Source organism: Sphingomonas sp. (genome assembly GCF_050725575.1).
Classification (GTDB): domain Bacteria; phylum Pseudomonadota; class Alphaproteobacteria; order Sphingomonadales; family Sphingomonadaceae; genus Sphingomonas.
In genome coordinates, this window is sequence record NZ_JBOHHW010000013.1 from 1 (window position 1) to 108,107 (window position 108,107).

The 108,107-nt window shown below is 65.1% G+C and carries 120 protein-coding genes and 1 tRNA gene (1 of these 121 running past the window's edge); 52 read left to right on the forward strand and 69 right to left on the reverse strand.

The window, feature by feature from the left end; translation table 11 throughout:
• Positions 1–182, forward strand: a 182-nt coding sequence (locus ACRECS_RS10910) for a hypothetical protein (RefSeq protein ID WP_431582995.1), incomplete at its 5' end; no start/stop codon positions are given.
• Positions 183–282: 100 nt separating this feature from the next.
• Here the strand turns inward: ACRECS_RS10910 and ACRECS_RS10915 are convergent.
• On the reverse strand, positions 283–1,332 hold the full coding sequence (locus ACRECS_RS10915; protein WP_431582996.1) for a GGDEF domain-containing protein: 1,050 nt from the start codon (positions 1,330–1,332) through the stop codon (positions 283–285).
• 132 nt (positions 1,333–1,464) lie between these two features.
• A complete protein-coding gene (locus ACRECS_RS10920; RefSeq protein WP_431582997.1) occupies positions 1,465–2,529 on the reverse strand; it encodes a phospholipase A in 1,065 nt (354 codons plus the stop codon).
• A gap of 85 nt (positions 2,530–2,614) precedes the next feature.
• Between ACRECS_RS10920 and hisN the strand changes: the two genes are divergently transcribed.
• A complete protein-coding gene (gene hisN / locus ACRECS_RS10925) occupies positions 2,615–3,400 on the forward strand; it encodes a histidinol-phosphatase (protein WP_431582998.1) in 786 nt (261 codons plus the stop codon).
• Between the two features lie 18 nt (positions 3,401–3,418).
• On the opposite strand, the gene ACRECS_RS10930 is transcribed toward hisN, so the two are convergent.
• Positions 3,419–5,515, reverse strand: a complete 2,097-nt coding sequence (locus tag ACRECS_RS10930) for an AsmA family protein (RefSeq protein WP_431583111.1) — start codon at positions 5,513–5,515, stop codon at positions 3,419–3,421.
• Positions 5,516–5,780: 265 nt separating this feature from the next.
• Between ACRECS_RS10930 and rpmI the strand changes: the two genes are divergently transcribed.
• The 8 genes from rpmI to ACRECS_RS10970 all read left to right on the forward strand — a co-directional run bounded on the left by rpmI (position 5,781) and on the right by ACRECS_RS10970 (position 13,342).
• Positions 5,781–5,984: a 50S ribosomal protein L35 gene (gene rpmI, locus ACRECS_RS10935; RefSeq protein WP_034157820.1), complete on the forward strand. Its 204-nt coding sequence runs from the start codon at positions 5,781–5,783 to the stop codon at positions 5,982–5,984.
• A 17-nt stretch (positions 5,985–6,001) separates the two neighbouring features.
• Positions 6,002–6,367 (forward strand): 50S ribosomal protein L20, encoded by a 366-nt coding sequence (gene rplT, locus ACRECS_RS10940; RefSeq protein ID WP_034157821.1) that lies wholly within the window; start codon positions 6,002–6,004, stop codon positions 6,365–6,367.
• A 75-nt stretch (positions 6,368–6,442) separates the two neighbouring features.
• Positions 6,443–6,940: a GNAT family N-acetyltransferase gene (locus tag ACRECS_RS10945; RefSeq protein ID WP_431582999.1), complete on the forward strand. Its 498-nt coding sequence runs from the start codon at positions 6,443–6,445 to the stop codon at positions 6,938–6,940.
• A complete protein-coding gene (gene pheS, locus ACRECS_RS10950; protein WP_431583000.1) occupies positions 6,937–8,022 on the forward strand; it encodes a phenylalanine--tRNA ligase subunit alpha in 1,086 nt (361 codons plus the stop codon). Before ACRECS_RS10945 ends, pheS begins: the two co-directional genes overlap by 4 nt.
• Positions 8,019–10,394 carry a phenylalanine--tRNA ligase subunit beta gene (gene pheT, locus ACRECS_RS10955; protein ID WP_431583001.1) on the forward strand — a complete coding sequence of 792 codons (2,376 nt, stop codon included), beginning with the start codon at positions 8,019–8,021 and terminating at the stop codon, positions 10,392–10,394. Before pheS ends, pheT begins: the two co-directional genes overlap by 4 nt.
• Positions 10,387–10,827: a hypothetical protein gene (locus ACRECS_RS10960; RefSeq protein WP_431583002.1), complete on the forward strand. Its 441-nt coding sequence runs from the start codon at positions 10,387–10,389 to the stop codon at positions 10,825–10,827. The genes pheT and ACRECS_RS10960 overlap by 8 nt, the downstream gene beginning before the upstream one ends.
• Complete coding sequence (locus ACRECS_RS10965) at positions 10,820–11,701, forward strand: aldose 1-epimerase family protein (RefSeq protein ID WP_431583003.1); 882 nt, start codon at positions 10,820–10,822, stop codon at positions 11,699–11,701. Before ACRECS_RS10960 ends, ACRECS_RS10965 begins: the two co-directional genes overlap by 8 nt.
• Positions 11,702–11,758: 57 nt before the next feature.
• The gene (locus ACRECS_RS10970) at positions 11,759–13,342 is read left to right on the forward strand and encodes a peptide chain release factor 3 (protein ID WP_431583004.1); all 1,584 of its coding nucleotides are present in this window, start codon (positions 11,759–11,761) and stop codon (positions 13,340–13,342) included.
• Between the two features lie 442 nt (positions 13,343–13,784).
• Here the strand turns inward: ACRECS_RS10970 and ACRECS_RS10975 are convergent, their stop codons facing one another.
• Together ACRECS_RS10975 and ACRECS_RS10980 are read right to left on the reverse strand one after the other, a co-directional pair.
• Complete coding sequence (locus ACRECS_RS10975; RefSeq protein WP_431583005.1) at positions 13,785–15,053, reverse strand: spinster family MFS transporter; 1,269 nt, start codon at positions 15,051–15,053, stop codon at positions 13,785–13,787.
• A gap of 82 nt (positions 15,054–15,135) precedes the next feature.
• Complete coding sequence (locus ACRECS_RS10980; protein WP_431583006.1) at positions 15,136–17,487, reverse strand: TonB-dependent receptor; 2,352 nt, start codon at positions 17,485–17,487, stop codon at positions 15,136–15,138.
• 125 nt (positions 17,488–17,612) lie between these two features.
• On the opposite strand from ACRECS_RS10980, the gene ACRECS_RS10985 reads away from it, so the two are divergent.
• The gene (locus ACRECS_RS10985; protein WP_431583007.1) at positions 17,613–18,311 is read left to right on the forward strand and encodes a TetR/AcrR family transcriptional regulator; all 699 of its coding nucleotides are present in this window, start codon (positions 17,613–17,615) and stop codon (positions 18,309–18,311) included.
• 32 nt (positions 18,312–18,343) lie between these two features.
• On the opposite strand, the gene ACRECS_RS10990 is transcribed toward ACRECS_RS10985, so the two are convergent.
• The 5 genes from ACRECS_RS10990 to rpmF all read right to left on the reverse strand — a co-directional run bounded on the left by ACRECS_RS10990 (position 18,344) and on the right by rpmF (position 21,326).
• Entirely contained in the window at positions 18,344–18,703 is a 360-nt protein-coding gene (locus tag ACRECS_RS10990) for a MerR family transcriptional regulator (protein WP_431583008.1), read from the reverse strand.
• 7 nt (positions 18,704–18,710) lie between these two features.
• The gene (locus ACRECS_RS10995; RefSeq protein WP_187761511.1) at positions 18,711–19,010 is read right to left on the reverse strand and encodes an integration host factor subunit alpha; all 300 of its coding nucleotides are present in this window, start codon (positions 19,008–19,010) and stop codon (positions 18,711–18,713) included.
• Positions 19,011–19,114: 104 nt separating this feature from the next.
• Positions 19,115–20,089 (reverse strand): beta-ketoacyl-ACP synthase III, encoded by a 975-nt coding sequence (locus ACRECS_RS11000; protein WP_431583009.1) that lies wholly within the window; start codon positions 20,087–20,089, stop codon positions 19,115–19,117.
• Positions 20,086–21,117 carry a phosphate acyltransferase PlsX gene (gene plsX, locus ACRECS_RS11005; RefSeq protein ID WP_431583010.1) on the reverse strand — a complete coding sequence of 344 codons (1,032 nt, stop codon included), beginning with the start codon at positions 21,115–21,117 and terminating at the stop codon, positions 20,086–20,088. Before plsX ends, ACRECS_RS11000 begins: the two co-directional genes overlap by 4 nt.
• A 29-nt stretch (positions 21,118–21,146) precedes the next feature.
• Positions 21,147–21,326 (reverse strand): 50S ribosomal protein L32, encoded by a 180-nt coding sequence (gene rpmF, locus ACRECS_RS11010; protein ID WP_034157833.1) that lies wholly within the window; start codon positions 21,324–21,326, stop codon positions 21,147–21,149.
• A 201-nt stretch (positions 21,327–21,527) separates the two neighbouring features.
• Here rpmF and ACRECS_RS11015 point away from each other — a divergent pair, with 201 nt between their 5' ends.
• Entirely contained in the window at positions 21,528–21,974 is a 447-nt protein-coding gene (locus ACRECS_RS11015; protein WP_431583011.1) for an MAPEG family protein, read from the forward strand.
• Positions 21,975–22,268: 294 nt separating this feature from the next.
• Here ACRECS_RS11015 and ACRECS_RS11020 read toward each other — a convergent pair whose 3' ends face one another.
• Positions 22,269–22,931, reverse strand: coding sequence for an MBL fold metallo-hydrolase (locus ACRECS_RS11020; protein WP_431583012.1), 663 nt, complete (start codon positions 22,929–22,931; stop codon positions 22,269–22,271).
• Between the two features lie 124 nt (positions 22,932–23,055).
• Here ACRECS_RS11020 and pabB point away from each other — a divergent pair, with 124 nt between their 5' ends.
• From pabB to msrA, 4 genes are all read left to right on the forward strand, one after another.
• Positions 23,056–24,855: an aminodeoxychorismate synthase component I gene (gene pabB / locus ACRECS_RS11025; RefSeq protein WP_431583112.1), complete on the forward strand. Its 1,800-nt coding sequence runs from the start codon at positions 23,056–23,058 to the stop codon at positions 24,853–24,855.
• Between the two features lie 48 nt (positions 24,856–24,903).
• Positions 24,904–26,103 carry a pyridoxal phosphate-dependent aminotransferase gene (locus ACRECS_RS11030; RefSeq protein WP_431583013.1) on the forward strand — a complete coding sequence of 400 codons (1,200 nt, stop codon included), beginning with the start codon at positions 24,904–24,906 and terminating at the stop codon, positions 26,101–26,103.
• Between the two features lie 226 nt (positions 26,104–26,329).
• Positions 26,330–26,473, forward strand: coding sequence for a hypothetical protein (locus ACRECS_RS11035; protein ID WP_431583014.1), 144 nt, complete (start codon positions 26,330–26,332; stop codon positions 26,471–26,473).
• Between the two features lie 118 nt (positions 26,474–26,591).
• On the forward strand, positions 26,592–27,239 hold the full coding sequence (gene msrA, locus ACRECS_RS11040) for a peptide-methionine (S)-S-oxide reductase MsrA (RefSeq protein ID WP_431583015.1): 648 nt from the start codon (positions 26,592–26,594) through the stop codon (positions 27,237–27,239).
• A gap of 147 nt (positions 27,240–27,386) precedes the next feature.
• Here msrA and pdeM read toward each other — a convergent pair whose 3' ends face one another.
• Positions 27,387–28,049 (reverse strand): ligase-associated DNA damage response endonuclease PdeM, encoded by a 663-nt coding sequence (gene pdeM, locus ACRECS_RS11045; RefSeq protein ID WP_431583016.1) that lies wholly within the window; start codon positions 28,047–28,049, stop codon positions 27,387–27,389.
• A 119-nt stretch (positions 28,050–28,168) separates the two neighbouring features.
• Here pdeM and ACRECS_RS11050 point away from each other — a divergent pair, with 119 nt between their 5' ends.
• The 4 genes from ACRECS_RS11050 to ACRECS_RS11065 all read left to right on the forward strand — a co-directional run bounded on the left by ACRECS_RS11050 (position 28,169) and on the right by ACRECS_RS11065 (position 31,991).
• Positions 28,169–30,118 (forward strand): potassium transporter Kup, encoded by a 1,950-nt coding sequence (locus ACRECS_RS11050; RefSeq protein WP_431583017.1) that lies wholly within the window; start codon positions 28,169–28,171, stop codon positions 30,116–30,118.
• A gap of 534 nt (positions 30,119–30,652) precedes the next feature.
• The gene (locus ACRECS_RS11055; RefSeq protein ID WP_431583018.1) at positions 30,653–30,967 is read left to right on the forward strand and encodes an ArsR/SmtB family transcription factor; all 315 of its coding nucleotides are present in this window, start codon (positions 30,653–30,655) and stop codon (positions 30,965–30,967) included.
• Positions 30,964–31,323 carry an SRPBCC family protein gene (locus ACRECS_RS11060; protein ID WP_431583019.1) on the forward strand — a complete coding sequence of 120 codons (360 nt, stop codon included), beginning with the start codon at positions 30,964–30,966 and terminating at the stop codon, positions 31,321–31,323. Before ACRECS_RS11055 ends, ACRECS_RS11060 begins: the two co-directional genes overlap by 4 nt.
• Positions 31,324–31,367: 44 nt before the next feature.
• The gene (locus ACRECS_RS11065; protein ID WP_431583020.1) at positions 31,368–31,991 is read left to right on the forward strand and encodes an ATP-dependent Clp protease proteolytic subunit; all 624 of its coding nucleotides are present in this window, start codon (positions 31,368–31,370) and stop codon (positions 31,989–31,991) included.
• A gap of 386 nt (positions 31,992–32,377) precedes the next feature.
• Here ACRECS_RS11065 and ACRECS_RS11070 read toward each other — a convergent pair whose 3' ends face one another.
• The 6 genes from ACRECS_RS11070 to ACRECS_RS11095 all read right to left on the reverse strand — a co-directional run bounded on the left by ACRECS_RS11070 (position 32,378) and on the right by ACRECS_RS11095 (position 38,885).
• Positions 32,378–33,796 carry a M20/M25/M40 family metallo-hydrolase gene (locus tag ACRECS_RS11070; RefSeq protein ID WP_431583021.1) on the reverse strand — a complete coding sequence of 473 codons (1,419 nt, stop codon included), beginning with the start codon at positions 33,794–33,796 and terminating at the stop codon, positions 32,378–32,380.
• 39 nt (positions 33,797–33,835) lie between these two features.
• Complete coding sequence (locus tag ACRECS_RS11075; RefSeq protein WP_431583022.1) at positions 33,836–34,810, reverse strand: aspartyl protease family protein; 975 nt, start codon at positions 34,808–34,810, stop codon at positions 33,836–33,838.
• Positions 34,810–35,070, reverse strand: a complete 261-nt coding sequence (locus tag ACRECS_RS11080; RefSeq protein WP_431583122.1) for a hypothetical protein — start codon at positions 35,068–35,070, stop codon at positions 34,810–34,812. The genes ACRECS_RS11075 and ACRECS_RS11080 overlap by 1 nt, the downstream gene beginning before the upstream one ends.
• Positions 34,965–35,654, reverse strand: coding sequence for a retropepsin-like aspartic protease (locus tag ACRECS_RS11085; protein ID WP_431583023.1), 690 nt, complete (start codon positions 35,652–35,654; stop codon positions 34,965–34,967). Before ACRECS_RS11085 ends, ACRECS_RS11080 begins: the two co-directional genes overlap by 106 nt.
• A 151-nt stretch (positions 35,655–35,805) precedes the next feature.
• On the reverse strand, positions 35,806–38,214 hold the full coding sequence (locus ACRECS_RS11090) for a ligase-associated DNA damage response DEXH box helicase (protein ID WP_431583024.1): 2,409 nt from the start codon (positions 38,212–38,214) through the stop codon (positions 35,806–35,808).
• Positions 38,211–38,885 (reverse strand): hypothetical protein, encoded by a 675-nt coding sequence (locus ACRECS_RS11095; protein WP_431583025.1) that lies wholly within the window; start codon positions 38,883–38,885, stop codon positions 38,211–38,213. Before ACRECS_RS11095 ends, ACRECS_RS11090 begins: the two co-directional genes overlap by 4 nt.
• A 57-nt stretch (positions 38,886–38,942) precedes the next feature.
• Here ACRECS_RS11095 and ACRECS_RS11100 point away from each other — a divergent pair, with 57 nt between their 5' ends.
• Positions 38,943–39,941: a ligase-associated DNA damage response exonuclease gene (locus ACRECS_RS11100; RefSeq protein ID WP_431583113.1), complete on the forward strand. Its 999-nt coding sequence runs from the start codon at positions 38,943–38,945 to the stop codon at positions 39,939–39,941.
• On the opposite strand, the gene ACRECS_RS11105 is transcribed toward ACRECS_RS11100, so the two are convergent.
• Positions 39,938–40,765 carry an SDR family NAD(P)-dependent oxidoreductase gene (locus ACRECS_RS11105; RefSeq protein ID WP_431583026.1) on the reverse strand — a complete coding sequence of 276 codons (828 nt, stop codon included), beginning with the start codon at positions 40,763–40,765 and terminating at the stop codon, positions 39,938–39,940. The two genes, ACRECS_RS11100 and ACRECS_RS11105, sit on opposite strands and share 4 nt — an antisense overlap.
• Positions 40,766–40,856: 91 nt before the next feature.
• Here ACRECS_RS11105 and ACRECS_RS11110 point away from each other — a divergent pair, with 91 nt between their 5' ends.
• Entirely contained in the window at positions 40,857–41,432 is a 576-nt protein-coding gene (locus tag ACRECS_RS11110) for a TetR/AcrR family transcriptional regulator (RefSeq protein ID WP_431583027.1), read from the forward strand.
• A gap of 12 nt (positions 41,433–41,444) precedes the next feature.
• Here ACRECS_RS11110 and ACRECS_RS11115 read toward each other — a convergent pair whose 3' ends face one another.
• The 9 genes from ACRECS_RS11115 to ACRECS_RS11155 all read right to left on the reverse strand — a co-directional run bounded on the left by ACRECS_RS11115 (position 41,445) and on the right by ACRECS_RS11155 (position 48,310).
• Entirely contained in the window at positions 41,445–41,738 is a 294-nt protein-coding gene (locus ACRECS_RS11115; RefSeq protein WP_431583028.1) for a putative quinol monooxygenase, read from the reverse strand.
• Positions 41,735–42,205 (reverse strand): hypothetical protein, encoded by a 471-nt coding sequence (locus ACRECS_RS11120; protein WP_431583029.1) that lies wholly within the window; start codon positions 42,203–42,205, stop codon positions 41,735–41,737. The genes ACRECS_RS11115 and ACRECS_RS11120 overlap by 4 nt, the downstream gene beginning before the upstream one ends.
• A 32-nt stretch (positions 42,206–42,237) precedes the next feature.
• Positions 42,238–42,903 (reverse strand): hypothetical protein, encoded by a 666-nt coding sequence (locus tag ACRECS_RS11125; RefSeq protein WP_431583030.1) that lies wholly within the window; start codon positions 42,901–42,903, stop codon positions 42,238–42,240.
• Positions 42,900–44,417 (reverse strand): RNA polymerase factor sigma-54, encoded by a 1,518-nt coding sequence (rpoN, locus tag ACRECS_RS11130; protein WP_431583031.1) that lies wholly within the window; start codon positions 44,415–44,417, stop codon positions 42,900–42,902. Before rpoN ends, ACRECS_RS11125 begins: the two co-directional genes overlap by 4 nt.
• Positions 44,418–44,546: 129 nt before the next feature.
• Entirely contained in the window at positions 44,547–45,323 is a 777-nt protein-coding gene (gene lptB, locus ACRECS_RS11135) for an LPS export ABC transporter ATP-binding protein (protein ID WP_431583032.1), read from the reverse strand.
• 281 nt (positions 45,324–45,604) lie between these two features.
• Positions 45,605–46,123 (reverse strand): LptA/OstA family protein, encoded by a 519-nt coding sequence (locus tag ACRECS_RS11140; RefSeq protein ID WP_431583114.1) that lies wholly within the window; start codon positions 46,121–46,123, stop codon positions 45,605–45,607.
• 36 nt (positions 46,124–46,159) lie between these two features.
• The gene (gene lptC / locus ACRECS_RS11145; protein ID WP_431583033.1) at positions 46,160–46,798 is read right to left on the reverse strand and encodes an LPS export ABC transporter periplasmic protein LptC; all 639 of its coding nucleotides are present in this window, start codon (positions 46,796–46,798) and stop codon (positions 46,160–46,162) included.
• A gap of 41 nt (positions 46,799–46,839) precedes the next feature.
• Positions 46,840–47,460 carry a ribonuclease D gene (locus ACRECS_RS11150; protein ID WP_431583034.1) on the reverse strand — a complete coding sequence of 207 codons (621 nt, stop codon included), beginning with the start codon at positions 47,458–47,460 and terminating at the stop codon, positions 46,840–46,842.
• A 43-nt stretch (positions 47,461–47,503) separates the two neighbouring features.
• A complete protein-coding gene (locus tag ACRECS_RS11155; protein WP_431583035.1) occupies positions 47,504–48,310 on the reverse strand; it encodes a TerC family protein in 807 nt (268 codons plus the stop codon).
• Between the two features lie 206 nt (positions 48,311–48,516).
• Here ACRECS_RS11155 and ACRECS_RS11160 point away from each other — a divergent pair, with 206 nt between their 5' ends.
• Both ACRECS_RS11160 and ACRECS_RS11165 read left to right on the forward strand, forming a co-directional pair.
• Positions 48,517–49,311, forward strand: coding sequence for a cold-shock protein (locus tag ACRECS_RS11160; RefSeq protein ID WP_431583036.1), 795 nt, complete (start codon positions 48,517–48,519; stop codon positions 49,309–49,311).
• A 133-nt stretch (positions 49,312–49,444) separates the two neighbouring features.
• Complete coding sequence (locus tag ACRECS_RS11165) at positions 49,445–49,957, forward strand: thioredoxin family protein (RefSeq protein WP_431583037.1); 513 nt, start codon at positions 49,445–49,447, stop codon at positions 49,955–49,957.
• Between the two features lie 276 nt (positions 49,958–50,233).
• Here ACRECS_RS11165 and ACRECS_RS11170 read toward each other — a convergent pair whose 3' ends face one another.
• A complete protein-coding gene (locus ACRECS_RS11170) occupies positions 50,234–51,067 on the reverse strand; it encodes an EamA family transporter (RefSeq protein ID WP_431583038.1) in 834 nt (277 codons plus the stop codon).
• Between the two features lie 49 nt (positions 51,068–51,116).
• Entirely contained in the window at positions 51,117–52,712 is a 1,596-nt protein-coding gene (locus ACRECS_RS11175; RefSeq protein ID WP_431583039.1) for a cisplatin damage response ATP-dependent DNA ligase, read from the reverse strand.
• 49 nt (positions 52,713–52,761) lie between these two features.
• On the opposite strand from ACRECS_RS11175, the gene ACRECS_RS11180 reads away from it, so the two are divergent.
• On the forward strand, positions 52,762–53,661 hold the full coding sequence (locus ACRECS_RS11180; protein WP_431583040.1) for a metallophosphoesterase: 900 nt from the start codon (positions 52,762–52,764) through the stop codon (positions 53,659–53,661).
• A gap of 65 nt (positions 53,662–53,726) precedes the next feature.
• Here ACRECS_RS11180 and ACRECS_RS11185 read toward each other — a convergent pair whose 3' ends face one another.
• From ACRECS_RS11185 to ACRECS_RS11200, 4 genes are all read right to left on the reverse strand, one after another.
• Positions 53,727–53,912 (reverse strand): DUF1328 domain-containing protein, encoded by a 186-nt coding sequence (locus ACRECS_RS11185; protein ID WP_034157851.1) that lies wholly within the window; start codon positions 53,910–53,912, stop codon positions 53,727–53,729.
• Positions 53,913–54,073: 161 nt separating this feature from the next.
• Positions 54,074–54,571 carry a Dps family protein gene (locus ACRECS_RS11190; RefSeq protein ID WP_431583041.1) on the reverse strand — a complete coding sequence of 166 codons (498 nt, stop codon included), beginning with the start codon at positions 54,569–54,571 and terminating at the stop codon, positions 54,074–54,076.
• 102 nt (positions 54,572–54,673) lie between these two features.
• On the reverse strand, positions 54,674–55,228 hold the full coding sequence (locus ACRECS_RS11195; RefSeq protein ID WP_431583042.1) for a TMEM165/GDT1 family protein: 555 nt from the start codon (positions 55,226–55,228) through the stop codon (positions 54,674–54,676).
• A 29-nt stretch (positions 55,229–55,257) separates the two neighbouring features.
• On the reverse strand, positions 55,258–55,572 hold the full coding sequence (locus ACRECS_RS11200; protein WP_431583043.1) for a hypothetical protein: 315 nt from the start codon (positions 55,570–55,572) through the stop codon (positions 55,258–55,260).
• 163 nt (positions 55,573–55,735) lie between these two features.
• Between ACRECS_RS11200 and rpmG the strand changes: the two genes are divergently transcribed.
• Positions 55,736–55,903: a 50S ribosomal protein L33 gene (gene rpmG / locus ACRECS_RS11205; RefSeq protein WP_034157855.1), complete on the forward strand. Its 168-nt coding sequence runs from the start codon at positions 55,736–55,738 to the stop codon at positions 55,901–55,903.
• A 280-nt stretch (positions 55,904–56,183) separates the two neighbouring features.
• Here rpmG and ACRECS_RS11210 read toward each other — a convergent pair whose 3' ends face one another.
• Positions 56,184–56,546: a response regulator gene (locus tag ACRECS_RS11210; protein ID WP_431583044.1), complete on the reverse strand. Its 363-nt coding sequence runs from the start codon at positions 56,544–56,546 to the stop codon at positions 56,184–56,186.
• Positions 56,547–56,585: 39 nt separating this feature from the next.
• Here ACRECS_RS11210 and ACRECS_RS11215 point away from each other — a divergent pair, with 39 nt between their 5' ends.
• The 3 genes from ACRECS_RS11215 to ACRECS_RS11225 are packed head-to-tail and all read left to right on the forward strand — an operon-like array spanning position 56,586 to position 57,891.
• Positions 56,586–56,855, forward strand: coding sequence for a DUF3572 domain-containing protein (locus ACRECS_RS11215; protein WP_431583045.1), 270 nt, complete (start codon positions 56,586–56,588; stop codon positions 56,853–56,855).
• Positions 56,852–57,475 (forward strand): HAD family hydrolase, encoded by a 624-nt coding sequence (locus tag ACRECS_RS11220; protein WP_431583046.1) that lies wholly within the window; start codon positions 56,852–56,854, stop codon positions 57,473–57,475. The genes ACRECS_RS11215 and ACRECS_RS11220 overlap by 4 nt, the downstream gene beginning before the upstream one ends.
• Complete coding sequence (locus ACRECS_RS11225; RefSeq protein ID WP_431583047.1) at positions 57,472–57,891, forward strand: acyl-CoA thioesterase; 420 nt, start codon at positions 57,472–57,474, stop codon at positions 57,889–57,891. The genes ACRECS_RS11220 and ACRECS_RS11225 overlap by 4 nt, the downstream gene beginning before the upstream one ends.
• 33 nt (positions 57,892–57,924) lie before the next feature.
• Here ACRECS_RS11225 and ACRECS_RS11230 read toward each other — a convergent pair whose 3' ends face one another.
• Complete coding sequence (locus tag ACRECS_RS11230) at positions 57,925–58,416, reverse strand: winged helix-turn-helix transcriptional regulator (RefSeq protein ID WP_431583048.1); 492 nt, start codon at positions 58,414–58,416, stop codon at positions 57,925–57,927.
• Between the two features lie 143 nt (positions 58,417–58,559).
• Here ACRECS_RS11230 and ACRECS_RS11235 point away from each other — a divergent pair, with 143 nt between their 5' ends.
• Together ACRECS_RS11235 and ACRECS_RS11240 are read left to right on the forward strand one after the other, a co-directional pair.
• Positions 58,560–58,874 carry a CC_3452 family protein gene (locus ACRECS_RS11235; protein WP_431583049.1) on the forward strand — a complete coding sequence of 105 codons (315 nt, stop codon included), beginning with the start codon at positions 58,560–58,562 and terminating at the stop codon, positions 58,872–58,874.
• Positions 58,875–58,932: 58 nt separating this feature from the next.
• A complete protein-coding gene (locus ACRECS_RS11240) occupies positions 58,933–61,023 on the forward strand; it encodes a RelA/SpoT family protein (protein WP_431583115.1) in 2,091 nt (696 codons plus the stop codon).
• Between the two features lie 316 nt (positions 61,024–61,339).
• Here the strand turns inward: ACRECS_RS11240 and ACRECS_RS11245 are convergent, their stop codons facing one another.
• Together ACRECS_RS11245 and ACRECS_RS11250 are read right to left on the reverse strand one after the other, a co-directional pair.
• Entirely contained in the window at positions 61,340–62,023 is a 684-nt protein-coding gene (locus ACRECS_RS11245) for an RlmE family RNA methyltransferase (RefSeq protein WP_431583050.1), read from the reverse strand.
• Between the two features lie 13 nt (positions 62,024–62,036).
• A complete protein-coding gene (locus tag ACRECS_RS11250; protein ID WP_431583116.1) occupies positions 62,037–63,071 on the reverse strand; it encodes a Ppx/GppA phosphatase family protein in 1,035 nt (344 codons plus the stop codon).
• A gap of 204 nt (positions 63,072–63,275) precedes the next feature.
• On the opposite strand from ACRECS_RS11250, the gene ACRECS_RS11255 reads away from it, so the two are divergent.
• Positions 63,276–63,349: transfer RNA gene (locus ACRECS_RS11255), tRNA-Gln, on the forward strand.
• Positions 63,350–63,380: 31 nt separating this feature from the next.
• Here the strand turns inward: ACRECS_RS11255 and ACRECS_RS11260 are convergent.
• Positions 63,381–64,079 (reverse strand): sterol desaturase family protein, encoded by a 699-nt coding sequence (locus tag ACRECS_RS11260; protein WP_431583051.1) that lies wholly within the window; start codon positions 64,077–64,079, stop codon positions 63,381–63,383.
• 244 nt (positions 64,080–64,323) lie between these two features.
• Positions 64,324–65,130: a hypothetical protein gene (locus ACRECS_RS11265; protein WP_431583052.1), complete on the reverse strand. Its 807-nt coding sequence runs from the start codon at positions 65,128–65,130 to the stop codon at positions 64,324–64,326.
• A gap of 168 nt (positions 65,131–65,298) precedes the next feature.
• Here ACRECS_RS11265 and ACRECS_RS11270 point away from each other — a divergent pair, with 168 nt between their 5' ends.
• From ACRECS_RS11270 to ACRECS_RS11295, 6 genes are read left to right on the forward strand one after another with little or no spacing between them, the layout of a single operon-like run.
• Positions 65,299–66,006 carry a DUF4129 domain-containing protein gene (locus ACRECS_RS11270; RefSeq protein WP_431583053.1) on the forward strand — a complete coding sequence of 236 codons (708 nt, stop codon included), beginning with the start codon at positions 65,299–65,301 and terminating at the stop codon, positions 66,004–66,006.
• Positions 66,003–67,241, forward strand: a complete 1,239-nt coding sequence (locus ACRECS_RS11275) for a hypothetical protein (RefSeq protein ID WP_431583054.1) — start codon at positions 66,003–66,005, stop codon at positions 67,239–67,241. Before ACRECS_RS11270 ends, ACRECS_RS11275 begins: the two co-directional genes overlap by 4 nt.
• Before the next feature lie 2 nt (positions 67,242–67,243).
• Entirely contained in the window at positions 67,244–68,194 is a 951-nt protein-coding gene (locus ACRECS_RS11280) for an AAA family ATPase (RefSeq protein WP_431583117.1), read from the forward strand.
• Positions 68,191–69,504, forward strand: coding sequence for a DUF58 domain-containing protein (locus ACRECS_RS11285; protein ID WP_431583055.1), 1,314 nt, complete (start codon positions 68,191–68,193; stop codon positions 69,502–69,504). Before ACRECS_RS11280 ends, ACRECS_RS11285 begins: the two co-directional genes overlap by 4 nt.
• Positions 69,501–70,514: a stage II sporulation protein M gene (locus ACRECS_RS11290; protein ID WP_431583056.1), complete on the forward strand. Its 1,014-nt coding sequence runs from the start codon at positions 69,501–69,503 to the stop codon at positions 70,512–70,514. Before ACRECS_RS11285 ends, ACRECS_RS11290 begins: the two co-directional genes overlap by 4 nt.
• Entirely contained in the window at positions 70,507–71,601 is a 1,095-nt protein-coding gene (locus ACRECS_RS11295) for an RDD family protein (RefSeq protein ID WP_431583057.1), read from the forward strand. Before ACRECS_RS11290 ends, ACRECS_RS11295 begins: the two co-directional genes overlap by 8 nt.
• A 42-nt stretch (positions 71,602–71,643) precedes the next feature.
• Here ACRECS_RS11295 and ACRECS_RS11300 read toward each other — a convergent pair whose 3' ends face one another.
• Entirely contained in the window at positions 71,644–72,270 is a 627-nt protein-coding gene (locus ACRECS_RS11300) for a TlpA family protein disulfide reductase (protein ID WP_431583058.1), read from the reverse strand.
• Between the two features lie 16 nt (positions 72,271–72,286).
• On the opposite strand from ACRECS_RS11300, the gene argH reads away from it, so the two are divergent.
• From argH to ACRECS_RS11320, 4 genes are read left to right on the forward strand one after another with little or no spacing between them, the layout of a single operon-like run.
• Positions 72,287–73,657, forward strand: coding sequence for an argininosuccinate lyase (argH, locus tag ACRECS_RS11305; RefSeq protein WP_431583118.1), 1,371 nt, complete (start codon positions 72,287–72,289; stop codon positions 73,655–73,657).
• A complete protein-coding gene (locus tag ACRECS_RS11310; protein WP_431583059.1) occupies positions 73,654–73,890 on the forward strand; it encodes a hypothetical protein in 237 nt (78 codons plus the stop codon). Before argH ends, ACRECS_RS11310 begins: the two co-directional genes overlap by 4 nt.
• A gap of 13 nt (positions 73,891–73,903) precedes the next feature.
• Entirely contained in the window at positions 73,904–75,172 is a 1,269-nt protein-coding gene (gene lysA, locus ACRECS_RS11315) for a diaminopimelate decarboxylase (protein ID WP_431583060.1), read from the forward strand.
• The gene (locus ACRECS_RS11320) at positions 75,169–75,939 is read left to right on the forward strand and encodes a precorrin-2 dehydrogenase/sirohydrochlorin ferrochelatase family protein (protein ID WP_431583061.1); all 771 of its coding nucleotides are present in this window, start codon (positions 75,169–75,171) and stop codon (positions 75,937–75,939) included. Before lysA ends, ACRECS_RS11320 begins: the two co-directional genes overlap by 4 nt.
• A 399-nt stretch (positions 75,940–76,338) precedes the next feature.
• Here the strand turns inward: ACRECS_RS11320 and ACRECS_RS11325 are convergent, their stop codons facing one another.
• The 19 genes from ACRECS_RS11325 to ACRECS_RS11415 form a co-directional block, all read right to left on the reverse strand.
• A complete protein-coding gene (locus tag ACRECS_RS11325) occupies positions 76,339–76,929 on the reverse strand; it encodes a response regulator (protein WP_431583062.1) in 591 nt (196 codons plus the stop codon).
• A gap of 89 nt (positions 76,930–77,018) precedes the next feature.
• Positions 77,019–77,414 (reverse strand): flagellar export chaperone FliS, encoded by a 396-nt coding sequence (fliS, locus tag ACRECS_RS11330; RefSeq protein WP_431583063.1) that lies wholly within the window; start codon positions 77,412–77,414, stop codon positions 77,019–77,021.
• Entirely contained in the window at positions 77,414–78,847 is a 1,434-nt protein-coding gene (gene fliD, locus ACRECS_RS11335) for a flagellar filament capping protein FliD (RefSeq protein WP_431583064.1), read from the reverse strand. The genes fliS and fliD overlap by 1 nt, the downstream gene beginning before the upstream one ends.
• A 47-nt stretch (positions 78,848–78,894) precedes the next feature.
• Entirely contained in the window at positions 78,895–80,034 is a 1,140-nt protein-coding gene (gene flhB, locus ACRECS_RS11340; protein ID WP_431583065.1) for a flagellar type III secretion system protein FlhB, read from the reverse strand.
• Positions 80,034–80,813: a flagellar biosynthetic protein FliR gene (fliR, locus tag ACRECS_RS11345; protein ID WP_431583066.1), complete on the reverse strand. Its 780-nt coding sequence runs from the start codon at positions 80,811–80,813 to the stop codon at positions 80,034–80,036. The genes flhB and fliR overlap by 1 nt, the downstream gene beginning before the upstream one ends.
• The gene (gene fliQ / locus ACRECS_RS11350; RefSeq protein WP_034157874.1) at positions 80,810–81,079 is read right to left on the reverse strand and encodes a flagellar biosynthesis protein FliQ; all 270 of its coding nucleotides are present in this window, start codon (positions 81,077–81,079) and stop codon (positions 80,810–80,812) included. The genes fliR and fliQ overlap by 4 nt, the downstream gene beginning before the upstream one ends.
• Before the next feature lie 7 nt (positions 81,080–81,086).
• Positions 81,087–81,956, reverse strand: a complete 870-nt coding sequence (gene fliP, locus ACRECS_RS11355; protein WP_431583067.1) for a flagellar type III secretion system pore protein FliP — start codon at positions 81,954–81,956, stop codon at positions 81,087–81,089.
• Positions 81,953–82,210 (reverse strand): flagellar biosynthetic protein FliO, encoded by a 258-nt coding sequence (locus tag ACRECS_RS11360; RefSeq protein WP_431583068.1) that lies wholly within the window; start codon positions 82,208–82,210, stop codon positions 81,953–81,955. Before ACRECS_RS11360 ends, fliP begins: the two co-directional genes overlap by 4 nt.
• 6 nt (positions 82,211–82,216) lie before the next feature.
• The gene (fliN, locus tag ACRECS_RS11365) at positions 82,217–82,507 is read right to left on the reverse strand and encodes a flagellar motor switch protein FliN (RefSeq protein WP_431583069.1); all 291 of its coding nucleotides are present in this window, start codon (positions 82,505–82,507) and stop codon (positions 82,217–82,219) included.
• Complete coding sequence (locus ACRECS_RS11370; RefSeq protein WP_431583070.1) at positions 82,504–83,454, reverse strand: flagellar motor switch protein FliM; 951 nt, start codon at positions 83,452–83,454, stop codon at positions 82,504–82,506. The genes fliN and ACRECS_RS11370 overlap by 4 nt, the downstream gene beginning before the upstream one ends.
• A 6-nt stretch (positions 83,455–83,460) precedes the next feature.
• Positions 83,461–84,072, reverse strand: coding sequence for a flagellar basal body-associated FliL family protein (locus tag ACRECS_RS11375; protein ID WP_431583071.1), 612 nt, complete (start codon positions 84,070–84,072; stop codon positions 83,461–83,463).
• Between the two features lie 17 nt (positions 84,073–84,089).
• On the reverse strand, positions 84,090–85,226 hold the full coding sequence (locus ACRECS_RS11380) for a flagellar hook-length control protein FliK (protein ID WP_431583072.1): 1,137 nt from the start codon (positions 85,224–85,226) through the stop codon (positions 84,090–84,092).
• A gap of 37 nt (positions 85,227–85,263) precedes the next feature.
• On the reverse strand, positions 85,264–85,683 hold the full coding sequence (locus tag ACRECS_RS11385) for a hypothetical protein (protein ID WP_431583073.1): 420 nt from the start codon (positions 85,681–85,683) through the stop codon (positions 85,264–85,266).
• Position 85,684: 1 nt separating this feature from the next.
• On the reverse strand, positions 85,685–87,013 hold the full coding sequence (locus ACRECS_RS11390; RefSeq protein ID WP_431583074.1) for a FliI/YscN family ATPase: 1,329 nt from the start codon (positions 87,011–87,013) through the stop codon (positions 85,685–85,687).
• Between the two features lie 10 nt (positions 87,014–87,023).
• Entirely contained in the window at positions 87,024–87,749 is a 726-nt protein-coding gene (locus ACRECS_RS11395) for a FliH/SctL family protein (protein ID WP_431583075.1), read from the reverse strand.
• Positions 87,742–88,749, reverse strand: a complete 1,008-nt coding sequence (gene fliG / locus ACRECS_RS11400) for a flagellar motor switch protein FliG (RefSeq protein ID WP_431583076.1) — start codon at positions 88,747–88,749, stop codon at positions 87,742–87,744. Before fliG ends, ACRECS_RS11395 begins: the two co-directional genes overlap by 8 nt.
• Complete coding sequence (gene fliF, locus ACRECS_RS11405; RefSeq protein WP_431583077.1) at positions 88,746–90,425, reverse strand: flagellar basal-body MS-ring/collar protein FliF; 1,680 nt, start codon at positions 90,423–90,425, stop codon at positions 88,746–88,748. Before fliF ends, fliG begins: the two co-directional genes overlap by 4 nt.
• A 3-nt stretch (positions 90,426–90,428) precedes the next feature.
• A complete protein-coding gene (gene fliE / locus ACRECS_RS11410; RefSeq protein ID WP_431583078.1) occupies positions 90,429–90,791 on the reverse strand; it encodes a flagellar hook-basal body complex protein FliE in 363 nt (120 codons plus the stop codon).
• On the reverse strand, positions 90,788–92,065 hold the full coding sequence (locus ACRECS_RS11415) for a sigma-54 interaction domain-containing protein (RefSeq protein ID WP_431583079.1): 1,278 nt from the start codon (positions 92,063–92,065) through the stop codon (positions 90,788–90,790). Before ACRECS_RS11415 ends, fliE begins: the two co-directional genes overlap by 4 nt.
• 306 nt (positions 92,066–92,371) lie before the next feature.
• Here ACRECS_RS11415 and ACRECS_RS11420 point away from each other — a divergent pair, with 306 nt between their 5' ends.
• Positions 92,372–93,190 carry a flagellin gene (locus ACRECS_RS11420; protein ID WP_431583080.1) on the forward strand — a complete coding sequence of 273 codons (819 nt, stop codon included), beginning with the start codon at positions 92,372–92,374 and terminating at the stop codon, positions 93,188–93,190.
• Between the two features lie 121 nt (positions 93,191–93,311).
• On the opposite strand, the gene ACRECS_RS11425 is transcribed toward ACRECS_RS11420, so the two are convergent.
• A complete protein-coding gene (locus tag ACRECS_RS11425; RefSeq protein ID WP_431583081.1) occupies positions 93,312–94,487 on the reverse strand; it encodes an MFS transporter in 1,176 nt (391 codons plus the stop codon).
• Between the two features lie 96 nt (positions 94,488–94,583).
• Here ACRECS_RS11425 and ACRECS_RS11430 point away from each other — a divergent pair, with 96 nt between their 5' ends.
• Positions 94,584–95,549 carry a LysR family transcriptional regulator gene (locus ACRECS_RS11430; RefSeq protein ID WP_431583082.1) on the forward strand — a complete coding sequence of 322 codons (966 nt, stop codon included), beginning with the start codon at positions 94,584–94,586 and terminating at the stop codon, positions 95,547–95,549.
• Positions 95,550–96,034: 485 nt separating this feature from the next.
• Here the strand turns inward: ACRECS_RS11430 and ACRECS_RS11435 are convergent, their stop codons facing one another.
• From ACRECS_RS11435 to ACRECS_RS11470, 8 genes are all read right to left on the reverse strand, one after another.
• On the reverse strand, positions 96,035–96,784 hold the full coding sequence (locus ACRECS_RS11435) for a sigma-70 family RNA polymerase sigma factor (protein ID WP_431583083.1): 750 nt from the start codon (positions 96,782–96,784) through the stop codon (positions 96,035–96,037).
• The gene (gene flhA / locus ACRECS_RS11440; RefSeq protein ID WP_431583084.1) at positions 96,781–98,862 is read right to left on the reverse strand and encodes a flagellar biosynthesis protein FlhA; all 2,082 of its coding nucleotides are present in this window, start codon (positions 98,860–98,862) and stop codon (positions 96,781–96,783) included. Before flhA ends, ACRECS_RS11435 begins: the two co-directional genes overlap by 4 nt.
• Positions 98,863–98,865: 3 nt before the next feature.
• A complete protein-coding gene (locus tag ACRECS_RS11445; protein WP_431583085.1) occupies positions 98,866–99,774 on the reverse strand; it encodes a lytic transglycosylase domain-containing protein in 909 nt (302 codons plus the stop codon).
• A 97-nt stretch (positions 99,775–99,871) separates the two neighbouring features.
• Complete coding sequence (locus ACRECS_RS11450; protein ID WP_431583086.1) at positions 99,872–100,189, reverse strand: flagellar protein FlgN; 318 nt, start codon at positions 100,187–100,189, stop codon at positions 99,872–99,874.
• A complete protein-coding gene (gene flgM / locus ACRECS_RS11455) occupies positions 100,176–100,475 on the reverse strand; it encodes a flagellar biosynthesis anti-sigma factor FlgM (protein WP_431583087.1) in 300 nt (99 codons plus the stop codon). The genes ACRECS_RS11450 and flgM overlap by 14 nt, the downstream gene beginning before the upstream one ends.
• Before the next feature lie 65 nt (positions 100,476–100,540).
• The gene (locus tag ACRECS_RS11460) at positions 100,541–101,083 is read right to left on the reverse strand and encodes a flagella basal body P-ring formation protein FlgA (protein WP_431583088.1); all 543 of its coding nucleotides are present in this window, start codon (positions 101,081–101,083) and stop codon (positions 100,541–100,543) included.
• Positions 101,084–101,127: 44 nt separating this feature from the next.
• Positions 101,128–101,661: a flagellar motor protein MotB gene (locus tag ACRECS_RS11465; protein ID WP_431583089.1), complete on the reverse strand. Its 534-nt coding sequence runs from the start codon at positions 101,659–101,661 to the stop codon at positions 101,128–101,130.
• Positions 101,658–102,350, reverse strand: coding sequence for a motility protein A (locus tag ACRECS_RS11470; protein WP_431583090.1), 693 nt, complete (start codon positions 102,348–102,350; stop codon positions 101,658–101,660). Before ACRECS_RS11470 ends, ACRECS_RS11465 begins: the two co-directional genes overlap by 4 nt.
• 216 nt (positions 102,351–102,566) lie before the next feature.
• Here ACRECS_RS11470 and flgB point away from each other — a divergent pair, with 216 nt between their 5' ends.
• The 8 genes in view from flgB to ACRECS_RS11510 are tightly spaced (at most 26 nt apart) and all read left to right on the forward strand, a layout consistent with a single transcriptional unit that may run on beyond the window.
• On the forward strand, positions 102,567–102,920 hold the full coding sequence (flgB, locus tag ACRECS_RS11475; RefSeq protein ID WP_431583119.1) for a flagellar basal body rod protein FlgB: 354 nt from the start codon (positions 102,567–102,569) through the stop codon (positions 102,918–102,920).
• Positions 102,921–102,923: 3 nt separating this feature from the next.
• A complete protein-coding gene (gene flgC / locus ACRECS_RS11480; RefSeq protein WP_431583091.1) occupies positions 102,924–103,334 on the forward strand; it encodes a flagellar basal body rod protein FlgC in 411 nt (136 codons plus the stop codon).
• Positions 103,334–104,017: a flagellar hook assembly protein FlgD gene (locus ACRECS_RS11485; RefSeq protein WP_431583120.1), complete on the forward strand. Its 684-nt coding sequence runs from the start codon at positions 103,334–103,336 to the stop codon at positions 104,015–104,017. Before flgC ends, ACRECS_RS11485 begins: the two co-directional genes overlap by 1 nt.
• A gap of 24 nt (positions 104,018–104,041) precedes the next feature.
• Positions 104,042–105,289, forward strand: coding sequence for a flagellar hook protein FlgE (locus ACRECS_RS11490; RefSeq protein ID WP_431583092.1), 1,248 nt, complete (start codon positions 104,042–104,044; stop codon positions 105,287–105,289).
• Positions 105,290–105,315: 26 nt separating this feature from the next.
• Positions 105,316–106,059: a flagellar basal body rod protein FlgF gene (locus ACRECS_RS11495; protein WP_431583093.1), complete on the forward strand. Its 744-nt coding sequence runs from the start codon at positions 105,316–105,318 to the stop codon at positions 106,057–106,059.
• Positions 106,060–106,071: 12 nt separating this feature from the next.
• Positions 106,072–106,860 (forward strand): flagellar basal-body rod protein FlgG, encoded by a 789-nt coding sequence (gene flgG / locus ACRECS_RS11500; RefSeq protein WP_431583094.1) that lies wholly within the window; start codon positions 106,072–106,074, stop codon positions 106,858–106,860.
• A gap of 11 nt (positions 106,861–106,871) precedes the next feature.
• Positions 106,872–107,558, forward strand: coding sequence for a flagellar basal body L-ring protein FlgH (locus tag ACRECS_RS11505; RefSeq protein WP_431583095.1), 687 nt, complete (start codon positions 106,872–106,874; stop codon positions 107,556–107,558).
• 17 nt (positions 107,559–107,575) lie between these two features.
• Positions 107,576–108,107 carry the start of a flagellar basal body P-ring protein FlgI gene (locus tag ACRECS_RS11510; protein WP_431583096.1) on the forward strand. It continues 563 nt past the right edge of the window, so 532 of the gene's 1,095 nt are visible here — the first part of the coding sequence; it begins with the start codon at positions 107,576–107,578; its stop codon lies off the right edge, out of view.

A 108,107-nucleotide genomic window follows, 5' to 3' on the forward strand; every position in this document is an offset into this window, starting at 1 on the left:
ACGACGGGGACTGCTGCGCTGATCATCACGGCGGCGACGAAGAGCGATGCGACGAGCGAGAAAGCAACGCGCTGAGCGGCTTCGAAACGGATGGACATGGTATCTATTCCCTGATTTTCGGCGATCCGGACCATCCGGTCACCGATGCTCAGGGAATTGCATGGAGCGTGCCAGTTTTGTAAGTGACTGTATTCGCACGATATGTAATTTTCTTACGCGCCAACGGCGCGGCGATTGCCAAATTCCGCAGTATTTTTTGCCAATAGTTGGCATTCGGAATCCCTAGCCGGCCCGGCTAAGATTCCGGCCGGCATGTTTGGCAGCATAAAGCAGCGCATCAGCCCGGGCGAAGACCGCGCCGAACGGCTCGTCCGGGGCCGCCGCGGTCAGCCCTGCCGAAAACGTGACGGCCCCCAGCAGTTCATCCGATTCACGCAGGCGGTAGCGTTTCGCGGCAACGGTTTCGCGCGCTGTCTCCAGCGTCGCCATTGCCGTGTCGCGCGGTGTGTCGGCAAACAGGATCGCGAACTCCTCGCCGCCATAACGCGCGACGAAATGCCCTTCGCAACCCAGACGCAGGGCTTCACCAATCGCCTTCAACACGCGGTCACCGACCATATGGCCGAACTGGTCGTTGACGCGCTTGAAATGGTCGATGTCGCAGACCGCGACACACACCGGCGCGCCGGTCGCCATCTGCGCGGCGTAAGCTTCCTCGAAAGCGCGGCGGTTGGGCAAGTCTGTCAGCGGGTCGCGCCGCGCATTGTCGCGCGCTTCTTCCAATCGCGCACGCAGCTCGGTCGCTTCACGCGTTGCCGCCTCGAGCCGGGTTTCGGCCGAGCGCACCCGGTCGAGCATCCGGGTGGTGATGCGGACCACCTCATCGACCCCCAGTGTTTCCGGCCCCAAAGCATCATGACGATGCCGGATCGCATCCGCGCTGGCAGCGAGGTCGCGACCGAAACCCTCGGTCTCGGCGCGCATTGCCTGTACGATGTCGGTGAAATCCTCGACTTGCATCTGAGTCTGCGCGACCAGGCCATCGCTCCTGCCGCGAAGCACCTCCTCGGTCGGCGGCGGTGGCGCGAGCGCACCGATTTCGCCGCCGAGATTCTCGATGTCGCGCCGTGACAGACGGACGCCGCCATCGGTCAGATGCGCCACCGCCCGCGCCAGCGGGCCGTGCATGTCGGTCAGCACACGATAGGCAAAGGCGTAGTGAAGCGGGTCGGGGCTGAGATGGTTGTCACGCAGGAACTCGCCGATACGCCAGAACAGCTCAGCCGACGCGTCACCGGTGTTCGCCACCCGTTTTGCACTCGCGCCCGCCATTGCCGTTCTTCACCTCTTGTCGCTTCGCGTCGCGCTCCCGGAGCACGGCACGACTTCCCCTTCCGGTCAGGGTGATAGGGTCGAACTGCTAATAACCGATGACCGAGCGTAACGACTTGATGCCGCGCCACATCACCGCGTGAAGGCGATTCCGATCCGCGCATGGCTGTCGCTGCGATCGAAATTGCTGAGCGCTTCGCCATAGCCGCTAAAGGCCTGACCGAAGAGGTAGATGCCGGCCGGGCCGAAACGGGTCAGCGGATAGGAGATGAACAGCTCGCCGGCACCCTTGCCGGTATCGACGTTGCCGCGCAGCGTGCCCGCGATCTTCAGCCCATCGGTCTGCGCGATCGAGGCGGTCAGCGACGTATAGCCCCAGTACCGGTCGATATTGGTCCCGCGACCGAGGCGGCTGGTGTAGAACCAGGCCTGCGGCGTCAGTTCGAAACGCCAGTCGTCGCCCAGGTCGAACGTCCTGCTCGCGCGCACGAAGATGCGATTGACGTCGATCGACCTGGTTCCCGCTTCGCCGTTCGAATCGTGGCGATAGCCAAGGCCGAGGGTGGTCGATCGGCCGAGCGGCAGTTCGGCGAACAGCTCGGGGCTATAGGTGGTCGGGCGGATCGGCCCCGACGGCTCGTTGAGCGCCCAGAACATCGTCTGAGTATAGGCGCCCTTGATCCGGAAGCCGTCTTCGCGGCCGATCAGCCGGACCGCAGCGCTGAACTGCATCTTGATGCCGGCGTCGCCGGGCCCCCAGACGGCATAGGTCGGTTCATAGGGCCGAATGCGATCGATCAGCGCGGTCGAGGTGCCGCTTGAACTGCGCGCCAGCGTCTCAAGCTGCGGAGTCGATTCGGCGACCATGACAGGCGCCGGTGTGGCGACCGGGGCGGCCGCGACCGCTCCGGCGGCGGCGAGGCGATAATGCAGGCGGGCAAAGCCGCCGGGCTGCACCGTCAGTGGCTCGTCGGGCGCGGCGATCAGGCGCAGCCTGGTGCCATCCTTCGCCACCGTTTCGATCGAGTCGGGTCCGGTCGCCGGTACCGCGATCTTGCCCTCGTTGAGCAAGAAGACCTCGACACCGTCCTGCGCCGCCGCCGCCGATGCCGGCGGCTCGACAAGCGGGCGGAGCTGGGCGGTGGCCGGCGTGGCAACGATCACGGCCGAGGCCGCGGCGAGGAGGAGCGTGCGCATCGCGGCGTGATGCCAGTCGTTTGTTACGGATGCGAGTCGTGATTCGCGGCTGGCGGTTGGCGTGCAGGGAAGCTAGGCGGAGGCCATGCGCGTCTCCCCATCCGATATCGCCTTTGCCGACCGTCTTGCCGATGCGGCGGGCACGGCGATCCGTCCCTATTTCCGCGAGCCCCACGGCCTGGAGGCGAAGGAAGATGCCTCGCCGGTGACCTTGGCCGATCGCGCCGCCGAACGCGCGATGCGCGAGATGATCGAACAGGCCTATCCCGACGATGCGATCATCGGCGAGGAATATGGCGTGCGCGAAGGCACCAGCGGCCGTGCCTGGGTGCTCGACCCGATCGACGGGACGCGCGCCTTCATTTCCGGCCGGCCGATCTTCGGGACGCTGATCGCGTTGGTCGCCGACGGCTGGCCGGTGCTGGGGGTGCTTGACCAGCCGATCCTCAAGGAACGCTGGCTTGGGGTGGTCGGGCGGCCGACTCTGTTCAACGGCACGCCGGCAAAGACGCGGCGCTGCCCCGATCTGGCCAAGGCGTTGCTGGCGACCACCTCGCCTGCGCTGTTCGACGATGGCCAGCTTCACGCCTTCGAGCATCTGGAGGCAGGCGTGATGAGCACGGTGCTGGGCGGGGATTGCTATAATTATGGCGGCGTCGCGAGTGGCTGGCTCGATGTGGTGGTCGAGGCGGGGCTGAAGCTGCATGATTTCGCTGCGCTGGTGCCGATCGTCGAGGGCGCCGGCGGGCGGATGTGCGACTGGTCCGGCGACCCGCTGACTGCCGACAGCATCGGCGAGGTGATCGCTGCGGGCGATCCGGCGCGGGTCGAGGAAATCCTCGAGGCGCTTGGCTGCCGCGGGCACGGCTAATTTGAGCCCGAGGGGGATTCAGAAAATCCCCAGAAACTTCTTCTTCTGGCCCTTTTTCTCCGCGTCAGATCTCTTGCCGTCCTCGGCCTTGGCGGTGGTGCCCTTGCCGACATCGTCGCGCGGCTTGCCCTTGGTGGTGGTCTGCGCCTTGGCCGTCGCCCCTGACAGGACCGGGCCGCACGCGGCCGATTTCGCATCCCCGACATCGACAAACGCGAGCACGCCGACCAGCGGCGTCGCGACCAGGCTCAATCCGAGCCCCACCCCAGCGCGCTCGACCAGCTGCGGGCTGATCGGGTTGATCGCAGGAGCGGCGAAATAGCCGCCCACGCCAACCGGCGACTGAGCGGAGATCAGGCTGAACTTCTTGCCGTCGGCGCGAAAGGCGATGTCGAGCGCCTCGTTCCGGAAGCTGAATCCGCCGCGCCCGATCATCACATTCTTCTGCGTGTCGATCAGAATCGGATCGGCGGCGGCGATGCCGTTGCGCACGGTGAAGCCGATCAGCCCGCAATTGATCTGCACCGGCTCCTTCAATTTACCCAGGAACAATTTGTACACGAAGGTGCCGAGATCGAGCTCTGAAAGCTGGATGTTGCGCGTCCAGAAACTCCCTTTGGGCAGGATGATCGCGATCCGCCCGTTCGCGTTGCTGAGCGAGTCATGCACCGTGTCGCCGATGCCGGTCAGCTTGATCCGCGCCTTGACCGTGCCGGTCGTGCCCGATTCCTCGACACCCCAGCCCGCAAGCAGCACGCCGAGCGGGGTCGGCGACAAGCGAATGTCGTAATCGGTCACCACCGCCGGCCGCCGTGCATTGATCCTGATGTCCGACGCGACATGACCACGTGCCATGTCGAAGGTCAGTGGCGACAAGGTGAGCAGGCTATTGTCGAGCCCGAGGGTCAGCGCGATGTTGGAGACCGGCAGGCTGCGCGCGCGCAAGGTGCGGACCGTATAGCGGACATCGGCATCGAAATTGCGCAGCGCATCGACCCGGAGCTTTGCGTCGGGCAGCAAGCGCGGCGTTCCGCCGACCCGGGTGATCGCCCCCGCCGCACCCTTGGCAGCGACAAGATCGGGGTTGTAGCCGATGAACGGCGCGACATCGATGATATCGAGCGTGCGCGTTGCGAGCGTCGCGGTGAGCAGCAGGCGTGGTTCCTTCAGCGCCACGGTCAGCGTGCCGGCGATATCGCTGTCGCCGAAAAAGCCGTTCAGCCTGGTGAAGCGCCATTCATTGCCCGCCTTGGTCAGCGCCGCGTTGAGCTTGTAGGTCCGCGTTTCGGGGATCGCGACACCGATCACCGCGAGCAGATCGGCCAGATTGCTGCCGCGCGCGGTGACGCGCAGTTTCGATCCTTCCAGCGCGGTCGCACCGGGCAGCGTCCCCAGAACGTCGAGCTTGGTCCGTGCGGCGTCGAAATGCAGCATCAGCTGATTCTCGCCGCCGGCGATGGTCGCGTTGGGCGACAGCAAGGCGCCCACCACCGTGAAAGGCGTGGTGCGCGCCGTGCCGGTGCCGTTCAGCCGGATCGCGCTGGCGAAGCGGCTCTCGGTCGCCTTTGCGGTCTCGATGAGGATGTCGGCCGCCAGTTGCTGGCGCGGGTCGCGATAGCGGACCTGTGTGCCGGTCACCGTCGCGGCACGGATCAGCGGCAGCTCGAGCGGCTTGCCCTTGCCCGTACCGAAGGTCCAGCTGTTGTGCTGGCGCGTTTTGTCCCACTCCATGTCGACGCGCGCGCCATCGAGTTCGAGCCGGTTGATTCGCCGCGTGCCGGAAAAGAGAAACGGCACCACCGCGCCGCGCAGATCGATCCGCTTCGCCTCGAAGAAATTGCGCGGACCGGCCCAGTCGGGATTGGAGACGCTCAGTTCCTCGGCAACGAATTTCAGGTTGATCGGGTTGAAATAGAATTGAAAATCGCCCGCGACCCTGACTGTCCGGTGCGTCGACTGGCTCGCGATGCGTTCGAAGCTGTGCTTGAGAAAGCGGCCTTTGGTGATGAACAGGATTGCCCAGGCCAATATGATCGCGATGAGCAGGCCGAGCAGGATGCGCCCGATCCAGCCGAGCGGCGTATGCTTGCGGTATCGCCGCCGGTACCATGGCATGACGGGATCCTTCGCCGCGGGCGTTGCAGCGATTTCCGGCGCGGGCGCCGTAACGGGCTCCGCCTCACTGGCGGACGGGCTCGTGACGGGTTTGTCGGGGTCGGCCATCCCCAATGCAATCATTGGCGGACATGAATCGTTCCCGATGGTTGCATTTGCGGCGACTCCCGGTTATGCGCCCGCCTTTCGCGAGTAAGAGGAACTGCCCGGCCGGTATGGGCTGCCGTGGCTGTTCATAAATCGTCGCGTTCATAAGGAGACGAAAATGCCCAAACTCAAGACGAAGAGCGGCGTCAAAAAGCGCTTCAAGCTCACTGCTACTGGTTTGTTGAAGCACGGCGTTGCCGGCAAGCGTCACCGCCTGCTGCATCACAACGGCAAATATATCCGCCAGAATCGCGGCACCAAGGTGCTGTCCAAGGCCGATACGGCAACGGTTAAGGCCTGGGCGCCTTACGGTCTCGGTTGAGCGGAAGGAATTAGACAATGGCACGCGTCAAACGGGGTGTAACCACCCACGCCAAGCACAAGCGGGTACTTGAACAGGCGAAGGGCTTTTACGGCCGTCGCAAGAACACGATCCGCATCGCCCGCCAGGCCGTCGAAAAGGCCGGACAATACGCCTATCGCGACCGCAAGGTTAAGAAGCGTTCGTTCCGCGCGCTGTGGATTCAGCGCATCAACGCGGCCGTCCGCGTCGAAGGCCTGACCTATGGCACGTTCATGCACGGCCTGAAGCTCGCTGGCGTCGATCTCGACCGCAAGGTCCTGGCCGACATCGCGATGCACGAAGGTGCGGCGTTTAGCGCCATCATCGCGCAGGCGAAGGCGGCTCTGCCCCAGGCCGCCTGAGGCGACCTGTAGCGACCGGATATGGGGCGCGGGAGGCTATGCTTCCCGCGCCCTTTTCGTTGGGATTCGAGGTTCATGATCACACTTCACGCCATGACCGACAGTGATTTCGCCTGGCTGCTCGGCGAATCGTCGGCGCGTGCCGATGGGCTGACCCAGTGCGGCGGCGGTATCGGGCCGGTCGAGGTGACCGCGATGATGCGCGATGTGACCAAAGGCGTCGCTGCGACCACTGACCGCGCCGTGGCGTGGATGATCGCCGATGGCGACACGGTGGTCGGCATGACCAGCTTCACCAAACAGGGCGGCGATGGCCGGTACGAGATCGGCTACGGCGTCGCGCCGGCGCATGAAGGGCGCGGTGTGATGACGCGCGCGATCGCGGCATTGTTGCCGATCCTGCGCGCCGATGGCCATTCCGGCTTGACCGCCGAGACCAGCGTGGACAATCCGGGCTCGCAACGCGTGCTCGACAAGAACGGCTTCGTTCGAACCGGTACGCGCGACGATCCCGAAGACGGCGCGCTCATCACCTGGGCGATTGACCTGACCAGCAATGGAAGACCCGCATGACTGACCTCGACCAGTTGCAACACGACCTGCTGGCGGCGATCCAGGCCGCCGGCGGGCTGGACGGGCTCGAATCGGTGCGGGTCAACGCGCTCGGCAAGCAGGGCGCCGTGACGGCGTTGCTCAAGACCCTGGGCGGTATGTCGCCCGACGAGCGGCTGGTGCAGGGACCGCGGATTCAGGGGCTGCGCGAGGCGGTGACCACTGCGCTGGCGGAGCGCAAGGCTTTGCTCGAACGCGCCGAGCTCGACGCGCGGCTGGCGCGCGAGACGGTCGACATGACCTTGCCGGCCGATGCGCTGCCGGCGGGCACGATCCATCCGGTCAGCCAGGTGATGGACGAGCTGGCGGAAATCTTCGCTGATCTCGGCTTCGCGGTCGCGACCGGCCCGGAGATCGAGGACGACTGGTATAATTTCAGCGCGCTCAACATTCCCGAGACGCATCCGGCGCGGGCGATGCACGATACCTTCTACTTCCCCGAGGGCGGTGAGGGTGAGAAGAAGATGTTGCTGCGCACGCATACCTCGCCGGTACAGATCCGCGCGATGCAGGCAGCGGGCGGCGACAAGCCGATCCGCATCATTGCGCCTGGCCGCACCTATCGCTCCGACAGCGACGCCACGCACACGCCGATGTTCCATCAGGTCGAAGGGCTGGTGATCGACAAGGGCATCACGCTCGGCCATCTCAAATGGACGCTGGAAACCTTCCTTCGGGCGTTCTTCGAGCGCGACGATGTCGTGCTTCGCCTGCGCCCGAGCTATTTTCCCTTCACCGAACCTTCGGCGGAGGTCGATGTCGGTTACAGCCTGGTCAATGGCAAACGCGTGATCGGCGGTTCGGACGGCTGGATGGAAGTGCTGGGCAGCGGCATGGTCCACCGCAAGGTGATCGCGGCCGGCGGCTATGATCCCGATCAGTGGCAGGGCTTCGCGTTCGGCTGCGGCATCGATCGGCTGGCGATGCTCAAATACGGCATGGACGATCTGCGCGCCTTTTTCGACGGCGATGCACGCTGGTTGAAACATTATGGGTTCTCGGCGCTGGACGTGCCCACGCTGAGCGGGGGAGTCGGCGCATGAAGTTCACCCTGAGCTGGTTGCACGAGCATCTCGACACCAATGCCTCGCTTGACGCGATCGTCGAGGCGCTGACCCGCGTCGGCCTTGAAGTCGAAGGCGTGGAGAATCCCGGCGAGAAGCTCGCCGCGTTCAAGGTCGCGAAAGTGCTGAGCGCGGAGCGTCATCCGCAGGCCGACAAGCTCCAGGTCCTGTCGGTCGATGCCGGTGACGGCCCGATGCAGGTGGTGTGCGGCGCCCCCAATGCCCGTGCCGGGCTGGTCGGCGTGTTCGGTGCGCCCGGCGCCTATGTGCCGGGCAGCGACATCACGCTGAAGGTCGCGGAGATTCGCGGCGTGGTGTCGAACGGCATGATGTGCTCGACCCGCGAGCTTGAACTTGGCGACGATCATGACGGGATCATCGAGCTGCCCGCCGATGCGCCGGTTGGCACGCCCTATCCCGATTATGCCGGGCTCAACGACCCGGTGATCGATGTCAGCGTCACGCCCAACAAGCAGGATTGCATGGGCGTGCGCGGCATTGCGCGCGATCTCGCGGCGGCGGGCCTGGGCACACTCAAGCCGTTGAAGGTCGATGCAGTGACCGGCGCGGGCGAAGGGCCGCAGGCCGGCACCGACGATCCCGACGGCTGCCCCGCCTTTTTCGGTCAGTCGGTGTCAGGCGTCACCAATGGCGCGGCGCCGGCCTGGATGCAGGCGCGTCTGAAGGCGATCGGGCAGAAGCCGATCTCGGCTTTGGTCGACATCACCAATTATGTGATGATCGATCTCGGTCGGCCGCTGCACGTCTATGACCGCGCCACGCTGACCGGCAAGCTGGTCGCGCGCAAGGCGCGTGATGGTGAGCAGGTGCTGGCGCTCAACGGCAAGACCTATACGCTCGACGCGACCATGACGGTGATCGCCGATGACGCGCAGGTGCACGACATTGGCGGCATCATGGGCGGTGAGCATAGCGGCGCGTCGGACACGACGACCGAGGTGCTGATCGAATGCGCCTATTTCGACCCCGACCATATCGCGCGCACCGGGCAGAAACTCGGCTTGACCAGCGATGCGCGGCAGCGTTTCGAGCGCGGCGTCGATCCGGCGTTCCTCGATGACGGTATCGCCATCGCCGCGCGGCTCATCACCGAGATTTGCGGCGGGACCGCCAGCCAGGTGACGCGCGCCGGGACGCCGCCGGTTGAGGCGCGGAGCATCGCCTATGATCCGGCGCGCGCGGAAACGCTCGGTGGCCTTGCGGTCGCGCCTGAGCGGCAAAAGGCGATCCTCGAAAGCCTTGGCTTCACCGTCTCGCCCGACTGGCAGGTCGGCGTGCCGAGCTGGCGCCGTGATGTCGAGGGCTATCCCGACCTGGTCGAGGAAGTGATCCGCATCGAGGGTATCGACACTGTCCCCTCGACCCCGCTGGCGCGCCTGCCCGGCGTGGCCAAGCCGACCGCCACGCCCGAGCAGAAGCTCGAGCGCCGCGTCCGCCGCGCCGCCGCCGCGCGTGGCCTTGATGAGGCGGTGACGTGGAGCTTCCTGTCCGAGGCCGAAGCCGCGCCATTCGGTGGCGGCACATGGAGCTTGGCCAATCCGATCAGCGAAGACCTGAAGGTGATGCGGCCGACCCTGCTTGCCGGGCTGTTGTCGGCAGCGGCGCGCAACCTCAAGCGTGGGCAGCAGAGCGTGCGCCTGTTCGAGGTCGGGCGGCGCTATCTTGCCGATGCCGAGCGACCGACTTTGGGCGTGATCCTCGCCGGCAATGCCCGTCCGCGCGGCTGGCGCGGCGGCCCAATTACGAAAGGGGCGGCCGGTTTCGACGCGTTCGATGCCAAGGCCGAGGCGCTGGCGCTGCTGACGACTGCGGGCGCGCCGGTCGACAATCTCCAGGTCTTCGGGGAAGCCGGCGATGCCTGGCATCCCGGGCAGTCCGGCACGCTCCGGCTCGGGCCGAAAACGGTGCTGGCTGCGTTCGGCATGGTTCATCCGATCGTGCTCAAGGCCTTCGACCTCGACGGTGCGGTGGCGGGTGTCGAGCTGTATCTCGACGCGATCCCGCCGAAGCGCGCGACTGGCTTCATGCGCCCGGCCTATGCGCCACCCGCGCTGCAGGCAGTGACGCGTGACTTCGCTTTCTTCGTCCCCGCCGACCTTGCCGCCGACGCACTGGTCCGCGCGGTGAAGGGTGCCGACAAGGCGGCGATCACGACGGCGCGGCTGTTCGATGTCTTCACCGGCGCTGGCGTCGAGGACGGCAAGAAGAGCCTGGCGGTCGAAATCACGCTGCAGCCGAACGCGAAGAGCTTCACCGATGAGGAGCTGAAGGCGGTCGCCGACAAGGTGGTCGCGGCAGCGGCGAAGCTTGGTGCGAGCTTGCGTGGCTGAATCCGGCGATCTCGACCATGAGCGCATGAAGCGCTTCATGGACTTTTTCGCCACCGAAGTGATGGCCATCCCCCGGGATAGCGACATCCATCCGTTGCGTGTGTTGCAGGCGATTGAAGAGCGAAGCCCGTCAAATGCCCGTAAGGGCTTGCGTATGGCGGTGAACGATATGGTCGAGATGAGTGAGGACTTCTCTCTCGACGAGGTCACTCGACTGGATGCTCGCCTGTCCGCGCAAGATGCACTGACTTTGTCCCAGGCTCGGCTGCAATTCTCCAGACGGCTAAAGGCAATACTCAAGCGCGGGTGGATTCGGGGCGAGATGGAGTATCATCTGGTGCGAAATGCGGCGGAATGCACTGATCAGGATATGGCATCGAAAATGTGGCCGCTGCTTGCGACGTTCGAGCTGGAGGTGAAATCCAATGCCTGATCTGCCGCTGATCCAGATCGCCGGCGACGGCCTCTCCGCCGCGATCGAGCCCTATGGCGCGGAGCTGACCTGGCTGCGTGATGCCGCGGGGCGCGATCTGATGACTGATGCGGATCCGGCCTTCTGGACCGGGCGGGCGCCGATCCTGTTTCCGATCGTCGGGCGAGTGAACAACGATGTCATCCGGGTCGATGGCGCTGAGTATCCGATGCCCAAGCACGGCTTTGCACGGCGCACCGAATTTGCCGTGGTGCGGCAGGAAGCGTCGCGCGCGACCTTCCGGCTGGTCGACAGCAGCGACACGCAGGATAATTATCCGTTCCATTTCCTGCTCGAGATCGATTTCGCGATCGTCGAACGCACGCTGACCATGACCGCGCGGATCGGCAATACCGGCGATGTCGCGATGCCGGCCAGTTTCGGCTGGCACCCGGCCTTTGCCTGGCCGCTGCCCTATGGCGTTGACCGTGCCGATCATCGTATCCGGTTCGAACAGGATGAGCCGGGGCCATTGAAGCAGATCACCGAGGGCGGTTTCCTAGCCGCGGAGGAGCGCCCGTCGCCGGTCGAAGGCGACACGCTTGTCCTGTGCGATGCGCTGTTCGAGCATGATGCGCTGGTGTGGAGCCCGATTCGCTCGCAGCGGCTGAGCTATGGCGGATCAACCGGGCCGCGGCTCGATATCGCGTTTCCCGATACGCCGATGCTCGGCATCTGGACCAAGCCCGGCGCGCATTATGTCTGTGTCGAGCCGTGGCACGGCATCGCCGACCCTGAAAGCTATGACGGCGAATTCCGCGCCAAGCCCGGCATATTCGAGCTGGCGCCGCGCGAAGAACGCCAGATCGTGATGCGCGTGACGCTGGTGCCCTGAACCAGCCGCTCGGCATATCTCTCGACTTCACGCCGGTGGAGCGGGTAGGGCGTCGCGATGACGACCCCTTCCGACCATATCTCCGACCGGCGCACCTTCGCGATCATCTCGCATCCCGACGCCGGCAAGACCACGCTGACCGAGAAACTGCTTTATTTCGGCGGCGCGATCCATCTTGCCGGCGAGGTCAAGGCGCGCGGCCAGAATCGGCGCGCGCGTTCCGACTGGATGAAGATTGAACAGCAGCGCGGCATTTCGGTCACCTCGTCGGTGATGACCTTCGAGAAGGACGGGCTGACCTTCAACCTGCTCGATACGCCGGGGCATGAGGATTTCAGCGAGGATACCTATCGCACGCTGACCGCGGTCGATTCCGCGGTGATGGTGATCGATGCGGCGCGCGGCATCGAGGCGCAGACGCGCAAACTGTTCGAAGTGTGCCGGCTGCGGTCGGTGCCGATCATCACCTTCGTCAACAAGGTCGATCGCGAGGGCCGTCCGCCGTTCGAACTGCTCGACGAGATCGCCGATATGCTCGCGCTCGACGTCACGCCGATGAGCTGGCCGGTGGGCATGGGTAGCGATTTCGAGGGCGTGTATGATCTCCATGCCAATACGCTGAGCCAGCCTGAAGGGCCGTCGCGCGAGTTCATGGGCAAGGCGTCATCCTTCACCGGCATGGACGATCCGGCGCTGGAGAAGGTCATTTCCGCTGCCGGCCTCGCAACACTGCGCGACGAGGCTGAGCTGGCAATGGGCGGTTACGGCGCGTTCGATGTCGAGGCGTACCGCGCCGGCGACCTGACCCCGGTCTATTTCGGCTCTGCGCTGAAGGATTTCGGCGTCGCCGAGCTGATCGCCGCGCTTGGCACGCATGCGCCGGGGCCGCGCCCGCAGCCGGCCGAGCCGCAGCCGGTTCTGCCGAGCCGCGCCGACGTCACTGGCTTCATCTTCAAGGTCCAGGCCAATATGGACCCCAATCACCGCGACCGCATCGCGTTCATGCGGCTGTGCTCGGGCACGTTCAAGCGTGGCATGAAGTTGACCCCGACCGGGCATGGCAAGCCGATCGCGGTGCATTCGCCGATCCTGTTCTTCGCGCAGAATCGCGAGCTGGCGGACGAGGCGTTTCCGGGCGACATCATCGGCATTCCCAACCATGGCACGCTCAGGGTCGGCGACACGATGAGCGAGCGGGCGGATGTGCGCTTCACCGGCCTGCCCAATTTCGCACCGGAAATCCTGCGCCGCGTCGCGCTGAAGGACCCAACCAAGACCAAGCAGCTGCGCAAGGCACTCGATGATATGGCCGAGGAGGGCGTGACGCAGGTCTTCTATCCCGAGATCGGCTCCAACTGGATCATCGGCGTGGTCGGCCAGCTCCAGTTCGAAGTGCTGCTCAGCCGGCTCGAGGCCGAATATAAGGTCGATGCCGGGCTGGAAATGGCGCCGTTCGACACGGCGCGCTGGGTCTCGGCGGAAAACCCGGCCGACCTCAAGGCATTCATGGACGTCAACCGCAACGCAATGGCCAAGGACCGTGACGGCAACCCGGTCTATCTCGCCAAGACGGCCTGGGACGTCGGTTATGTTTCCGACCGCTATCCCAAGGTGAAATTCGCCGCGACACGCGAACGGTAAGAAGGCTTGTTCGCGCAGAGGCGCGAAGGACGCAGAGAGGCGTGTTGGCCGAGCGGCGGAAACCATATCTCCGCGCTCTCTGCGTCTCTGCGCGAACAACCTTCCATCCGGCCACGGGCTCGGCGTGACGAGGCTGTTCTTCGCGCTGGTGGCGCTGCAGCAATGCTGCTTTTTCAACACTAAGAAAGAGCGCACCGGGCCTTAATCCGGCAGGGGATGTCATGCCCGGTCCAGTGTGATGGTTGAATCGTCGCCGGTAAGAGGATTGCGGAGACAGGGCTGAGGGGGTGGGGCTGAAGGGACGGGCGGCGGGAGATATGGGACACCGGTTGTGTCATATGTTTGTTCCGCCGCCGCCTCAGTGAGATTGAAATAATAGCGATATATATCAAGTATTTACGTTAAGTAGGCTTTAAGTGGCCCAACCAAGATCTGTCCCGCTTCAGGCCGCCGGCTCGTCCACCCAGTCCTTGCGCAGCGGCTTGACCGCCACAAAGGCGAGGACCGTTGCGATCAGATAGAAGCACGCGACGATGACCGCCGAATAGCGCAGCGCCTCTGCGCCGAAGCGCGCGGTCAGGCCGTCGGACAGTGCGCCGATCGCGACCGAGCCGACACCGAGGCCGATCAGATTGTTGATCAGCAGGAAGCTGGCCGACGCGGTCGCGCGCATATGCGGCGGCACGAGATGCTGGACCGCAGTCGTGATCGGCCCGAGCCACAGGATATTGAGCGCATTGGGGATGAGGAAGAAGCACCAGGCGATCACTGGCGAGGGCGAGAGGAAGCCGGCGACGAACAAAGGAGCGGTGATCAGCCAGGCGATCGCCGGCAGCTTGGCATAGGCGCCACGATCGGCGCGGCCGAGCCGGTCGGCGAGCAGCCCGCCGAGGTACACGCCCGATGCGCCGCCGATCAGCAGCAGCGAGGCGAAATAGAGCGCAGTGGTCTGCAGGTCGAAATGATAGCTGCGGATCAGCAGCGACGGCACCCAGAAGGCGAGGCCATAGCCGGCCAGGCTGCTCATCGCGGCGGCGAACGCCATCAGCCAGAAGCTCGGCTTGCGCGCGAGGATCGCAAAGACCGCGCTGACCGGCGCGCGGCCCGCGACCGGTGCGGCACGCTTCGGCTCCTTCACCACCCAGCGGAAGATCGGGGCGATGACCACGCCGGCAATGCCGACCGTGATAAAGGCGGCACGCCAGTCGACATAGGCGGCGATGAAGGCGCCGATCAACGTCCCGCCGGCAAGGCCGATCGGGATACCCATCGAATAGATGCCGAGAGCACGTGCGCGGCGTTCGGGCGGGAAATAATCGGCGATCAGCGCATAGGACGGTGCGACGCCGCCGGCCTCGCCGACGCCGACGCCGACGCGAAAGGCGAACAGCTGCCAGAAACTGGTCGCCACGCCGCACAGGGCGGTGAACAGGCTCCACACCGTCAGGCTGACGGTGATCACCCAGCTGCGGCTGGTGCGGTCGGCAATCAGCGCGAGCGGGATCGCCAGGGTCGAATAGAGAATGGCGAAGGCCGGACCGCCGAGCAGGCCCATTTGCGTATCGGTCAGCTTGAGCTCGGCCTTGATCGGCTGCACCAGGATGCCGAGGATCTGCCGGTCGAGAAAATTGAAGGTATAGACGAGCAGCAGCATCGCCAGCACGATGGCGGGATAGCGGCTATAGGCAGGTGCGGGGGCTGTCGGCATCATCTGTCCCTGAAACGAGAGGACCGGACGCTCGGGTTTTTCGGGCGTCCGGTCCAGTGTTCTTTTGTGGCTGTCGTCCGATCGGTCAGAAGCGGAAGCCGGCCGTCACGCTCCAGGTGCGCGGATCGCCATAATAGGCGGTCTGGATATTGCCGATCGAGGAGAATTCCTGGCCGTCGGTCTTGTAGAGCGACTGGGTCAGATTCTTCACACCGCCACGGACATAATATTTGCCGCCCGGTGCGTCATACTGGACGAAGCCGTTGAGCAGCCAGTAGCCCCGCTCGGTCAGGCCGGGGCGATTGTCGACCGACAGGAAATGCTTGTCGACGAAACGCCCGTCGGCGCCGAAGGTCAGTGTGCCGGCGCCGCCCAGCGGCACGACATAATCGGTTGAGGCCGAGAAAGTCAGCGGCGGGGCAAAGGCCGGCTGGCAGACGATCTTGCTGCCGGTCGGATTGCACGAGAAGGCGGCGGCCGGCGCGCGGCGCGCATCGTTGAATTCGAGATATTTGGCGTTGAGATAGCCAAAGGTCGACCGCAGCGTCCAATGCGTGGTCGGCCGGACCGTGGCTTCCGCCTCGATCCCCCAGATGCGCAGCTTGCCGGCGTTGAGCACCGGCAGCGCCCCGCCCAGGCCGGTATTGTTGCCGGCGCCGACCCGTGCCTGGAAGTCCTTATAATCGGTGTAGAAGGCATTGGCGGCAAGGCTGACGCGCCCGCCGAGAAAATTGCCCTTGGCGCCGGCCTCGTAGCTCCACACCGACTCCGGCTTGAAATAGGGGCGGATCGTGGCGACGCCGTTTACGACCTCGGTGACGTCGTTAAGGCTGTTGACGCGGCCGTTGAAGCCGCCCGATTTGAAGCCGCGCGATGCCGATGCGTAAAGCAGGGTATCGCGCGTCGGCTTGAACGACAATGTCGCTGACGGCGTCCAGGCGTCGAACGTCACTTCGTTGCGGGCATTGAACGGCGCGGGGAGATTGTCCGGGAAGCGGAAGACAAGGCCGTTCAGCGCACCCAGGTTCGATACGGTGGTGGTGAAGCGGTTATACTGCTTCTCCTCGCGCGTGTAGCGCAGGCCGCCGGTGAGCGAGAGCCGGTCGGTCAGCTCATAGGTGAGCTGGCCGAAAGCGGCATAGCTTTTCAGCCGCTGGTCGTCGTCGATGAAGCGCGTGAAGGTATAATGCGTTGCCGGTGTCAGTTCGAACAGATCGTCGGCATAGGCTTCCTGATGCGAGGTCACCTTTTCGTACAGATAATAGAGCCCGAACACGCCGTTGAGCCGGTCGGACGAATATTTGAGCTGCAGTTCCTGGCTGAGCTGATGCTGGCGCACGCCGACGAACACGTCGCCAAGCTCGAACTGGGTGGCGTCGATGTCGATGAAGGCGTCGGTCTTGAGCTTGCGATAGGCCGAGATCGAGGTCAGCGAGAAGGGTCCACCAAGGTCGATATTGGCGGTCAGCGACACGCCCCAGTGATCGAGGTCCTGGCCCTGGCCGGGTGCGAGCGAGGTGCGCGCCTTGTAGTCATAGGGCCCAAGCGGATTGGCCGGGCTGAGCACGCGCGTGCCGGCGGTGAAGCTGGTCGCGATCAGCGGCGCGGTGGCATAGCCAAGCGTTGGTGCGGTCTTCATCCGGGTGTAATCGGCGTTGATCAGGAATTCGACACCGTCGGTCGGCGCGATGCGCAGGATGCCGCGCCCGGCGAGCGTGTCGCGGTCATTATATTTGCGCCCGGTGGTCGGATCGGTGACCAGCCCGTCGCGCTTGTCATAGACAGCGGCAAGGCTGAGCGCGACCTTGTCGCCGACCAGAGGCGCGGAGGCATAGCCGTTCACCAGCCATTGATTATAGCTGCCATAGGTGACGCTGCCGGCTGCCTTGACCTCCGACAGGTTGGGCTTGCGGCTGACCACATTGACGGCGCCGCCGATCGTGTTCTTGCCGTAGAGCGTACCTTGCGGCCCGCGCAACACCTCGACCCGCTCGACATCGAACAGATTGAACAACGCGCCCTGGATGCGGCTGATATAGACGCCGTCGACATAGATGCCGACCGCCGGGTCGAAGGTCTGCAGCGCATCGGGCTGGCCGATGCCGCGGATGAAGATGTTCGCATTGGTCGATGTGCCGCGGCCCTGCACCAGATTGACGTTGGGCACTGATCCCTGGATCCCGGACAGGTCGGTCGCCTGCATCTTGCCGAGCTGCTCGGCGGAAATCGCGCTCACCGCGATCGGCACATCGACCAGCCGCTCTTCGCGCTTGCGCGCAATGACGACGATATCGCCTGCCTCTTCTTCCGACATTTGTGGCTCGGCACGCTGTGGATCGGCCGCCTGGCTGGCCTGCGCAAATGCGGGCATGGCGGCAAAAGCGGCGAGCGCCACACCGGCGTTGAGCAGGATATGTGCAGATCTATGGCGTGACATGTCGTCTTCCCCTCCTGATGCGCTTCGCAAAGATGCGGCCGGTATCATCCGGGTTGTGCGCCGTTCGCCGACGCTATACTGAAACATGAACCAGGTTTCAACTTAGACGTGAAGGGGCGTTGAAGATGGCGAGCGAGCGTGTCGAAATGGCAACGCAGGATGAGGTCGGGCAGGACGGACCCGGACAGGGTGGAGCCGAGCAGGGCGCGCATGACCGTGATGCCAGCGCGGCGAGCGCGGGCAAAGCGCCGCGTACCGAACGCGGGCGCCGGACGATGCGCGCGATCCTCGATGCCGCCGCATTGGAATTCGGCGAGCGCGGTTTTCATGAGGCGTCGATCAGCGGCATCACGCGCCGCGCCGGCGTCGCGCTGGGCAGTTTCTATACCTATTTCGATTCGAAGGATGCGGTGTTCCGCGCGCTGGTCCGCGACATGTCCGATCAGGTCCGCGACCATGTCGCGCCGCTGATTCGCGCCGCCCCCGACCAGCTTGCCGCCGAACGTGCCGGCCTGCTGCATTTCATCGAGTTCGTGCGCGGCCACAAGGAATTGTACCGCATCATCGACGAGGCGGAATTCGTCGATCCGGAAAGCTTTCGCCTTCACTACGCCACCACCGCCGAGCGAATCGCCAGGCGGCTTCAGGCGGCGGCGGCGCGCGGCGAGGTGCGCGGCGACGTGTCCGAGGTCCATGCCTGGGCGATCATGGGGATGAACGTGTTCCTGGGCCTGCGCTACGGCGTCTGGAAAGAAGATGTCTCGCCCGAGGCGGTGGCGGAGACGATCGGCGACATGCTCGCGACCGGAATCGCGCCACGGTAAACGGATTCGGGGTCGAGCAGTTCAGGGTTGGTTTAGGGCCGATCGTCCCGCAAGGCCTTGACCAGTATATCGCGCACCGCCTTCACAGCGCGCGTATCCGCGCCGCCGCCACTGCTGGCAGGACCGCCGCTCGCTCGCTTGCCCTCCGCCGACAGCAGCTTCTGCACGCCGCGGATGGTATAGCCTTGCTGATCGAGCAGGCCGCTGATGCGCAGCACCAGCGCCACGTCCTCGGGCCGATAATAGCGTCGCCGTCCCGCCCGTTGCAGTGGGCGCAATTGGGGGAAACGCGTTTCCCAATAGCGCAATATATGCTGCGGGATGCCCGCCTCGCGGGACAGCTCGCCGATCGTCCGGAACGCGCCCGCCGCCTTGTCGGAGACGACCGCCATGAGTCGATCAGCTGCCGCTGACGATACGGTCACGCATCATCTGGCTGGCGCGGAAGGTGAGGACGCGGCGCGGTGCGATCGGCACCTCGACCCCGGTCTTGGGATTCCGCCCGACGCGCTCGCCCTTGTCGCGCAGCACGAAGGTGCCGAAGCCCGAGATCTTCACATTCTCACCCTTGGACAAGGCTTCGCACATATGTCCGAGAATCTGTTCGACCAGCTTGGCCGAGTCGGCGCGCGACAACCCCACTTGATGATGCAGCGATTCGGCCAGATCAGCCCTTGTCAATGTACCCGCAGGCGCCATGCGACTTCCCTCCCCATAGCGTGGCAGAAACCCTGCCTAACACAATGAGGGAACACACCGAAAGGGGTTTGTGACGCTAGCGTTTCAATGGACATAAGTGTCCGTTAAAGCCGGACGACCGCTGCCCCCCAGGTGAAGCCGCCGCCCATCGCCTCAAGCACGATCAGCTGGCCCGGCTTGATCCGCCCGTCGCGCACCGCTGTGTCGAGCGCGAGCGGCACTGATGCCGCCGATGTATTGGCGTGCTGATCGACCGTCACCACGACCTTTTCCGACGCCAGGCCGAGCTTGCGCGCAGTCGCGTCGAGGATCCGGGCATTGGCTTGGTGCGGCACGACCCAGTCGACATCGTCGGCGGACAGGCCGGCGGCGGCAAGCGATTCGCCCATGACCGTGGCGAGATTGACCACCGCGTGACGGAACACTTCACGGCCCTTCATGCGGACCTTGCCGACCGTGCCGGTGGTCGAGGGGCCGCCATCGACATAGAGCAGTTCGTTGTGCCGGCCATCGGCATGGAGCTTGGTGGCGAGGATGCCGCGTTCGCCCCCGACTCGTCCGGTGCTCTCTTCCGCCTCGAGCACGATCGCCCCGGCACCGTCCCCAAACAGGACACAGGTCGTGCGGTCCTCCCAGTCGAGGATGCGGCTGAACGTCTCGGCGCCGATCACCAGCGCGCATTTGTGCACGCCGGCGCGAATCATGCTGTCGACCACCTGCACGGCGTAGAGAAAGCCGGAACAGACCGCGGCGACATCGAACGCAACGCAATCGTCGATGCCGAGCATCGCCTGCACCTTGGTCGCGCTGGCCGGGAAGGTCTGGTCGGGCGTGGCGGTCGCCAGCACGATCAGGTCGATATCCTGTGCCGACCGGCCGGCGGCGGAGAGCGCGGCACGGCAGGCATCCGCCGCCAGCGTCGCAGTGGTTTCGTCGGGGCCGGCGATGTGGCGGAAGCGGATACCGGTGCGCTCGACGATCCATTCGTCGGTCGTGTCGACGGTCTCGGCCAGTTCGGCATTCGACACGCGCCGCACCGGCAGGGCCGATCCGGTACCGGTAATGATGCTGCGAATCATGCCGCTTTAGCCTCGAAATTGCCGAGGTCCTCGGCGATGCGGCGGGTCAGATCGTCGCGCACCATCTTGGCCGCCGCGGCGATCGCGGTCGCCACGCCCACTTCATTGGCGCCGCCATGGCTCTTCACCACCAGCCCGTTGAGCCCGAGAAACACCGCGCCATTGTGATTGTTGGGATCGAGATGGTGGCGCAGCAACTCGGTCGCCGGCCGCGAGATCAGGAAGCCGATCTTCGAGCGGATCGAGCTGCGGAACGCGCGCTTGAGCAGGTCGGCGACGAAGCGCGCCGTACCCTCAGCCGTCTTGAGCGCAATATTACCCGAAAAACCGTCGCACACGATCACATCGACATCGCCGTGCGACAATTGGTCGCCCTCGACGAAACCGGCAAAGGTCATCGGCAGGTGAGTCGCGGCCTTCAGGTCGCGCGCGGCATCGCGGATCTCTTCAGTGCCCTTCTGGTCCTCGCTGCCGATGTTGAGCAGCGCGACGCGTGGGGACGCGAGGTCGAGCGTGGTGCGCGCATAGGCGGCGCCCATCACCGCGAACTGCACCAGGTTGCGTGCATCGCACTCGGTATTGGCGCCCAGGTCGAGCACGACCACGTCATTGTCGCCGAGCGTCGGCAGCAGGGCGGCAAGCGCAGGGCGGTCGATGCCGGGAATCATGCGCAGCGATACCTTCGCCATCGCCATCAGCGCACCGGTATTGCCCGACGAGACGCAGGCGGCGGCGCGGCCCTGCTTCACCATGTCGATGGCGATGCCCATCGAGGTCGTCTTGGCGCGACGCAGCGCCTGGCCGGGCTTGTCGCTCGACCCGACGACTTCCGGGGCATGGACGATCTCGGAATGCGCAGTCAGATTGGGATGACTGAGCAATCCGTCACGGATCGCCGTCTCGTCACCCACCAGAATGAACTGCATGTCCGGGAAACGCCGGCGCGCTACGGCGACCCCGGCCAGCATCACTGCCAGTCCCTTGTCACCGCCCATCGCATCGACGGCGATCCGGGAGCTGTTCGACACGTCGCTTGCTCCCTCTCGTGAAGCCTGGGTCAGCCTTCGACCGAAACGATCTCGCGGCCATTATAATGGCCACACGACCCGCACAGATTGTGCGGACGCTTCAGTTCGCCGCAATTCGGGCATTCCTGATATGATTCGATCGGCAGCGAATCATGGCTGCGGCGCATGCCGCGCTTCGACGGCGTGGTTTTTCTCTTGGGGACGGCCATTTCGGCGAAACCTTTGTCTGGATCAAAACTGCGATAAGCCCGTAACAGGCACCGCGCAACCGACGGATAAGGTCGACCGCAGGTGGCACCGGCGGCCGGACACGTCGCGAAGCGTTGCGCCTATAGCGATTCCACGCGGCGTTGCAAGCTTGTGCGCGGACTGGCAGGGTCCGCCCTCATAAGAGCAGGGGGAGAATGCCGATGGAAATGGTCATGTTACCGGTCGCTTTGGTGACCGCGGGCGGGGCGGCGCTGATCGCGCTGTGGCTGGCGATTCGCGTCGGTCAGGCACGTACCAAGGCGAAGATCTTCATCGGTGACGGCGGTGACCAAGGGCTGATCTGCCGGATGCGCGCCCAGGCCAATTTCGTCGAATATGCGCCGTTCATCATCATCCTGATCGCGCTGATCGAATTCACCGCCGGCACCTCGACCTGGTTATGGGTCGCAAGCGCGCTGTTCCTGCTGGCGCGAATCGTCCATCCGCTCGGTATGGACGGGCTGAAATATGCACGGTCGGCCGGCACGGGGGTGACTTTCCTGCTGCTGCTTGGTCTTGGCGGCTATGCCATCGCACTGCCGCTGATCGCGATGGAGCAGGCGCCCGTGAACGATCCGGTCGAGGCTGTCGTGCCCAGCGGGGGCTGAGTTTGTTTGAAATTCGCGAAAGGGCGAATTTCAAAAAGCGGCACCACCCTCCGCAGCCTTTCCATCGATGCTTCGCATCGCCGGAACCTTGGGCTGCTCCGCCCGCTCCCCCTCCCGGCCACCCATTCAGGATACGCTGTGGGTGGCCGGGAGGGGGAGTGTTGTTCTGCCCTCGGGTCGATCATGCCCCCGGCATGATCTGCAGGATGCCGGGGGTATCCTGCACCCGACGGCATTCCAACACTGGCTGGCACCGCCAAAATGCGCCGTCAGCGCATTTTCAAACAGCTACCGCTATTCCGCGAGCGCGGCATCGCTGACGAACGGATTATGCGCCCGCTCATGAGCGAAATTGCTCATCGGCCCGTGTCCCGGAATGAACGCGGTGTCGTCGCCCAGCGGCCAGAGCTTGGTCGCGATCGACTTGAGCAGCTCGGCATGGTTGCCGCGCGGGAAATCGGTACGGCCGACCGACCCCTGGAACAGCACGTCGCCGACCAGCGCGAGCTTCGATTCGGGATGGTGGAAGATGACATGCCCCGGCGTGTGGCCGGGGGTTTCATAGACATGGAAGGTCAGCTTGCCGACGGTGACCGTGTCGCCCTCGACCAGCCAGCGATCCGGCACGAACGCCTTGCCGCCCATGATGCCATATTTGGCGCCGTCCTCGGCCAGCGTCTCGAGCAGGAACAGATCCTCGTGGTGCGGCCCCTCGATCGGCACGCCCAGTTCCTCGGCGAGCGGTTTGGCCTCGCCGCAATGATCGAAATGACCGTGCGTCAGGATGATCTTCTCGACCGTCACGCCGTGATGCGCCGCCGCCGCCTTCAGCTTGGGCAGGTCGCCGCCGGGATCGACAAAGGCGCCCTTCATCGTCTCGGTACACCACAACAGGGTGCAATTCTGCTGCAGCGGGGTGACGGGGATGATGGTGGCGCGCATCGGAGGATTGGGCATGGCCCTGAAATGGTCGCGCCTTCCGCCCCCGTCAATCGTTGAGCGTCAATCGTTGAGCGTCAATTGCCGGTCGATCATCCATCGCTGGCATAAAGCCACGATTTCGCTCTACATGGCGGCGGCGATGCCGATCGACGATACTCCCTTTGTCCTGCTCGACGATGCCCGCGACGGCGGCGCGCCCGCGCGGCTGTACCGCGCGCCGCTGCGCGTCGTCCGTGCCGATCGTACGGCGGACGTGCCGGCGGCGCTGGCCGAGCTCAGGGCGGCCAGCGCGGCAGGACGCGATGCCGCCGGGTTCATGGCTTATGGCGCTGGCGCGGCGCTGGAACCAAGGCTTGCGGGGTTGGTGCGCGAAGCGGGGCAGGCGCCGCTGCTGTGGTTCGGTATCTTCGGTGCGGGCGAGCGGGTCGATGGTGACGCGGTGACGTCGCTGCTGCCCGATCCGGCTGGTGCGTGGCTCGGCGCACCCGAACCGCGCATCGATCGGGCCGCCTATGATGCGGCGATCGCGCAGGTGCTTGGCCTGATCGGGGCAGGGGATATCTATCAGGCCAATCTGACCTTTCGCGCGCGCGTTCCGGCCGCCGGCCATCCGCTTGCGCTCTACGCCGCGATCCGGTCGCGCGCGCGCGCTGGCTATGGCGGGGTGGTGTGGACCGGTGAGGAATGGCTGCTGTCCTTTTCGCCGGAACTGTTCTTCTCGCTCAAGGGAGGCGCGCTGACCGCCAAACCGATGAAGGGCACGGCGCGGCGCGGCGCTACGCCGGAGGAGGATCGTGCGCTGGCCGCGACCTTGCAGGGCGATGCCAAGCAGCGTGCCGAAAACCTGATGATCGTCGACCTGATGCGCAACGACCTCACCCGCGTGGCTGAACCGGGCAGCGTCGCGGTGCCCGAATTGTTCGCGGTCGAGGGCTATCCCACCGTCCACCAGATGACATCGACGGTTACCGCGCGATTGCAATCCGGCCTTGATGCCATCGACGTTCTTGGCGCGACTTTTCCCTGCGGTTCGATTACCGGCGCCCCGAAAATTCGGGCGATGGAGGTAATCGATGCGGTCGAGGCCGATGCGCGGGGCGCCTATACTGGATCGATCGGCTGGATCGGCGCGAACGGCGATGCGGCGTTCAACGTCGCGATCCGCACACTTCGGCTCGCCCCGGTCGAGAGCTCGGGGGCGATTGGGGCGACGATCGGGCTGGGTTCGGGCATCGTCGCCGATTCGCGCCCTGACGAGGAATGGGACGAATGCCTCGCCAAGGGGGCGTTCGTGACCGCCGGGCAGCGCGGCTTCGACCTGATCGAGACCATGGCGTTCGATCCCGAGATCGGACTGCCGCGGCTTGAGGGGCATCTGGAGCGGATGAAGGCCAGTGCGACCCTGTTCGGCTTCACCTTCGATCGCCATGCGGCGCGCAACGAGCTGCAGGCCGCGACCTTCCGCTTGCGCACCGCGCGCCGGGTGAGGCTGATGCTGGCGAAAAGCGGGGCGGTCGCGATCGAGGTGTCTGCGATGCCCGAGCTTCGTACCACGCCGATGCAGGTCGCGATCGTACCGCTGCCGGTCGCGCCGCACGACTTCCGCCTGCGCCACAAGACCAGCGACCGGGGCTTCCACGACGCGACGCGGCGGCGGTCCGACGCGGATGAGGTGGTCTTCACCGATCCGGCGGGTTTCCTGACTGAGGGCAGCTTCACCTCGATCTTCGTCGAGCGCGACGGCATGCTGGTCACGCCGCCGCTTTCGCGCGGGTTGCTGCCCGGTGTGCTGCGCGCCGATCTCATCGCCAGCGGCCGCGCGATCGAGGGCGACTTGAGTCCCGCCGACCTGGCCGGCGGCTTTCTGCTCGGTAATGCACTGCGCGGGCTGTTTTCTGCCATTGTTGCAGTTGCGAAATCGAACGCGGACGGTCTATAGCCGCGCCGCCGCTCGCGCAGGGCGGCTTCTCCAGCGAGGTTCATTTCCATGCAGCCATCCGCCGCGCTCGCCCGCATCAAGCCCTCACCGACGCTCGCGATCACCTCGCGCGTCCAGGAACTGCAGCGCGAGGGCGTCGATGTGATTGGCCTCGGCGCCGGCGAGCCCGATTTCGACACGCCCGACTTCATCAAGGAAGCCGGAATCAAGGCGATCCGCGACGGCAAGACCAAATACACCAATGTCGACGGCACGCCCGAGCTGAAGGACGCGGTGATCTTCAAATTCAAGCGCGACAACGGCCTGACCTATGCGCGCGACCAGATCACGATCAATGCCGGCGGCAAGCATACGCTGTTCAATGCCATGGTCGCGACGATCGATCCGGGCGACGAAGTGATCATTCCGGCGCCCTATTGGGTCAGCTATCCCGATGTCGTGCTGTTCGCGAACGGCACGCCGGTGTTCGTCGAGGCGGGCCCGCAGCAGAGCTACAAGCTGACCCCGGAACAGCTCGAAGCAGCGATCACGCCGCGGACGAAGTGGGTGATCCTCAACTCGCCGTCCAACCCGACCGGCGCCGCCTATTCGCGCGCTGAGCTGAAGGCGCTGGGCGAGGTGCTCGAACGCCATCCGCAGGTGTGGATCTTCGCCGATGATATGTATGAGCATATCATCTATGACGGCTTCGAATTCGCCACCATCGCCGAGGTCTGCCCGTCGCTGTACGACCGCACGCTGACCGCCAACGGCTGTTCAAAGGCCTATGCGATGACCGGCTGGCGGATCGGCTTTGCCGGCGGCGCGCCCTGGCTGATCAAGGCGATGGCCAAGCTGCAGTCGCAATCGACCTCCAACCCGTGCTCGATCGCGCAGGCCGCCTCGGTCGCGGCGCTGACCGGCGACCAGGCGTTCCTCAAGGACAATGCCGCGAAGTTCCAGTCGCGTCGCGACCTGGTCGTGTCGATGCTCAACCAGGCCAGCGGCATCACCTGCCCGCGGCCCGAGGGCGCCTTCTATGTCTATCCGGAATTCTCCGCGCTGATCGGCAAGACCACGCCCAGCGGCAAGCTGATCGACACCGACGAGGCCTTCGTCGCCTATCTGCTCGACGATGCGAAGGTCGCGGCGGTGCAGGGGGCGGCATTCGGCCTCTCGCCGGCGATGCGGATTTCCTATGCGACATCGGAAGATCTCCTGCGCGAGGCGTGCGAGCGCATCCAGACGGCCTGCGCCGCTCTACGATAATCGCCCCTACGGCAATCGCCCCTACGGCAATCGGGCGTCGGTTCCGTCTTGTTGAACAAGTGCGGATGAACGGATCAGTCAGCGGACGTTAACGCTGGGTTTCGCAAAGCCACCCTTGCAACGGCGCGGGACAATCCCGACCTGCGCATCGTCGACGGACCGGCTTTTCGGGTCCGATACGGAATTTTCGGCCTGCGCGGTGCGACGCGGGTCCATGAGGTAGTTTATGCGTAGCATCCTGAAATCGGGTTTCCTGTGGCAGTTCGTCGGCGGCTTCGCGCTGGGCGCGGTCGGCGTGTTCACGCTGAAGCCTGCTGCGACCGACACGCCGGCGACCCCCGTCGTGGCGACGGCGCCGGCGACGCGCTGATCCCGATTGGCGGGCATCCGGGCCGCCGCCCTATCCGTCGCTGATGTAACCGGACCGCATTCAGATCCGTATATGAGGTAAGAGCGCGTGTATCGGCGCTCTTCACGAGGCGGATTTCATGAACAGATTGACCATCGCAGCCGCACTTGCCGTCACGCTCAGTGCGTGCGGCGTCGCCAATGCCGAGCGTGCCGTGCCGATTCCGGCGGCGGTGCAGGATGTGCCAAAGGCCAATGGGCTGCAGACCGCCGTGCTCGCTGGCGGCTGCTTCTGGGGCATGGAGGCGGTGTTCGAACATGTGAAGGGCGTTCGCAACGTCACCGCCGGCTATGCTGGCGGCACTGCGGCGACCGCGACCTATGACCAGGTTTCGACCGAGACGACTCGCCATGCCGAGGCGGTGAAGATCGTCTATGATCCGGCGCAGATCAGCTATGGTACCTTGTTGCGGGTCTATTTCTCGATCGCGCACAACCCGACCGAGCTCAACCGGCAGGGCCCGGATACCGGCCTCAGCTATCGCTCGGCGATCTTCCCGCAAAACGCCGCGCAGAAATCGATCGCGGCCGCCTATATCGCGCAGCTCGGCGCGGCGAAGGTGTTCCCGAAACCGATCGTGACCAAATTGGAGGGCGGCGGCTTCTTCCCGGCCGAGGCCTATCACCAGAATTTCTTCGACCGGAATCCGACTCACCCGTACATCGTCAATATCGACAAGCCCAAGCTTGCCGCGTTCAGGGCCGGATTTCCCTCACTCGCCAGGTAAGAGCTACATTCCCTCTCCCGTTCGTCCTGAGCTTGCCGAAGGGCCGTTCTTCTTGTTCTTCTGCGGCAAGAAAGAACGGGGCTTCGACAAGCTCAGCCCGAACGAAAGTGGTAGATAAGCTCAACCCGAAAAACCTTCCGTGACCGTTCACGCCGCCAGTGGAAAGCGCAGCATCCGGTTGTCGACCGGCAGCATCGCCTCGGCCCCCGTGCCGATCGCGCGCACGATTTCCGGATGATCGGCGTCGAGGCCGCCGGTCAGCGAGCCGAAGGCGGGCAGGATCAACTTGGTCGCGGTCGCGACGAAACAGCGGCGCGACACATGGCGCCCGCGCACGGTGACGCGGAATTTCGGATGAAAATGCCCTGACAGTTCGGGCCGCGTCTCGCCCCGCTCGGCTTCGTGGCGCAGCACCAGCCCGTCGATCACGGCTTCGTCGACCACCTCGCCGCCGCAGCGATCGATCAATGCGGCATCGTGATTGCCGGTGATCCAGGTCCAGCGCCGCGTCGCGGTCAGCGCGCGCAGCATCGTCGCGGCACTGTCGGGCAGCCGGTCGCATCCGGCCGAATCATGGAAGCTGTCGCCCAGGCACCAGATTTCCGCCGCCTTTGTCTCATCGGCCACTGCCGTCAATTCGGTCAGCGTCGCGAGCGAATCATAGGGCGGCAGCATTTGCCCGCGCGCCGCGAACCAGCTCGCTTTCTCGAAATGCAGATCGGCGACCAGCAGCGCGCGCCGTGCGGGCCAGAACAGCGCACCTTGCGGCAAGGCGCAGAGATCATGATCGGCGAACGAAAAGGGAACCATGGCCTTGCTATGCCGTGACTTCTCCCAATGTTCAACTTGGCGATCAACGGGTTGCTTGAAATCGCTTGCGCTGCAGTGCAACAGGCGTAGAGCGCGCCGTCCCAACGACAGGCCAAAAGATGTCCTCCGGTACAGACACTTCCGGGCATTCCCCTCTTTCCCGGCTCGACATTTCCCGACCGACAACGATCGCGCTGGCGGTCGGTGCGATCGGCGTGGTGTTCGGCGATATCGGCACCAGCCCGCTCTACGCCTTTCGCGAGGCGCTGACGCAATCGGCGCGCGACGGGATCGACGCCAGCGAGATTCTCGGCGTGCTCAGCCTTGCCTTGTGGTCGCTGATCCTCGTCGTCACGGTCAAATATGTCCTTTTCCTCACCCGCGCCGACAATCAGGGCGAGGGCGGTGTGCTGGCCCTGACCGCGCTGGCGCGTCGCGCGCTGGGCCGGCGCTCGCGGATCGCGCTGGTGCTCGGCGCGGCCGGCGCATCGCTCTTCTACGGCGATGCGATCATCACGCCCGCTCTGTCGGTGCTCTCGGCGGTCGAGGGGTTGCGCACGCTGCCCGGTATCGGCGCGATGGTCGATGAACGGCTGATCCTGACGTTGACCATCGTGATTCTCGTCGCCTTGTTCGTCATCCAGTCGCGCGGCACGGCCAGCGTGTCGAACCTGTTCGGCCCGGTCTGCATCTTGTGGTTCCTGGCGATCGGCGGGCTCGGACTGTGGCATATTGCCGACGAACCCTCGATCCTGCGCGTGATCTCGCCGCATTATGCCGCGGTCTTCCTCGCCAATCACGGTGTCACCGGCCTGTTCGTGCTCGGTGCCGTCTTCCTCACCGTGACCGGTGCGGAGGCGCTGACCGCCGATATGGGCCATTTCGGCCGGCTGCCGATCCAGCTTGGCTGGTTCATGCTCGTCTTCCCCGCGCTGATGCTCAACTATCTGGGGCAAGGCGCGTTCGCGCTGAACGCGCTGGAGGCGGCACAAGCGGCGGGCACGCCGTTCACCAATCAGGACTGGTTCTTCCTGATGGCCCCGGGCCAGTTCCGGCCCTGGCTGGTCGCGCTGTCGATGCTGGCGACGATCATCGCCAGCCAGGCGGTGATCACCGGCGCCTATTCGCTGACTCAGCAAGCGATCCAGCTCGGCCTGCTGCCGCGCTTGCGCGTGCGCCAGACCTCGGCGCGGCATTCGGGACAGATCTACCTGCCCTCGATCAACTGGCTGCTGCTGGTCGGCGTGCTAGTGCTGGTCACCCAGTTCCGCAGCTCCTCGGCGATGGCGGCCGCCTATGGCATCGCGGTGACCGGGACGATGGTCGTCACCACCTGCCTTGCCTATATCGTGGTGCGGCACCGCTGGAACTGGCCGCGCCCTACCGCGATCCTGGTCGTCACGCCGTTCCTTGCCCTCGACCTGATCTTCTTCGGTGCGAACATCCTGCGCGTGGTCGAGGGCGGCTGGGTGCCGCTGGTGGTCGCGGGGATCATTGCGCTGCTGATCTACACCTGGGTGCGCGGGCGTGGCATCGTGCGGACCTTCGAACAGCGCCAGAGCGTGCCGCTGGCCGATCTGGCCGCCGCCCTGTCGCGCCGCCCGCCTGAGCGGGTCGAGGGGACGGCGGTGTTCCTCACCGCCAATCCGAACAGCGCGCCGGGCGCATTGCTGCACAATCTGAAGCACAACAAGGTGCTGCACGAGCGCAACCTGGTGGTCAGCATCCGCACCGCCGATCGCCCGCACGTGCCCGATGAGGAACGCGTGGCGACGACTGAGGTCGATGCCAATTTCGCGACCGTGATTCTGACCTATGGATTCATGGATTCGCCCAATGTGCCGAACGATCTCGGCTTTGCGCCGTCGGGCGTGCGCATGCCGATGAACCCGGCCAAGACGAGCTACTTCATTGGCCGCAACACCATCAAGCCCGCCGCGAAACAGGGCATGCCGCTGTGGCAGGACCGCATCTTCATGTTCCTGCAGCGCAACGCCAGCGACCCGACCGACTTCTTCAAGATCCCCCCGGGCAAGGTGTTGGAACTGGGCGAGCAGGTCACGGTCTAGGTCGGTTTCGAGTCGAGTTGATCCACCCTCTTCCGTTCGCCCTGAGCTTGTCGAAGGGACGACCAGGATCGGCTGCCGGCGGATATTCGAACAGGCGGCGGGAGCATCGCCCGGACCTGCATTGAGGCGGGCGGGCGGTGCATCCACCGCAAACGGAACGATGCCAGCATGATCGGCGGCAGGGATCGGCGTCGGCTGCGCTTTGGCGGCAGCGTGTTTGCATCGGCCGCCAGCGCGCGGATTTGCTCTCAGCTATGCGGCAAGTTGATCGGACCGGCGGGACCGCGGAATTCGGCATTTCGGGCGTGAAGGGTGGGAGTTTAGGAGGGCAAGATAAAAGAAACCGGCACCCTGGGGGGCCGATTTCAGGGCAAGCCCTTGCTTGCACACCGTTTAGGACGGCACCGTCATCCTGGCACCTTGATGCCGTCGGTTGCCGCAAGCCCCGCAGTCGCCACGTTTCGGGCGGCACTTTCAGCCGTGAACGGGCGGGGGCGCCTTGCGAATCGCATAAGTGTGTGCTTATGTATTGGCATGATAGAGAATGACATATTCAAGGCTCTGGCTGACCCCACCCGCTGCGCGATCTTCGAGAAGCTGGCGACCGGCAGCATGAACGCCAGCGCTTTGCGCGACGGCATGAAGATCAGTCAGCCTGCCATGTCCCAGCACCTCTCGGTTCTGCGGAGCGCGAGACTGGTGCGGGAGGAACGACAGGGGCGCTTTGTGAACTACGAGATCAATCCAGAAGGCTTGGCGCTCATAGCCGGATGGCTGGCGAAGTATCGCGCCTACTGGCCCGCGCGCATCGACGCTCTCAAAGCCCTGCTGAAGGATATGGATCAATGACCGACAGAAAGACCGACGACCATGACAAGGGCATTGAGCTTGAGTATGAAATCGATGAGCCGCCACATAAGGTCTGGCGCGCGATAAGCATTCCGGAGTTCCGAGAGAACTGGCTGCCGAAAGAGGCGTTGGCCGATCCGGAGGCTACCTCTCTCACGCCGGGGCACGAGGTCCGCTACCGGATGCGCGAAAGCGATCCGCCATTTCTGGAAAGCGTGGTCACCTTTCGGATCGCCCCCAACGCCACGGGCGGAACCAGTCTGCGGATCATTCACCAACTTGCGGACGTGAGGTTCGGTCGGATGACCCGCGCCGCCGCAAACAACAACAGCCTGCCTCTCATGCTCGCCGCCTGACGCGGCGAGCCTCCCTTTAAATTCTGGAAGATTGGAGTTCGCCGATGCGCGAAGCGATGCAACTCGTCCCTATGGTCGTAGAGCAATCAAGCAGAGGGGAGCGATCATTCGACATCTATTCCCGCCTTCTTCGTGAAAGGATCATCTTCCTCAACGGCGAGGTGAACGACACAGTGTCTGCGCTGGTCTGCGCGCAATTGTTGTTCCTCGAAGCAGAAAATCCCAGGAAGCCAATCAGCCTCTATATCAATTCCCCCGGCGGCATGGTGACGAGCGGCCTCGCGATGTATGACACCATGCGTTACATCCGCGCTCCGGTACATACGCTCTGCATGGGGACAGCCCGCTCGATGGGATCGTTCCTGCTGATGGCGGGTGAACCCGGACAGCGGGCGGCACTGCCCAATGCGAGCATCCTCGTCCATCAGCCATCCGGCGGCTTTCAGGGGCAGGCATCGGACATGCTCATCCATGCCGAGGAAATCAAACGGACCAAGCACCGAATAACGCGCCTTTATGCCGAGCATTGCGGACGCAGCTATGAGGAATTTGAACGCGCGATGGATCGCGACCGCTTCATGACCGCGGAGGAATCGCTGGAATGGGGTTTGGTCGATCGCATCCTACAGGTTCGGGAAGAAAATCTGGACGCAACGGCACCAGCATAGCCCCGGATTTAAATGGCCTGTTCATGCGTCGATTTGTTGGAAGCACTCGGCGGCGACAAGACAGGCGACAGGCGATGAAGTCCGCCTGATTCAACGCGACGATCAATCATGGCAATACGGCGCCGAACGGAACGCTGCCGGTGTGTCCGTTCCCGCTCTTTCTCAGCTTGAAGATTATGGGAAGCCGCTGGCTGTTATTGCGACAGAACAGCCAGCGGCGTTCGCTGTTACTGGCTGTTCCGCTGGCTGTTCGCTGGCTGTTATCGGATGGCCGCCATTATGGGGCCATCCAGTTGAAAAACAGGCGTAAATCTGCTCCTGAAATCCAACTTAACAGCCAGCAAAAACATTTTCCGCAATAACAGCCAGGAACAGCCAGCAATCGCCTATCCGGCGTACACCTTGACCAGGTCGTAGAGATAGGCGCGGCCGTCATAGAGCGACTTGACGCGAATCCGTTCGTTCAGGCCGTGAATGCCGTTGAAATCGGGATCGACGAAGATCCCCGGCACGCCGTACGCCGGAATGCCGATCGCCTGGAAGAAGATGCCGTCGGTCGCGCCGGTCGACATCAGCGGCAGCATCGGCACGCCGGGGAAATGCTTCGCGGCGACTGCCTTGGCCGGGCCGACGATCTTCGGGTCGAGCGGCGGCGGCACGGCGGTCGGGCGGACCGGCATGTTCATCGTCACCTTGACCTTCGGCCCGGCCAGCTCGGTCAGCTTGGCCAGCGTGGCCTCGACCGTTTCGCCGGGGAAGACGCGGCAATTGATGTTCGCGGTCGCGCGTTGCGGCAGGGCGTTCTCGGCATGGCCCGCGGCGAGCAACGTCGCGACGCAGGTCGTACGCAGCGTCGAATGCATCGTCTTGTCGCGGCTGACGAGCTTGTCGGCTTCGGCATCGTTCGGGTTGGCGAGCAGCCGGTTGATCGCATCGCCGACCGGGCCCGGCATGGATTGCGCGGTCGCGGTGAAGAAAGCGCGGGTGGTGTCGGTGAACTTGATCGGGAATTCATAGCCGCGCACCGCTTCGATCGCGTCGGCCAGTTCGTAGATCGCATTGTCGGGCACCGGCTGCGAGCTGTGGCCGCCGGGATTGGTCGTCTCGAAGGTATAATTCTGCGCCGCCTTCTCGCCGACCTGGATCGCCAGGACCTGCGGCGTGCCATCGGCGCCGGATCGTCCGCCGCCGCCTTCGTTGAGGACGAATTCGGCCGCGATCAGGTCGGGCTTGTTCTTGGCCAGCCACTGCGCGCCGTTCCAGGCGAAGGTGGTTTCCTCGCCACAGGTCAGCGCCAGCTTGATCGTGCGCTTCGGCTTGTAGCCGCTGGTCTTGAAGCGGATCATGCTGTCCGCCCAGATCGCCGACATGCCCTTGTCGTCGACCGTGCCGCGGGCATAATAATAGCCATCCTCTTCGGACAGCTTGAACGGGTCGCGCACCCAGTCCGCGCGCTTGGCCTCGACCACATCGAGATGGCCGAGCAGCAGCATCGGCTTCAGCTTCTTGTCGCTGCCGGGCAGGATGGCGACGATGCCGCCGTCCTTGGGATGGTCCGGGACCGAGAACAGGGTGATGTCGGCATCGCTATAGCCCGCCGCCTTCAGCCGCGTCGCAATCTGCGCCGATGCCTGGGTGCAGCTGCCGGTCGACAGGGCCGTATTGGTTTCGACCAGCTCCTTGTAGAGTTCGAAAAAGCGTTGCTGGTCCGGGGTCAGCGCTGGCCCCTGCGCGTTTGCCATGCCGGGCTGCAGCATCAATGCCGCCGCCATGCCGATGCCGCCGATACGCGCCAATGCCTTCATGCCCTGTCCCCGAAAAACAACGGTCCGCGATGTGCGGACCTAGTTGTAACTTGAACAGGAGGTTCCGGCAGAGCAACCCCTTGTGGCCATTCGCGGGGCGGGCAGGGAAAACAAAATCTGACGATTGGCAAAGTCGATATTGACGCGTCGGAACAAACGCATCGTATCCATGCCGAGGATCAGCGCAGGGCTATCCTCCAGTCCGAAGCGCTTGAACGGCGGAACGTCGGCCACCGCCATCGGGACGTGGTCGAACTCTATGCCGGCGATGTGCAGGTCGTTGATCATCACATAGCTGGTGTCGAGCTTCTGTCCGGTGACCGAGGTGACTGAAATCGCGCCAAGCGACTTGGCCGAGCGCCGCGCCAGGTTCAGCATGGCGAGATTGCCGATCGAGATCGGCGATCCGGTGTCGATGATCACCGAGATGCGCTCGCCATGGTAGCGCGCGTCGGTCACGATCAGCTGGCCGTACAGATTCTTGGCGCTCACCAATATGTCGCCGGGGGCGCTTGCGCTGCGTATCCGCCGGCCGGACGGGGTGACTTTCATGGCGCGCCGATCGAAGTCGATCATGATGCGATGTCCCTGCAGCGCGTCGATGCCGAGCATGCCGCGCGCGCCGATATTACCCGTCGCCAGTGCCGGCGCCTCGACATTTCTGGCCCCGAGCGTGCTGATCGACAATTCGGGGACATGCACTGTTTCGACCGTCGCGGTGCCGGCCAGCCCGATCAGCCGCACCGGCTTGCCGGCGGTGAGCGCGAGCGAGGTCGCCAGCTCGCGTGAGATGACCGAGCGTTCGGCACCCGTGTCGATGACGAATTTATACGGTCCGCTGGCGCCGATCGATACCGGCACGGTCATGCGTCCGCTATCGATATCGAGCCCGATGCTGAGGTCGGTCGAGGCGGGTGGCGGCGGGGGTGCTTCGGACGGCGACGGGCTGACCTGTCCGGTCAGCGGTGCTGCACCGGCAAGAGCGATCAGCGCGAAGGCGACCGACATCTGCATCAGGACAGGCTACGCCCGTTGCGGTCCTTTGCCAAGGCCCGTCGATCCTCCGCGAGCGGCCGGGAAAAACGCACTTCGCGATTGGCGAAATCGATCTCGACCCGGCGAAACAATTTCATCGCATCCATGCCGAGCAACAAGGCGGGCTTGTCGTTCAGCCCGAAGCGGCGAAAGGGCGCGGCATCGGCAAAGGCGACGGGAAGATTTTCGAACCCGACGCCGCCAACCTCGATCCGCTCGACCTGCATGTAATCGGCCACAATATGCCGCCAGTCACGCTGCGCAAGCTGATCTGCTGCGGCGGCCCCTTCTTGCGGATGCGCTTGCGCAGTGCGGCATTGCCCAGGCTGACCGAGGAGCCGGTGTCGAGGATCACGCGAATGCGTCCGCCGCGATAATGCGCGTCGGTGACGATCAGCTGGCCGAGATAGCTTTTGGCGCGCACCACGATGTCGTCGCCGCGTCCGCCGTCGCGCCGCGAGCGCTTGGTCGACGGAGTCAGCGTCATCCGGTCGGTTTCGAAATCGATCGCCAGCGAATGACCGCGCAAGGTGTCGATGCCGAGCATCCCCGGTGCGCCGAGATTGACCGCCTCCAGCGCAGGCGCCTCGATCGGAGGGCTGGTGATCGTGCTGACGTTCAGCGACGGAATCGTCACGGTGCCGACACTGCTGGTGCCGGTCATCGCGGTCACCCTGACGGTGCGCCCGCTCACCAGGCCGAGCGTCGTGGCAAGCTCGCGGGTGATGACGGTGCGCTCCGCCCCGGTGTCGATGATGAAGGCAAATGGCCCCGCGCCGCCGATCGTGACGGGCACCGTCATGCGCTGGTCCGTCATGCTCATGGCCAGCTCGCCGGTGGACACAGGCACGGGGGTCTGGCCGGTCAGCGGCAAGGCAAGCGCCGCAAGGATCAAGGCACGGAACAGGCGAATGAGGCAGGCTACGCCCGATCCGGACCTTTGCCAAGCCCGGGCCAGACTGCATTTTGCCCGCTCAATCGAGCCGCATCGCCTCCGCCGCCAGCACTTCCGCCTCGACCAGCAACGCGTCGTCGGCCAGGCCCGTCGCGACTCGCTCGCGCCCGATCAGAGTCAACACGGGCACCGCCAGCGGCGACAGGCGCGGCAGGTCGACATGCACCATCGTCTCGGCAGCACGATCGAGCAGGCTCGCCAGCCGTCCGACATCGGTCATTCGCGCCCGCGCGTCCGCCCAGGCCGCCTGGAGCAGCAAATGGCCCGGTTCATATTTGCGCAGCACGTCATAGATCAGGTCAGTCGAGAAGGTGACCTGCTTGCCGGTCTTGCGCTTGCCCGGATGCTGGCGCTCGACCAGTCCGCCAATCACCGCAACCTCGCGAAAGGCGCGCTTGAGCAATGCCGAGGTCTGCACCCAGTCGACGAACTCGTCCTCGAGAATATCGTGCGACAACAGGCTCGCCGGGTCGGTGATGGGATCAAGCGCATAACAGGCCAGCGCATAGTCGTTCGACACGAAGCCGAGCGGCTTCAGCCCCTGCGTCTCCATCCGCCGCGTGATCAACATGCCGAGCGACTGATGCGCGTTCCACCCCTCGAAACTGTAGATCACCATGTAATGCCGGCCTTCGCGCGGAAAGGTCTCGACCAGCAATTGCCCCGGCTCGGGCAGGCGCGAACGCAGTGCCTGGATCTCGAGCCATTCGCGCACGTCATTCGGGAAGCGCGCCCATTCGCTGCGGTCCCACAGGAAACCGCGCACCCGGTCGGCGAGGTTGGTCGACAGCGGCATGCGCGCGCCGCCATAGGTCGGGATGCGCGCCGGCCGCGCCGTCGCGCGCACCAGCAGATCCTCGGTATCGACCCCCATCACCTCAAGGCTCATGCCGGCGAAGAAGAAAGTGTCGCCCGGCGATAGGGTGGCGGCAAACCCCTCTTCGACCTTGCCGAGACTTCGGCCATTCTTGAACCGCACCGTGAGCATCGTCGCCTCGACGATAATCCCGGCGTTTAGCCGGTGCTGCGCGACGAAGCGCGGATGGCTGACTCGCCAGCTGCCGTCGGGATCCTGGGTCAGCCGCTTGAACTTGTCATAGGCCTTCAACGCATAACCGCCGTCGCGGATGAAGCCGAGCACGCGCGAGAAGGTTTCATCGGTCAGCGCCGAATAGGGCAGCGCGGAGCGGATCTCGTCGAGCATCGCGCCTTGCGTGAACGGCGCGGCGCAGGCGCAGGCCATGATATGCTGCGCCAGCACGTCGAGCCCGCCAGGCCGGAAGACATCCGGATCGAGCTCGCCCGCCTCGACAGCATCGAGCGCTGCGCGCGCCTCGAGATATTCGAAGCGGTTGCCCGGGACGAGCACCGCCTCGGACGGTTCGTCGAGCCGATGATTCGATCGCCCGATGCGCTGCAACAGCCGCGACGATCCCTTGGGTGCGCCCATCTGCACCACGCAATCGACATCGCCCCAATCGACTCCCAGGTCGAGACTGGCGGTCGCGACCAGCCCGCGCAGCTTCCCCGCCGCCATTGCGCCCTCGACCTTGCGCCGCGCCTCCAGGCTGAGCGAGCCGTGATGGATGCCGATCGGTAGCCCCATCGCATTGACCTTCCACAGGTCCTGGAAGATCAGCTCGGCCAGGCTGCGCGTGTTGCAGAAGATGATCGATGTCTTGTGCAGCTCGATCTCCGCCATCACCTGTTCGGCGGCGTAGCGCCCGGAATGGCCCGACCACGGTACGCGACCCTCGGGAAGCAGGATGGTGATGTTCGGATCGGCGCCCGGCTCGCCCTCGACCAGCGCGACCTGGTCGATATCGCCATCGGGCGCGATCCAGGCGCGATAGCCATCGGGGTCGGCGACCGTTGCCGACAGCGCGACGCGGCGCAGGCCCGGCGCGATCGCCTGCAGCCGCGCCATGCACAGCGACAACAGGTCGCCGCGCTTGCCGGTGGCAAAGGCATGGACCTCATCGACGACGATCGTCCTCAGCTCCTCGAACATCAGGAAACTGTCGGGATAGCTCAGCAACAGGCTGAGCGATTCGGGCGTGGTGAGCAGGATCTGCGGCGGCCGGATGCGCTGCCGGGCCTTGCGGTCCGAGGGCGTGTCGCCAGTGCGCGTCTCGACCCGGATATCGAGCCCCATCTCCTCGATCGGGGTGAGCAGGTTGCGCTGCACATCGACCGCCAGCGCCTTCAGCGGCGAGACATAGAGCGTGTGCAGCCCGGACGTCGGCGCTTCGATCAGCTCGGTCAGGGTCGGCAGGAACCCGGCCAGCGTCTTGCCCGCGCCGGTCGCCGCGACGAGCAGCCCATGCCGCCCGGCGCGTCCGACCTCGAGCATGTCGAGCTGGTGCCGGCGCGGCGCCCAGCCCCGCGCGGCGAACCAGTCGGCCAGGGGAGCAGGCAGGGCGGTCAAGGCGCCGGCGGCGATCCGGCCGGGCGGGTGATCAGCGTCGGCGCTGCCTCGCCCTTTGTCGACAGTCGGGCGCGTTCGGCCTGGGGCCGATCCTGCAGCGACAGCCAGGCCTCGTCACCCTTGGTGCCGATTCGCCAGGCTTCGGCATATTGGCCGACCCGATTGGCGTAGTTGACGGTGACGCCGGCAAAGCCGCTCTGCTCGTTGACGATCATCGACACGGCATCGCCGCCCGGCCGGTCAAGCGCGACCACGCCGCGGCCATTGTCGAGATAGGACATGGCGCCGCGTTCGGAGCCGTTCCGGTCGTGCAGCACCAGGCCATAGCCGGCCGCGACGCGTGGATAAGTCTTCCCATCGAGCCGCGGTAGTGGCTCCTCGCCGACCACCACCCGGTCCTCGCCATCGGGGCCAAGCACGACGATCGAGGCAGTCTGCCCGTCGGTGCGCTTGCGCCCTTCGGTCGGCGGTGGCGCACCGATCAGGATACGTGGCTTGCCCGTTGCATCGACGATGCGGATCCCCTGCGCTTCGATCGTCTTCGGCGTGCCGGTCGTGAAAGCGGAGAGCGCGACGCCCATGACGGTCAATCCCATCGCCAGCAGCGCGATCCGCTGATGCCGCACCTGCCGCTCGAGCCGTTCGAGGCGCGTATCCGAATCGACCATCATCAAACTCTCCCTTGCGCGCCGGTGGAACCGCGGTGGCATCCCGACCATATAGGCATGATGGCAAAGCTCGGCGACTGGATCGATCCGCAACCGCACGGCATCTATGTGAAGCCCGCCGATATCTGGGTCGATCCCGCACGCCCGAGCCCGCGCGCGCTGGTCACGCATGGCCATGCCGATCATGCGCGCGGCGGGCACGGCACGGTGTGGGCGACGCGCGAGACGCTCGCGATCATGGAGACGCGCTATGGACCCCAGGCGGGCCATCCGGTCGCTTATGGCGAAACGCTGGCGATGGGCGATGTGCAGGTCAGCTTCGTGCCCGCCGGCCATGTCCTCGGCTCGGCGCAGATCCTGCTTGAGCATCGCGGCGAGCGGATCGTCGTGTCGGGCGATTACAAGCGCCGCGCCGACCCGACCTGCGCGCCGTTCGAACCGGTCAGATGCGATGTGTTCATCACTGAGGCGACCTTCGGCCTGCCGGTGTTCCGCCACCCCGAGACCGGCGACGAGATCGACAAGCTGCTCGCCGCGCTGCACGCCAATCCCGAGCGTTGCGTACTGGTTGGCGCCTATGCACTGGGTAAGGCGCAACGCGTGATCCGCGAGCTGCGCGACCGCGGCCATGCCGCGCCGATCTATCTTCACGGCGCGGTGCAGCGGCTGTGCGATCTCTATGTCGAACTGGGCGTCGATCTTGGCGAGCTGATCCCCGCGACCGGCGTGCCCAAGGCGGCAATCAAGGGGCATATCGTCATTGCCCCGCCATCCGCGCTCAACGATCGCTGGTCACGTCGCCTGCCCGACCCGATCACCGCGATGGCCAGCGGCTGGATGCGCGTCCGCCAGCGCGCGGTGCAACGCAATGTCGAGCTGCCGCTGATCCTCTCCGATCATGCCGATTGGGACGAACTGACCGAAACGCTGACCGAGATCGCCCCGAAGGAAGTATGGGTCACCCATGGCCGGGAGGATGCGCTGGTTCATTGGTGCCAGACGCGCCAGATCAAGGCGCGCGCGCTGGCGCTGGTCGGCTATGAGGATGAAGACGACTAGCCGGCAGGTGTCGGCGGATTACCCACCGCCTCCCACTCTTCCAGGATCTGCAGCCGCGCCTGATGGCCCTGCCGGACCAGCGGGAGCAGCGGGCCGAAGATGATATGGAGCGGCGGTTCGGGCGCATCGACGATCTTGAACACGGCGTCGATCGTGGTTGCCGGATCGCCGAACATCTCCGGCGTGAACACCGCTGCGAGCTGCTCGCGCATCGGATCATAGGCCGCAATCGGCGCGGCACGCGTCATTGAGGTTTCGGACATGAAATCGGTGGCGAATGGCCCGGGCTCGATCAGCGTCACCCTGATCCCGAAACCGGCGACTTCCTTGGCGAGCGCACCGATCAGCCCCTCGACCGCGAATTTTGACGCGTGATAAATGCCGCCAAGCGGAAAGGTCGCCAGCCCGGCAACGCTCGAAACCGCGATGATATGGCCGCTTTTCTGTTCGCGCAGCAGCGGGAGCGCCGCCTTTGCCACCGACAGGGTGCCGAGTACATTGGTGTCGAGATTGGCGCGGGCCTCATCCAGGCTCACTTCTTCGACTGCACCGCTCACGCCATAGCCGGCATTGCTCAGGACAATATCGAGACGCCCGAAGTGCTGATGGGCGTGGTTGACCGCAGCGACGACGGCGTCGTGATCGGTGACATCGACACGCAGCGGCAGCACGCTGTTGCCGTACCGGCCGACAAGATCGTCAAGCGCCGACACATCGCGCGCGGTGGCGGCAACCCGGTCGCCGCGCTTCAGCGCCGCCTCGGTCCACAAACGGCCGAAGCCGCGCGACGCGCCGGTCACGAACCAGATTTTCTCATTGGGCATGGCAACGACTCCACATTTACGAACTGACACTTTTAGTCAATCCGTCAGATAGGAACGTTGACATTTATCGTCAAGGTGTAAAAACGGAGCCATGACTGGTGCGACGACCGCCGCGCAAAAACGCCGGGAACAGGTGATTCAGGCCGCGATCGGCGTGTTCCTGCGCTATGGCTATGCGCGCACGACGATGAGTGACATCGCTCAGGCGGCGGCCCTGACCCGGCCGACGCTCTATTTGACCTTCCCGGATAAGGAGCAGGTGTTCCGCGCCGTGCTCGATACGATGTCGGCGGACATGTTCGCGGCGATTCGCGCCGGGCTGCCCGACCATATCGGGCTCGAAGCGAAACTTCGCTTCGCCTGCGAAAGTTGGGGCGTCGGTGGCCTGGAAATGGTCCTGGCCAATCCCGATGCCAAGGATATGTTCGACCTGTGCTTCGAGCCGGTGCAGGACAGCTACGCCGGGTTCCAGGCGATCCTGGTCGACATCCTGGCAGAGCCGCTCCGCCACGCCGGATTCGAGATCACGGCCGAAGAACTCGCCCGCATCATCCTGTTCAGCATCAAGGGCTTCAAGGACACGGCGCAGAGCGGCGCGGACATGCGCCGGCTGATTGCGGCGCATGTCACCGTCATCGCGGCGGCGATCGACCGGGGCGCGGGGTGATGCGTTGCGGCGCTATGAGACGGGCGCTGCCTCGTACATCGTGATCGCTTCGCTCTCGGCCGCCAGCGTGCGTACCGCGGCGATGAAGTCGACCGATCCGGGCTGCACGAAATGGGTCTTCAGCGCTACCATGTCGCGCCAGCGTTCGTAGAAGAACAGCCGCAGCGGATTTTCGCAATCGACCTGCACTGAATGACTGATGCACCCGTCCTCGGTGCGCGAGCGATGGACATGATCGAGGCTCGCCTGGCGCAGGGCGTCGAAGCTGTCGGGATGAGCGGTGACGCTGCCGGTGACGATGATCATGCTTTTCCTCCTGCCGCCTTGCGCCAGCCATCGTTGCTGCGATGGCTGGCCAATCCGATCGCCTGAAACGGATCGATATCATCGCCACCCTGCACGCCAAGCAGCCTGAGCGCGTCGTTTATCGGCCCACTCGTCTTGTCATGGGTCGGACCAAAGAGGATCTCTCCCTGGTCCGCGACCAGTGCGGCTTGTCCGCCGCCGCCGCCAAAATACTCGGTTTGCACATAGGCGATGCGGCCATCGACCGAAAGTGACTGAACCATCGGGAAGAATGCCGCATCCAGCGCCTGATAGTCGTCGCCGATCAGCACAGGCCTGCTCTCGCCCGCGAGCCTGATAATGTCCCTTGTGTCGATCGGCAGGAAAGCAAGATCTTCTGGCAGAGTCGTCGGGGACAATAGATCGAGTGACGCCGCAATGCGGGTGAGCAAGGCTGATTGCGCGATGAGTCCTGAAATATAGTGCATGACTCAGGCCTTCCCGATCGTCTCGTTCGGGATCAGCGCGATCGCCGATAAATGCCCGTGAAAGACACGTTCATGCCACCGCATTGCAGATTGTCGGTCACGACCAGATAGGGGCCGACCAGCCTGAGCCAGGCTGTGCATCCCTCCGCGCCATCGGAAATGGAGAGGCGGTCGCCGACCGGCACCGCGTCGCCGCTCAACTCGCCCATATTGATCCCGCCTCGCGCGACACGATCGGGATCATGCGTGCCCCAGCTTGCCGTGCCGTCGATGCTCAGGCGGCCGGGACCCTTGGCGGGCTTGATATCGATCGATGCCTCGTCACGCTGCCAATTGCCCTGCCAGGTGGCGGCGGGGGCAGGCGACGCGGTGCGCGTGATCGCGGTGGATGGCAGCCATCCCTGGGTCAATGTGCCGTTCGCACTGACATAATCGACCGACACGAATGCGCCCGCCACCTCGTCGATCAGCACCGGATCGCCGGCCACGAGATAGGCGGCGCGCCGGCACCGCGCGCTATTCGCCGGACATCCCGGCCGGTCCTTGCCATGAAGGAGATAGGTTTTCGCACCCGCACCGACCTTGGCCAGCGACAGCTTCGACATGGCGGCGGCATCCGCCGCATAGTCGGCCTGGGCCGTGGCAATCGAGCCGATGGCCAGCAACGGCAGCGCGAGCCACCAGCGCGCAACGCTCATGCCGCACCTTCCAGCGCCTTGGCCCGGCGCCGCTGCACCGAACTGCCGATGCCCAGCGCCTCGCGATATTTGGCGACCGTGCGCCGCGCGATATCGAAGCCCTTGGCGTTGAGCAGCTCGACCAATGTGTCATCGGACAGGATCTTGTTGCCCTCCGCGCCGATCAGCGCGCGGATCGCGCTCTTGACCGCCTGGGCCGAAACCGCGTCGCCTCCGTCGGACGACTGGATCGCCGAGGTGAAGAAATATTTGAGCTCATACAGGCCGCGCGCGCAGCTCATATATTTGTTGCTCGTCACCCGGCTGACGGTCGATTCATGCATTTCGATCGCATCGGCGACTTGGCGCAGGGTCATCGGCTTCAGATGCGCGACGCCGTGCAGGAAGAAGGCTTCCTGTTGCTTGACGATCTCGGTCGCCACCTTGACGATGGTGCGCTGGCGCTGGTCAAGCGCCTTGACCAGCCAGTTGGCGCTGGCCAGCATGTCGCTGAGCCAGGCCTTGGACGCCTTGTCCTGATGCCCGCCCGACAGCTCGACATAATAGCTGCGATTGACCAGCAGGCGCGGCAGAGTCGCGGCGTTGATCTCGATCCCCCAGCCATCCTTGCGCCGCGCGACGAAGATGTCGGGCGTCACCGCCTGGGCCGGTTCGCCGCCGAAGCGGCAGCCGGGTTTCGGATCATAGCCGCGCAGCTCGCGGATCATGTCCGCCATGTCCTCGTCGTCGACGCCGCACATCCGCTTCAGCCGCGCGAGATCGCCGCGTGCGAGCAAGTCGAGATTGTCGATCAGCCGCGCCATGCAGGGATCGTAACGGTCCGCTTCCTTTGCCTGCAGGGCGAGGCATTCGGCCAGGTCACGCGCGCCGACCCCGGTCGGATCGAAGGTCTGGATCGTCATCAGCACCGCCTCGACCCGCGCCAGTGCGACGCCCAGGCGGTTGGCGATTTCGAGCAGCGGCACGGTCAGGTAACCGCACTCGTCGATCTGGTCGATCAGATGCGCGGCGATGAACATGTCGGGGCCGCTCACCACCGGCCCGGCCTGGGCGAGGAGATGATCGGCCAGGCTCAGGCCGGTATCGGCGAAGCTGTCGAAATCGGGACCATCCTCGCTTCCGCCGCCGGCGCTTCCGCCGGTCAGCCCGAGCGCGCCGTCCATGCCGGCACCGCCCGCCTGATCGGAGACGCTGTCATGGTGGAAGCTTTCGGCGGTGAAATCGACGTCCAGCGAGGCTTCACCAGTCGTATCGCCACCCATCAGCAATTCGTCGGCGCTGGCCGGTTCGTCGCGGGGGGCGGCGAATTCATCCAGCGGGGCGTCGCGTTCCTGTGCCGGGCCGTCATCGTCCGCTGCGCCACTCTCAAGCAGCGGGTTCTTCTCGATCTCCTCGGCGATGAAACCCTCGACCTCGAGATTCGACAGCGCAAGCAGGCGGATCGCCTGCTGCAGCTGCGGCGTCATCACCAGCGATTGCGACTGGCGCAGATCGAGGCGGGGGGCGAGACTCATGGGATGAGCGCTACCACCGTTCGCCCCGAGCCTGTCGAAGGGCGCCTGCCCAGAACGCAGCGCTCGCTAGCGGAGAACGGTGCTTCGACAGGCTCAGCACGAACGGTGTTCCCGGTACCTGTCATGGCCCTAGAGCGAGAAACCCTCGCCCAGATACAGGCGCCGCACATTCGCATCGGCAACCAGTTCGGCGGGCGAGCCGGTGAACAGCACGCGGCCGTCATAGATGATGTAGGCGCGGTCGACGATGTCGAGCGTCTCGCGAACATTGTGATCAGTGATCAGAACGCCGATGCCGCGTTCCTTCAACTGGCACACCAGGTCGCGGATATCGGCGATCGAGATCGGATCGATCCCCGCAAAGGGCTCGTCGAGCAGCATGATCGAGGGGTCGGCGGCCAGCGCGCGTGCGATCTCGGCGCGGCGTCGCTCACCGCCGGACAGCGCCATTGCCGGCGCGTCGCGCAGCCGCTTCAGGCCGAAATCGTCAAGCAGCTTCTCCAGCCGCTCGGCGCGTGCCGCCTTGTCGGGTTCAGCCAGTTCGAGCACGGTCAGGATGTTCTTTTCGACCGACAGGCCGCGAAAGATCGAGGTTTCCTGCGGCAGATAACCGAGGCCGAGGATCGCGCGGCGATACATTGGCAGGCCGGTAATATCGTCGCCGTCGAGCATGATGCGGCCCGAATCGGGTTTCACCAGCCCCATCACCGAATAGAAACAGGTCGTCTTGCCAGCACCATTCGGCCCGAGCAGCCCGATCACCTCACCGCGGCCGACCGTGACCGAGACGTCGGACAGTACCACGCGCTTGTCGTATGACTTGGCGATCGACACCACGGACAGGCCAGTCATCGCGGGCGCTTCGTGGATCGGCGAGATCGTCTCGAGGGTTGCGGTATCGGTCATCGGCGCGTCCGTGCTCGCATCAAAGGGTTAGCAAAACCTTGCCAAATCGAGACTTGGCAAGCTTCGTGCATGACTCCTTTGCAGCAGGCTGGCGATTTAGGGAAGAGCGGCGCGGCGAAACGCCGTAAAAACACGCGACGGTGATTTGGTTAGAGACGGTTCCGGCCAGTGTTGGGATGCCATCGGGTGCAGGATGCCCCCAGCATCCTGCAGATCATGCCGGGGGCATGATCGACCCGAGGGCAGACAACACTGGCCGGAACCGTCTGATCACACCAAACTCAGTTCCGCTTCGGTACGGAGAACCGGCCGGTCACACGTCCGCCCGGTGCCGTGGTCGTGCTGCCATCGGGGCCGGGGCGTGACCCGCCGACCGATGATCCGTCGATCACCGCGCGGCCGGTATCGAGATTGATCGTCAGCCGCCCGCCATTGACGGTGTTGCCGGCCTGCACCAGCGTGACCGCGCCGAGCATGGTGATGACGCGGCGGTTGAGGTCATAGATCGCGAACTGCCCGCGCGCACTCTGGTCCGGGCGAGTCACCACCACATTACCCGACGCATCGAGCCGCGATACCTGCGGGCTGCCGTCGATTACCTGCCCGGTATAGGACACCGTCATGCGCGCCGAATTGAGCGTCATCTCGGCCTGCTTGACCGACACGCTGCCCGACAGGATCGCGCGGTTGGCCTTGTCCTGCAATTCGATATGGTCGGCCCCGAAATCGATCGGCGCGTTCGAATTGTGACGCGTTTGCGCATCCGCTGCCGTAGCGGCAAGCGCGAGTGCCGGCGCCATTACGGCCAAGAGGCGAGCGGACGTGATCATGAGCGCCTATTTGTTCTTTCCAGGCACGATCCGCAAGCGCGCGTTGCCGTCGAGCGTCACGACATGCGTTTCGAGATCGGCCTTCATGCCATTGGCGCTGAACGTGCCTTGCGGCACTGTGCCGGTTACCGCGCTGCCGCTCTGCAGCTTGCGCGTCTTCAGATCGACGACCGCATCGTTGGTATTGAGCTTGTAGCCGTTCGCCGCCTTGAACTCGATCGGGCCGTCGACCGCGACCTGTTCGGTATTCATGTTGTAATGGCCCTTGTCGGCCACCAGGGTCGCGGGGCCATCGGGCAGGCTGATTGCCGCTGTCAGGACGTTGAGCTGAACGATCGGCTCGCGCGAACTTTGCTGCACGGCGGAACCGGCGGTCAACGCAAAGGGCTGACCCTTGCCATCCTCGCCGCGGTATAGCGCCTTCTGGATGCGCAATCGCTCCTTGGCGACCTCCACCTTGTTCTTGTCGAGCAAGAAGCTGACATCGCCAGTGGTCGTCAGCGGCGCCATGACCAGAAAGCCGGCCAGCACGCCGATTCCTACCGGCAGAATGATCTTCGATGCCGCGACGACACGGTCATGGCTGCTGCCGGGCGCCGCCCAGACCTGCCGTTCCGATCGGACGCGGACCGCGACCTCAGACATGGTTGTTTCCTTCGGAAAGGCGGCACCGTGAACGCGGAGCGTCAAACATGAGCGAAGATATCGATTTCGGGCCAGCCGGCGAGGTCGAGCTCGGCGCGCGCCGGCAGGAAGTCGAAGCAGGACTGGGCAAGGTGCATGCGGCCTTCGCGCACCAGCCGCGTATTCAGTTCCTCGCGCATCGCATGCAGGAAACGCACATCGGACGCGGCATAATCCTTTTGCGCGTCGCTCAGCACCGGGCCGCCCCAGTCGGACGATTGCTGCTGTTTGGAGATGTCCTGGCCAAGCAGTTCGCGCACCAGCTCCTTCAGGCCGTGCCGGTCGGTATAGGTGCGCACCAGCCGCGAGGCTATCTTGGTGCAATAGACCGGCGCTGCGGTCACTTTCAGATAATGGCTGATCGCGGCGAGATCGAAGCGCGCGAAATGATAGAGCTTCACGCGTTCCGGATCGGCAAGCAGCGCGCGCAGATTGGGCGCGGCGTAGTCGCTGCCGGGGGCGAAGCGCACGAGATGCTCGTCGGGGCCGCCATCGGACAATTGCACCACGCACAACCGGTCGCGCGGCGTGATCAGGCCCATCGTCTCGGTATCGACGGCGATGTCGGCGCCGGGCGCGAACAGGCCGGAGGGAATGTCTTCTTCGTGGAAATATACGGTCATGCGAATCGCCTAGCGGCGATTGCCCCATCGCTCAATGGGTCGCTCAATGGCCCGGCGCCGTCGATGTGCCGGCCGTGGCGCGTTTTTCGCGGCGGCGGCGCGCCAGGATATTGAGCGTTTCGACCCCGGCGGAAAAGGCCATTGCGGTGTAGATATAGCCCTTGGGAACATGCACGCCAAAGCCTTCGGCGATCAGCACCGCGCCGATCATCAGCAGGAAGCCGAGCGCGAGCATCACCACGGTCGGGTTGCGGGCGATGAAATTGGCCAGCGGGGTGGCGGCGAACATCATCACACCGACCGCGACGATCACTGCCACCACCATCACCGGCAGATGATCGGTCATGCCGATCGCGGTGAGGATCGAATCGATTGAAAAGACCAGGTCGAGCGCAAGTATCTGCGCGATCGCCGATCCGAAGCTCAGCGCGACCTTGCCCTTCTTGTCGAGCTGTTCGCCTGTCGCCTCGGGATCGACGCTGTGATGGATTTCCTTGGTCGCCTTCCACAGCAGGAAGATGCCGCCGGCGATCAGGATCAGGTCGCGCCATGAAAAGGCGGTCTCGAAGCTCGGCTCGCCATGTGCGCCGGGCGGCCCGGTCAGCCCCAGGTCGACGACCGTCTGGGTCAATCCGGCAATCCACGCGATCATCGACAGCAGCACGAGGCGCAGGCCAAGCGCCAGCCCGATGCCGAGCCGCCGTGCCCTGGCCTGCTGATGTTCGGGCAGCTTGTTCGACAGGATCGAAATGAAGATCAGATTGTCGATGCCGAGCACGACCTCCAGCACGATCAGCGTGGCGAGGGCCGCCCATACGGCCGGATCGGACAGGAGTTGCATGATCGGCATGGTCCTGCTGTGCCGTTTCAGCCACATATGCGCAAGCAGACGGTGCCTACCGTGCCGTAATTCCGACGAATTCATTCGCAGCACGGGTCTTTTTAGGCTAGACCGACTCGGTGGCACGATTGGTTTGGTGTCCGAAGACCTGCGCTTTTCGTCCGGCGTTCGGTTCTTGATAGGCGATTTGGGCGGACCGGGAAGACGAACAGGGCATGAGTTTCGATAAAGGACGCCGCGGGGATCGCGGTGGGCGTGGCCGCGACAAGCGTGATGGTTTCGGCGGCGACGATTTCGGTGGCGGCAGCAGCTTTGGCGGTGGTGACCGCTTCGGCGGTGGCGGCGACCGCTTTGGCGGCGGCGGTGGCGATCGCTTCGGTGGTGGCGGCGGTGGCGGCGGCGGTGGTTTCCGCAGCGGCGGCGGTGGCGGCTTCGGCGGTGGTGCCGGCGGCGGCGCGGGCCGCGGCATGCCTCCCCAGGTCGTTGGCGAAGGCACGGGCGTCGTCAAATTCTTCAATGGTCAAAAGGGCTTCGGCTTCGTCGTTCGCGATGATGGCGGCGAGGATGTGTTCGTGCACATCAGCGCAGTCGAGCAGGCTGGCCTGACCGGTCTGGCCGAGGGGCAGCCGCTCGGCTTCACCTTGGTCGATCGCGGCGGCCGCATCTCGGCGACCGATCTCAAGATTGAGGGCGAACCGCTCCCCGTCACCGACCGCGGCCCGCCGCGCGATCGTGACGCGGCTCCGGGCGGTGCACCGCGCGGTGGCGCCGGTGGCCCGCAGCGCGAGCTGACCGGAGAGAAGGCGACCGGCACGGTCAAGTTCTTCAACGCGATGAAGGGCTTCGGCTTCATTCAGCGCGACGACGGACAGCCCGATGCGTTCGTGCACATCTCTGCGGTCGAACGCGGCGGCATGACCAGCCTCAACGAAGGCGACCGGCTTGAATTCGAGCTCGAGGTCGATCGTCGCGGCAAGTACGCAGCGGTGAATCTCACCTCGATCGCGTAAAGCGGCTCGAAGCGACAAGAGAAACGACCCGGCGGACCATCTGGTCCGCCGGGTTTTTCTTTGCGCGGGCAAAACTTTACTCGGGCGGTGACGCGAAGGCGTAACGATAGAATGGGCGGCAAAGGAGCCCGCCATGCGTTCGATCTTCGCCCTTTCTGCCTTTGCCGCGCTTGCCGTCGCTGCTCCCGTGACCGCGGCGACGGCGCCACATCTGACCATCACCAGCTTCGAGCAACTCGCCCGGCCCTTGCCGCTGCCCTATGACGAGCAGGCCGATGCGACCCGGCAAGTCGCCGCTGCCAAGGTCCGGGCGAAGGCGAACCGGAAGCTGCTGCTGATCGACCTGGGCGGCAATTGGTGCCTCGACTGCCGCATCCTCGCCGGGGTCATGGACACGCCGCAGCTCAGGAGCTTCATCGATCGCCATTATGTGGTGGTCACGGTCGATGTCGGCCGGTTCGACAAGAATCTCGCCATCCCGGCGCATTACGGCCTGAAGGACCGGCTCGCCGGCGTGCCCAGCCTGCTGATCGTCGATCCGCGCACCGACCGTCTGCGCAATGCCGGCAAGACCGCGGCGCTGGCGGATGCGCGCAGCATGACGCCGCAAGGGCTGGCCGACTGGCTGGCCAACTGGACGAAATAGGCTTCCAAGGATCCATACTCAAAGACCGCAACGGCCGTGACGGAGCGGCTTTTGGCGCACGGCTAGGAGCAAGGAGGGAGAGATGGCTATTCCATCGTGACCGACGCGCGACACCGTTGTGCGTCAAAAGCCGCCCGCCGCGAAGCGGTCGCCCGGAACAGGCCGCTGGGCAGCGTCGCTTGCTTGCGCGTAGCTCAAGCTACGCGTCTGCGCTGCGCTCCTCGCCAGCGGCATGTTCCGGGCGATCACGACCATTGCGGTCTTTGAGTATGGATCCTAGCCGGCGAGGATCAGTGCCGCGCCGGCCAATATGCCCAGCACGCCGATCACCCGGCCGCGGCTGACCGGCTCGCGCAGGACCAGGATCGAGATCACCAGGGCGGTCACCATGCCGGTCTCGCGTAGCGCCGCGAGCGGCGCGGTCGGGCCCAGCGCGAGCGCGTAGAGCGCCATGCCGTAAGTCAGGATCCAGAGCACGCCCGCGATCACGCCCGGCCGCCATTGCCGCCGTGCCGCTGCGAAGATCGCGCCGCGCGTGACTATGCCGAACATCACCACCACCACCGCGCCCATCTGCACGAACACCCAGACAATATAGCTGGCCGGCGAGGGCGCGGCGCGCACGCCCAGCGCATCGACCACGGTATAGCCGGCGATGAACAGCCCGGTGAGCAGCGACCAGCCCAGTGCCTGGCGGCCAATATGCTTGCCGGCGATCATCACGAACATGGCGATCCCGATCACCGCCGTCCCGGCAATCTGGGCAATCGTCGCATGTTCGCCGAGCACGCCGATGGTGACGCCAGCCGTGATCAGCGGCGCGCTGCCGCGTAGCACCGGATAGACCGCCGACAGATCGCCGATCGCATAGGCGCGGACGAGAGAGTAGAGATAGAAAGCATGGATCACCGCGCTTGCCGCGAGCCAGTGCCACGCACCATGCGGCAGCGGCACGAACAGGATCGCGGGCAGCAGCACCAGCGCACTGGTCCCATCGGTCACCGCGCGGCCCGAGGCCTTGTCCTTGCCGCCCTTGACGATCGCATTGACCACGGCATGGAGCGACCCGGAGACGATCATCAGAATCGAGGCGAGAGCGAGAGGTGGCATCAGCCGGCGGTGGCGTCATGCCGCGCCGAGCGCAAGCCGATTGCTGCGGTCAGACGATCAGCCGCTTCAACCCCGCCACCGTATCCGCCTCGGCCGCCGGCTTGTCAGTGCGGATTCGCGAGATGCGCGGAAAGCGCATCGCGACTCCCGATTTGTGCCGTTTCGATTCGTGGATCGAATCGAACGCGATCTCCAGCACCAGGCTCTTTTCCACTTCACGCACCGGGCCGAAGCGGTTGAGCGTATGGCCGCGCACGAACTTGTCGAGCATCTTCAACTCCTCGTCGGTGATGCCCGAATAGGCCTTGCCGACCGGCAGCAACTCGCCCTCCTCGGTCCAGCAGCCAAAGGTATAGTCGCTGTAGAAGGATGATCGCCGCCCCGATCCGCGCTGCGCGTACATCATCACGCAATCGGCGGTCAGCGGATCGCGCTTCCATTTATACCACAGCCCGACGCGTCGCCCGGTGACGTACGGCGAATCGCGCCGCTTGAGCATCACCCCTTCGATCGCCGCGTCGCGTGCGCCGGCGCGAATACCCTCCAGCGCGGTGAAATCCTCCGCCGCAATCAACTGGCTGACATCGAAACGCTCGGGATCGAGGGCTTTCGCGAAACGCTCGAGGCGCGCGCGCCGCTCGGTCCAGGGCCGCTCGCGCAGATCCGCCTCTCCGTCGAACAATATGTCGTAGAGGCGGACGAACGCCGGATAGTCGGTGAGCATCTTGGCGGAGACGATTTTGCGCCCGAGCCGTTGCTGCAGCGCGTTGAAGCTCGCGGCACCGCCGCCGTCCTCCAGTGCGCCACCCTGCGCATCGCCTTTCACCATCAATTCGCCATCGACCACGCCGATCCCGGTGAAGTCGTGCGCCACGTCGGGGAAGCTCGCGGTAATGTCGTCGCCTGCGCGGCTGTAGAGCCGCGTCGCGCCCGCGACATGGACGATCTGCACGCGAATGCCGTCCCATTTCCACTCGGCGGCATAATCGTCGAGGCTGACGCGCAAATCCTCAAGCGGATGCGCCAGCATGAAGGGACGGAACACCGGCACATCGGCGGCGGTCGGCTGAACGCCGCGTCCCTCGGCCCAGTCGAACAGCGATGCATAGGGCGGGGCAATGCCGTGCCACACTTCCTCGACCGCCTCGACATCGATGCCGAACGCGGTCGCCAGCGCGGTCTTGGCCAGCCGTGCCGACACGCCGATGCGCAGCGCGCCAGTCGCCATCTTGAGCAGGGCGAAGCGTTCCTCGGCATCGAGCCGATCGAGCATCCCGGCGAGCGCGGCCGGCGCATCCGACCGCGACAGCGAATTGAGCGTGTCGACCGCCTGGGAAATGGTCAGCGGACCGCTTTCTCCGGGCGGCACTGGCGGCGTCGGCCAGAGCAGGGCGACTGTCTCCGCACTGTCGCCGACATAATCGCGGCTCATGCGATAGAGCACTGGGTCGACCCGCGCTTCGATCAGGCCGCGGATCACCGCCGGCTTGACCGCTGGCAAGTCGAGATCGCCGGTCAGCGCCGCCATTGCCCAGCCGCGATCGGGGTCGGGCGTTGCGATCAGATAATCGCCGATCAGCTTCAGCTTCGCGTTGCGCGATCGGGTATAGATCAGCGAATCGAGAAGATCGGCGAAAGCACGCATGACAAGACAACGCATGGCGCATCGCGGATGCTCCCGCTAGTCAGGGCCGATGCGTCGAATATGCCTGTTTCTTGCCGGCCTGGTCCTGCTTTTGCTGGCCATTGCCTTGTATGGCTTCGTGGACGCGCGGCGCGACCCGCTGGTCCGATATGCCGCGGTGCCGCTCAACGACTGGCCGGGCGGGGCCAGGCCGGTCCGCGCACTGCTGATCAGCGATATTCATTTCGGCAATGCGACGATGGGATCGTCGCGACTGGCGCGAATCGTCGACCAGGCGATGGCGCTGAAGCCCGATCTGATCCTGCTGGCGGGCGATTATGTCGCCGGGCACGATGCGGAGACCGCGCACCAGGCAGCCGCGCCGCTCGCCGCCGAACTGGCACGGCTACACGCGCCGCTTGGCGTCGTCGCGGTACTCGGCAATCACGATCACTGGACCGATGCCGTTACCGTGCAACGCGCCCTGACCGCCGCCAGTATCAGCGTCGTGTCGAATGGCGCGATCCGGCGCGGCCCGCTGGTGATTGGCGGCGTGGACGATCAGTTTTCCGGGCATGACGATATTCCGGCGACTCTTGCCGCCATGGACAAGCTGTCGGGCGCGAAGATCATCCTGGCCCACACCCCGGATGTCGCGCGGGCGCTGCGGAGATTGACCGAGGCCGATACCCTGACCGCCCCCCGGATCGTTTCCCGGGTCGCTCCTCAGATCGTCTTTGCGGGACACACGCATTGCGGGCAGATCGTCCTGCCCTGGCTCGGCCCGATCAAGACGGTGATCGATTCGCGCGAGAAATATCTCTGCGGCCCGTCATGGCGCGGCACGGATCGCATACTCGTGACCGGCGGTGTCGGCACCAGCGTCCTGCCGATGCGGATCGGGGCCCCGCCGGACATGTGGCTGGTGACGCTGGGCCCGCGTGATGCGGTCCCAGCGCCCCGGTCATAGTCTAGAGTTTGATTTAGCAAGCCGGCACTGGCCGGTGCCGTCCTCCAGCGTAGCTGGATCAAACTCTAGTCGAGCGCGTTCTTGACGCCCTTGCCGGCGGCAAGGCCCATCAACAACAGTACCACGAATACCGCAATCGCGACGAAGAACAGGATCTTCGCAATACCGATAAACGTGCCGCCCAAGCCGCCAAAGCCGAGCAGCGCGAGGACAAGCCCGATGACGAGGAAAGTGATGGCCCAACGGATCATGTGACGTCTCCTATTGTCTGGAGGCGAAACGACCCGCTGGGCCACGTGGTTCCCGTTTTTTTTGTCTGTAAGACGGTGCCGGCCCACTCCCCCACCCGGCCACCCATTCGGTATATTCTGTGGGTGGCCGGGTGGGGAGTGGCTGGTGCCGACTTACAACCCTACGCGTTCCGACTTGCCTCGAACAGGAACCAGGCGCGCTCCTCGGCCTGATCGGTCCAGTCGTCGAGGATACCGCTGGTGGCATTGTCCTTCGCCGCATCGACGATATCCTTCGCCTCGCGCAGTGCCTCGACCAGCTTCAGATTGTCCTCGCGCAGCTCGGTCAGCATGTCGGCCGCGGCGACGAACGCCTCGTCATTGTCCTTGATCGTCTGGTGGCGCGCAATGTCACCGATCGAGCGCAGCGTGGTGTTGCCGGTCTTGCGCACGCGCTCGGCGATTGCATCGGTGGTACCGAGAATCTGCGTTGCCTGGTCGTCGAGCATCAAATGATAATCGCGGAAATGCGGGCCCGACACGTGCCAGTGGAAATTCTTGGTCTTCAGATATAGCGCGAAGCTGTCGGCAAGGATGGCATTCAGCGCCTCGGCGACCGACTTCGCGGCATTGGTCTTGATGTCGGTGGGGGTCTTCAGCGGTGCGGGGGGCGTTGCCATGCTCATATCCTTTGTTTCGGTCGGGTCGTTGCGCCAACGATTCGATAGCCGAAACGCTCCCTGCCGGCACGATGAAGTTCACCGATCACAGCAATCGAGCGATCAGATCAGCCGGATCGCCCCCAGGCCGAGGATCGCACCGGTGATCAGGAACAACACGCCGGCCGCGAGGCGAACGGCGGTCAGCGGGAGCTTCTTGCGTGCCGCTTCGCCCGCCATGATCGCGGGGATGTTGATCACCAGCGCGCCGATCGTCGCGCCGACCGCGGCAAGGATCGGCGACGGGCTGCGCGCCGAGATGGCAAGGGTGATGAACTGAGTGCGGTCGCCGGCGGCGAGGATCGCGACGCCCAGCAGGCTGGTCATGAAGGCGCCGATTCGCCAGCCCGACAGCCGGTCGGGCGGCTTGATCGGAAACAGGGCCGATCCACCGGCCGAGAGCAGGGCGAGCGCGAGGAACAGGTCGCGGGCATTGGGCGGCATATGCGGCCCGATCAGCATCCCGCCGATCGCGGCGACGCCATTGCCCACCGCCAGCGCGATGGCGGTGGCGAGAATGATTGTGCCCGGTTTGGCGAATCGGGTGGAGAGGATCGCGGTCAACCACGGTGTCCGGTCGCTCGCCTGCGCCAGCAGCGCCGCGACGAAAGCGGCCATCAGCGCATCCATCGCGGCGGCTCAGCCGGTCAGGCGAACGGAACAGGCGGCGGCATAGGTCGAACAGGCGCACCGTCAGTTTCCTCACTGTCCACCGCATCGCTGAGAATCGCCAGCCAGTCATGGATCAATGGCCCGCGCTCGCCGCGCGCCAGTGCCGATTCGAGCGCCTGGGCGACGGTGACCGCCGGGTGCATGCCGCTGCGATAGGCGATCGAGCGGATCGCATCGATCTCGTGCGCCAGATCGGCCGGCTCGCAGCCCGGTATGCGCGCGCCGATCAGGCCGATTCGCGCCGCCAGCTCTGCCTTTATCGGGTCGTACGCCGGATATCCGTGTGCCATGGTCTTGCTCCCTGCTTCGGAACAGACCTGCGCCACTTATGGTAAACAGAGCGTTAAACAGGCTGCGGACTTGACATTCGCGCGAGGCTCGGCCAATCGCCCCCGTCTGTGAGCGGCGGCGCGTCCGCCGCTTTTGCATTTTTATCGTACAGGAATCGGGCTCATGGCCAAGCCGACAACCGTCAAGATCAAGCTGCTCAGCTCGGCTGACACGGGTTTCTTCTATGTCACCAAGAAGAATCCGCGTACCAAGACCGAGAAGCTCAGCTTCAAAAAGTACGATCCCGTCGTGCGCAAGCATGTCGAGTTCAAGGAAACCAAGATCAAGTGACATGCGCTGCGGTCTAGCCGCGGCAATGTCATATCTCCCGGCATCGACCGGGTCCGGAGCCGCAGGGGTGACCCCGCGGCTCTTGTCGTGTTCGCGGCTGGTGAGCGCGCACTACGTTACGCCTCCATTCCTCGGCGATTGCTCTTTATCTCCTTTACTTCCCTAGCCTTAGCCGGGGAAGTAAACGATACATGTTCGCACAGGATATCCGCTGAATGAGGCCGGCTGGAGGCCAGACGGGATCGCCGGCGTGGCTCCTGTCGCCCAAACGCTACTCACGTCACAGCAGCGCAGTGACCTCGTCGATGAAGCGCGCCAGCGAAATCGGCTTCGACACATAGGCATCGGCACCGACCGCGCGAATCCGCTCCTCGTCCTCGCGACCGGCATAGGCGGTCACGGCCATGATCGGGATCGTCTTCAGCGCCTCATCGGCTTTCAGCTGGCCGATCAGCTCATAGCCGCTGACATGCGGCAATTGAATGTCCATCACGATCAGGTCGGGGGCGAATTCATGCGCCCGGGCGACCGCTTCACGGCCGTCATGCACGCCTTCGGTGACGAACTCATGCGCGCGGAGCAGGTCGCAGAACAGCTTGAGATTGAGTTCATTGTCCTCGACAACGAGCACCCTTTTTGCCACGCGACGCCCATCCTTCCATTCTCCTCCCACTGATAGGCAATGCGCGTGCCCGAGACAAATGAAGACGCCGAGGAACTGGCCTTGCGCGCGCTGGTATGGACGCTGGCCGAGCCGGAGCGAGCGATTCGCCTGCTTGACGTGACCGGATTGCAGCCCGCCGACTTGCGCGCGCGGGCCAGCGAACCCGCCGTCCTGGCCGCGGCACTCGGCTTTCTCGAAAATCACGAACCCGATCTGCTGGCCTGTGCCGACGGGCTGGGCGTCCCGCCCGCCGCTCTGGTCCAGGCGCGCGCGAGGCTTGAGGCATGAGGCCGCTGCTGATCTGCGATTGCGATGAAGTGCTGCTGCACATGGTGCGTCACTTCGGCGTGTGGCTGGGCGAGACGCACGATATCGACTTCACGCCCAATGGGGGTGATTTCTCTACCTCGATGACGCGCCGCGACGGCAGTCCGGCCCCGGCGCGCGAGGAAATGTGGACAATGCTCAACCAGTTCTTCCCCGCCGAGATGGACCGCCAGACGCTTGTGCCACATGCCCGCGAAGCCCTGGCGGCACTATCGGGGAGCGCCGACATCGTCATCCTGACCAATTTGCAGGATCAGTGCCGCCAGCCGCGCATCGAGCAGCTGGCGCGCTTCGGGATCGATCACCGGGTCGAATGCAACCAGGGCGGCAAGGGCGGCCCGGTCGCGCAGCTGGTTGCCGAACATGGTAACCCGGTCACCGTGTTCGTCGACGATCTCGCCGTCCATCATGACTCGGTCGCGCGCCATGCGCCGCAAGTCCATCGCCTCCATATGATCTCCGAACCGGCGCTGGCGCCCAATGTGCCCAAGGCGCCCGCCGCGCATGCGCGGATCGACGACTGGATTGAGGCGGAGGCGTGGATCGCCGCGCGCTTTGCCGCAGGTCAGCCGGCGGCATGAGGGACGGTTTCGCGTTCTCGACCCGCCTCAAGATCCGCTATGCCGAGATTGACGGGCAAAGGATCGTCTTCAACTCGCGCTATCTCGAATATGCCGATGTCGCGGTGACCGAGTTCTGGGACTGGACCGGCATCGATGCTCTGCCCGAATGGCACAGCGCCGAGTTCAACGTGCGCCATACCGAAATCGATTATCTGAAGCCGTTCCGCTGGGGCGACGAGATGGAGATATTCGTGCGGCTCGACCGGCTTGGCGGCACCAGCCTGACCAAGAAGTTCGATCTGTGTCACGCGGTGACGGGCGAGCTGCACTGTGCGATCCTGATGGTCAGCGTGAATGTCGACCTGGAACAGGGACGCTCGGTGCCATTTTCGCCGGAGATCCGCGCTTTCCTGGAAAAACTCGCTGCTGTTTGAAAATGCGCTTTCAGCGCATTTTCAAACAAGATTCTACTCCGCCGCCTGCGCCTCGGAGTCGCCGGTCACGACATCCTCGGGCAATGCCCAGAGCAGGTCCTGCTTGGTCAGCACACGCCCATCCCAGGCGCGCACCTCGATTGGCGCGATCGGGCGCATGTCGCGCTCATCGACCAGCACAGGCGTTGCCGGCATGCCGGTTTCCCAGCGTTCGCCCCATTGCCTCAGCGCAATCATCGTCGGCAGCAGCGCCGACCCCTTGTCGGTCAATCGATACTCGATCTTGCGGCGATCCTCGGGTAGGGCGTCGCGCTTCAGGATGCCGTGCTCGACGAGTCGCGCCAGCCTGTTGGCGAGGATATTGCGGGCGATACCCAGCTCAGACTGGAATTCCTCGAAATGATACAGGCCGTTAAAGGCCGCGCGCAGGATGAGGAACGACCAGCGTTCGCCCATCGCTTCGAGTGCGGCGGGAAGGCTGCATTCGGCGAGATCGCGAAGTGGTTCACGCAGTTTTTGCTTCATGATCGGCCAGCCTAACTCATTTTCCCTACCATGCGAACGAATTATCCATGGGAATGGATTATCCGTTTTCAGTTGCAACCAGAAACTTAATCTACTAAGTGGCGATTAGCAACCTAGTTGCTGCTTCATCCCCGGAGGAAAAAATGTCCCGCTTTGTTTCGCTTGCCATCGCTCTTGCGTCCACCACGCTGCTTCTGCCCGCGACGGCGGCCAGCGCGCAGGGCGCCGGCTATTACAATGCGACGCCGGTGACGGCACCTGCCAAGCCCAACGTCATCACCAACGGCATGATGTGGAAGTGCGGCGAGACGACCTGCACGGCTCCCAAGGGTTCGGCACGCGACAGCATCGTGTGCGAACTGGTCGTCAAGCGCGTCGGTGCGCTCACCACCTTTACTGCCAATGGCGCGGCATTCGACGCCGATGCGTTGGCTAAATGCAACTCCCGCGCCAAATAATCAGCGGCGAGCCTAGAATTTGTTGCAAAGCAGCAGCACCCGGCCCCATCTTGGTCGGGTGCTGCGGCAATATGAACTCATCGATCGCGTCCTGAACTACGATCCCGATGCCGATGAGGCATTGCTCAACCGCGCCTATGTGTTTTCGGTCAATGCGCACGGCACGCAGAAGCGGGCCTCGGGCGACCCCTATTTCAGCCATCCGATCGAGGTGGCGGGCATCCTGACCGAACTCCATCTCGATGATGAGACGATCGCCACGGCGATCCTGCATGACACGGTCGAGGATACCGTCGCGACGATCGAGGAGATCACCAAGATCTTCGGCCCCTCGGTCGCGCGGCTGGTCGACGGCGTCACCAAGCTGTCCAAGATCGAGGCGCAGACCGAGAATGAGCGCGCGGCGGAGAATCTGCGCAAATTCCTGCTCGCCATGTCGGACGATATCCGCGTGCTGCTGGTCAAGCTTGCCGACCGGCTGCACAATATGCGCACGCTCCATCACATCGCCAATCCGGACAAGCGCCGCCGGATCGCGAAGGAGACGATGGATATCTATGCCCCGCTCGCCGAGCGGATCGGCATGTATGAATTCATGAAGGAGATGCAGACGCTCGCCTTCGCCCAGCTCGAACCCGAAGCCTATGAATCGATCGACCGCCGCCTGTCGCAATTGAAGGAAGGTGGTGGGGACCGCATCGCCAAGATCGGCTCGGGGCTGAAGCTGCTGCTGTCGCGCCACGGGGTCGAGGCCGATGTCTCGGGGCGCGAAAAGCATCCCTATTCGATCTGGAAGAAGATGGCCGAGCGGCACATCAGCTTCGAACAGCTGTCTGACATCATGGCGTTCCGCGCGATCGTGCCGAGCGTGGAGGCCTGTTACGAGGCGCTCGGTGTGATCCATCGCCGCTGGCAAATGGTGCCGGGGCGCTTCAAGGATTATATCTCGACCCCGAAGCGCAACGGCTATCGCTCGCTCCACACCTCGGTGATCCATGCCGACAATACCCGGGTCGAGATCCAGATCCGCACTGAGGAAATGCATGAAGAGGCCGAACTCGGCCTCGCCGCGCACTGGGCATACAAGCAGGACAAGGTGAAGCCGGAGACCCAGGTCAGCTGGATCCGCGACCTGATCGAAATCCTCGACACCGCCGAATCTCCCGAGGAGCTGCTCGAACATACCCGCATGGCGATGTATCAGGATCGCATCTTCGCCTTCACGCCAAAGGGCGAACTGCATCAGCTGCCCAAGGGCGCGACGCCGATCGATTTTGCCTATGCGGTGCACACCGATCTCGGCGACCAGGCGGTCGGTGCGAAGATCAATGGCCGCGTCGTGCCGCTGCGCACCCAGATCGAGAATGGCGACCAGGTCCAGATCCTCCGCTCCAAGGCGCAGGAGCCGCAGGCCAACTGGATGAATTTCGCCATCACCGGCAAGGCGCGCGCCGCGATCCGACGCCATCTGCGCCACAAGGAGCGCGAGGAAACCCAGGCGCTTGGCCACAAGATTTATGACGAGATCGTCCAGCGCTTGCCGGCACAGATTGCCGGCGATGCGCTGGCGGCGGCGCTCAAGCGGCTGAAGCTTGCCGACAATGCTGCCTTGATGGAGGCGATCGCGCGCCGTCGTATCACCGATGCCGAAGTGATGGAGGCGCTGATGCCCGGGTCGGCGGGCGCGGATTCGATGCGTGAGCTGCCGCCGCAATCAAGCGCGATCTCTATCCGCGGCCTGACGCCGGGTGTCGCGTTCGACCTAGCCGAATGCTGCCATCCGGTGCCCGGCGACCGCATCGTCGGCTTGCGCCGCCCCGACAAGGGGATCGAGGTCCATGCGATCGATTGCGAGAATCTGGTCTCGGGCGACGATGCCGACTGGGTCGATCTCGCCTGGGGCGACAAGACCGAAGGGGCGACCGGGCGCATCCTGGTCGAGGTCAAGAACGAGCCCGGCGCGCTCGGCACGATCGCGACGATCATCGGCGCGCAGAAAGCCAATATCGTCAATCTGCGGCTCGATAATCGCGATACCGGCTTCCACACCAACACGATCGATGTCGAAGTGCATGACGTCCAGCACCTGATGCGCGTGATCGCGGCACTGCGCGCCGCCGACGCGGTCAGCGCGGTCGAGCGGGTCTAGATTTCACTCCGATTCAATATCGACCTGGCTCATGGCAGCATCGCATCAGTCGGATCGCTATGCGGTTCCGGCGCGCTCTTTCTCATGACGAACTACGACCCGCCGGGCTCTCCCTGTTTCCGGGCCTAACAGGGAGCATCCACTCCCTGTTATCGCGCCTGATCTCCCTGTTATTCAAATAACAGGGAGATCGTGTGCAAGCCTCTGAAAACAAACCTTGATTCTAGGGGCGGTGGAACAATTAACAGGGAGAATAGCGCCAGAAAAAATCCTGGCGCGAAAAACAGGGAGTATCAGGGAGAACAGGGAGTTCGCGCTAGCGCTCTTCTTCAACCGCGCGCCGGCCCTTGAAGCCCTGCGCCACGACATACCATTCGGACGATCCCTTGCGGCTGGCCGGCGGCTTGGCGTGCTTCACGGTGGCGAAATTGCGCTTCATCTCGGCAACCAGAGCCGCATCGGCACCGCCGGCGAACACCTTGCCGATGAACACGCCGCCAGGTTCCAGTGTCTCGATCGCAAAGGCGAGGCCCGCCTCGACCAGCGCCATGGTGCGCAGCGCATCGGTCTGCGGATGGCCGACGGTGTTTGCCGCCATGTCGGACAGCACCAGGTCGGGCGCGCCGCCCAACTCCTCGATCAGCCGTGTCGGGGCGGCATCGGCCATGAAGTCCATCTGCAGGATCACGACATTGTCGATTGGATCGACCGGCAACAGGTCGATGCCGACGATCGCCGCCTTGGGATTCTGCCGCCCGACCACCTGGCTCCAGCCGCCCGGGGCGATGCCGAGATCGACGACGCGCTTCTTGCCCTTCACAAAGCCGAATCGCTCGTCGAGCTCGATCAGCTTGTACGCCGCGCGGCTGCGATAGCCATCGGCCTTGGCGCGTTTGACATAGGGGTCGTTGAGCTGCCGCTCGAGCCAGCGCGTCGATTGCGGCGTGCGCTTGCGCGCGGTCTTGACCCGGACGCGCAGGCCGCCCCCATCCTTGCTCATAAGGCGCCCTTGCTCACAATTTGTCTCCGCGCATCAGCCGGCGCAAAATGCCCTCGCGAATGCCGCGATCGGCCACGCCGAGCCGCTCGGCCGGCCATAGATCCATGATCGTCTCGAGGATCGCGCATCCCGCCACGACCAGATCGGCGCGCTCAGTGCCGATGCAGGGCAGGGTGGCGCGCTCGCTCAGATCCATCCGCGACAGGTCGGCGCTGATCTTGCGCATCGATGCCGCCGGCACGATCAGCCCGTCGACCTGCGAGCGATCGTAATGCGATAGGCCGAGATGCACGCTGGCCAGCGTGGTCACCGTGCCGGATGTGCCGAGCAGCCGCGGCCGGTCGATTCCGCGCGGCAGGCGGCTGGCGAATCCGGCAAAGCTCTCCGCGACCAGGCTGCGCATCCGGTTGTAAAGCGCGAGCCGCCCCTCCGCGCCCTCGGCATTCCCGGCATGTTCGGTCAGCGACACCACGCCCCAGGGGGCACTGTGCCAGTCGAGCACGGTCGGCACGGTCGGCCGCGTGTCGACCAGCACCAGCTCGGTCGACCCGCCGCCGATATCGAAGATCAGCGCAGGGTCGTCGCCCGGTTCGATCAGGACATGGCAACCGAGCACGGCGAGCCGCGCTTCTTCTTCGGCCGAGATGATGTCGAGATGGATGCCGGTTTCGGCATAGGCGCGGGCGATGAAGGCCGGGCCATTCTCGGCACGGCGGCACGCTTCGGTCGCGACCGATCGCGCCAAAGTGACGTTGCGGCGCTTCAGCTTGTCGGCGCAGACCTTCAGCGCCGACAAGGTGCGGTCGATCGCCGCGTCGCTCAGCCGCCCGGTCGCGGCGAGGCCTTCGCCGAGACGCACGATGCGCGAAAAGGCATCGACCACCGCAAAGCCGTCGCCCTGCGGTCGTGCGATCAGCAGGCGGCAATTATTGGTGCCGAGATCCAGCGCGGCATAATGCCGCGCCTCCGGCCAGCGCGCACGCGGCGCGGCCTGACCCTTGCCAGGGGCCGGCGCCGGACGGGCAGGATTCCCCTGCCGGTACGGCATTTTGGGCGACTGATCCCCCATGCCGTTCACACTCACCATTCTGTTCTGCCCGTCGCGGGCGCAAGATGCTCCCGTTCGGTGGTTGACGGTGATGCTAGCGCAGCATGACGGTAGCGGCAAGCGACCGGCTGGCTCATGGGTTGGGGCGGGTGGCCAGTGTCGGTTGACACTGCCCGACCTGCCGCCTATCTCGCGGCCCGCTGTTGCCCCGTCGTCTAAAGGTAAGACTACGGACTCTGACTCCGTTAATTGAGGTTCGAATCCTCACGGGGCATCCAGCTTTTCCCGATATCAGGCGCAATGGCCGACTCAGGCTGGCGCGCCCTTTGCCGCCATGTCCTTGTCAACCGCAGCCTCGGCTCGATAGCGGAAAGGCAGGTCGATCCATTCCCGCACGCTTTGCGGCTGAGCGATTTCAGCCAGGCCAACCGCCGGCCACTCGTCCTGTTTCGGGTAATAGGCCGTCCCGAACAACCGGTCCCAGAAGCTGAAGGTGATCCCAAAATTCTTGTCGAAATGGTGCCGCTCCATCGAGTGGTGAATGCGATGAAAGCGGTTGTCCGCGACAATCACCCGGAGGAAACCGAAATTGACGTTGGTGGGCGAGTGCAGGAACACCACCTGAAACCAGATAATCATTCCGATCAGTGGTATCGTCGGGCCATAGTTAACCATCACCAGACTAATCGGAAGCGCCACGATGATCGTGTTGAAGAACGCTTCACTCGCATGATGATATGAATTTACCGCGTTCAGGTCGGTGATCGAATGATGGACGGCATGGAAGCGCCACAGCCATGCGTGCTGCGCCCGGTGGAACCAATAGGCGAAGAAGTCGCCGACCACCAATCCGAGCAGCACGGCGCCGGCAACGGCGAAAGGACCGGCCCAACCCAATGCCTGCACGATATCGAGCGTCAGCAACGGCGCGATTCCCAACCATGCCCAGAGCGCGGACAATGCCGTGGTGATCGCGAGTGACACCGGAATCCACACCGCCCAGAACATCAGCCCGGCAACCCGCCCGGCAAGTGAGGTCGGCTGTTTCGCGGATATCCGCTCGATCAGCGTCAGGATCACGAAGATAAGCGACCATGAGGTATAGTCGCGAAGGGCGGCCAGGGCGAAGGCTTCTACTTGGTCCATCCCGTAATTTTCGCTCAGCGCTGTTTAATTTCCGCCTAATCTCCGCTGAAAAAATGCGATATTTGGCTTGCGGCACATTCCTGCCTGCGGTGTTTGCCACCTCAGGCTATGCAAAAACATCTTCCAGCTGCTGTGCCTGCGGCCCGTCCTTCCAGTCGCGCAACTCGACATAGAGCGATGTCTGTGCGGTGCTCCAGAAGGTGCTGATCAGCGTGGCGCCGATGCCATTGCCGATCAACCAGCTGATCGGCAGGCCGTCCTTCCCCAGTTGCGCCATGGCCTGCACCCCGCCGCCGGTGATGATCAGCGCGGCGCCGAGCATTGATGTGATCAGCGAGTAGAAGAGCAGGATGATCAGCGTCAGCCCCAGCACCTTCCAGCGCGCGCCCTTGGTCAGACGGGCGCTGCGGCCGAGTGCGCCGAACAGGCCGCTGCGCTCCTCGACCAGAACAGGAGCGGCGACCGCCCAAAGCAGGTACAGTATGATTCCGGGGACGAACAGCAACACCAGGCCCAGGCTGACGCCAAGGCCGACGATCAGTGCCAGGCCGATCAGCGGGAATGCCACGCGCAGGCCGGCCACGACGCTTTCGCCGAAGGATGCGCGCCGCCCTTGGCTATGCGCCACCGTCGCGCGCACCAGCGCGCCTTGCACGATCATCGACAGGATCAGCCCGATGATCATCGATCCCAGGCTGATGATCAGGCTGTCGCGGATGCCATTGGGTTGTCCCTCCAGTGCTATTTGCAGGCGTTGGCTGAAATACCCCATGATGATGCTGGGCAGCGCGCCGAACAGAAAAGCGATGCTGAGCATGACCACCGGGTTGGCGGCGATCGCGGCAAAGCTGCGATTCATGATTCGTCCGACCGAAACCGGCTCGGCCGATGCCGGTGCGATGCGTGTCGCCATATCGATCCACCCCGTTGCCCGCAGCGGCCCTGCTTCCGGCCCGCGTCGGGTAATCTGACTCAGCCTGTGGGTCCTGTCCACCGCGAAGGTTGCGAACTTCTTCATTGCATGCGCGATCTCTTTGGATAAGTTCGGGAAAGCGGTTCATCGCGGTCCGGGGGACATTTCGTGACATCGGCATCATCGCAAGAAGCGGCGGCAGCCGCGGCGCGCCGCTTCACTGCCGCGCATGACGCGTTGCGTGCCGACACATCAGTGCAATTTGATCTCCGCGCCGCGCCGCCGCCACCCAAGCCGCCCGAATGGGTCCATCAGCTCGGCGAATGGGTCACTTCGGTGCTGCGCCCGGTCGGACGCGGGATCGCCTGGCTGTTCAACCTTCTCCCCAATGCGCCTTATGCGAGCATCCTGCTCTGGGGCGTTCTCGCCCTTGCGGCGCTGCTGTTGCTCTGGGTGATCGTCGACCGGGTTCGCAATGGCCATTGGCGCTGGCCGCGCTGGCGGCGCCGTGCGGTTGCCGACGCGGTGCCCGAGGACGACCCGCAATGGACGCCGGAGGCCGCGCCGGCACGGGCCTGGCTGCGCGAGGCCGATGCGCTCGCGGCCGAGGGGCATTATGCCGATGCGGTGCACCACCTGCTGATCCGCAGCATCGAGGATATCGGGCGCCGGCGGCCGCGCCTGATCCGCCCGGCACTGACCAGCCGCGATATCGCCGCCGCCGATGCGATTCCGTCGACCGCGCGCGATATCTTTGCCGGGATCGCGCGCATCGTCGAACGCAGCCTGTTCGGCGGCCGGGCGGTCGGTGCGACCGACTGGTCGGAAGCGCGCACCGCTTATGCCGATTTCGCCCTGCCCAAGGTGTGGAAATGAGCGACGCGGCAAGCGGGGGCACTGGTCGACGCATCGGCGGCGGCGATTCCGCATTTCGCCCACAGACTGTCGCGCTGATGCTGATCGTCGGCATCCTGGCATTCGTCGCAATGCTGGTGCTTGGCGCCTATGCGCCGGATCTCCGGCGGGGCAATAATGGCGGAACGCACGCATTGTCGCGCGCGGTCGTCGGCTTTAGCGGCCTGTACCGGCTGGTTGAGGCGACCGGGCGTCATCCGCGCATCATCCGCAACGACCATGAGCTCGAGACCGAGGATCTCGTCATTCTGTCACCGCCCGATGGGACGACCAATGTCACCCTCCCGGTGCAAAGCCGGACCGACAAGCCCACGCTGATGATCCTGCCCAAATGGAACGTCCAGGCCGACCCCACCGTGACCGGCTGGGTACGCTATGTCGGGCTCTATTCGCGTGACGTGCCCGAAGGCGTGCTTGCCCCGGGGACTAAGCTGACCGTCACCCGCCGCGCCAGCGGCGGCGCGGCGCTGATCGTCCCGGAAACGATGGTCGATGCACAGACCGGCGCTCCCGCCCGTTTCACCGCACCGCGGCCGTTACAGACCATCGCGGGTGCGGGGCTGCAGCCGGTGATCACCGATCGTGAGGGGCGCATCGTGCTCGGCCAGATCGGCACTGACCTGTACGTGCTGGCCGACCCCGATCTGCTGTCGAACCGCGGCATGAAGAATGCGAACCAGGCACAGGCCGCGCTCGCCCTGCTTGATTATCTCAGCGACACCGGCGCCGAGGGCATTGCGTTCGACGTGACGCTCAATGGTCTTGGCCATAGCCCCAGCCCGCTCAAACTGGCCTTTGCGCCGCCCTTCCTCGCCATGACGCTGGCAATTGCCGCCGCCTTGTTGCTCGCCGGCCTCTATGCGCTTGGCCGGTTCGGCCCGCCGCAGCGCCGCCCGCGCGCGATCGCGTTCGGCAAGGCGGCGCTGGTCGACAATACGGCGGCCCTGGTGCGCAAGGCCCGGCGCGAGGCGATGCTCGGCGGGCGCTATGCGCAGGTCGTCCGCGAGCGCGCCGTCGCTGCCTTTGGCGTGCCGGCGCGATTGCGCGATGCGGCGCTCGACGCCTATCTCGACAAACTTGGCGGGCGCGGCAGGTTCAGCGACCTTGCGCGCGCCGCCGAAGCCGCTGACGACCGACGCGCGCTGCTTGCCGCCGCGCAGACACTCCATGACTGGCAAGGGGAGAAGAACGGGTGACGATGGAAGACGTGCAGGCATTGGCCGCACAGATTCGCGCTGAAGTCGGCAAGGCCGTTATCGGGCAGGAGGCGACGGTCGAACTGATGCTGGTCGCGCTGTTCGCCGGCGGGCATGTCCTGCTGGAGGGACCGCCGGGCACCGCCAAAACCCTGCTTGCGCACAGCTTCGCGCGTGCGGTCGGGCTGAATTTCGGCCGGATCCAGTTCACCCCCGACCTGATGCCGGGCGATATCATCGGCGCGAACCTGTTCAACTTCCAGACCTCGACCTTCACGCTGACGCGCGGCCCGATCTTCACCGATCTGCTGCTCGCTGACGAGATCAACCGCACGCCGCCCAAGACCCAGGCGGCGCTGCTTGAGGCGATGCAGGAACGCACCGTGACGATCGACGGCGAGAGCCTTTCGCTCGGCGATCATTTCATGGTCGTCGCGACGCAGAATCCGATCGAACAGCAGGGCGTCTATCCGCTGCCCGAAGCGCAGCTCGACCGCTTCCTGTTCAAGCAGACGGTCGATTATCCCAGCGCCGGGGAGGAACGCCGCATCATCGCCACACACGGCGCCCGCCCGTCGGCGATGTCGCCGGAGAATTGGGGCGTCGAGGCCAAAGGCGATGCGAAGGCGATCCAGGCGGCGATCCAGGCGGTTGCCGGCGTGAAGCTGGTCGATGAAGTGATCGACTATATCGCGGCGCTGATCCGCGCCACGCGCGACGTGGCTGACCTGGAAAGCGGCGCCTCGCCGCGCGCCGGCGCGATGCTAGCGGGCGCGGCGCGCGCCCGTGCGGCGCTCGACGGGCGCGATTTCGTGATCCCCGACGACGTCAAGAGTCTCGCACCGCCGCTGCTGCGCCACCGCCTGATCCTGTCGCCCGCCGCCGAGATTGACGGGCGCGCGATCGAGGATGTGGTGGCCGGCATCATCGACGCGATCGAGGCGCCGCGTTGATCTATCCGACGCGCTCGGCGATCCTGCTCGCAGCGGCCGGTGCGCCGTTCGCGTTGCTTGTCGCCGTGTTTCTCCCGGGCAGCTGGTATGCCGGCCTGGTCTGGCCCGGCGCGGTGCTGCTGCTCGCCGCACTCGATGCGCTTTCGGGACTCCGGCCGGTACAGGGCAATGCGACGCTCGATCTGCCGAAATCGGCCAGTGTCGGGGCGACGATCGATGCGACGATCCGCGTGATGTTTACAGGGCGGGCGCCCGCTCGCGTCGAAGTGGCGATCGGCAATGATCCGCTGCTAGTGCCGGTGGAGGACGACCGGCTGCTCATCAACACCGCGGGGGCGACCGGCTCGGCGCGGATCCCGCTCACCACGATCCGACGCGGCACCGCGCGACTCGATACGCTGTGGCTGCGCTGGAAGGGCGGTCTCGGGCTGGTCTGGAAGCAACGCCGCATCGCGCAGAGCGCCACGATGCGCATCCTGCCCGATGTGCGCCCGGTGCGCGAACGCGGTGCGCAGATTTTCCAGCGCCATGCGCTGCAGGGCCTGATCGCGCAGATCGATCGCGGCGACGGTGCGGAGTTTGAATCCCTGGTCGAATTCCACTCCGGCATGGATCACCGCGCGATCGACTGGAAACAATCGGCGCGGCATCAGAAGCTTCATGCCAAGGAGTTCCGCACTGAACGCAACAATCAGATCGTCTTCGCTGTCGATGCCGGGCGGCAGATGTCGGAGCCGGTCGCGGGGCTGCCGCGGGTCGATCGCGCGGTCGCGGCAATGCTGCTCACATCCTGGGTGGCGCTGAAGCTCGGCGACCGTGTTGCACTGCATGCCTTCGATTCGCGCCCCCGCATCGCCAGCGGCCTGATCTCGGGGGCGGCCGGGTTCAGCGAACTGCAGCGGCTCGCCGCGGGAATCGACTATTCCGACGACGAGACCAATTACACCTTCGCGTTGATCACGCTCGCGCAGCGCCTGACGCGGCGCTCGATGGTCGTGCTGTTCACCGAATTCACCGACCTGACCTCGGCCGAATTCATGGTCCGCGCCGCGGCGCGCCTGGTCGAGAAGCATTTGCTGATGGTCGTGGTGCTGCGCGACGAGGAACTGGAAGCGCTCACCGGGGCACGGCCGCAGACCCCGGCCGACGTGACCCGCGCGGTCACGGCGGCGGCGCTGCTGCGCGACCGGCTGCTCGTGCTGACTCGCTTGCGGCATCTCGGCGTGCACGTCATCGAAAGCGAATATGACCGTGTGGGAGACCGGCTGGTGAGCGGCTATATCGATCTCAAGCGGCGCAACTTGCTATGAGCGCGGTCATCGACGCCCAGCCCATACTGGTCAATGCGAGCCGTTTTCGCGCCGCCCATGAAGGCGAATGGGAACAGCTCGATACGCTGGTCACTCGCATCGAGAAACGCTCGCTGGGCCGGCTCAGCGACGACGAGCTGCTCGCCTTGCCGTTGCTGTACCGCGCGACGCTCTCGTCGCTGTCGGTGGCGCGCGAAACCTCGCTCGACAATTCGCTGATTGTCTATCTCGAACAATTGTGCACCCGCGCCTATTTCCAGCTCTACGGTGTGCCAACCTCGGCCTGGCGGCAACTCGGCCAGTTCTTCGCACGCGGCTGGCCGCGCGCGGTGCAATCGCTGTGGCGTGAGACATTGGTCAGCCTGCTGCTCACTCTCGCGGGCACGGTGGTCGGCTATCTGCTGGTCAAGAACGATCCGACCTGGTTCTACGGCATCATTCCAAACAGCCTCGCCGGCGGGCGTGATCCATCGGCCTCGGCTGAGACGCTGAAGGCAGTGCTCTATGCCGAGCAGAAGGACGCGCTGGCGGTGTTCGCGACCTTCCTGTTCACGCACAATGCGCAGATCGCGGTCTTCTCCTTCGCGCTCGGCTTCGCCTTTGCCGTCCCGACCGTGCTGCTGATCCTCTATAACGGGCTGATGCTCGGCGCCTTTATCGCGCTCTATGCCGCCAAGGGGCTGGGCTATGCACTGGGCGGCTGGCTGATCATTCACGGCACGACGGAGTTTTTCGCGATCATCCTGGCCGGTGCGGCGGGCTTCAGGATCGGGACCGCGATCGCCTTTCCCGGGCGCCGGTCACGCGCTGATTCAGCAATCGATGCCGGGCGCACCGGTGCTCTGGTGATGGGCGGTGCGGTGATCATGCTGATGGTTGCCGGGCTGCTCGAGGGGATCGGACGCCAGACCATCAATAACGATCTGACGCGCTACGGCATCGGGCTGGCGATGCTGGTCGGCTGGACGGCCTATTTCTATCTGCCGCGCCGCGAGAGCGCCGATGACTAAGCTGAAAATGACCGATCCCCTGCGCCGGCGTTTCATCACGCCCGAGGGCGTCGATCTGAAGCTCGAACTCGGCAGCGCGGGGACGCGTGCGGGCGCCTTTCTGCTCGACGCGTTGATGGTGGTCGGCACGCTGATCGTGATGACGATCGGGATCCTGTTTCTATTGCGCTCGGGCGCAACGGAAATCCTCGCCATCCTGTGGCTGATCGGCTTCTTCGTGCTGCGTTTCGGCTGGTTCGTCATGTTCGAGATGGGCGGGCGCGGCGCCACGCCGGGCAAGCGCGTGATGGGATTGCGTGTGGTGGCGCGTGATGGTGCGCAGCTGACCGGCGGTGCCGTGATCGCGCGCAACGCGATGCGCGAGATCGAGGTGTTCCTGCCTTTGTCTTTCCTCGGCTATCAGACCGCGGAGGGGGCGGCCGATGCTTTTCTGGTGATCTTCGCGCTGCTGTGGAGCGGCATCTTCCTGTTCTTCCCGCTGATGAATCGCGACCGGCTCCGGATCGGCGACATGCTTGCCGGCACTTGGGTGGTGCGCGTGGCGCGGCAGAAGCTCGGCCATGATCTCGTTGCGCACGGAAGCACTCAGCCGCGCCGGACGTTCAGCGCGGCGGCACTCAATCTCTACGGCGTCTATGAACTGCAGACGCTTGAGGACGTGCTGCGTCGTGACCGCGAAGATGCGGTGGCCACCGTTGCCGAAACCATCCGGCGCAAGGCCGGCCTGCCCCGCGACGGCGACGATTACGCCTTTCTATCGGATTATTATGCGGCACTCTGCGCGCATCTCGAACGCGGCCTGATGGTCGGCCGCCGGCGCGACAGCAAGACGGATATCCTCACCAGCACCGGCAGTCGGGCGCGCCGCGTGTTCAGCGCGGCGTCGCTCAACATCTATGGTGCCCATCAGTTGGAAACACTCGAAGGCGTGCTGCGCCGCGGCAGCCCGGAGCAGGTGGCCAGCGTCGCCGAAACGATCCAACTCAAGACCGGCTTGCCCGGTGACGGTGATGATGCTGGCTTCCTGTCGGATTATTATGCGGCACTCCGCGCCCATCTTCAGCGCGGTGAGCTGGCCGGTCGCTAAGGCGATCGGGCCGGTGCGGTGCTTCAGGGCAGCTGGATCACTCTAAGCCGCTTCGGCCAGCAATTGCTTCGCGGTCTCGGACGTCCAGTCCATCCCGCCGGTCATCCGCCACACTTCCTTGCCCGACGAATCATATAATATGCTGGTCGGCAGGCTCACCTGATAGGCAGTGCTGAGCGCGACATTGGGGTCGAGATAGGGTTTGAGGTTTTTCACCCCGGTCCGGGCGAAGAACGGCGTGACCTTGGCTGCGCCCTCGAGATCCTGGCTTACCGCGACCACCGTCATGCGCCCGGCGACCGCGTCGAGCGTCGGCATCTCGGTAACGCAGGGGCCGCACCAGGTCGCCCACAGGTTGAGCAGCACCGGCTTGCCCGCGAAATCGGCGATCGAGGTCGTGGCGCCGCCTGGTGCCTGGAACGGCACGCCCGGCGCTTTCTCGCCCTTGTGACTGCGATCGAGCGTGCCGATCGTATCGACGAGTACCTTTTCGCCCTCTTTGGGCGCACCTGGCGCTGGGGTCGCCGCGACCGCAACGTTCGCCGCATTTGCCGTCCCATTCGTTGCGGTTGCGGCGTTCGCTTGCTCCGCGCCCGAGTCTTGCCTATCGCAACCGCCGACCAACAGGCCGGCTCCCAGGAGACAGATGATCGTCGAGCGCAGCGACATGACAGGTTCCAATGCAATGTGGGGCGGGCGTTTTGCCGAGGGCCCCGCGGCGGTGATGCGCGAGATAAATGCGTCGATCCCGTTCGACAAGCGGCTGTGGCGTCAAGATGTCGCCGGGTCCAGGGCGCATGTCGCCATGCTGGGCAAGCAGGGCATCGTCTCGGCCGAGGACGCGGCGACGATTTCGGCCGGCCTCGACCAGGTCGCGGCGGATTACGACGCGAACGGCGTGGCCGAGGATCTGGCGCTCGAAGACATTCATATGCAGACCGAAGCCAAGCTTGCTGCGCTGATCGGGCCGGTCGCCGGCCGGTTGCACACTGCACGCTCGCGCAATGACCAGGTGGCGACCGATTTTCGGCTCTGGGTGCGCGATTCGATCGACCAGGTCGGGACGGCGCTGGCCGGCTTCCAGCACGCTTTGCTGACTCGCGCCGAGGAACATGCCGGCAGCGTCATGCCCGGTTTCACGCATTTGCAGAGCGCGCAGCCCGTGACGCTCGGCCATCATCTGATGGCCTATCACGAAATGATCGCGCGCGACCGCGGCCGTTTCGCCGATGCGCGCGCCCGGCTCAACCGCAGCCCGCTCGGCTCGGCCGCGCTGGCCGGGACCGGCTTCCCGATCGATCGCGACGCGACCGCGGCGGCACTCGGTTTCGACGGCCCGACGCGCAATTCGCTCGACGGGGTCAGCGACCGCGATTTCGCGATCGAGTATCTCACCGCCGCCGCGCAGTGCGCGCTGCATCTGTCGCGGCTGGCCGAGGAGTTCATCCTGTGGGCATCGCAGCCGTTCGGCTTCGTGTCGCTCAGCGATCAATGGTCGACCGGCTCGTCGATCATGCCGCAGAAGCGCAATCCCGATGCGGCGGAACTGGTGCGCGGCCATTCGGGGCGGATCATCGGTTGCCTGACCGCGCTGATGATCACCATGAAGGGCCTGCCGCTCGCTTATTCAAAGGATATGCAGGACGACAAGCCGCCGGTGTTCGAGGCGCATGACCTGCTTGGCCTGTCGATCGCGGCGATGACCGGCATGGTCGAAAGCGCGACCTTCCGCACTGACCGCATGCGCCAAGCGGCCGAAGCCGGCTTCTCGACCGCGACCGACCTGGCCGACTGGCTGGTGCGCGAGGGGGGCATTCCATTCCGCGAGGCGCATCATATCACCGGCAGCGCGGTGAAGCGCGCGGAAGAGCTGGGTATCGCGCTCGACAAGTTGCCGATCGCTGACCTGCAAGCAATCGATGCGCGGATCGACGCACGGGTCTATGATGTGCTGAGCATCGACGCATCGGTCGCCAGCCGGACCAGCTTTGGCGGCACCGCGCCCGCCCGGGTGCGTGCGGCGATCGCGGCGGCGCGAGAGGGAGACGGACGATGAGGTTTGCGATTTCATTGCTTGCGCTGCTGCTGGCCGGCTGCGGTGCGTCCCGCGGCCTGCAACCCGCACCGGGCAAGACGCTGCCGGTTGCGCCCTATGGCGCGAAATCGCCCCCGACGGCCAAGGAGCTGCTCAAACCGGGCAACCAGTCCCGCCCCGAACGCAGCGATGAATTGCTTAAAAGCTCGGATCAGCGGCGCAGCGACGAGTTCAATCTCCCTCCCTCAAATTAATGGCACGCCACTGATGGATAATTTTACGCCGGTTGACGGCGCGCTCCATGCCGAGGGCGTGTCGCTCTCGACCATCGCCGACACTGTCGGCACGCCGGTCTACGTCTATTCGACCGCCGCGTTTCAGCGCCATGCGCGCGCCTTTCGCGAGGGACTGACCGGGGCGGGCGTGACCCGCATCCATCTCGCTTATGCGATCAAGGCCAATCCCAACCTGGCGGTGCTGCGCGTGCTCGCCAATGAAGGCTATGGCGCCGACGTCGTCTCCGGCGGTGAGATGGTGCGCGCGCTGGCCGGGGGCGTCCCGGCCAAAGACATCGTGTTCTCGGGCGTCGGCAAGACTCGCGAGGAGTTGAACGCCGCGCTTGATGCCGGGATCGGCCAGTTCAATCTTGAGCTGGAGGAAGAAGGCGAAGTGCTTGCGGCGCTCGCTCATGCGCGCGGTGTCCGCGCGCCGGCGACGCTACGCGTCAATCCGGACGTCGATGCCGGCACGCACGCGAAAATCTCGACTGGGCGCAAGGAGAACAAGTTCGGCGTGCCGATCGATCAGGCGGTTGAGATGTATGGCCGGCTTGCCGAACTCGACGGGCTCGCACTCCACGGCATCGCGATTCATATCGGCAGTCAGCTGCTCGACCTTGCGCCGCTCGAGGCCGCCTATACGCGGATCGGTAAGCTGATCGCGGAGTTGCGCAAATTCGGCCATTTCATCACTCGCGTCGATCTCGGCGGCGGGCTCGGCGTGATCTACAAGGCAGGCGACGTACCGCCGAGTGCGGCCGACTATGGCGCAATGGTCGCGCGCGTGACGAAGGATTGGGACGTCGAGCTGATGTTCGAACCCGGCCGGCTGATCGCCGCCAATGCCGGCGTGCTGCTGACCAAGGTGATCTGGGTCAAGCCAGGGGTTATCAATCCCTATGTCATCGTCGATGCGGCGATGAACGATCTGGCCCGTCCCGCGCTGTACGACGCCTGGCATGATTTCGTGGCGGTGCGGCCGAACGGCGAGCGCATGACCGCCAATATCGCGGGACCAGTGTGCGAAAGCGGCGATACCTTCGCGATGGGGCGCGAGATCGACGCGGTCCATTCGGGCGACCTAGCCGTGTTCCGCGGCGCCGGTGCCTATGGCGCGACGATGGCGAGCACCTATAACAGCCGGGCGCTGGTGCCCGAGGTACTGGTCGATGGCGACCGGTTCGCGGTGGTCGCCGACCGCATCCAGCCCGAGACGATCCTGGCAGCGGAGCGCCTGCCCGACTGGCTGAAGGGATGAGCTGGCACAGCCTGCCGCTGTTCGTGCGGCTGGCGGGCCGGCCAGTGATCCTGCTGGGCGACGGCGAGGCGGCGGAGGCCAAGCGGCGCTTGCTCGAGCGCGCGGGTGCCGTGATCGGCGATGAGGAGAGCGCGGCGGTACTGGCGATCGTCGCGATCGCCGATGAGGAGGGTGCCCGCGCGGCGGTCGAGCGGCTGCGCGTGCGCGGCATTCTAGTCAATGCGGTCGACCGGCCCGACTGGTGCGATTTCACCTTGCCGGCAATCATCGACCGCGATCCGGTGCTGGTCGCGATCGGCACCGGCGGTGCGTCGGCTGGGCTGGCAGCAGCGCTGCGCCAGCGGCTGGAGGCGCTGCTTCCGGCCAGTCTCGGTGCGGTGGCGACAGCGCTGTTTGCTGGCCGCGAGGCGATCCGGCGCGCTTATCCCGATCAGGGCGATCGCCGCCGGGCATTGGGCAATGCCCTGGCCGAGGGTGCTGCGCTCGATCCGTTGCGGGCGGACAAGGGTGATGTCGCGGCCTGGATCGCGGCCGGGTCGGATCCGAGCCGGCCCAAACTGGTCGAAATCGTGCTGACATCGGCCGATGTTGATGATCTCACCTTACGCCAGGCGCGCACGCTGGCGCTCGCCGATCGCATCTTTCACCGTGCCGATGTGCCGGCGGCGATCCTCGATCGGGCACGGGCGGACGCGGCTCGGATCGAATGCGCCGCGCCACCGGACGATCCCGGTGACGGGCTGTCGGTCGACCTGACGCTCGGTTAGTGCGCCTTATGCCGGGCGGGTTCACTACCCACCTGTCCGCTCCGGAAGTCGGTAACATTCACCCGAATCCCTGCCGTCATCCCTGCATTCGCGGGGATGACATTGGCGAAGCCTCTCGTCCGTCAGCGTCAGTCCTGAGCGCCTTGTGCAGGCGGCGATTCAACCAAGCCGCGGGATGTGGCAATGCGATGGCTGGACGAGACGCCGTCAGGCGCTTTTATCTCCGCTCTTTCTCATGGCCACGAAGCGTTGGGCATCGGCTCCTGTTTCGATCAAAACGGCCCCTGTTATGGCTCCTGTGCCGTCCTGTTTTCTATAATAGGAGCAAAAAATAATGGCCGAAAACAGGAGATAACAGGACGAAACCCGGGGGCATCGGCGGGCTAAGCGGCTCGCCCCCTAGCCGTTCAGGTTCAACCGTTCGACTTGGTCGTTGAGCGCCTGGATCGAGGCGATCAGCCGCATCCGGTCGGCGCGCGTTTCGGCCAATTCGGACCGCATCTCGCCTAGTTCCATCGCCCGCGCGGCGATGCGCGCGTCAAGCGCCGCATTCGAACGCTTGAGCTCGTTGATTCGCCGTGCCCGGGCAAGCGTGCGCTCGATCCGCGCGGCAAGGACTTCGAACGCGAAGGGCTTGGCGACATGGTCGTCGGCGCCGGCGGCCAGTGCCTCGACCGCAGCGGCCGGGTCGCTGCGCCCCGTCAGCATGATCACCGGCAGGTCGCGGGTTTCCGGGTTGCTGCGGATCTCATGCAGCACCGCGACGCCCGACATGCGCGGCATGATCATATCGAGCAGCACCAGGTCGAATCCTCGCGCAGCGATCAGGTCGAGCGCCTCGGCGCCATTGTCGCTAAGCGCAGTCAGAAAGCCGAGATGGGCAAGCCGCCGGCCAATTACGCCGAGATTGGTGCGGCTGTCATCGACTGCGAGGATCGTGCGTACCGGCCCGGGCCGTAATGGCACGTCCCGATGTTCGAAAAGCTCCATGATCAGTTGGTCCCACTGAATGATGGGGCGACGCTAGTCCGGGCCGGTCATTTTTTGGTTAACGAACCGAAACGATCTCAGCAAAACGATCAGGCGGCGCGCGCCTCGCGCCAGGCCTGGGCGATCTCGGTCAGGCTGGCGGCGATCTCGCGGAATGGCGCCGGATCATGGCCGATACTGGCATCGACCACGGTGCGACGCGCGCTGCCATACAGCTGCGCAAGCGCGGTCGCGACGGTGCCGCCAGCCTCGAAATCGAGCCCCGCTTCGAGCGCGAACAGGATCGCGGTGGCGCGCGTCACTTTTTCGCTCTTGATGCGGAACTGGCGGTTCTCCGCCGCCCAGGCGGCCGCACCAAGCGCGCGGATCAGTTCCTCATAGAGCAATTGCACCAGCGCCGGCCCGTCGGCTTCCGCCGTGCGTCCTGCAATGTCGATCTGGCGATAGGTGGATTCCGGGTCACGACCCAGTACGGTCGCGTACATCAATCGCTACTGTTCCAGGCATCGACCTGTTGCTGCAGGAAGGTGAGTGTGGATTTATACGCTGCGACGCGCGCGTCCATCGCGCCATATTGCTGGGTCAGCCTTTTGGTCATCACATCTTCGGCATCGGCCAGATCGCTCTGGTCATCGGCCAGGTCGGCCTGCGCCTTGGTGTAGCGCGTCGCGCTCGCACCAAGGCCGACCTTAGTGTCGACCGCGGTGTTTGAGATGGCGGTCAGCGCCGCCGGCAGGCCTTTTCCCGATGCGCCGCTGCCATCGGCGAACATCGCCTCGACCGCGTCGGGCCATTTGGTCAGCGCCTCGGTCAGCCGCGCCGTATTGACCGACAATGTGCCGTCGCGATTGGTCTGCACGCCGATCTCGGCCAGCGTCACCGGTACGCCATTGGGCGCGTCGGTCAGCAATGGGGTGAGGGTCAGCTGGCGCATCGACCGCGCCAGTGTCGCGGTGGCGGAATCGCTTTTCAGCAGGCCGGTGACCGGGTCGGTCTGTTCCTTGATGGCGGCACCGAGCTGGTTGAACGTCTCGACGAAATCATTGACCGCCTGGGACAGTGCGGCGGTCGGCGCGGTGGTGCCGAGCGTCACATTGGTGCCGACAGCGGCGCTCATCAGATCGAGCTTCACGCCTGGGATCAGGTCAGTGATGCTGTTGGTCGGCCGCTGCAACGCGACGCCGTCGACCGCGACGATCGCGTCCTTGGCGACCGAGCCGATCGTCGTGCCGGTCGCGCCGGGGCCGATGTTGAGCGAGGACAGGCCGGGCGCCGCCGGGTCCTCGTTCGCGGTCAGGGTGAAGGCTTTGGCCTCACCGGTCGCGCTCTTGATGCTCAGCCGCGAGCCATTGGCGTCAGTCAGCACGGTCGCGGTGACGCCGGCATTGGCGGCGTTGATCGACCGCGCAATGCCGCTCAGCCCCGAATTGCCGGCAGTGATCGGAATCGTGATCGGCGTGCCGGCGCCGGCGGTGAAGCCAGTCATCGCACCGTCAGTGACGGTCGCCTTGCCGAAGGTCAGGGTGAAGCTGCCCAGGCCGACCGATGCGACCGGATCGGCAATGGCGGGGCTGGTCGCGACCTGCGGTGCTGCGAGCTGGCGCACCTCGACAGAGGCCGACAGGCCGGCGAGCTTCGCGCCGGACAGGCCGCTGACCTTCAGGATGCTGCTGTTCGAACTGGTCGGCGCAGTCGCCAGCGTGCCGCCCTTGCTCAGCGCGGCAAGCGCGCCGGCAAAACCGGAAATGCCGCTCTTCAGCGTCGAGACGCCGGAAATCTGCTTGGTCAGCGCGTCGGATTTGGCGGTCAGCTGCTTGGTCTTGTTGGCGAATTGCGCATCGACCAGCGACGCTACCAGTTCCTTGACGTCGATGCCCGAACCGGCACCGAGTGCGGACGTGATCGATGTGGTGGCCATGATGTTCCCTCCGCTCTTCTGTATCAACGACCGATGCCGGCGATTCTTTAGCTCTGCTTGACCCCGTTTTCGTCGAATCGCGCGGTCGGCGGCACCGCGACAGGAGGGGCGACCGGCGGCGCGCTGCCGCCCGCGGCAACATTGACGCCGAACACAAAGGCCAGGATCGTCGCGATCGCCAGATACAGATCGTCGCGCACCTCCTGCCCTTCGCGGCTGGTGTAATAGACGGCACGCGCGATCGCTGGATATTCGAGTACCGGCACCTTGTTCTCAGCGGCGATCTCGCGGATCGCCATCGCCATCGCACCACGTCCCTTGGCGACCACCACCGGCACCTGGTCGTTCTCGCGGTCGTAACGCAGCGCGACCGCGAAATGGGTCGGGTTGGTCAGTACGACATGCGCCTCGGCCACGGCCTTGCGCGTGCCGCGCCGCATCATCTCGCGCTGGCGCTGGCGGATCGCGCCTTTGGCTTCGGGCGATCCTTCGCTTTCCTTATGTTCGTCCTTCACTGCCTGCTTGGTCATGCGCAATTTGTTGAGCAGGCGGATCAGCTGGATCGGCACATCGATCCCGGCGATGATCAGCAACCCGGCCGCCATGGCGAACAATATGCCCATCAATGTGCCGCCGAGCGTGCTGGTCGCCGCCTCGATATCGGACGAGACCAGCCCGATCATCATCTTCGACGATGACCACAGCATATAGCTGCCGATCGAGCCGAGCAGGAGAATCTTGAGCAGCGACTTGCCGAGCTCGATCCAACCCTGCGGGCCGAAAATGCGCTTCAGGCCCGATGCCGGATTGATCCGCCCTGCCTTGGGCGCGAGCAGCTTGCCGTTGAAGCTGAGCGAGCCGAGCCCGAGCTGGCTGAGGATCGCGGCGCCCAGCGTGATGACGAACAGCGAGATCAGCGACGGCGCAAGCTTCCAGCCTGATGCCATGATCGGGCGGAACGGCTCGAAATCGTCGACATCGCCGCGGCCGAACTGAAAGCTGGATGTCATCACGGCCTTGCACGCGGTGACCAGCGAGGGGCCGAACAAAGCGAGCCAGGCGCAGCCGGCCATCACCACCAGCGCGGTCGCGAATTCGCGCGAGCGGAGGATATCGCCCTGTTCGGCCGCGTCGCGTTTGCGCTTGGCGGTTGGTGCTTCTGTCTTGTCGCCGAATTCCTCAGCCATCAGCCGAGCACCAGGTTCTGCGTCGCGGCAAGCGCTTCGCGGATGATGACGAGCATGTAATCGCCCATTGCCGGGAAGGCCATGGCCAGCGCAATCACGCCGACCGCGAGGCTGGCGGGCAGGCCGACCGCGAACAGGTTGAGCGCGGGTGCGGAGCGCGACAGCATGCCGACCACCAGGTTGAGGCACAGCAGCAGAAAGCCGACCGGCAGCGCGAGCAGCAACCCGGCAAGGAAAGTATAGCCGCCGAAAAAGGCGATGCCCTTCAACTGTTCGGCGCCCATCCATGCCGCGCCGACCGGCATCACGTCATAGCTTTTGACGATCATCTCGACCAGCACGAGGTGCCCGTTGACCGACAGGAACAGCAAGGTGAGCATGATCGAGAAGAACTGGCCGAGCGCGGGGCTCGACCGGCCGTTCTGCGGGTCGATTGCATTGGCGAAGCCGATGCCCATCGAAATGCCGATCGCTTCGCTCGCCAGCATTGGCGCGGCAAAGGCAATCTGCAGCACAAAGCCCATTGCCAGGCCGACCAAAGCCTCGGCGGCGATGGCGAGGATCGTTGCGGCGGAAAAGACCTGGGCGGGCGGCGCCACCTGGTGCGTGCCAAGCACGAGGAAGCCAATCGCCGCCGACAATGTCACGCGCACCATCACCGGCACCGACACGGCGCCGAACACCGGCGCGGCGATGAACGCCGCGCCGATCCGCACCATGACGAAGACCAGAGCCCAGAGCTGCGGCTCGATCGAGAGGCCGAAACCCAAGACGCTCATCGCACGAGGTCGGGAATCCGCTCGAAGATGCTGATCGTGAAATCGCTCAGCAGCCCGAGGATCAGGCTGCCGAACACCAGGATCGAGATCGCGACGACGATCAGCTTGGGCACGAACGACAAGGTCTGTTCGTTGATCGACGTCGCCGCCTGGATCATGCCGAGGATCAGGCCGGCGAGCAAAGCCGGAATCAGGATCGGTGCGGCGGCAAGCGCCAGCACCCACATCGTCTCGTTCGCGACGGTGAGGAAATATTGCGCGTCCACAGCCCCGCTAACTCACGAAACTGTTGGCGAGCGATCCCATCGTCAGCGCCCATCCATCGACGAGCACGAACAGCAGCAGTTTGAAGGGTAAGGAGATGATCGTCGGCGAGAGCATCATCATGCCGAGCGACATCAGGACGGTCGCCACGACCAGGTCGATGACGATGAACGGCAGGAAGATCAGGAAGCCGATCTGGAACGCGGTCTTCAGCTCGCTGGTCACGAAAGACGGCAGCAGGACCGAAAAGGGAATGTCGGCTGGTTTGGCATAGGGGCCGGTCTTGGCGATGCCGGAGAACATGGTGATGTCCTTGACCCGGGTCTGCTTGACCATGAAGTCGTGCAGCGGGACGCCGGCGGTCTTGATCATCTCGGTCGCGCCGATCTTGCCTTCGGCATAGGGCTGGATCGCGGTGGTGTTCATGGTGTTGATCACCGGCGCCATGATGAAGAAGCTGAGGAACAGCGACAGGCCGATCAGCACCTGGTTGGGCGGCGTCTGCTGCAGGCCGAGCGCCTGGCGCAGGATCGCCAGCACGATGATGATCCGCGTAAAGCTGGTCATCATCAGCAGGATGCCGGGCAGGATCGACAACAGCCCCATGATGATGAGGACTTGCAGGCTGAGCGCCATCGGCGCGTCGCCGCCGCCGAGATCGCCAAGCGCGCGGTCGATCGCATCGCCGGTTCCCGGCGCGGCGGGCGGCGTCACCGCCGGCACGGCCTGCGCCAGTGCCGGGTGCGCGATGAGCAGGGCGAAGACGATGCCGAGCAGGACGAGCAGGATCTTGCCGCTCAGGCTCACGCGCTTCGGCTGTTCGCCACGGAACAGCGTCGGGCCATCCTGGCGGATGCGGCGGATCACGGGGCCACTCATTTTGGTTCGATCTTGTCGATCAGGTTGACGCCGCCGCGGCCGACCGAGACGAGCAGCTTGCGCCCCTCGAACTCAAGCACCGCCATGCGCAGGCCGGGGGAGATCATCATCGTCTCCTGCACCTTGAGCATGCGGTTGGCGGGCTGGCCCGGCAGGCGCGACTCAAGCTTGCGCCACAGATAGAGGCAGCCGATCATCAGGCCGCAGACTAGCGGCAGCAGCACGACCAGCTTCAGGATATAGGACCACATCATGACCGGTCAGGCCCGCTTCTCAGGCGAGACCAGCTCGGTCATGCGCACGCCGAAACGGTCGCCGACCGTGACCACTTCGCCGCGACCGATCAGCGTGCCGTTGACCAGCACGTCGAGCAGCTCATTGGCTTGGCGGTCGAGCTCGATGACGCTCGATTCGCCAAGCGCAAGCAGCTCGCGCAAGGTCAGCTGAGTCGAGCCGATCTCCACGGTCAGCTTGACGTCGACATCCTGCAGCAGCCGGAAATTGGCAGCGAGCGAGGCGTCGACCGGATGTCCACCGGTCATGTCGTTCATTGGAAATCCTCGAGTTCACGGGTGATCGAATTGAGCTTGATTGCGGCCTTGCCGTTCGACGTGCCGACGGTGCCGAAGCCGAGCCGGTCGCCGCCGACCATCACCGGCACTTCGGCGCCGAAGCTGATCGGGATGACGTCGCCGGGCTTCAGATCCATCAGCAGATTGAGCGAGACGATCGGCTCGGCCAGGACCGAGCGGACCGGGAATTTCACGCCCATCACCGCGCGCGTCAGGCTGGTACGCCAGGCCGGATCGGGGGCGGCGGTCTTGGCGTGGACCTTGCCGGTCAATGACGGGGTATGCGGCTTCAGCGCCGTGACCGGATAGACCAGGTCGAGGAATACCGGTTTGGCATTGCCCGATCCGATGCCGAACCGGGTCACGACAACCGGATCCTCGCCGTCCAGTCCCTGGATCAGCGCCGGGTTCGCCTCGACATGCGCGGGCACGAACTCGATCCGTGTGAGTGGCTCCCAGGCACTCCGCAGCGGGGCTGCGAGCATCGTGCCGAGCCGCCCGATCATCGCCTCGGCGGCGGGCGTGAACTCGGCGGGCATCTCATGCACCGCACCGGTGCCGCCGAAGAACAGGTCGAGCAATTCCATCACGAAGCGCCCGTCGAACACCGCGAGCATGTTGCCGGTGGCGGGCGCGCCAGCGGGCACCATAGCGAGCGGCAACCAGGCGGTCAGCCCGTCGGGGCGTTCGGTGCGGTAATCGGCGAAGCGCTGCACCACCAAAGGTTCGGCAAAGACACGCACTTCACGACGCAGCAGCGGCTCGAACACGCCGCGCAGCGACCGCGCAAGACGCGCGGACAGATGCTGCAGCGTGTGCAGGTCGCCGAACGGATTGATGTTTGCGACCCCGAGCGTGGCGTGATCCGCCTGCTGCCGGGGTCGTTCCCGCCGATCCGTCGTGTTTGGTGAAGCGTCGTTAACCATCGACGTTCACTGAACAACAAAATTGGTAAAGTAGACGTTACCAACGCCGCCAAAACCTTCTTTTTCCTTAAGCGTGTCGTTGATCGCCTTGGCCAGCCGGCGCTGCAATTGCGTCTTGCCCTCGACCGAGAAGACCTGCTCCTCCGACGTATCGCCAAGCGTCATCAGGATCGCGGAGCGCACCGCGATCTCGTTGGTTTTCAGATTGTCGATGACCGTGTCGTCATAGGGCGTGGAGATGGCGATGCCGACCTGGACGAAATGCACGCTGTCCTGGAGGTTGGAGGTGAACTCCTTTTCCAACGCATAATAATTGGACGCGAACTTGTCGCCGCCCGAGCCCTTGGGCGGCGCCTTGCCATGGCTCTCGCCGCCGCCCTCACCCTCGCCACCGGCGCCGCCGCCGCGTTTCTGCTCGCTCTTCGGGACCAGCCTGGGGCCGCTCGCTGCGGCTTCGACATGCGCGGCGCCGCCGCCGAGCAGGCCCGAGCCCGAGGCATAGAGCCCCGCGCCAACGCCGCCGCCGACCAGCACGAGCAGGCCGACGCCAAGCATCAGCTTCTTCATCAGTCCGCCCTTCTTCTTGGGCGCTTTCACGTCTTCTGCGGGGTCGCTCATGGTCTTGTTCCTTCAGCTCAAGCGATGCGTTGATCAGTGGTGGTGTCGGTGTCGGGACTTGCGGCGCGGGCCGGCGCGTTCGGGAGGATCGGCTGGGGCTGGTGCGGCTGGCGCCCGGCGCCGGTGCCGCCGCCATCGACGCTCGACTGCGCGATGCGCACGCCGCGCGCTTCGGCAAGTTCGGCCAGGCGCGGCTGCGCATCGTTCAGCAAGGTGCGGGTCGCGGCGCTTTCCGCGGTGAAATGGACGTGCAGCGTGTCGCCATGTTTACGCACTGCGACGTCGACTGCGCCGAGCGCATCGGGAACGAGGCGGATGCGCGTGTCGCGCGAATCGGCATCGTCACGCAGCACCTCGATCCGGTCGATCATTGCCTGCAGCCCCGCATCCTGCCGCAGATCGAGTGGTGCGCGCTGTGCATCCCCGGCTGCCTGGACGACCGGGCGATGAACCGTCTCGGTCACCGCGTTGAGCGCGGCGGCAAGAGCGGCCGGCGTCTGTGGACGATCATCCTCGCCAGCAACGCGCTGACGCTGGCCGATGGCGGCAAGTATCGCGGCGGCAAAGGCCTGGCCGGCGGGCTGAGCGGTCGGTGCTGGTGACAGTGCGGCTGCCGCGCCGGTTGCCGATATCGGCGCGTCGCGACGTGGCGCGGCGTTGTCGGCCGTCACCGGCTGCGCTTTGGCCTCGACCGGGATCGGTGTTGAAACATCAATCACTGGCTTGCCCGGAATCGCCGTGGCGACTCCCATGGGCTGCGCGCCGGTCAAGGGCTGAGCGGTTTCGGTCAGCGCTGGATCAGCCGCGAGCGGCAAGGCAGGGGTGGATAATGCCGCGTTGATCGTCAGTTGCGGCCCGCCGGGTAACGGAATTGCCCGTGCGACGGGCAAGGGCTGAGGCAGGGCGGCCGGCAGCCAGACCAGGGTCGGATCAATCTCGGTATCGGCATCGTCAGGCAAGGCTTCGCCGCCGGCGGCAAGATCCTGCCGCTTTACGGACAGTCCCGGCAATGCCGGATCACCCGCTGGCGCCGTGTCTCCCGCCTTCAGAAAATCGGCCAGCGCGACCGTGAAGGCGCTCGAATCGCCGCCGGAACCGGCGGCTTTCGGCGCCTTTTCAGACGGCTTTGCCAATGCTGCAGAAAACTCGATCATCCATATACCCCGGCCGGCGACAGTCGCCGCCGGGCGATCAGCAAGGATCGTGCCGGATTTTCCTGACCGATGGTGCGCTTTCCATCGCGCGAATCGCCTTGAGTGCCGCTTCGGCGTCAGCACGGGCGAGAAGTTTCTCGATTGCGCTCTGATCGCGCTTGGCTTCGCGCGATGCCTCGGCGGCACGTTCGACGCCGCGTTCGGCGATGCGCAGGCGTTGTTCGGCCGCTTCGGCCGATTGCTGCAGCCGGTCGCGGAAATGCGCCGCGGCGATCAGCGAAAAGGCATGGCCGCCGCTGGTGGACGGGGCGATATCCTCGGCAAGCTGGGCGATGCGGTTGCGCAACGTGACTTCGCTCGCAACCCGTTCGTTGGCGCGCGCTTCCTCGGCCCGCACCAGTCCGAGCTGAAGCGTGCGGACGCGCAGGATCCGGTCGAGCTTGCGGGTCTGCGCCATCTCAGTCGGCGCCGAACACGCCGACCAGTTCCTCGGTCGCGTCGTTCAGCGACACGGTCTCGTCCGGGTCCTGGCGGATATATTCCATCACCGCCGGGTGACACGCGATCGCGGCGTCGATCGCCGGATCGGCGCCGGAGCGATAGGCGCCCATCAGCACCAGGTCGCGATTTTCCTCATAGGTGGCGAGATGCCGGCGCAGCACGCGCGCGGCATTGGCGTGTGGCCGGCCGACAATGTCAGTCATCACCCGGCTGACCGATGGCCCGATATCGATCGCGGGATAAACGCCGCGCTCGGCGAGCTGGCGCGACAGCACGATATGGCCATCAAGGATCGAGCGTGCCGAATCGACCACCGGATCATTGCCGTCATCGCCATCCGCAAGCACGGTATAGATCGCCGTGATCGATCCGCCGCTCGACACACAGGTGCCGGCGCGTTCGATCAGATTGGGCAGCATGGCGATCGCGCTGGGCGGATAGCCGCGTGCGCTGGCCGGCTCGCCCAGCGCCAGGCCGATCTCGCGGCCGGCATGCGCGACGCGAGTCAGGCTGTCCATGATCAACAGCACTTTCTTGCCCTCGGCGCGGAACGCCTCGGCAATGGCATGGGTGCGCAGCGCGCCGCGGATGCGCAGCACCGGCGAATGATTGGCCGGGACCGCGATCACCACCGAGCGCGCCCGCGCTTCGCCCGCCACCTTGGTCTCGAGGAAATCGGCGACTTCGCGGCTGCGCTCGCCGATCAGGCCGATGACGATCACATCCGCCTGGGCGGCGCGCACGATCATGCCGAGCAGCACCGATTTGCCGACGCCTGAGCCTGCCATGATGCCGATGCGCTGACCCTGGCCGATGGTGAGCAGCCCGTTGATCGCGCGCACCCCGACATCCATTGGCTGCAATACGCGGCCACGGTCGAGCGGGCTTTGCAGCTTGCCGCCGATCGGCCAGCGCCCGGCGCCGCGAATCGGGCCGAGCCCGTCGATCGGCTTGCCCGCGCCATCGACCACCCGGCCGAGCAGGGCGGCGCCGACCTCGGCTTCACCGGGAGGGCCGATCGGCCGGACCGGCGATTGCGGCAGCAACGGTGCCGGGCCGCCGAGATTCATCAACAGGGTGCGGCCATTGCGGAACCCGATCACCTCGGCCTCCACGCCCGCGCCTTTGGCGCCGACCTGGCACATTGTGCCGACCGGCAGCTGCAGGCCGATCGCCTCCATCAACAGCCCGTCGAACGAGGCGAGGCGTCCCGATACCTTGGGCTGTGGCGCAAAGTCTGGCACCCCAAGCGATTCGAGATAATTGGTCGTGAAGCGGTTCAACATTAGGCCTGTTTCATTTGGGCGGCACCGCGACGCGATCGATCGCGAGCGCGAGCTGTTCCAGCCAGAGTTCCGGGCCGTCCTCGATGATGGTCGAGGCGGATTCGAGGATGAAGCTGCCGCGTGCGATCGCGGCATCGCCGACCGCGAGTACGCTGCGCGGCAATTTGTCTTCAAGCAGCGCGACATCATCGGGATGGACGCGCACCATCGCCGCTTCGGCGCTGTCTGCCAGCATCTCGGCCGCGGCGTCGATCCGCCCGGCAAGGATGTCGGGCGCGATGCCGACCTCACCGACGATCCTGGACACCAGGAACAAGACGGTCTGGCGCAACTGCCGCGCCATATGCTCGCGGTCGAGCCGGTCGTCGGCGCGCAGCGCGTCGGCCAGCCCGGTCAGCAGCGCACGGTCGCGTTCCCCGGCCTCGCCGGCTTCAGCCAGCGCGGCGGCGATCCCTTCGGCATAGCCGGCGGAATGCGCAGTCGCGACCGGGTCGACGAAACCGGATGGCATGCCGGTGTCGAACGGGTCCCAGCCTTCGGTCGGGTTGGCGTCGGGATCAGCGGGTTCGAAATGCTTCGGATTGACCTGGGGCGAATAATGCACCGGGCCGGACGGCTTGGCTCGGGCGCGCAGGTCGAATGGGGAGAATCCTTCGTCGGGCATCGAGAAAGCCTGGTGCAGTATCTGTGCCGCGGCATTGTGGCGGGCGGAGAAGCCAGGCGCAAACTCAGACATAATCGTCCTCGCCGCCGCCCATCATGATCGTGCCGTCCTTGGCCAGGTTGCGCGCGATCTGGATGATCACCTTCTGCGCCTCCAACACTTCGCTGAGCTTCATCGGACCGCGCGCTTCCATCTCGTCGCGAATGCCGTCGGCGGCGCGGCTCGACATGCAGCCGAGGAAGCGGTTGCGGACGCTTTCGTCCACACCCTTCAAGGCGCGGGTCAGGATATCGCCGTCGATGTTGCGGATCAGCGTGCCCAGATTCTTGTCGTCGAGCTCAAGCAGATTGTCGAACACGAACATCGCCTCTTCGATCGCTCTGGCGACTTCGCGGTCGATCTTGAACAGCTTGGGCATGACGCGCTGCTCGGTCGCCTTGCGGCCGCTCGACAGGATTTTCGCCGCGTCGCGCGTGCCGCCCAGGGTCAGCCCGGCGGACTGTTTGGTCGCACCAGCGCGGCCGGCGAGCATCGTGGTCAGCGTCTCGATCGCCTCGGGCGTGATCGGGCCGAGCCGCGCGATGCGGTGAAGGATGTCGGGCTGTACCGCATCGGGCAGCAATTCGAGCACCTGCGCGCCGACATTGGGGTCGAGATTGGCGATCAGCACCGCGGCAATCTGCGGATGCTCCTTTTCGATCATTCCGGCGATCTCGCCGGCGTCGAGCCAGTCGAGCAGGTCGATCTGGCATGCATCCTCGGTCGGGATGATCCGCGCCAGCACGCTGTCGGCCTTTTCCTGGCCCAGCGCACGGTGCATCACCGCTTCGATCTGCGGCCGCGGATCGAACGAGATGCCAGTGCGCTCGCGCGCCTTGCCGACGAAATCGTCGAGCACGAATTCGACTTCGCTCTCGCTGACATCGGCGACGGCGAACATCGCCTTGCCGAGCTGGCGGACTTCCTCGGGGTCGAGCTTCTGCAGGATGGCGGCGGCTTCTTCCTCGCCGACCAGCATCATCAGCACGGCGGCGCGCTCGACGCCGGTGTAGTTGCGAAAGGGTGCGGTCATGACTTGATCATATCCCTGACGGCGAGCGCGGCGCGCGCCGGATTGTCGCGGGTAAAGCCGCGCACCATGCCGATCCGGTCATCGTAATTCTGCGCACCGGCGATGGCGTCAATGCTGACCGGCGGGCCGGCCTGGGGCTGGCCATTCGCATTGAGATTGCCGAGATCGCGGCCCAGCGCCATGCGCGGTGTGGCATCGTCGCGCTTCTTCATCAGCGCGCGGGCAAGCGGACGGACGCCAAGCATCAGCACGAGCAGCGCGATGATGATCGCGGTGACGTTGCGGGCGACGACCGGCAGCCAGCCGGCATCATACCAGGGCTGCTTGTCCTCGACCGTCGCGGCGCCGGCGAACTTGCGGCTGATCACCGTCACCTGGTCGCCGCGCGCCTGGCTATAGCCGACGGCGGTCTGGACCAGCTGCGTGATCTGCTGGATCTCGACCGGGCTGCGCGGCTTGCTCCCCTCCACGTCGCGCAGCAGCACGGCAACCGACAGGCGCGTGATTGCCCCCGGTGCAGTGCGGCTGACCGACACTTCCTTGCCCAGATCATAGGACCGGGCGAACTGATCGCTCTGCTTGACTGGCTCGGCCGGTGCTGCTGCTCCCGCCGGCGGTGCGCCGGGCGTCGCACCGGCCTTGGCGGCGGCTGCCGCGTCGGCGGCGGGCGAGGTGATGGTCGATGGCGGCGGCGCGGTGTTGGACAGGGCGCCCGGGATGCCACCCGGCTGCGCGCCATCCTTCTGGTTGCCGGTCCAGTTGCCCTGTTCGGCGCGCAGCGCGCCCTGCTTGTCATAGCTTTCGCGCGTCGCCTGGGTCTCGTTCAGGTCGACATCGGTCTGCACTTCGGTGGTGAAATTGCCCGCGCCGACCAGCGGGGTCAGCAGCTGGACGACTTGGGCGCGATATTTATCTTCGACGCGGCGCTGGAAGGCGATGCGTTCGTCGCTGGCGATACCGAGCGCACTGCGGTCGGAGGCCTTGGTGAGCAGCCCGCCCATCTGGTCGACGATCGTCACGGCATCGGATTTCATCCCCGGTACCGATGAGGCGACGAGGTTGATGATCGAGGCGACCTGAGAGTCCGCCAGGCTGCGCCCGGCCTGGAGTTTCAGGATCACCGATGCCGATGGCGCGGCATTGTCGCGGATGAACACCGATGCCTCGGGCGTGGCGAGATGGACGCGCGCCTCGGCGACCGAATCGATTTCCTCGATCGACCGGGCAAGTTCGGTCTCGCGCGCCTGACGCAGCCGTTCGCCCTCAACGGCGCGGCTCACGCCCATCGGCAGCTGGTCGAGGAGCGCATAGCCGCCCGGCGTCGCCTTGGGCAGACCCTGCCCGGCGAGCAGGATGCGGGCGCGGGAATAATCATCCTCATTGACGGTCAGCGCGCCCGATCCGCTATCGATGCGGCTGGAGATGTTGGCCTGTTCAAGCGCCTGGGTGACCGATCCCTTATCGGCATCGCTGAGCTGCGCGAACAGGGTTTTCTGCGGTGCCGTGCTGAACGACATCCACGCAAGCGCGGCGGCGGCGATCAGGCTGACCATCAGCACCATGGGCAGGCTGCGGCGCACCGCGGGCTGGGCGAGCAGACCGGAGATCTGCTGCAAGGGATTGGCGAAGCGCTCGGGAAGAGCATTGCCAGGCTGCGGGGTGAGGGCGTTGCTCATGGTTTATACCGGCATGCTCATAATGTCCTTATAGGCGGACAGGAGTTTGTTGCGGACTTGCAGCGTCGCCTCGAAGCCGACCGAAGCCTGCTGGCGGGCGAGCATCACCTTGGCGATGTCGATCGTTTCGCCGCGCTCATAGGCGGCGGAGAGTTCGCCGGCCTTGGCCTGGCCCTGGTTCACGCTCTTCAGCGCGTCTTCCATCGTCGCGGCAAAGCTGGCTGGCTTTGCCTCGGTTGCACCCGCGGGTGCGCCGGCCGATGCGTTGGCGCGCTGCAGCGCCTGATTGCGTTCGAGGATCTGCGCACGAAGCGCCATCACCCGGTCGATGCCGGCAGCACCGCCGACCCCGTCGATCGCGCTCATGCCGATGCTGCCTGATTAGAGGTACGGGTGATATCGTCACCCTGTTCGCGCGCTTTGGCGAGCCGGTAGCGCAAAGTACGCTCCGAAATGCCGAGCCGCTTCGCGGTCTCGATCCGGCTGCCGCCGCAGGCGGCGAGCGTTTCGCGGATCGCCTGGAACTCGTGCATCTGGACAATATTGCCCAAGGTCGCCGGTGCCGGCTGGTCGTTCGCGGCGCGCTGGACCAATGGGGTCGGCGCGCGGTCGAACACGATATGCTCGGGCGAGATCGTGTCGCCGGCGGCGAACAGCAACGCGCGCTGAATGACGTTTTCGAGCTCGCGGACATTGCCCGGCCAGTCGTGACGGACCAGCGCATCGATCGCCGCGGCATCGGGCCAGGGCACAATATTGCGGTTGCCGGCATGGCGCAGAATCATCGTCGCGGCGAGCGAGGGAATGTCCTGGCGACGCTCGTTGAGCGGCTTGGTGCTGAGCGGGAAGACCGACAGGCGGTAATAGAGATCGGCGCGGAACCGGCCCTCGGCGACTTCGGTCTGCAGGTCGCGGTTGGCGCAGGCGATGACGCGGACGTCGATCGCTTCGGGCGTCGAGGCGCCGATCGGCACCACTTCGCGCTCCTGCAGCGCCCGGAGCAACTTGGCCTGCAGCTGGATCGGCATCTCGGCGATCTCGTCGAGCAGCAGCGTGCCGCCATTGGCGGCGCGGAAGAAACCCTCACCGCCCGAAGAGGCGCCGGTGAAGGCACCCTTTTGATGGCCGAACAGCAGGGCCTCGAGCATCGTCTCGGGCAATGCCGCGCAATTGATCGCGATGAATGGGCCGTCGCGGCGGTCGGATGAGAGATGGATATGGCGCGCAAGCACTTCCTTGCCGGTGCCGGTCGGGCCGTTGATCAGTACGGTGATGTCGGCGGCGGCAACGCGTTCGGCAAGCGCGTAAAGGGCAAGGCTCTCGGGGTCGGCGGCGGTCGGCGTTTCCGCACCGGCGACCAGCGCGCGGACGAAACCATTGCCGACGGCGGCGTCTTCAGGGGCGAACGCGATCCGGGCCGGGCTGCCGTCGCGCGACGGCATGACATAACGGCCATTCTCGCCGACGATCACGGTGCGCGCCGGGGCGGGCGGTGTTTCGCCGTCAGCGACCAGGAACAGGTCGCCGGGCTGCGGGCGGCCATCCTCGAACGAGCGGACCGCAAAGCCCTGCGCGCGGAGTGACGAGACCAGGGCATATTTCTGCCGCAGCACCGCAGCTGATGGAACGATCGACCGCATGAATTCCCCCCTTTGAGTAAGGAGGCAATGGCCTGTGGATGGTAAACGGCGCGTTAAACATGTTGCCGGGCGGCAAAATATTTCCGCACCGATTTGGACCCTTATGAATCCAGGGCCGCCACCCCGATATCCTGCAGGCGATTCCCGGGCCTGCGGCAACCGTCTGCCGCCCCTGCCGGTGCTATTTTCGATGATGGTTTGCAAAAGTGCTTAATCCCGCCGCCAACCGGTCGTTCTACCCTGTGACGGCTCAGCCCTCCGCTAGGGGGCGGCGGGGATCGTCAGGGTCATAACGGAGATTTTGACATGACTGTTATCGGAACCAATATCGGTTCGCTGCGCGCTTCGAACGCGTCGACGGCCGCTAACGTAAACCTGCAGCAGAGCATTGAGCGCCTGTCGACCGGCAAGCGCATCAACTCGGCCAAGGACGACGCCGCCGGCCTCGCCATCGCATCGTCGATGACGTCGCAGATCCGCGGCATGAACCAGGCCGTTCGTAATGCGAACGACGGCATGTCGATGGCGCAGACGGCTGAAGGCGCACTCGGCGAAGTCACCAACATGCTGCAGCGCGTTCGCGAGCTCGCGGTTCAGTCGGCTTCGGGCACCTACTCGGACGCCGACCGCACCAACCTGCAGACTGAAGTCACCGAACTGACGAAGCAGATCGCCGACATCGTCTCGAAGACCGAGTTCAACGGCGTGAAGCTGTTCGACGGTACGGCCGGCACGGCAGGCGTCGTGTCCATCCAGACGGGTGCGAATTCGGGCGATACCGTCGATCTCGCTCTGTCCGCCGTCACCTTGACCGGTGTCGACACCGCGACTGTCGCTACCGCAGCTGGCGCCAACACGGCGCTGGGCACGGTCGACACCGCACTCGACGTTATCTCGACCAAGCGTGCATCGCTCGGTGCGTCGCAGAACCGGCTGCAGTCGGTGGTCAACAACCTGACCTCCAACGTCACCAACCTGACCGACGCACGCAGCCGGATCGAAGACGCCGACTTCTCGGCCGAAACGACCAACCTCGCCAAGGCCCAGATCCTGAGCCAGGCATCGACCGCGATGCTTGCCCAGGCAAACCAGAGCCAGCAGGGCGTATTGTCGCTGCTGCGTTAAGTTAACGGCTACGGCGCCGGCACCGCCCCCCTATTGGGTGTCGGCGCCGACCGGGCTCTTCCCGCACTGGGTGGAGCAACTGAAAACCCCGGTGGTCGCGAGACCGCCGGGGTTTTTGGCGTCAGGTGGCGCAGGCGGCAGGCTCGGCGGTCGGGAGGCTCTGGCCGCGCGTCGCGAACGCCAGGATCAGCGCTGAACCGGCAACCATCGCGCCGGCGATCGAGACAGCGACATAGCCAAGCCCGACACTGATCACCGCGCCGCCGATCGCGGCACCCAGCGCATTGCCCAGGTTAAAGGCGCCGATATTCATCGCGCTGGCCAGATTGGGCGCGTCCGACGCGGCCGCCATCACGCGCATCTGCAGCGGCGGCACCAGCGCGAAGGTCGCGACGCCCCAGGCGAAGATCGACAGCGCGGCCGGCACCGGCCAATGCATCGTCACCGCGAACAGCAACAGCAATGCGGTCAGCGCGCTGAGCACGACGAGCAGCGTGCCGTCGATCGAGCGGTCGGCATAGCGCCCGCCGAGCCAGTTCCCCACAGTCAGGCCAATCCCATACACCATCAGCATGGCAGTGATGAAGGCGACCGAGGCATGCGTTTCTTCGCGCAGGATCGGCGCGATATAGGTGAACACGGTGAACATGGCGCCGGACCCGATCACGGTCAGGGCAAGCGCGGTCAGCACCTGATGGCGGCGCAGGACGCGCAGTTCGGCGCGCATGTCGGCCGCCTCGGTCACCCTGGCATAGGGTACCGCGAACCACAAAGCGGCCATCGCCAGCACACCAAGCCCGGATATGCCGAAAAAGGCCGTGCGCCAGCCGGCGACTTCGCCGACCCAGGATGCGGCCGGGACACCGGCGACATTGGCGATGGTTAGGCCCATGAACATCGCGGCGACCGCACCGGCGCGCTTATTGTCCGGTACGACGCTCGCCGCGACGATCGATCCAACGCCGAAGAATGCGCCGTGCGTCATCGAGGTGATGATTCGCGCGGCCATCAGCATCGCATAGCCATCGGCCACAGCGGAGAGCAGGTTGCCGAGCGTGAAGATGCCCATCAGCGCGATCAGCAAAGTCCTGCGCGGCACCCGCGTCGTGGTCAGCGTCATCAGCGGTGCGCACAGCAGCACGCCAAGCGCATAGGCACTGACCAGCAGGCCGGCGACCGGGATCGATACGCCCAGATCGGTCGCCATGATCGGCAACAGGCCCATCGGCGCGAATTCGGTCACGCCAATGCCGAAAGCGCCGATCGCCAGCGCGAGAATGGGTGGATTGATCTTCATGTTGGAAAGGCTCCCTATCGCCGGAAGCATATGGCGGTTCCGCCATCCGTGCTGTAGGGTGCCCAAACGGCAAGCATCTGTGAATGAAGCGCACAAATGGCACGTGAATGGGTCGATCGCACCGGCGAGATGGAAGTGGTGGCCGAGGTGGTGACACGCGGCAGCTTCTCGGCCGCCGCACGGGCGCTCGACCTGACGCCTTCCGCCATCAGCCGGACCATCACCAAGCTGGAGACGCGGCTCGGTGTGCGGCTATTCGTGCGCACCACGCGCGCGCTGGCGCTGACCGCCGAAGGTGAGGCATATCACCGTGCCGCGCAACGCATCCTGCGCGATCTTGACGATGCCGAGCGGGTCGCGGCGGATCGCGGGTCGCCGCGTGGCCGGTTACGAGTCACCGCGACATTGGTGCATGGCCGGCTCGCCATTGTGCCGCTGCTCGGGCCATTCCTCGAACTGTATCCCGACATCATGGTCGATCTCAGCCTGACCGACACGATCATCGACCTGGTGGAGGAGCGCGCCGATGTCGCGATTCGCATCGGGCCGCTCGCCGACAGCACTCTGATGGCGCGGCGGCTGGGTGACAGCGGTCGGTCGGTCGTTGCGTCGCCGGCCTATCTCGCGCGCCATGGTTGCCCGAGGACGCCGAACGACCTGTTCGCGCATAATTGCATCGGCTTCAATTTCCGACGTCACCAGATCGGCTGGCCGTTCCGGATCGGGGAGGAGGAGGTGGAGCTGGCGGTGACCGGCAATGTCGAGGCGAATAATGGCGAGACCGTCGCGCAATTTGCGCGCGAGGGTATCGGCATTGCCCGTGTCGGCACGTTTCATGTCGCGGAGGATATCGCTGCCGGTCGGCTGGTGAGCCTGCTCGACGCGTTCAACCCGGGCGATCGGGAGGCATTCCACGCCTTGTTCATCGGCGGCGCGCAGATGCCGGCGCGGGTGCGCGTGTTCGTCGATTATCTCGCCGAGCGGCTCGGCAAGGACGCGCTGATCGCTGCTCCAAGGGTGAGCGGAACAGCCAGTGTCAGCAGCGAATCCGCCGGCCGATAGCGCGGGCGATGTCGATTCAACCCTGACCACGATCATGCCAGTGTGACGGCGGACGGAATACTCGCCGGTGTTCTGTCCCGCTCTTTGACATGACTGACTCAGAATGCGCGTTTGCGACCGCTGTTCCCGCCATAACAGCGGTCAGCTCACCCCTGTTATGCCGCTGTTCCACCCCTGTTATCGGAACAGGGGTCGCGGGGTATAAGCGACTGTAAAATAGTGGAAAGTTTGCGTCTGATATCCAACATAACAGGGGTGCGTTTTTTTATGCCGGAATAACAGCGGAAAACAGCGGTGCGATGGCCGCTTATCGAACCGCCAGGGGCGATTTCGAGCGGAGTTGATCCACCCCCTCCCGTTCTCCCTGAGCTTGTCGAAGGGCCGTTCTCCCTTTTTCGACGCAGAAGAAGGGCGGTGCTTCGACAACCCCGGATCAAGTCCGGGGACGAACGGAGGGAAGTGATTCCACCAAAGCCGATGAGACTCTAAACCTGCCGCGCTAGCGCTTTTTTCAGCCGGGCATGGGCCGACGCCTTGATCTGGCAGATCCGCGCCGCGCCGACGCCGAGCACCAGCCCGATCTCCTCGAGGTTCAATTCCTCGACATAATAGAGTTGCACCACCTGCGCCTCGCGCTCGGGCAGCGCGGAGATCGCGGCGATCAGCGTGTCGCGCAGGTCGGAGTCGGCGAGCTGCTCGAACGCATCGGGATCGTCGCTCGCGAACCACGGCTTGTCGTCGCTGTAGATCTCATCGATCGGCTCGAAGCGCAGCGGTTCCGCGGTCGCATAGTCGATCCGGAGCTTTTCGATCGTCACGCCCAGTCTCTCCGCAATAAGTGTCTCGGTCGGCGCGTGGCCGGTTTCGGCGGTCAGTGCCTTGATCGCTTCCTGGAAAGCGCGCCGGCGTTGCATCGCGCCGCGCGTCAGCGTCGCCTGGCGGCGCAGCGCGTCGATCATCGACCCGCGCACCCGCGTCACCAGATATTGCTCGAACGTCACCTGGCCGCGATCCTCGAAGCCGCCGACGGCCTCGACCAGCGCAACCAGCCCGATCTGGATCAGGTCCTCGACCTCGACCAGGCTGCTCATGCTGCCATGGACATGCCAGGCGATGCGCCGGACCAGCGGCAAATGCTTACGCGCGAGCCGGTCGAGATCGGGCACGGCGCGGCTGCGGCCATAGGTCAGCGGCGCGGCGTCAGCGAAGGCGGCGGGGAGGGGATGGGCGCTCATGCTGCCAATGCCTCCGGCGCGCCGATCACCGCGACCACTTCGACGGCCTTCTCCTCCGGCACTTCGAAGAAGCTCATCACCGGCGTGTCGGGCAGGATCGTGCGCACCAGCTTGCGGATCGCGACGCGGATCGCCGGCTGTACGACCAGGGCGAACGGCTTTGCGTCGGCGACCAACGGTGCTGCGGCGCGTTGCAGCGCATCGACGATGCGGCGGCCGAGATCGGGCTCGATCGTGTGGCGGCGCGATGGATCGGAGCGGACCGCCTGGCCGAGCAGCCCTTCGAGCTGCCCTTCCAGCGTCATCACGCGCAGCGGCTCGCGCACGCCGCACAGTTTCTGGATGATCAGGCCGCCAAGCTGGGGGCGGATCATCTCGATGATCTCGTCGGCATCGGGCGTCTTTTGCGCAGCGACGGCGATCGCGGCGGCGATGCGGCGGAATTCCTTCAACGGTATATTCTCCGCGAGCAGGCCACGCAGCACCTGGGTCAGCGTGGTCAGCGGCAAGGGATTGGGCGACAGCGCGGCGACCAGATTGGCGGCGCGATCCTTCAGCCCGTCGAGCAGGCTCTGCACCTCGTCGGGGCCGAGCAGTTCGGCGGCATGCGCGCCGAGCTGATGGTTGAGATGCGTCGCGACCACCGTTCCCGGATCGACCACGAGATAGCCGGCGCCGGTCGCGGCATCGGCATCGCCCTGCGCGATCCACACCGCATCAAGGCCGAAGGTCGGATCCTTGGCGCGCTTGCCGTTGAGCGAGCCGACCGCCTGGCCGGTGTCGAGCGCGAGCATCTCGTCGGGCGAGACGCTGTCCTCGCCGACGGTTACGCCGCCGACATTGATGCGATAGGCAAAGGGCGGCAGGTTGATGTCGTCGCGCACGCGGACTTGCGGCACGACGAAACCGAGCTCCTTCGACAGCTGGCGGCGCACGCCGGTGATGCGGCCCATCAACGGGCTGCCGCGCCGCTCGTCGACCAGCGGCACCAAGCCGTAGCCGATGTCGAGCACGACCTGCATATGATCCGAAACCTCGTCCCAGCCGATCTTTGACTGGTCGATCGGTTCTGCGGCGACGATTTCGACCGGTGCGGGACGCTTGGCCTGCTGGTTGAGCTTCCAGGCAGCGAAACCGGCAATGCCTGCGGCCGGCAGGATGATGAAGTGCGGCATGCCGGGCATGATGCCAAGCAAGGCGAGGATCACCGCGACCGGGGTCCAGGTGCGTGCCGAGGCGAACTGGCCGCCGATCTGGCCGGCGAGATCCTGACTTGAGGTGACGCGGGTGACGATCGCGGCAGCGGCGATCGACAGGATCAGCGAGGGCAGCTGCGCGACCAGCGCATCGCCGATCGCAAGCAGGACATAGGTCTGCGCGGCGTCGCCGATCGACATGCCATGGCTGACCGGGCCGAGGATCAGGCCGCCGGCGATATTGGCGAACAGGATCAGAAGGCCGGCGACCGCATCGCCCTTCACGAACTTGGACGAGCCGTCCATCGAGCCGTAGAAATCGGCCTCGGTCGACACCTCGATGCGGCGCGCCTTGGCTTCCTCGGGCGTGATCAGGCCGGCATTGAGATCGGCGTCGATCGCCATCTGCTTGCCGGGCAAGGCGTCAAGCGTGAAGCGCGCGGACACTTCCGACACGCGGCCCGCGCCCTTGGTCACCACGATCATGTTGATGATGACGAGGATCGCGAACACGAACAGGCCGACAATATAGTCGCCGCCGATGACGAAAGTGCCGAATGCCTCGATGACGTGACCGGCGGCGGCTTCACCCTCATGTCCGTGACCAAGCACGACGCGGGTCGACGCGACGTTAAGGCCAAGCCGGAACAGGGTCGCGAACAGCAGCACGGTCGGGAAGGCGGAGAAATCGAGCGGCTTTTGCGCATTCAGCGCGACCATCAGCACTGCGAGGCTGATCGCGATGTTCATGATGAAGAACACGTCGAGCAGGAAGGTCGGGATCGGCACGACCATCAGGATGACGAGCAGCAAGGTCGCAAGCGGCAGGGCGGCGCTGCGCAGCAGCGGCAATATGCCGCGCGACTTGAGGGCAATGGCCATGCGTTACGCCCCCAGGCTCGCGAGCATCATATAGGCGAGCCGTGCTGTGTTCGGCGTCGGCCGCATAAGGCTGGCGCTCTGCGTCTGGCGGTTGGTGCTGCCGTTGATCTGGTCGAGCGTCGCCTTGGCCCAGGCGCCGGCATTGTCGCCGCTCTCGCCTGCGCCGGGAATAACCGTCGCGCCGTCAATCTCCAGCGCTGACGCCATCGTCACCGGGTTCATCGCGAAGCCGTCGCTCGCGCTGCTATTGGTCGTGCCGGTGGCGATGCTGGCGCCCTTGTCGAGCTTGGCGGCAAAGCGGCTATAGATCTGTTCGAGCGAGCGCGGCTGGCCGTTCGAGGCATAGAAGATGTTGCGATTGGCGTGTGCCGCGGCAGGGAACATGCTCGCCCCGCTGCGACCCGGATTGTGCTCCATCGCGCCGAGGAATGACCGCGCCCCGCCCAGGCCGAGAAAGTGCGCCATGTAAAGGTCAGTGCCGGTCGCGTCGCGGCCCAGCGACTGTTCGATCGCGTCCTTGTTGTCGGAGGCATGTTCGGCCGCCATTAGTGAGGCGGTCTGCGGATCGTTGCGCAAATTGAGGATCGCCCGACGCATGGTTGGATCGCTCACCGTCATGCGGCCATTGCTGGCAGTCTTGATGCTGTCGGCGGCCCAGCCCAGGCCATGTTCGGCGCCGTGCTGTTTCATCACGCGCAGCCAGCTCTGGTCGATGAACTGATATAGGCCCGACGCGCTTGAGGTGCTCGCGCGCGCATTGGTGCGCATGCCGCTTTCGAGCTGCGCCTGGCCCATCAGATAATTGAAATCGATCCCGGTCTTCTGGCTCGCGGACGCGATCGCCGACTGGACCGACGCGCCGGAGCCCTTTGCGGAACTGTTCCCGGTAATGGCGAACGGATTGAAACTCATCGGTCCTCGGCTGATTGCCTTATTCAGGGATCAATCAGCAAGGAGCGTGCCATTTCTGTAAGTCAGGTGTCGCCAAGCGACGGCAGGGTATGTCCCCTTACGCGTAGACGGAAATGCCGCCCGTGGGACGATAGCCGGCACCGGCATCGCCGGTCAAAGTTTGCAGGCGGCGGCGAACATTTGCCGCCATCAGGTTGACATAGATGCGGCACGTCTCGTTGAGGCGGTTCGCTTCCTCGGCCAGCTCGCGCAGCTCAGGGCCGACCGGGGCTGTGCCCATTGCGGCAATCGTCTCCAGCCCGGCAAGCTTTGCCTGGGTCGCGCGTTCCAGCGCGTCGATATCATTCGCCTTCAGCGCAGCGATCTCGACATGGAGCGAATCGATCACCCCGATCAGGGCGTCACGCCGGGTCATTGCGAGTCCATTCGAACTTGGCCGCGATCAGCCGGTCGGCGATCTGCGCGGGATAGATCGGGAAATGCCCCTCGGCGATCGCCTTGCGGATCCGCGCGATACGCTCCGGGTCGACCGGCGGCTTGGCGGAAAATTCCTTCGCGGCAATCGCCAGCGAGGATTGGCTGACAATTTCGGCTTCCGGTCCGGTGGGCTTCTGAACCATGGCGGGCGCGACCACGCGCGCGACCGGGGCAACCCCGCGATCGCTGGTCTGAACAGGCTTTACGCCTAGAGGATCCACCATGTTCACCCCTTTCCGGGTCATGCCACACAGGGATAAACGACCGCATCCGCCAAACCTTTACAAAATTATTCGGACCAGCCGGGAAGGGTCGCCCGGCCGCTCGACAGCGCCACCGCCTGGACCGGCGCTCTGCCCCCGTCGATCTTGACCAGGAAACGCGCGCCCGGCGCGGCATCGGCGGCGGCAACTCCTTCGCGCGTGATCGAAAAGCCCGGCGATCCGGCTTCGATCGTCACCGGGTCGCCGCGCTTGATCACCGGTTCGGCCTTGATCGCGGGTACGACCGCGGCAATGGTTTGCGGTGCCTTGCGGGGTTCGGAGGGGGTGAAGCGGACCGGTACGAACAGGCGCCAGTCCGGGCCAGTGCAGGTCACCACCACCGCATCATGCGCATCGGAACGCCACGACAGCGACACGGTCGGGCATTGCGCGAGCTTGAGCCGCGTATCGACCATGCTGCGTGCACCGCCCTCGTCACCAATGCCGCGCCCGGTAAAGGCGGCAACGGCACGGTCGAGCGAGGCAGTATCCTGAAAGCCGGGCGCGGCGATCGCGGGAGCCGCGATCAACAGTGCCGGCAGCAATGCGGGGATAAGCGAACGGGACATGGCTTTTTCTCCAAAGCGGCAGAAACGGGTTGCCGGGCGGCCAATCATTGCCGGTTGCCGGCAAAGCCGAGGGTCACGACGACCGAGCGGCGATTGGCGGTGGTGGTGACGATGGTCATGCGGCCCGGCGCGACGATCTTCGCGCGCGCCAGCGCAGCGGCAACCGCGCGGGCGCGGTCGGCGGCGAGCACGGCGCCGCTGCCGGTGTCGGCATCGACATCGATCGCGCTGCCATCGGTGCCGCCGCTGATCTTCAGCGTGACGCGCGGATCGCGGGTCACTTCGCGCGCCCAGGCGATCAGGCCGGCGGGTGAAGCGGGCAAGGCCGCAGAGCCAGGTGCGAAGTTGAGCATCGCCGCGGCAGCGACCGGCATCGGTTCGGCCTGAGCGGGAGTCGATGGTGCGATGGCCGTTGCACCGAAGCCCTCGCGAATGCCCTTGGCGAGCGCCTTCTGGTCGAGATGCTGGGCGGCCTGCACGAACACGAAGAAACCGACCAGCAACAGCGCGAGGTCGGCCAGCGTCATCAGCCAGATCGGCCGGCCCGGCGCTTCTTCGGGGAAATCGTCGATCGTCATGCTACGCTCACCAACTCGGCGACATTTGTCAGCGTCGCGGTGCGTGGACGTTCGCGCGCGGCGAGCGCGACCAGCGGCCCTTCCAGGCGGGTGCGCTCGAACGCTTCGATCCGTGCGCGGCGCTTGAGGCGCGTGGCGATCGGTGCGGCAACCAGATTGGCGATGATCGCGCCGTAGAGCGTGGCGAGCAATGCGATCGCCATTGCTGCGCCGATTGCGCTCGGGTCAGTCATCCGGGTGAACATCGCGACCAGGCCGATCAGCGTGCCGATCATGCCCATCGCCGGCGCGACCTCGGCCATGCCGTTCCACACTTCGACCGCGCCAAGCTGCTTCTCGATCCGCGCCCGTCGGCAGTGCTGGATGATCGTCGCAACCTCGTCCGGCCCGGCGCCGTCGACGATCGCTGCAACCGCGGCAGCGACATCGGGGTCGGCGATCACGGACCGGTCGAGCGCCATCACGCCGTGGCGGCGCGCGATCCGGCCGAGTGCTGCGATCTGGTCGAGCAACAGTGTCGCATCGAAGCGCCGCCGCACCAGACTACCCAGCGCTCCGGCCGCGCCGGCCAGGTCGCGGAGCGACGTCCGCAGCACGACGGCGATCAGCGTGCCGCCGACCACCAGGGCGATCGCGGTGGGATCGAGGAACGGGCCCAGCATGTGGGCAAGGGTGGGTGCGGTTGTCATCGACGCGGGTATTGCAAGGGGTGGGCCAGTTGCATCGCGGCGGCGAAATGCCGGCCGCACGGCGCGGTCGGGCGGCAATCATTGCCGCCGACCGGCAATGTCTTGCCGCTTTGCCTGCCGGCCGCCTGCCGTTTGGCGACCGCCCCCGGCCTCGGCGCCATTTGGCACGGCCATTGCTTAGCTCTGCGCGCACAACAAGGTGCGGAGACCGATACGGTGAACGAGAACAGTCTTTTCGGGGTTCATGGAGCAGCGCTCCAGGTGCGCTCGCAACGCATGGGGCTGCTTGCCTCGAACATCGCCAACGCCTCCACGCCGGGTTTCAAGGCGAAGGATCTGGACTTCCAGGTTGCGCTCCAGGCGGCGGAGGGTCCGGGGGGGCTCTCCGCCAACGGGATGAGCGGCGCCGTGCGCTACCGCAACCCGATGCAGCCATCGATCGACGGCAACACGGTCGAACTGTCGACCGAACAGACCGCCTTCGCCGAGAATGCGGTCCAGTATCAGACCACGCTCTCGTTCCTGAACGGACGCATCAGCACGATCACACGCGCGCTGCGGGGAGAATAAGCCATGGGCGACAATCCACTCACCATTTTCCAGGTCGCCGGCAAGGCGATGTCGGCGCAGCTCGTGCGCATGAACACTACCGCGTCGAACCTGGCCAATGCCGGGTCGATCGCGTCGAGCGAGGCCGGCGCCTACCGCACGATCAAGCCGGTGTTCCGCACCGAATATGACAAGGCAACGGGGCTCGCGACGGTCAATGTCGAGAGCGTCGTCAATGCCGGGGAAGCCCCCACCAAACGCTATGATCCGTCGCACCCGATGGCCGACAAGGACGGCAATGTCTGGGAAAGCGCGGTCGATGAAACCCGTGAGCTGGTCGACATGATGGAGACGGCGCGCGGTTACCAAAACAATGTCGAGGTCATGCAGACGGCAAAGTCGCTGATCCTCGATACCCTCAAACTGGGCCGCTGATCATGAGCAGTTTCGATACCACGCTGAACAATCTCGGCATCAACCGCACGACCAACAACAAGGCCAATACCCCGGCCTCGTCATCGCCGACGCTTGGGCAGAGCGATTTCCTCAAGCTGATGACCGCGCAGCTCAAGAACCAGGATCCCTTCTCGCCGGTCGACAACACGCAGATGGTTGCGCAGATGGCGCAATTCTCGTCGGTCGCCGGCATCAGCGAGATGAACACGACGCTGAAGGCGATCTCCGACAAGCTTGCCGGCACCAGCCAGAGCGACGCGCTCGCCTTTGTCGGCCGCACCGTGCTGACCGAGGGCAATGTCGCGTTCGGTCGCACCGCCGGCGGCATTGCCGGCGCGGTCGAGCTCGACGGCGATGCCACCAACGTCAATGTCTCGATCCAGGATGCCAATGGCCAGGTACTGAAGACGCTGCAGCTCGGCGCGCAGACCAAGGGCACGGTCAATTACGACTGGGACGGCAAGACCGAGGCCGGCGCGGATGCCGGCAGCGGCCCGTTCAAGGTCGTCGTCACCGCCGCCAAGGACAATGTCGCGGTCACCAGCCGCTCGCTCGTCTGGGCGCCCGTCGCCGCCGTCTCGATGCCGGCCTCCGGCAGTCCCGTTCTGACCCTGCCCGGCATCGGCCAGGTTCCCATCACCGCCGTCCGCCAGATCGGCTGAATCCCCTAGATCAGGAGTATCGCAATGTCCTTCTACACTTCGCTCAGTGGCCTGCAGGCGGCTCAGACCGAGATGTCGACCATCTCGCACAACCTCGCCAATGTTTCGACCAACGGCTTCAAGAAGAGCCGGACCGACTTCGCCGATGTGATCGCCTCGAACCTGAGCACTGATCCGACCAAGCTGGTCGGCTCGGGCACGGTGGTGAAGGGCAATCGCCAGCAATTCACCGAAGGCAATCTGAAGACTACGGGCTCGTCGCTCGACCTCGCGATCAGCGGTGACGGCTTCTTCGCGGTCAAGACCAACGGCATCGGTTCGTCCGTCGCCTATACCCGCAACGGCAGTTTCCAGGTCGATCCGGCAACGCACAATGTCGTCGATGCCCAGGGCAGCGCGCTGCAGGTCTATCCGGTCGATGCCGACGGCAATGTCACCGCGACCGGCAGCGACGGCATGGTCAATTTGCGCTTGCCCGAAACCAGCGGCACGCCGGTTGCGACCTCCAAGGTCACGCTCGACCTCAATCTCTATGCCAATGCGCAGGTCCCCACCGGTACCTTCGATCCGCTCAACGCGTCGACCTATAACAACTCGACCTCGACGACGATCTACGACTCGTCCGGCAAGGCGATGACGATGACCAACTATTATGTCCGTCAGTCGGCAACGACCTGGGCCGTCCATTCCTATGTCGGCAATCAACCGCTGACCGTTGGCGGATCGGCCACGCCGACCACCGTCACCTTCGACGCGAACGGCACGATGACCGCGCCGACCACCCCGATCGCCTATGATCCGTTCACCCCGTCATCGGGCGGCGCGGCGCAGCCGCTGTCGCTCGATCTCGCCGGAACCTCGCAAAAGCCCAGCGCTTTCTCGGTCGTGGGCCGCAGCCAGAATGGTGCGACGGTCGGCGAATTGTCGGGCGTTTCGGTCAATGAATCCGGCGTGGTCACCGCCAGCTTCTCGAACGGCGACACGGTCAAGCTCGGCAAGGTCGCGCTGGCCAATTTCGCCAACCCGGCCGGCCTGCGCCAGAACGGCAACAGCTATTGGTCGGCGACCGGCATTTCCGGCCAGGCAAGCCTAGGCGGCGCCAACGACAATGGCTTCGGCTCGCTGATGTCGGGCACGATCGAGGGCTCCAACGTCGATGTGACCGAGGAACTGGTCGGCCTGATCGCGGCGCAGCGCAATTTCCAGGCGAATGCCAAGGCGCTCGATACCGCCAACCAGATCTCGCAGACGATCTTCAACATCCGCAGCTGAACTCGGGCACGGACAGGACATCCTGAATGGACAAGCTGGTCTATACCGCGGCATCGAGCCTCAAGGCGCATATGGCGTCGCAGGCGGCGATCGCGAACAACATCGCCAATGCCTCGACGATCGGGTTCCGGTCCGATCGCGTGGTGTTCGACCGGCTGTCGGTCAACGGCCCCGGGTTCGAAACGCGCACCGCCGCGTCGGAGCAGGTGGTCGATGCCGACCGGCGCGCCGGTACGGTGATGCAGACCGGCCGCCCGCTCGATGTCGCGGTTTCCGGCGAGTCCTGGCTGACCGTCCAGGCGCCCGACGGCACCGAAGCCTATACGCGCCGCGGCGATCTGCAGATTGCGCCGAGCGGCGTGCTGGAAACCGGTGACGGCTTTCCGGTGATGGGGGCGAACGGCCCGATCACCATGCCACCGGCCCAGTCGATGACCATCGCGTCGGACGGCACGATCTCGATCGTGCCGATCGGCGGCGAGGCCAACAACCCGCAGGTGATCGACAAGCTCAAGCTGGTCAGCACCAAGGGGTCGGTGACCGTCAAGGGGCTCGACAATTTGCTCCATGTGAAGGGCGGCGGCGTGCTGCCCGAGGACATGGAGGGAAAAGTGGCGTCCGGTGCCCTTGAGGGATCGAACGTCAACATGACTCAGGCGCTGGTCGACATGATCGAGAACCAGCGCGCCTATGAGGTCCAGGCCAACCTGATGAAGGAAGCCAAGGACATGGATTCGAGCGCCGCATCGCTGATGCGGATGCCGGCATAAGGAAGCACGGATATGACCAGCGCAGCCATGCACATCGCCCGCACCGGGCTCGACGCCCAGGACATGCGGATGCGCGTGATCTCGAACAACCTCGCCAACGTGAACACCACCGGGTTCAAGCGTGATCGCGCGGCGTTCGAAACGCTCGCCTATCAGACGGTGACGACGCCGGGCACGGCGAGCACGTCGGAAACCAAATATGCCGTCGGGCTCAATCTCGGCACCGGCGTGCGCATCCAGGGCACGGCGCGGATCGACACTCAGGGCGCGATGCAGACCACCGGCAATGCGCTCGACATGATGCTCGACGGTGACGGTTATTTCCAGGTTCAGCTGCCCGGCGGCACGCTCGGCTATACCCGCGCGGGCAATTTCTCGCGCTCGCCCGAGGGCCTGATGGTCACCTCCGAGGGGTATCAGGTGATGCCCGGCATCACCATTCCCGAAGGTGCGACCTCGATCACCGTCGGCACTGACGGCACGGTCTCGGCGACCGTTCCCGGCCAGACCGAAGCAAGCCAGCTCGGCCAGATCCAGATCGCGACCTTCCCGAACGGCGCCGGCCTGCTGGCGCAGGGCGACAATTACCTCACCGAAACCGCAGCGAGCGGTGCGGTCAATCTCGGCGTCGCCGGGCTCGATGGTCGCGGCAATATCCGCCAGGGGATGCTTGAGGCGTCGAACGTCAATGTCGTCGAGGAACTGGTCGACATGATCGAGACGCAACGCGCGTACGAGGTCAATTCGAAAATGATCTCCGCGACCGACGACATGTTGAAATATGTTAACCAAAATCTGTGATGGTTAACGCCATGAAGATATTCCCGCTCATATCGGTCGCTGCGCTTGCCGCCGCCAGCATTTCGCCGGCGCCCGCCGACGCGCGCCTGTTCGGCAAGAAGCAGCCGCCGGTCGATTTCTCCGCGACAATGCCGGCGCCGCCTCCCATGGCGCCGGCGCCCGCGAACGGATCGATCTACCAGGCGTCGGACGGCTATGCCGCCCTTTATGAGGGCTGGCGTGCGCGCCGCGTCGGCGATCCGCTGACCATCGTCCTGGTCGAACGCACCATCGCCTCGAAATCGGCGAGTTCGAAACTCGATTCGGGCGGCGGCGCCAGCCTGACCCCGCCGACCACCGGCGCGCTCAACCTGTTCAACCAGACCGACGCGACGATCAGCGGCAAGCGCAACTTCACCGGTACCGGCAGCGCGGATCAGTCCAACACATTGTCGGGCGAAGTCAGCGTCACCGTTTCCGAGGTCTTCCCCAACGGCACTATGCTGGTGAAGGGGCAGAAGCGCGTCACGCTTAACCGCGGCGACGAATTCGTCCAGATCCGCGGCATCGTGCGCATGGCCGATATCGACGCCTATAACCGCGTGGCCTCGACCCGCGTCGCCGATGCCCAGATCGCTTACACCGGCAAGGGCGATGTCGCCCGCGCCAGCCGCCAGGGCTGGTTCAGCCGCTTCTTCTCCGTGATCAGCCCGTTCTGATGATGAAAGCCGCACCCATGTTCCGCATCCTAATCGCTGCGCTCGCCGCCCTGCTGGTCGCGACGCCCGCAAACGCCGACCGGATCAAGGATCTGGGCGGCTTTCAGGGCATCCGGTCGAACCAGCTCACCGGCTACGGTATCGTGGTCGGCCTGCCGGGCACGGGCGATGACAATCTCGAATATACCGTGCAGTCGCTGAAGGCGGTCGCGTCGCGCTTCGGCCTGCAACTGCCGCCCAATGCCAATCCGGGCATGAAGAACGCCGCGGTGGTGCTGATCACCGCTGACCTTCCCGCTTTCGCTAAGCCCGGCCAGCGGCTCGACATCACTGTCGCCTCGATCGGCAAGGCCAAGAGCTTGCGCGGCGGCAGCCTGATCCTGACGCCGATGCTCGGCGCGGACGGCCAGATCTATGCCATGGCGCAGGGCAATCTCGCGGTCGGCGGTCTTGGCGCCGAGGGCAAGGACGGCTCGACCATCGTCGTCAACATTCCCTCGGCCGGCCGTATCCCCGAGGGGGCGACGGTCGAACGCGCGGTGCAGACCG

What these genes read in the sequence shown, in the direction of transcription:
- argH (WP_431583118.1), top strand. Translation starts at nt 72,287, where the DNA reads ATGTGGGGCGGGCGTTTTGCCGAGGGCCCCGCGGCGGTGATGCGCGAG.
- ACRECS_RS11390 (WP_431583074.1), bottom strand. Translation starts at nt 87,013, where the DNA reads ATGTTGAACCGCTTCACGACCAATTATCTCGAATCGCTTGGGGTGCCA.
- ACRECS_RS11070 (WP_431583021.1), bottom strand. Translation starts at nt 33,796, where the DNA reads ATGAAGGCATTGGCGCGTATCGGCGGCATCGGCATGGCGGCGGCATTG.
- ACRECS_RS11035 (WP_431583014.1), top strand. Translation starts at nt 26,330, where the DNA reads ATGCGTAGCATCCTGAAATCGGGTTTCCTGTGGCAGTTCGTCGGCGGC.
- ACRECS_RS10970 (WP_431583004.1), top strand. Translation starts at nt 11,759, where the DNA reads ATGACGACCCCTTCCGACCATATCTCCGACCGGCGCACCTTCGCGATC.
- ACRECS_RS11320 (WP_431583061.1), top strand. Translation starts at nt 75,169, where the DNA reads ATGAGCTGGCACAGCCTGCCGCTGTTCGTGCGGCTGGCGGGCCGGCCA.
- flgC (WP_431583091.1), top strand. Translation starts at nt 102,924, where the DNA reads ATGGGCGACAATCCACTCACCATTTTCCAGGTCGCCGGCAAGGCGATG.
- ACRECS_RS11225 (WP_431583047.1), top strand. Translation starts at nt 57,472, where the DNA reads ATGAGGGACGGTTTCGCGTTCTCGACCCGCCTCAAGATCCGCTATGCC.
- ACRECS_RS10985 (WP_431583007.1), top strand. Translation starts at nt 17,613, where the DNA reads ATGGCGAGCGAGCGTGTCGAAATGGCAACGCAGGATGAGGTCGGGCAG.
- ACRECS_RS11185 (WP_034157851.1), bottom strand. Translation starts at nt 53,912, where the DNA reads ATGATCCGTTGGGCCATCACTTTCCTCGTCATCGGGCTTGTCCTCGCG.
- ACRECS_RS10945 (WP_431582999.1), top strand. Translation starts at nt 6,443, where the DNA reads ATGATCACACTTCACGCCATGACCGACAGTGATTTCGCCTGGCTGCTC.
- ACRECS_RS11120 (WP_431583029.1), bottom strand. Translation starts at nt 42,205, where the DNA reads ATGCACTATATTTCAGGACTCATCGCGCAATCAGCCTTGCTCACCCGC.
- ACRECS_RS11290 (WP_431583056.1), top strand. Translation starts at nt 69,501, where the DNA reads ATGAGCGCGGTCATCGACGCCCAGCCCATACTGGTCAATGCGAGCCGT.
- ACRECS_RS10990 (WP_431583008.1), bottom strand. Translation starts at nt 18,703, where the DNA reads ATGGCGGTCGTCTCCGACAAGGCGGCGGGCGCGTTCCGGACGATCGGC.
- ACRECS_RS11195 (WP_431583042.1), bottom strand. Translation starts at nt 55,228, where the DNA reads ATGGCCGCTTTCGTCGCGGCGCTGCTGGCGCAGGCGAGCGACCGGACA.
- ACRECS_RS11325 (WP_431583062.1), bottom strand. Translation starts at nt 76,929, where the DNA reads ATGGAGCTTTTCGAACATCGGGACGTGCCATTACGGCCCGGGCCGGTA.
- ACRECS_RS11150 (WP_431583034.1), bottom strand. Translation starts at nt 47,460, where the DNA reads ATGACCGTATATTTCCACGAAGAAGACATTCCCTCCGGCCTGTTCGCG.
- ACRECS_RS11470 (WP_431583090.1), bottom strand. Translation starts at nt 102,350, where the DNA reads ATGACAACCGCACCCACCCTTGCCCACATGCTGGGCCCGTTCCTCGAT.
- ACRECS_RS11415 (WP_431583079.1), bottom strand. Translation starts at nt 92,065, where the DNA reads ATGCGGTCGATCGTTCCATCAGCTGCGGTGCTGCGGCAGAAATATGCC.
- ACRECS_RS11055 (WP_431583018.1), top strand. Translation starts at nt 30,653, where the DNA reads ATGATAGAGAATGACATATTCAAGGCTCTGGCTGACCCCACCCGCTGC.
- ACRECS_RS11380 (WP_431583072.1), bottom strand. Translation starts at nt 85,226, where the DNA reads ATGATCGAGTTTTCTGCAGCATTGGCAAAGCCGTCTGAAAAGGCGCCG.
- ACRECS_RS11250 (WP_431583116.1), bottom strand. Translation starts at nt 63,071, where the DNA reads ATGCCGTACCGGCAGGGGAATCCTGCCCGTCCGGCGCCGGCCCCTGGC.
- ACRECS_RS11295 (WP_431583057.1), top strand. Translation starts at nt 70,507, where the DNA reads ATGACTAAGCTGAAAATGACCGATCCCCTGCGCCGGCGTTTCATCACG.
- ACRECS_RS10980 (WP_431583006.1), bottom strand. Translation starts at nt 17,487, where the DNA reads ATGTCACGCCATAGATCTGCACATATCCTGCTCAACGCCGGTGTGGCG.
- ACRECS_RS11450 (WP_431583086.1), bottom strand. Translation starts at nt 100,189, where the DNA reads ATGACCCGGCGTGACGCCCTGATCGGGGTGATCGATTCGCTCCATGTC.
- ACRECS_RS11125 (WP_431583030.1), bottom strand. Translation starts at nt 42,903, where the DNA reads ATGAGCGTTGCGCGCTGGTGGCTCGCGCTGCCGTTGCTGGCCATCGGC.
- ACRECS_RS11275 (WP_431583054.1), top strand. Translation starts at nt 66,003, where the DNA reads ATGAGCGACGCGGCAAGCGGGGGCACTGGTCGACGCATCGGCGGCGGC.
- ACRECS_RS11435 (WP_431583083.1), bottom strand. Translation starts at nt 96,784, where the DNA reads ATGAGCGCCCATCCCCTCCCCGCCGCCTTCGCTGACGCCGCGCCGCTG.
- ACRECS_RS11430 (WP_431583082.1), top strand. Translation starts at nt 94,584, where the DNA reads ATGGCACGTGAATGGGTCGATCGCACCGGCGAGATGGAAGTGGTGGCC.
- ACRECS_RS10965 (WP_431583003.1), top strand. Translation starts at nt 10,820, where the DNA reads ATGCCTGATCTGCCGCTGATCCAGATCGCCGGCGACGGCCTCTCCGCC.
- ACRECS_RS11395 (WP_431583075.1), bottom strand. Translation starts at nt 87,749, where the DNA reads ATGTCTGAGTTTGCGCCTGGCTTCTCCGCCCGCCACAATGCCGCGGCA.
- ACRECS_RS11175 (WP_431583039.1), bottom strand. Translation starts at nt 52,712, where the DNA reads ATGCGTGCTTTCGCCGATCTTCTCGATTCGCTGATCTATACCCGATCG.
- ACRECS_RS11180 (WP_431583040.1), top strand. Translation starts at nt 52,762, where the DNA reads ATGCGTCGAATATGCCTGTTTCTTGCCGGCCTGGTCCTGCTTTTGCTG.
- fliD (WP_431583064.1), bottom strand. Translation starts at nt 78,847, where the DNA reads ATGGCCACCACATCGATCACGTCCGCACTCGGTGCCGGTTCGGGCATC.
- ACRECS_RS11065 (WP_431583020.1), top strand. Translation starts at nt 31,368, where the DNA reads ATGCGCGAAGCGATGCAACTCGTCCCTATGGTCGTAGAGCAATCAAGC.
- ACRECS_RS11100 (WP_431583113.1), top strand. Translation starts at nt 38,943, where the DNA reads ATGGCAAAGCTCGGCGACTGGATCGATCCGCAACCGCACGGCATCTAT.
- flgG (WP_431583094.1), top strand. Translation starts at nt 106,072, where the DNA reads ATGACCAGCGCAGCCATGCACATCGCCCGCACCGGGCTCGACGCCCAG.
- flhB (WP_431583065.1), bottom strand. Translation starts at nt 80,034, where the DNA reads ATGGCTGAGGAATTCGGCGACAAGACAGAAGCACCAACCGCCAAGCGC.
- fliE (WP_431583078.1), bottom strand. Translation starts at nt 90,791, where the DNA reads ATGAGCGCGATCGACGGGGTCGGCGGTGCTGCCGGCATCGACCGGGTG.
- rplT (WP_034157821.1), top strand. Translation starts at nt 6,002, where the DNA reads ATGGCACGCGTCAAACGGGGTGTAACCACCCACGCCAAGCACAAGCGG.
- hisN (WP_431582998.1), top strand. Translation starts at nt 2,615, where the DNA reads ATGCGCGTCTCCCCATCCGATATCGCCTTTGCCGACCGTCTTGCCGAT.
- ACRECS_RS11165 (WP_431583037.1), top strand. Translation starts at nt 49,445, where the DNA reads ATGCGTTCGATCTTCGCCCTTTCTGCCTTTGCCGCGCTTGCCGTCGCT.
- ACRECS_RS11235 (WP_431583049.1), top strand. Translation starts at nt 58,560, where the DNA reads ATGTCCCGCTTTGTTTCGCTTGCCATCGCTCTTGCGTCCACCACGCTG.
- ACRECS_RS11160 (WP_431583036.1), top strand. Translation starts at nt 48,517, where the DNA reads ATGAGTTTCGATAAAGGACGCCGCGGGGATCGCGGTGGGCGTGGCCGC.
- ACRECS_RS11420 (WP_431583080.1), top strand. Translation starts at nt 92,372, where the DNA reads ATGACTGTTATCGGAACCAATATCGGTTCGCTGCGCGCTTCGAACGCG.
- fliN (WP_431583069.1), bottom strand. Translation starts at nt 82,507, where the DNA reads ATGAACGACATGACCGGTGGACATCCGGTCGACGCCTCGCTCGCTGCC.
- lptC (WP_431583033.1), bottom strand. Translation starts at nt 46,798, where the DNA reads ATGTCTGAGGTCGCGGTCCGCGTCCGATCGGAACGGCAGGTCTGGGCG.
- pdeM (WP_431583016.1), bottom strand. Translation starts at nt 28,049, where the DNA reads ATGGTTCCCTTTTCGTTCGCCGATCATGATCTCTGCGCCTTGCCGCAA.
- ACRECS_RS11360 (WP_431583068.1), bottom strand. Translation starts at nt 82,210, where the DNA reads ATGATGTGGTCCTATATCCTGAAGCTGGTCGTGCTGCTGCCGCTAGTC.
- pheS (WP_431583000.1), top strand. Translation starts at nt 6,937, where the DNA reads ATGACTGACCTCGACCAGTTGCAACACGACCTGCTGGCGGCGATCCAG.
- ACRECS_RS10930 (WP_431583111.1), bottom strand. Translation starts at nt 5,515, where the DNA reads ATGCCATGGTACCGGCGGCGATACCGCAAGCATACGCCGCTCGGCTGG.
- ACRECS_RS11370 (WP_431583070.1), bottom strand. Translation starts at nt 83,454, where the DNA reads ATGGTTAACGACGCTTCACCAAACACGACGGATCGGCGGGAACGACCC.
- ACRECS_RS11375 (WP_431583071.1), bottom strand. Translation starts at nt 84,072, where the DNA reads ATGAGCGACCCCGCAGAAGACGTGAAAGCGCCCAAGAAGAAGGGCGGA.
- ACRECS_RS11465 (WP_431583089.1), bottom strand. Translation starts at nt 101,661, where the DNA reads ATGACGATCGACGATTTCCCCGAAGAAGCGCCGGGCCGGCCGATCTGG.
- ACRECS_RS11445 (WP_431583085.1), bottom strand. Translation starts at nt 99,774, where the DNA reads ATGAGTTTCAATCCGTTCGCCATTACCGGGAACAGTTCCGCAAAGGGC.
- ACRECS_RS11300 (WP_431583058.1), bottom strand. Translation starts at nt 72,270, where the DNA reads ATGTCGCTGCGCTCGACGATCATCTGTCTCCTGGGAGCCGGCCTGTTG.
- pheT (WP_431583001.1), top strand. Translation starts at nt 8,019, where the DNA reads ATGAAGTTCACCCTGAGCTGGTTGCACGAGCATCTCGACACCAATGCC.
- fliS (WP_431583063.1), bottom strand. Translation starts at nt 77,414, where the DNA reads ATGTACGCGACCGTACTGGGTCGTGACCCGGAATCCACCTATCGCCAG.
- ACRECS_RS11095 (WP_431583025.1), bottom strand. Translation starts at nt 38,885, where the DNA reads ATGATGGTCGATTCGGATACGCGCCTCGAACGGCTCGAGCGGCAGGTG.
- ACRECS_RS11020 (WP_431583012.1), bottom strand. Translation starts at nt 22,931, where the DNA reads ATGCCCAATCCTCCGATGCGCGCCACCATCATCCCCGTCACCCCGCTG.
- ACRECS_RS11425 (WP_431583081.1), bottom strand. Translation starts at nt 94,487, where the DNA reads ATGAAGATCAATCCACCCATTCTCGCGCTGGCGATCGGCGCTTTCGGC.
- ACRECS_RS11115 (WP_431583028.1), bottom strand. Translation starts at nt 41,738, where the DNA reads ATGATCATCGTCACCGGCAGCGTCACCGCTCATCCCGACAGCTTCGAC.
- ACRECS_RS11030 (WP_431583013.1), top strand. Translation starts at nt 24,904, where the DNA reads ATGCAGCCATCCGCCGCGCTCGCCCGCATCAAGCCCTCACCGACGCTC.
- ACRECS_RS11265 (WP_431583052.1), bottom strand. Translation starts at nt 65,130, where the DNA reads ATGGCGACACGCATCGCACCGGCATCGGCCGAGCCGGTTTCGGTCGGA.
- ACRECS_RS11220 (WP_431583046.1), top strand. Translation starts at nt 56,852, where the DNA reads ATGAGGCCGCTGCTGATCTGCGATTGCGATGAAGTGCTGCTGCACATG.
- ACRECS_RS11110 (WP_431583027.1), top strand. Translation starts at nt 40,857, where the DNA reads ATGACTGGTGCGACGACCGCCGCGCAAAAACGCCGGGAACAGGTGATT.
- ACRECS_RS11200 (WP_431583043.1), bottom strand. Translation starts at nt 55,572, where the DNA reads ATGGCACACGGATATCCGGCGTACGACCCGATAAAGGCAGAGCTGGCG.
- ACRECS_RS11075 (WP_431583022.1), bottom strand. Translation starts at nt 34,810, where the DNA reads ATGCAGATGTCGGTCGCCTTCGCGCTGATCGCTCTTGCCGGTGCAGCA.
- ACRECS_RS11460 (WP_431583088.1), bottom strand. Translation starts at nt 101,083, where the DNA reads ATGTCCCGTTCGCTTATCCCCGCATTGCTGCCGGCACTGTTGATCGCG.
- ACRECS_RS11215 (WP_431583045.1), top strand. Translation starts at nt 56,586, where the DNA reads ATGCGCGTGCCCGAGACAAATGAAGACGCCGAGGAACTGGCCTTGCGC.
- ACRECS_RS10975 (WP_431583005.1), bottom strand. Translation starts at nt 15,053, where the DNA reads ATGATGCCGACAGCCCCCGCACCTGCCTATAGCCGCTATCCCGCCATC.
- flgM (WP_431583087.1), bottom strand. Translation starts at nt 100,475, where the DNA reads ATGGTGGATCCTCTAGGCGTAAAGCCTGTTCAGACCAGCGATCGCGGG.
- fliF (WP_431583077.1), bottom strand. Translation starts at nt 90,425, where the DNA reads ATGAGCAACGCCCTCACCCCGCAGCCTGGCAATGCTCTTCCCGAGCGC.
- ACRECS_RS11000 (WP_431583009.1), bottom strand. Translation starts at nt 20,089, where the DNA reads ATGATTCGCAGCATCATTACCGGTACCGGATCGGCCCTGCCGGTGCGG.
- ACRECS_RS11490 (WP_431583092.1), top strand. Translation starts at nt 104,042, where the DNA reads ATGTCCTTCTACACTTCGCTCAGTGGCCTGCAGGCGGCTCAGACCGAG.
- ACRECS_RS10920 (WP_431582997.1), bottom strand. Translation starts at nt 2,529, where the DNA reads ATGCGCACGCTCCTCCTCGCCGCGGCCTCGGCCGTGATCGTTGCCACG.
- fliG (WP_431583076.1), bottom strand. Translation starts at nt 88,749, where the DNA reads ATGACCGCACCCTTTCGCAACTACACCGGCGTCGAGCGCGCCGCCGTG.
- ACRECS_RS11310 (WP_431583059.1), top strand. Translation starts at nt 73,654, where the DNA reads ATGAGGTTTGCGATTTCATTGCTTGCGCTGCTGCTGGCCGGCTGCGGT.
- ACRECS_RS11230 (WP_431583048.1), bottom strand. Translation starts at nt 58,416, where the DNA reads ATGAAGCAAAAACTGCGTGAACCACTTCGCGATCTCGCCGAATGCAGC.
- ACRECS_RS10915 (WP_431582996.1), bottom strand. Translation starts at nt 1,332, where the DNA reads ATGGCGGGCGCGAGTGCAAAACGGGTGGCGAACACCGGTGACGCGTCG.
- ACRECS_RS11085 (WP_431583023.1), bottom strand. Translation starts at nt 35,654, where the DNA reads ATGAGCATGACGGACCAGCGCATGACGGTGCCCGTCACGATCGGCGGC.
- ACRECS_RS11260 (WP_431583051.1), bottom strand. Translation starts at nt 64,079, where the DNA reads ATGTTCTGGGCGGTGTGGATTCCGGTGTCACTCGCGATCACCACGGCA.
- ACRECS_RS11505 (WP_431583095.1), top strand. Translation starts at nt 106,872, where the DNA reads ATGAAGATATTCCCGCTCATATCGGTCGCTGCGCTTGCCGCCGCCAGC.
- ACRECS_RS11155 (WP_431583035.1), bottom strand. Translation starts at nt 48,310, where the DNA reads ATGCCGATCATGCAACTCCTGTCCGATCCGGCCGTATGGGCGGCCCTC.
- pabB (WP_431583112.1), top strand. Translation starts at nt 23,056, where the DNA reads ATGCCGATCGACGATACTCCCTTTGTCCTGCTCGACGATGCCCGCGAC.
- ACRECS_RS10995 (WP_187761511.1), bottom strand. Translation starts at nt 19,010, where the DNA reads ATGGCGCCTGCGGGTACATTGACAAGGGCTGATCTGGCCGAATCGCTG.
- fliP (WP_431583067.1), bottom strand. Translation starts at nt 81,956, where the DNA reads ATGAGTGGCCCCGTGATCCGCCGCATCCGCCAGGATGGCCCGACGCTG.
- fliR (WP_431583066.1), bottom strand. Translation starts at nt 80,813, where the DNA reads ATGAGCGTCTTGGGTTTCGGCCTCTCGATCGAGCCGCAGCTCTGGGCT.
- ACRECS_RS11140 (WP_431583114.1), bottom strand. Translation starts at nt 46,123, where the DNA reads ATGGCGCCGGCACTCGCGCTTGCCGCTACGGCAGCGGATGCGCAAACG.
- ACRECS_RS11245 (WP_431583050.1), bottom strand. Translation starts at nt 62,023, where the DNA reads ATGAGCAAGGATGGGGGCGGCCTGCGCGTCCGGGTCAAGACCGCGCGC.
- msrA (WP_431583015.1), top strand. Translation starts at nt 26,592, where the DNA reads ATGAACAGATTGACCATCGCAGCCGCACTTGCCGTCACGCTCAGTGCG.
- lysA (WP_431583060.1), top strand. Translation starts at nt 73,904, where the DNA reads ATGGATAATTTTACGCCGGTTGACGGCGCGCTCCATGCCGAGGGCGTG.
- rpmF (WP_034157833.1), bottom strand. Translation starts at nt 21,326, where the DNA reads ATGGCCGTCCCCAAGAGAAAAACCACGCCGTCGAAGCGCGGCATGCGC.
- ACRECS_RS11170 (WP_431583038.1), bottom strand. Translation starts at nt 51,067, where the DNA reads ATGCCACCTCTCGCTCTCGCCTCGATTCTGATGATCGTCTCCGGGTCG.
- rpmG (WP_034157855.1), top strand. Translation starts at nt 55,736, where the DNA reads ATGGCCAAGCCGACAACCGTCAAGATCAAGCTGCTCAGCTCGGCTGAC.
- flhA (WP_431583084.1), bottom strand. Translation starts at nt 98,862, where the DNA reads ATGGCCATTGCCCTCAAGTCGCGCGGCATATTGCCGCTGCTGCGCAGC.
- ACRECS_RS11050 (WP_431583017.1), top strand. Translation starts at nt 28,169, where the DNA reads ATGTCCTCCGGTACAGACACTTCCGGGCATTCCCCTCTTTCCCGGCTC.
- ACRECS_RS11060 (WP_431583019.1), top strand. Translation starts at nt 30,964, where the DNA reads ATGACCGACAGAAAGACCGACGACCATGACAAGGGCATTGAGCTTGAG.
- ACRECS_RS11105 (WP_431583026.1), bottom strand. Translation starts at nt 40,765, where the DNA reads ATGCCCAATGAGAAAATCTGGTTCGTGACCGGCGCGTCGCGCGGCTTC.
- ACRECS_RS11015 (WP_431583011.1), top strand. Translation starts at nt 21,528, where the DNA reads ATGGAAATGGTCATGTTACCGGTCGCTTTGGTGACCGCGGGCGGGGCG.
- ACRECS_RS11495 (WP_431583093.1), top strand. Translation starts at nt 105,316, where the DNA reads ATGGACAAGCTGGTCTATACCGCGGCATCGAGCCTCAAGGCGCATATG.
- ACRECS_RS11280 (WP_431583117.1), top strand. Translation starts at nt 67,244, where the DNA reads ATGGAAGACGTGCAGGCATTGGCCGCACAGATTCGCGCTGAAGTCGGC.
- ACRECS_RS11190 (WP_431583041.1), bottom strand. Translation starts at nt 54,571, where the DNA reads ATGGCAACGCCCCCCGCACCGCTGAAGACCCCCACCGACATCAAGACC.
- ACRECS_RS11385 (WP_431583073.1), bottom strand. Translation starts at nt 85,683, where the DNA reads ATGGCGCAGACCCGCAAGCTCGACCGGATCCTGCGCGTCCGCACGCTT.
- rpmI (WP_034157820.1), top strand. Translation starts at nt 5,781, where the DNA reads ATGCCCAAACTCAAGACGAAGAGCGGCGTCAAAAAGCGCTTCAAGCTC.
- lptB (WP_431583032.1), bottom strand. Translation starts at nt 45,323, where the DNA reads ATGACCGATACCGCAACCCTCGAGACGATCTCGCCGATCCACGAAGCG.
- rpoN (WP_431583031.1), bottom strand. Translation starts at nt 44,417, where the DNA reads ATGAGTCTCGCCCCCCGCCTCGATCTGCGCCAGTCGCAATCGCTGGTG.